Origin of the sequence: Pontimicrobium sp. SW4, from assembly GCF_039954625.1 — a bacterium.
In the GTDB taxonomy this organism is placed as follows: Bacteria; Bacteroidota; Bacteroidia; order Flavobacteriales; family Flavobacteriaceae; genus Pontimicrobium.
Genome location: NZ_CP157199.1, coordinates 1,152,443 through 1,267,785, shown reverse-complemented (window position 1 = coordinate 1,267,785; position 115,343 = coordinate 1,152,443). Strand labels below are relative to the sequence as shown.

Here is a 115,343-nt window from a genome sequence, read left to right as displayed (position 1 = left end):
GTTACATTTTTATTCTTACTCTGTAAATCGGAAATATCTTCGTTAGCAACTTTATCAATCTTTTTCTTTAAAATATTCTGAGAATAGCTCTCATTATAGTTCGGATTCTGTTCTTTATCTTTTATGCTTTTTTTGTAAAAACTATTCTTTCTCTCTTCTTTTTTCTCTAACACGCCATTTCTATCCGTTAATTGTTGCTGACTTGTTACAATGTTTAATGAGTCTTTATTAGTATCACCAATATTTACCCCTTTAACTATTTTAGTGTTTTTTTCATTTGATTCATTTATTATATCATTATTTTCAGGCAGTTCTGTATCTGTAATTTTCTGTATAGGTTTACTATTAAACTCTAACAAATTTATAGCCATATAACCTAGTAGCATTACTAATACTGCAGCAGCAGAGCCCCAAAGAAACAACACTCTTCTTTTCTTCTTTTTTGGATGAAGTCTTGTTTCTATTTCATTCCATAATTCCTTTGGCGGCACTTTAGAGAACATTTCTAATTCGCCATATACTTCTTCAATACGATCCTTCTTCATGACACTTTTTTGTTTAATTCCTCATAAATTTTTGTCCTCAACATACTTTTTGCCCTACTTAATAATGATTTTGAAGTTCCAGTTGCCATTTTTAACTTACTAGCTATAGCTTTATGATTATAACCTTCAAAAACATACAAGTTGAATATCATCCTATAATTATCCGGTAATTGCTGTATATGCTTTAATAACTTATCTTGAGATAAAACAAGGTCAAACTCATTCGTTTCATCATCAAAATGACTGCTCAGATTAGAATCTTCAATCGGAACATATAGTCGATCTTGTTTCTTTCGTAAAACTTCTATGGCTTTATTAACGAAAATTCGCTTTGTCCATCCTTCAAAACTTCCATTGAATTTATATTGATTAATTTTTTGAAATAGAATAATAAAGGCATCTTGAAAGACATCATCAGCTTCAGGTTTACTCTTCATATATTTTAGACAAATACCATACAATACAGGAGAAAGCAGCGTATATAATTCACGCTGCCCTTCCCTATCATGCTCAACACATTTTTGTATGAGTATTCGTAGCTCTTTATCCAAATTGACCCTAATCTATATGTTTATTGATTAAATTTATAAATATCCATGCTTAAACTACTAATAACATTTAAACTCAAAAAAGGATAAGGTTTTAAATTTCGAGACTCTATCTCTATCTCTTTAAAATTGAATAGTACTAATAAGTTCTAATCCAAAATTATCCACATAATTATATTGATGAATTACATTTTCTCCCACAGTAATTAAATGAGATGATAACGGAATGACATCTTTAGAATTAGACTTATAAGTATTTTCTAACACTAAATTATTTGGATTTTGAGCATCAAATACATTTATGCCTTCGTCATTGCACACATATAGCACTTGATCTTTAACCCCTAAACCATAAGGATTAGATAAAAAATATGTAGAATATTCTACAGGCATACTAATATCTGAGACATCAATCACATTAATTTGATCCTCAATTGCACCACAAGAATTTCCTCCTCTCACAGTAATATAAGCTGTGAATTCTTCTACCACAACTGGATCACAACCGGTAGCATGTGTAAATGATGATGTATAGATTGGATTGAATTCATCTTGTAAGCCAACAATATGCATACCATTAGTTGCTCCAATAAACAAATAATCTTTTAGAAGAAATGTAGTTTCTAGCTCACCACCAAACCAGCCTCCCATCCAAGTCTCTGATACTAAAGAAATAGAATTATAATCAGTGATATTAAATGTATTTAACTTATAACCGTCTATTGTATATAATGCGTTATTAAAAATTTGAAATTTAGCATAAGAGCCTCCGACCCCAACATTATTCTCAGCTGCCATATCAGAAAACAAAACAAAACTCTCCCAATGATAGATATCGGGATTATTTTCTACTTCAGTTCTCTTCATATCTACGGTAGCATAATCTGCAATGAATTCATCATCATTTATAGGGAATACACTAGTTTGGTAGTATGATACATCTTCAGGAAATACAGCATAATACACCAATATATCTTCTTCTATATTAACAAGCTGTATACTTGATAAATCACTTATATCAAACACTACCAAATCCATGAAATTATCAGCATATAGAATATCATTTTTTATTGAAATATCATGCACTCCTTCTAATTCTATAAATGCTATATTTTCTGGGTTTTCTGGGTTTTGGTTATTAAATATATGAATTCCAGAGTTTTGTGATATATAAAATAACAAATCATCATAGACATATATTTTACCATCAGAATTAGTTTGCTTAGCTGCAGTAATCTCAATTGAATTTCTAATTTCAGATTTAGATTTTATTATCGGAACCATTACACTAACTGGATCTATAAAATAATTGAGATCATTATCACTATTACAATTTACTAGTTGTAAACACACAATTACAAGTAAAACTAAGGTTGAAATTTTATTTTTCATATTATTGTTTATTAATAAGATGAAAAAAAAACAAAAGGTTGCAGTGTATTGTAAAAAAGTTACCCCAACCAACCTTCTCTATCTAAACTTCGGTATTGAATAGCTTCACTAATATGATTCCCATTAATCTTTTCTACACCTTCTAAATCAGCTATGGTACGAGCTACCTTTAATATTCTATCATATGCTCTTGCAGATAAATTTAAGCGCTCCATAGCTACTTTTAGCAATTCCATAGACGCATCATCTAACTTGCAGTGCTTTCTAATTTGCTTGGTATTCATTTGTGCATTGTAATGAACTTTCTCTGAATCTTTAAAACGTTGCGTTTGAATCTCTCTAGCTGCAGTCACACGTTTTCTAATATCTACTGATGATTCACTTTTACGTTCTTCAGAGAGCTTTTCAAAAGGAACAGGCGTGACTTCTATATGAATATCTATTCTATCCAATAAGGGTCCAGAAATCTTACTTAAATAACGTTGCATTTCTGCTGGTGAACTTGTCACAGGCGCATCTGGGTCATTAAAATATCCTCCAGGACTAGGATTCATACTAGCCACCAACATAAAACTACTTGGATAAGTAACCGTGAATTTTGCTCTAGAAATTGTCACTTCCCTATCCTCTAAAGGCTGTCGCATTACTTCTAAAACCTCACGCTTAAATTCGGGCAATTCATCTAAAAACAACACGCCGTTATGTGATAATGAGATTTCTCCTGGTTGTGGATAACTACCTCCTCCAACCAAAGCGACATTTGAAATTGTATGATGTGGACTCCTAAAAGGTCGTTGCGCCATAAGTCCTGCATGTTCTTTAACACGACCAACCACCGAATGAATTTTAGTTGTTTCTAAAGCTTCATGTAAAGTCATTGGAGGTAAAATAGACGGCAATCGTTTTGCCAACATGGTTTTTCCTGCTCCTGGTGGTCCAATTAAAATTATGTTATGTCCACCAGCTGCTGCAATTTCCATACAACGCTTAATGCTTTCTTGTCCTTTTACATCCGAAAAATCAAATTCTGGAAAGTTTAGGTTTTTGGCGAATTCTGCTCGCGTATCTATAATTGTTTGTTCCAGTGCTTCTCCTTTATCAAAGAAATTAATGACTTGCTTGATATTATCAACACCATAGACTTTTAGATTGTCTACAATCGCTGCCTCTTTAGCATTTTGACTTGGCAATATAAATCCTTTAAAACCTTCTTCCCTTGCCTTAACAGCGATTGGCAAAGCGCCTTTTATAGGCTGTAAACTTCCATCTAATGACAGCTCACCCATTATTAGGAAATCTTCTAAGCTTTCTGCATTTATCTGGCTGGAAGCCGCAAGAATACCAATAGCCAAGGTTAAATCGTATGCAGAACCCTCTTTACGTAAATCGGCTGGTGCCATGTTAATGGTAATTTTCTTTCCGGGAATTTTATAGTCGTTATTCTGTAAGGCTGCAGCAATACGATAATTACTTTCTTTTATAGCATTATCTGGTAATCCAACTAAATGATACCCTATGCCTTTATCTACATTAACTTCTACGGTAATTGTAGAGGCTTCCACTCCAAAAACAGCACTCGCAAATACTTTTTTAAGCATACATGATTGGTTTGCTTAAATGTAAGAAAAATTGTCAATAAAAATTATTGTAAACATTCAAAGTTTTTAATTCAATTCCTTAAAAAACGCATCTGTTTTTAAAATTAAAATTTCACTTTTTGATACTTTTTTAAATTGTACTAAAGAATCTCTTTTTTTCTTGGGTAACTTATAACTAGTGATGAAAATATAAGAATCATTAAAATATGTTATTTCAAAATCTTCTTTTTTAATATTATAGTTTTTTTCTACTTTTTCCACTACTGTTTTTATATTATACAAATCATTTGGTTTATAATAGTTATTAATAGAAAGAATTGTATTTATTGTAACAACAAAATAAAACGCAAAATAAAATATAAAGAAGCCAAGAGTAGATAATGACATAAGAAAATTTCCAATGATTTTGAAGGTGTTCTTATTTGTTATATTTTTAATTCTAGAAAGTGGATTTAATTTTCTAGCTTCTTTCAATAATACCTCATTTTTCCCAGTGAATACTTCAAATAATATATTTAAACGAATTGATAAGTATAATCCAAGTGATATTAAAGCAAATTCAATTATCGAGTGAAAAGGTGGAATTAATGAGCTTGAACCATACCTTGTTGTTATATAATGAATAGAATATGAAGTTAGAAATATTAGTAAAGTAACTGCTGGTAAGTAATCCTTCAGCTTAACTTCAAATTTATCTTTACCCCTGATTTTATCTATCGAATATGAAAATATAAAATAGCTAAATAAGATGATTAATGGCACAAACATCAATATAATTAAGCCATCAGAAACTAATTGCGATATCGAAAAAAATCTAACATATGATAATCCAAACTGCCATAACATTATTACTTGCCAAATACCACCTAATAAAATTGGGATTAAAACTAAAAGTGATAAATGCTCTTTAATCCAATTCAAATAAAATTGAAATTTAGATTCTTGTCCTTTTTTATTTATCATATTATTATCAGTTACCAAAATTTAAAGTCAAAAACTAGAAGTTATCTACATTAACCTAATCATTAGTTTCTAAATTAATTGTGGAGGCTTCCACACCAAAAACAGCACTAGCAAATACTTTTTTAAGCATACATGATTGGTTTGCTTAAATGTAAGAAAAATTGTCAGAAAACATAATTGAATTTTTAAACAAATAGTATAGTGCTTCCTTCGTTTATTAGTCTATATTTGCAGCCACTTAAATGACTACTTGTAGTTGTTTAGGTATTACACAAAAAAGAATCCTATAGTATGGTCACTATGGGATTCGCTTTTTTATATACTTCTGTAATTTGATTAGTCTTTATTTATCCCAAAAAACTCAAGTGCTCTTTTTTCATTGTAGTAATAGCTCTTTAACTGAATAAAACCAACATGACCTCCATGATTTGGCATTTCTAAATGTAAACAACTATTTGCTTTTGCTTCTTTTACTGGATAGCATTCAGGAGATAAAAAAGAATCATTCAATGCATTTATAATTAATGTAGGTATTTTAATATTTGGTAGAAATTGTAAACTACTGCACTGCGTATAATAGTCTAGCGCATCCTTAAACCCATGAGCTTTAGATGTATAAACGTCATCAAAATCTATTAAAGTTTTAATCGATGTAATCTCTTTAACACTCAATATATCAGGATATTGCTTTTGTTTTATCTTTAACCTATCTACCAAATGTTTTTTAAATCTGTCATGGTATAAGGTATTCTTAAAAGTATGTAATTCTTTACACGATCCATGTAAATCACATGGTACAGAAACTGTAACAACACCTTTAATTTGAGTTGGCACATTGTTACGCTCACCAATATACTTCAACACCATATTAGCTCCTAAACTAATACCATGAAAATATATTTCGGAGTAGTGCTTTTTATTAAGTAAATGGTTAACAATATCAACTAAATCTTCAGTGGCACCAGAGTGATAACTACGATATTTTAAATTTGGCTCGCCACTACAACCACGAAAATTTACACAAACTGCATCTACTCCATTCTCGTTAAATAGCTTAGCTGTTCCCATCATATAAGGCCTTTGAGCGTTCCCTTCTAAACCATGTAAAACAATAATTACTTTATTAGTTTCTGTATTAGAATAACTCCAATCTAAGTCTAAAAAATCATTATCACTAAGCGTAATACGCTCTCGTTCTTGAATTAAACCATTTACTCTTCTAGCCAGTCCTGAATACACTGTAGAAACAAAACCATTTCTAAATAAAAAAGGAGGCTTATACGCCGATTCTATTATTGGCATTTTATTGTATGGTTATTTTTAATATTTGCGTAGTATTGTCTGTGACTTTAAATCTGTTGTCTGTTCTATGACCAACAATCCAAATAATATCATCACCTGAACATAGTAACCATGCATTTTCCTTATCTAATAAAGAAAATTTTTCGTCTTTAAAGTATTTGCTCACCTTCTTTTTTCCTGCCATTCCTAAAGGATAAAAAGCATCACCTTGCTCCCATTTCCTGAGAGTTAAAGGAAAGCTTAAGCTAGACAAATCGAAATAAGCTATATTTTTTTGAGCTTCTTCTTTATTAGATACTTTAGAAATTGACAACTTCCCGAAAGGTGTTAAAACAACGCTTTGAGAATCGGTGATTTTAATTGATTCGTTAGGTAAATCGGTAATTTCAGATAATATTAAATACTCCCTGTCTTTCAATAAGCGATGCGTGTTTGAAAACACTTGTTTTCCAGATTGCGCAATTAACAATTCCAGTATGTCTTGCCATTGTGTAAAGCCATAGCCATTTAATAATTCATACAAATAGGCTTTAGGATTATTTAATTGTTGTATTTCATTGATATTAAAAACCACACCATTGTTCTTGGCCTTACTTACAATATTTTGTGCAACCTCATCCACTTTGTCATTAACGATTGATTTGACATCATTTAAGTATTGCTGTGTCTTCTCGAAGTTTTGTAATAGCTGCGGATTGATTCCTTTTAAAATAGGAATCACATCATGACGCAATTTATTTCGCAAATATTTGGTTGATGAATTGCTACTATCCTCTCTCCATTGCAGTTTATACGCTTTAGCAAATTTTTCTACATCGTCTCTAGTAAATGGTAACAAAGGTCTCACAATAACACCATTAACCTGAGGAATCCCCAACAAACCATCCAAACCAGTACCTCTGGATAAATTAATCAAGAAGGTTTCAAAATTATCATCAGCATGATGCGCTGTTAAAATATAGTCGAATTTTAATTGTGCTTTTAGTTCTTCAAACCAGTAATATCGCAATGTTCTGGCAGCCATTTGCATACTTATTTTCTCATCAGTAGCAAATTTTTTTGTGTCAAAATTTTCAATAAACACTTCTAATTCCCAATCTTCAGCTAACTGCAACACAAAATCTTCATCTGCATCACTTTCAGCATCTCTAAGGTTAAAATTACAATGAGCTAAAGAAATATTCAAACCCATTTTCTTACATACATATGCTAAAACCACACTATCCACTCCTCCAGAAATTGCAATAAGCAACTTAGCATTCTTTATAAAATAAAGCTGTTCGTTTATATGGCTTTGGAATTTTTTTAGCATGGTTTCAAATATACAACATTGATGATATTAAATTGAATGTGATAATTATCATATTATTAAACATGATTGTTTTTTAGTTTTAAATATTAATTAAAATTTCAGATAATGAGCACGATAAAAAAAATAATGGATAAAAGCACCCAGACAGAATTCGATAAAAAAGTACTTTCTGCAGTTCAGCATCTTCATACCTACATAAAGCATCGTTTATATATTGCCGAATCCACAGGAGTTTTACCAAGAAATATGTATACCTCTAATGATATTATTGATGAAGGTATTGCAAAATACTACAGTAAAGGCATCAACATCGACTTGGAAGAAATGGCTATTAAACTTGATCTTTTTAAGATTGTGGATAACGATTTAAATGAACTATTAAAAAAAGAAGCATTTCATAAAAATACTCAAAGTACGAACACCATTTTAGAAGAAGAATTAGATAGCTTAGAAGAGAATTTTACACTTGATGCAGATATGGATTACGTCATGAACGAAGATTTAGAAGACATTTCTTATCAGCAAGACAATAAGCATAAGCACTTGTTTTTATATGATGATAATAACTCCTCAGTCATAAGTGCTTTTGAAATAGAAGATATATCTACACAACATACCAAAAAACTATTAGGTAAGTTCTACACGTGGTTGCCAATGAATATAACTGATGTTGTTGATTTATTTGTTTTTGGCAAACTTAGTTTTGAAGACATCTCAAAAATAAAAGACATAGAAATTAAACGCATTGAAAGAATTTTTGAAAGCGTTCAAAAAAGTTTTAGAAAGAATCTACCTTAATGCTCTAAAACCTCTCGCATCGCTTTTGCTTTCACTAAGCATTCCTCATATTCTTTTAATGGGTCACTTTTTGCCGTAATCGCTCCTCCAACCGAATAGGATACGTATTGCTTTGTGGCATTGTACAAAATGCTTCTAATAATCACGTTAAAATCAAAATCACCATCTGGAGTAAAGTAACCCACAGCTCCTGAGTATAAGCCTCTTTTAGTTTCTTCAAGCTCTTCTATAATTTTCATTGCTGAAATTTTAGGCGCTCCTGTCATACTTCCCATTGGGAATGTTGTTTTTAAAACGTCTACAGGAGAAATTCCTTCTCTTAATTTTGAAGATACCGTAGAAATCATTTGATGCACTTGGTCGAAGGTGTATACTTTACATAATTCTTCAACTTGTACGCTACCCTTTATAGCAGTTTTAGACAAGTCATTTCTCACTAAGTCTACTATCATGATATTCTCACTACGTTCCTTTTCATCATTTGTTAATTGCTCTATAAGTAAACTATCTTCTTCAATATTTTTAGAGCGCTTAGACGTTCCTTTGATTGGCTGAGACATCACATAATCATGCTTTTTCTTAATATAGCGCTCTGGTGATGCAGACAACAAAAACTTATCGTACACTTTTAAAAACGTCGCAAAAGGTGGTCTCGAAATACTGTTAAGCTTTTTATATGTTTCAACTGGATTGATTTCGGTGTCTTCGGCATAAAACTCTTGACAAAAATTAGCTTCATAAATATCACCTCTATGAATATGGCTAAGAAGCTCATTTACTTTATTAAAGTACTCATCTTTATGAATTCGCAAATGAATTTTCACACCATTTTCATGAGCTTCAGTATCAAATTTCTGAGCATTTATTGTTTTCAAATCCTCGTTAAATTCTTCAGCTATCATATTTAAATAATACACATTGAGTCTATTTCCTTTAATTAGAAATAATTTCTTAGGCTGAAAGAAATACAATTCCGGAAACTCAAGCCCATCAAAATTATTAGAGGCTAAATGTTCAATATCATTTTTTAAATCGTACGATAGATAACCAAAAATCCAATCATTAGTCTTGTTTTGATACTCTTGCAACTTATCAAAAGCCTGATGGTAGTCTGATTGCAAACTCGTCATTGCATCTACAGCTAATACAGCATCGTATTCGGTGTTTAACTCATGGTAATTATTAGAATCTAACCAAACCACATCATCAAACTGCTGACTCCATAATAAGAGTTTCTCCTTGAAACTAGAAATATCCTTAATTAAAACCGACTTATGTTTACGCAATGAATGAGTGATTTATGAAGTCGCAAAGGTAAACAGATAAATGTAATTTAAAAGGACGTTGTTAAGAGAAACCATTACCTTTGTCGCAAAATTTTTTAACGTGACATTTCAAGAGCTAAATCTTACTACTCCTTTACATAATGCTATTGCTGATCTTGGTTTTGAAAAACCAACACCTATACAAGAACAATCGTTTAATGTGATTGGCTCAGGTAAAGATGTAGTTGGTATTGCACAAACTGGTACTGGAAAAACCTTTGCTTATGGTTTACCAATTTTAAAGAACTTACCTTTCGCAAAACAAGATAATCCAAGAGTTTTAGTATTAGTACCAACTCGTGAATTGGTTGTTCAAGTAGTAGAAGAGTTTGAAAAGATTGCTAAATATGTTAATGTTCGTATTTTAGGTGTGTATGGAGGCACAAATATTAACACACAAAAGCAAGCAGTAGCAGAAGGCTTGGATATATTAATAGCTACTCCTGGACGCCTATATGATTTGGCAGTTAGCAGAACACTACAATTAAAATCGATACAGAAGTTAGTGATTGATGAAGTGGATGTAATGCTAGACCTTGGTTTTAGACATCAATTATTAAATATTTTTGATATTCTTCCTGAGCGTAGACAAAACATTATGTTCTCGGCTACCATGACTCAAGACGTGGATGAGCTAATAACTGATTTTTTTATTAATCCACATCGTATTTCTATTGCAGTATCTGGAACACCACTTGAAAACATTAAGCAAGAACGATACAACGTGCCAAATTTTTACTCCAAAGTTAATTTGGTAAATCATTTACTTGAAGATAGAGACACATATAGTAAAGTATTGATATTTGTTGCATATAAGCGTATGGCAGATCGTTTATTTGATCAACTTGAAGAATCGTATTATGGTGAATCTTGTGTCATACACTCTAATAAAACTCAAAATTATAGATTACGTAGTATTTCACAATTTGAACAAGGTGAAAATAGAATTTTAATAGCTACAGATGTGATGGCTCGTGGTTTAGATATCGATAGTATTTCTCACGTTATTAATTTTGATACTCCTGAATATCCCGAAAACTATATGCATCGTATTGGTAGAACTGGTCGTGCTGAAAAAGAAGGACATGCCCTTGTATTTAGTACCGAAAAAGAGCAAGATGCTATAGAAAACATTGAAGAACTCATGCAAATGACGATTCCTGTTTTAGAATTACCTGAAGCTGTTGAAATTTCTAAAGAGCTTATTGAAGAAGAACGTCCACAACTAAAAGAACGTTACAATCCTTTAAATCGTAATAAAGACGATGATGCTCCTGGTCCAGCATTTCATGAGAAATCTGCAAAAAATTCAAAAGAAAATCTAGGTGGTTCTTATAAGTTTAAAATTGCTAAAAAATACAAGAAACCTAAAACTAGAGGTGATAAGAATTACAATAAACGGAATAAGAAATAATAAGTTAGTTTCTCGTTTTTATAGTCGCTTTTCAAAAACCCTATTGTCATTCCTGCGCAGGCAGGAATCCACAAGAATTCTAAAAGCTTAATTCTTTAAGCAAACCCAATCTTTAGACAAATCACTCCAATTAGGGTTGTCCTCTTCAATTAACTTTATTTTCCATTCTCGTTTCCATTTCTTCATGTTTTTCTCTCTTTTTATTGCATCGTTAATGTTTTGATATGTTTCAAAATAGACTAAACGATTTAAGCCGTAGTTTTTGGTAAAACCTTCAATGAGTTTGTTTTTATGCTCAAACGTTCTGCGCTCTAAATCATTAGTTACGCCAATATATAAGGTGCCATTGTACTTATTAGATAGTAGATACAAGTAATATTGATGAACATTTTTGCGCATTTAATTTTTAACTAAAATTACTATTTTTCTTTATGAGTGGATTCCTGCCTTCGCAGGAATGACAAGAAACCTAAAACTAGAGGTGATAAGAATTACAATAAACGAAATAAGAAATAGCTCTTTTTTTGATAGAATATCTGAGCCACTCCTATGGTTTTATGTGTAACTAGTTGTAGAAAAACATAGCTGATTCTCTCTATTGTGACCGAAAAATAGCAAATTGTAATGAGCTATATATCTTTAAGTTTGTCTCTTAAGTTTAATTCGTTAAGCTTAATTTTAATCAAAAGAATTATTCCAATAATAAAAAAGGGAATGAGAATAAAAGACACGCTAAACTCTTGAATTACTGAATTATTTTCAACAATATTACTGACTGAATTATCCGCTGGTTTTAATTCGTCTATTCCTGAAAAGAAATCAAATAGCGCATGAATAATTGCGATTGGATATAACTTATTGGTTTTTAGAAGTAATGCGCCAAACAAAACTCCAAGAATGGTAGCAATAATTACTTGGTTTATTTCAGAATATAAGTTCCCTGTCCAACTTATTAAATGAAGTAAACCAAAAATGAAGGAGGTAATAAATACACTCAGAATAATTCCCATTCTCGATTTCCAAAATTTATTTAGATATACAGATTGTAAAAAACCTCTTAATGCAGACTCTTCAAAGAAACCTATAGACAATGACCAAAGCAATAAAATAAACAGATTCAGTAGATTAGTTTCTGACCAGTTTAAATCAAATAATTCAGTAGACATAGGGATTAAAAGTAGAAAAGGAATTAAGAGTAATAATTTGTTTTTTAATTTCTCATTACTAATTCCACCCAATTTTTCTAAAGAGAGTTTTCTAATTAAATAAAAAAATAGAGCAAAGAGAGAGAAGTTAATTATGATGTCTCCAATCCATCTAGCTTGTTGTTCTGTTATGTGAAAATTTATCAAATATGAACGAAGTTCCAGTTTAATAAATACAGACGAAGCAACAATAATGACTACCAAAATCGAAGCGTAAAGAGGCTTTTTTAATAAATTGTACATTCTTATTGACTTTAATTTAATATGTAGACGAGTGAAAATCGAAAATGTAACATTATTGTCTATATGCAGACTGTTTAAACGATATGACATTGTCTTAATGACTTATATCAAACGATAAGCAAAGTTAGAAGTTTAATCATTGAAAATCAAGACACTATATTATTAAGTAAAAAACAATGTTTACATTAAGAGTGGATTCTTGCAAAGGCATAACACGCATTAATCAATTGCGTATACTAAGCAGTTTTAATTTTTATTATTTTCTTTTTTAGCAAATTCCTCATTAACTAACCCAGCAATTTCTCTTGTGATTTTTGTAGGTGAATTGCAATCACAATTATTTAATCCTATAACATATATATCCTCAAGAGGAAGATATACACCCATTGATTTAAACCCAAATATACTTCCACCGTGCTCTCTACTTGGAGTTCCGTTTAGTTCTTTAATATGCCAGCCATATCCATAATTTATAGAGTCTCCATTGTTTAATTCATAATTTGTAAATGCTTTATCAATAGTGCTTTTGCTAACTAATCGATTATCATTAAGACCTTCTTGCCATTTTAGCATATCGTCTACATTAGACATTAAAGAACCAGCAGCATATGGTAATGAAAAACTTATGTGTCTTGTGTTTACATAATCTTCCTTTTTATGATATCCAGAAACTCTATTTTTTATAACCTTACTGTGGCTTGCAAATAATGACGAGGTCATATCTAGCTTTTTAAATATGTGCTCTTCGATAAAGCTAGCATAGCTTTGTTTAGATATAGATTCTATAATATATCCTAAAATGGCATAACCAGAATTATTATATCTATACTTTTCTCCTGGATTAAAATCCATCGGCTCATCTTTAAAGAAATCTATGAGTTCCATTGGTGTAAGGTCCTTTGTTGCAATATCATTTAAAGCTTTCATCCTAGTATAGCTTTTTATACCAGAAGTATGTGTTAATAAATGATGAACAGTTATTTTTTTATTATCTGTTGGATAATCAGGGATAAATTTTGTTATCTCATCTGTCAATTCTATTTCACCTTGTTCTACTAACATTAAAATGGCAATAGCAGTAAATTGCTTTGTCATAGAACCTATTTCAAAAATGTTTTCTGGTTTCATAGGAATGTTTAATTCAAGATTCGCTTGACCAAATGCTTTCCGATAGATGACATTTCCATTTTTTGCAATCAAGAAAGCAGCTCCAGGAGCTATTGATTCATATTTTGCAAATAATAAGCTATCTATTTTGGCCTCTAATGTCTGTGCATTGGTTGGTAGAGATAATAAAACTAATAAGGCAAGAGTAACTAATGGACACTTTAAAAAAGAGGTTATTTTCATTATTTTATATTATAAAAAATATGTGATTATTTAATTAAGACGACTAAAAAAAAATTGCGTTACGGAATAAGAGTTAAATTTTATTTTACACTAAGAAATAAATAAGTGGATTCCTGCTGTAGTTTATCTTGGGCGCAGACGAAAGGTAGGAATGACAAGAAGCATAAAACCAGAGGTAACAAGAATTATAATAAGCGGAATAAGAAATAATAAGTTAGTTTCTCGTCCTCATAGTCGCTTTTTCAAAAACCCTATTGTCATTCCTGCGTAGGCAGGAATCCACAAGAGTTCTAGAAAGTCTAATCCTTTAAATAAGGCCAATCTTTAGACAAATCACCCCAATTAGGGTTATCCTCTTCAATTAACTTTATTTTCCATTCTCGTTTCCATTTCTTCATGTTCTTCTCTCTTTTTATTGCATCTTTAATGTATTGATATGTTTCAAAATAGACTAAACGATTTAAGCCGTAGTTTTTGGTGAAACCTTCAATGAGTTTGTTTTTATGCTCAAACATTCTGCGCTCTAAGTCATTGGTTACGCCAATGTATAAAGTGCCATTGTATTTATTAGACAGCAGATACAAGTAATATTGATGAACATTTTTGTGCATTTAGTTTTTAACTAAAATTACTATTTTTCTTTGTAAGTAGATTCCTGCTGTAGTTTATCTTGAGCGCAGACGAAAGGCAGGAATGACAAGAAGCATAAAACCAGAGGTAACAAGAATTATAATAAGCGGAATAAAAGGAAGTAACCTTTTTATAGTTATTTCAGTTTAGAAACTTTTATCGTCCATACATAATCACTAGGTGGACTATTTTGCAATGACTTTGGGATAAATATTTTAAATCCTTCATCAAGAAGTTCATATTTTAAAGATTTATTACTTCCTAATAATGACACTTTGCTACCTTTTGCTGGAGCATGAGATTTTACAATAATCTCTGAAGGCATATTAGCTTCATTTTCTTTACACATATAGAAAAAATAGGACGTCCCATCATCCTGTTGTGTCATGCAAATATTATCTTCTTTATAAGGCTGCAATACTTTACTGTTATAAATACCTTCACCGTTAATGTCTATCCACTTGCCATAATCTTCTAAAAGTCTATACGCACCTTCTTGCCATTCACCTTCTGGAGTTGGTGCTACATTAAGCAATAAATTACCACCCTTAGCCACAATATCCACAAGTAATTGTACACCATCTCTCCCACTCATATACTTTGCATTTACTGTATGCGACCATCCTCCTCCAGATATGATACACGATTCCCAAGGATAAGGCAATTCTTTATCTGGAACACGGTTTTCTGGTGTTAAATAATTTTGATTCTTACCATATACAGCTCTGTCTACTACAATTAATTCTGGTTGTTTTTCGCGTGCTTTCACAACCAACTCGTCCATTTTAATGTCTTGGTTAACAATTCTATGTTTTAAATAACCATTATCATTATTTTTAAGTTGTTCGTCATACCAACTGGTGATTTGTGATTTTGGTGTTTTTGCTACCCAACCACCATCTAGCCATAAAATGTCAATTTTGCCATAATCCGTTAATAATTCTAGTATTTGATTATGTGTAAACTCTGTGAACTTATTCCATGCTTCAGGATTAGCCTCTGGTTCGTAATTAACATTTCTATCTCTTGGTGGATACTTTGGATCCCAATAATAAGGCGAATTCCAATCTGGTTTTGAGAAATACGCTCCAGCCCAAAAGTCTTTTGCTCTAAAAGCATCAAATATCTCCAACGCAATATTACTTCTTGGATTTGATGAGAATGCACATTCTGGGTCTGTGACTTTATAATCGGTGTATTTAGAATCAAACATAGAAAACCCGTCGTGATGCTTGGTCGTGAATATTACGTACTTCATTCCTGCTTTATTGGCAGCATCTGCCCATTTCTCTGGGTTGAACTTAATAGGGTTAAATGTTTTCTTTAAATTTCTATATTCTTCAACATAGACATTGTAATTATTAGGGTTTGAACCTGCGGTTCTTTCACACCAACCATACTCTTCTGGACATAAAGACCAAGACTCTACAATTCCCCATTGGCTATAGGCTCCCCAATGCATTAAGAGCCCAAATTTAAGATCTTGCCACTGCTCTATTTTATCTAATACTAAAGGGTTTGTTTCTGGCACATAGTGTTCTTCGCCTTCATGTTGTGAGTAACTAACTGATTGAATAAAAAGAAATGCAATTATAAAAAGTAGTTGTTTCATTTTGAGTTGCGCTTATCGGGTTTGAATATGATTTGTGCGATTGAAAACCCGTTAGGATTTTCGGTCAAAGCAAATCAGTTTGTTACAATTTTTGTTTTATCGTTCAGTTCAAATTTAAGCATAAATTATATGCAGTGTTAGGTACTGGGCTATTTGAATTTATAAGTTTTACTTTTTAATTTTAAATCAATCGGATCAATATACATCTTCTCATATTTTGGGTATAAATTATTTCCCTCAAATAAACATCGTGTTTTCAGTTCATTAAATAATTTTGATTCTACTCCAAATATTACTTTTGAAATAAGTTTTAAATCAAAATCCGCAAAGATGTAATCAGCATTGTCACTTATTTTAAATCTCTGGTAATCAAAATTTGGATGAAGAATATCAACAATCAATCTAACTTCACTTTCATAAGACCAATTATTCAATTTATTTGTAACTAGAAATAGTCCTAATTTACTATCATTAATGTCCTTGTTAGTTTTAAAATTTTCTCTTTCTGTTACTAAGCAATCTGGATAACTAACCTCTGAAGGTCCTCCTAAATATTTATGAATAGAGAAATCTATTTCAAAGCAAACTTGAGAATGTGAGTCGGCATAATGCGACCACATTAAATAAGAATCATTTTCGCAGTAGTGCTTACTAAAACAACAAATGTAGTTACTCTTAAAGACATTTTTAAAAATGTGTTCTTTTGCAATGCTAAAAAATCCTTTATTCTCTTCTCGAGAATACTCGATCCAATCTGAAGGTGTAATTAACGGACTATTATCTAATGGATCATTGAACTTATCAACTCGTGTTAACCTAAAACTTTTTGTTTCAATAGTTTTAAACAATCCATCAAAGGTTAAAAACCGATAGGCTTTTTTTAAATATGTTTTGCATTCGTCCATGTTTGATTCCGCCTTGTACCCAATGTTATGACATACAACGTTTTAATGTTTTATATCAAACGATAAGCGAAGTTAGTTTTTAACACGTAAAAAGTCAACTATTTAGCGCAAGCAATTATAGGAAGTTATAAACATAAAGCATGCCTTTAAGCTTACAATTTTTCCTTAATTGCTTTTCTCCAAAAATACATACCAAAAGCTAAAGTTACAATGGCAAACATAATTCCGTTTTCGCCTAACCAATGTTCTGAGCCTTCAACTTTTGTAGTGATTGGAGGGAATATTTTCTGAACAAAAACATTACTTACTGAGTGAAAAATTACCGCTGGCCATAAACTTTTAGATTTAAAAGTATAGTAGGTCATAATAAATGACATCGAAATTACAAAAACAAAAAAAGTTATAAATTCCAAAGTGACATTTTCACTGTAATACAATAATATTGGCCAATGCCAGAAGGCCCAGATAAATCCAACAAAAAAGGAAACACCAGTAAAAGAAAGCACCTTTCTTGATTCATAGATTAAAAAACCTCGCCACCCTATTTCTTCTCCTAAAACCGTTGCCATTGCCCTTATAACGCCTACAGTTCCTAGCAAAATAATACCTATAATTATGGCAAATGCTGGTTTTAATGTTCCAATTCCAACTAATCCAAGTTCTGTAGCCCATTCCATAATGCTCTCTTCATTCGATAATCCTCCTAATCCAAAAATCCAGATGAGTATATAGGTAATTAAAACATATAAAGCAGGAATAAAGTAAGACATGCGAATATATTTCCAATCTGCCCATTTCCAATGTATGGAAGAAATAGGTCGTCCTTTTAATTTAAGTGTAATTATTGCAGCAATTGCTGGACACCACATGAGTGCTCCAACGTATATTCGAGAAGGATATAAATTAACAATTGCAAGATGAAATGGTGTGCTTATAATTGTAACAATCATTAAGAAAAGAAAGATTGTTTTCCAAGTTTCTTTGCGTTCGGTTGTACTATTTTGCATTTTAGATGTTTAGGTTTCCTTTACGACGAGAGATTTGGAACGTTGTTACAACTCAATACTTAGAATCTCGTTTTTGCCTCACCACTTTTTTAATCAACTTCCCTAAGTCTTTGTCTTTCTTTTTACGCTCTAAAGCATCCGACTCGAAATGTTCTTTTTCTCGTTCCATTTTTCTAAAATTTGTATAAGAACTTAAATCTAGGTCTCCATTTTCTAGTGCTTCTTGCACTGCACAACCATTTTCATGTTCGTGCGTGCAATCTTTAAATCTACAGCTTTGTGCATATTCTAAAATAGTATCGAAGGTGACTTCTAATCCGCTTGTAGTATCAGCAATTCCAACTTCTCTCATTCCAGGGTTATCGATTAAAACACCTCCATTTTTCAATACAATTAACTCTCTATGGCTGGTTGTATGTTTCCCTTTGTTGACGCTAGTACTTATTTCGGCAGTTTTCATGAGTTCGTTACCAGATAGTCCATTTAACAGGGTGGACTTCCCTACGCCTGACGATCCTAACAAGCAATAGGTGTTTCCTTTTTTGATAAAAGCTTCTAGCGCTTTATATCCATTAGGTTCATTGTTTACTGCAATTGTTGTTACGTCTTTTATTCTATCTGTAACTCGATTCATAATAGCATTTAATTCCGTTTGATTAATCAAATCGGTTTTATTTAGCACAATTATAGGCTTCACTTTTGCCGCATTGCAAATGGTTAAATAGCGTTCTAAACGATTTAAATTAAAATCTCTATCCACGGCTTGTACAATTAAACCATAATCAATGTTTGTTGCAATTATTTGTACCTGTCCTGATTTACCGACAGCCTGTCTTTCGAGAATAGAATGATGAGGAAATACTTTATGAATTAACCCTTTGCCTTCATCATACTCTGTAAAAGCTACCCAATCACCTACTGCTGGAAAATCGTATCTGCTTTCTGCTGTGAATCTTAAATTCCCGATGAGTTCGGCATCAAATTCCGCATTAGGTGTTTTTACAACATAACGTTCTTTATGTTCGAGAATCACACGACCAACTAAAAAGGTATCAAGTCCGTTTTCTATTCTAAAAGATTCGAGCGAATCATTATATCCTAAATCTTGAAGTGTCATAATTCGTTTTAATTGAATTTCATATCGAATATAATATTAGAGCAATAAAATCCAGCTCTTTCAATAGCTTTTTGAGAACCAACATTATCGATGGTTGTGGAACATATTGGGTGTCTGTCTTGCTCAATGGCTTTTAAAGCCATTTGTTGCAACATTTTTGTTGCTAACCCTTTTTTTCTGTGTTCTTTATTTACGGAAACACCAACATCGGCGTAGTTTGATTGCGTATCGCTCAATCTACATTCGCCAGTGGCTATAATTTTATCATTTTCTAAACTCATATACAACTCATTTCGTGATACCAAATTATCGACATAACCAAACGTATCGTCAAAGCCTACATGCTCCTTATAATAACTTCTAATTGCATTAGAATATTCTGGAGTAACCAATTCTACATTTAATGAATTTTTATCATTCAAAGGACGATTTGAATATTCGTAACAAAACGTATTTGTTTTCATTGATGCTGAATGAAATAAACAAGCATTAAATGATACTGGTTCTATAGCACTTAAGCTTGCAGACGATATATGTTTTGAATCAATCAATTCTCTAACGATGGTTTGCATTAGACATCTGTTTTCATTTGTTACAAATACTTGCAATAATGCTGCATTACTATCAATACAGCAATAACCAATATGCTTATTGTCTTTTTTAATTAAATATGCTTGTGATGACGCTATGTATAAATCTTGCCACATGGAGTCTAATGGTGCTACAAACGTTTTGTATAACGCCTTTCTAAATTCGTTTATAGTTTTAGAGTCATCTGTTTTTATAAAATTCATTTTAGGTGTATTTATCAAGAATTTGTTTTTTTATGTGTCTTAATGGATAGTCTTCAAAAATGCATAAATAGTTTAGAGCAATTCCATCTAATTCTGCTATGAACATATAACTTAACACTTCTGCGTTTTTTGAATCAATCTCGCTGAATATTAACTTAGTAGAATCAAGTATTATGCTAGATCTCTCTTTAATTAAGTCATTTAATACGTCTCTTGTACTTGGTTGCAACATTAAATTTAGGTTTAACTGGAAAAACAGCTTGTCTGCTTCTAATTGTCTAAATACAGATTCAATGATTTCCTTGAGCTTTTCTTTAGGAGATTGTTTGGAGCTACTAGATTGATTGATATCTTCTATCAATTTCGTGGTATTAGAAAATATCTCTCTCAATAAATGATTTTTTGATTTAAAGTGATGAAAAATAAGTCCTTTGGAAACATTAGCTACTTCACAAACAGCAGAAAGTGGCGTATTCTCATATCCTCTTTCAGAGAATAGCTTGGTTGCAACGTCTATAATTTGTTTTCTTTTATCCATAATAATACAAACTGACCGTTTGGTCGGTTAGCAAATATATGCATTTAAGATTTAATCAAACAACTATAAATAAAAAAGCGCCCAAAGGGCGCTAAAAAAATAGTTAGTTATGTTAAACTAGTTCATCTTTTTGATTGATTTTATTCTATTTCTATAATAGTCATCTTTATTTAATTCAAAAGCCTTATTAGCATTCTTTAAAGCATTTATTTTGTCTTTCTTTTCTAAATAAAAGTCGACTAACCCATCATATCCATTAGCACTGTTTGGGTAATACTCAACTGCTAAGTTAAAAAATAACAATGCTTTTTCTGGCTGCGCCATTTGTAAATTCATATAACCATAAGCGTTTAATAATTCTTCAATCATTGGAGGTGTTGGAGTGCCAAAATTATTTGAGTAAACTCTTTCTTGGTTTTTAAGCATTTCTCTTAATTCCTCAACTGAAGTTTCAGGGTTATTATACTTTTGAGGTGATTTAAATTGATACCATTTAAACAGAAATACTAAACCATCTCTCATACTTGGTAATGGTACTGTACCGTGAAGATCTTCTGGATAAACCTTCCAAGAAAAGTTTAATTCATTTTGCTTTTGAGAACTAGCGAAATTTGAAAAATCGATAATAGAGCGAGCAAACAAAGTAAACTCAGAAGTGTCCTCCATAATATTGTCCATAGTTACAGCTTCGTTTTGCATATGTAATTGTTCGGCAGCAAGAGAGACAAAAAGTGATTTTCCTTTAAAACTTTCAGACTTTAATTTTTCTTTAGCTTGAATTAAAAGCTTTTGATTGTCCCATTCAATACTTGGGTCTATAGCGATATAATTTTTAAATAAATGATTATTGTTTATTAACACATCTAATGCGAATAAACCTGCATAAGAATGCCCAATTAATGTCCTATACGATGTCGTTGGGTAAGTTTTATCAATATATGGTATTAGCTCTTTTTCGATAAATTGCCTGAAGTTATCAGCTCCTCCAGTATCAAGATTCATAGCACTTCCTCTTCTTTCCTCTATCTTGGAGATAGTTAAATCTCTAGTTCTGTTGGTTCTATTAGAAATCCCTACAAGAATCATGTGTGGTAAGTAGTGTCCCCAATAATTATTGTAAACAGTTTCTAAATTGTTCTTTAAAGAAAACCCGTCTAACAAATAGACGATTGGATATTTAGTTTTGCTATTTGGGTTATAATTTTCAGGAAGTCTTACCCAATATTCTCGAGATTCATTGAGAATATTTGAAAATAAGCTATCAATAACTTCTGTTTCAACTTCAACAGAATTGTTCTCTACGGACTGAGAGGTCATGTTTTGATTAAAAAAAACAAATCCAAGGATTACTAAAAATCGAGATATAGCTACCATATTTTTCATTATTGTTTAAAAATTTCTAATCCTTGTGAAGCCCTTTTAAAATTAGTATTCCAATTCTAGCAATAATAAAAGTAAATAGCCCAAATGTTGCGGTCAATAAAGATACTTTTAACCCTCCAGCAAAAACTGATGGATCCGGATTTCCCATTGCTTCAACAGAATCGAAAGCAGAAATAAGCCCTAAAATAGAAGCGAAAAATCCAATTACTAATCCTAAAAGGCTACTATCAATAGCTAGTTTGAGCATTTTTTTAGAGTTATTACTGTCTTTGTTTACATTCATAAATCCTTTAATTAAAAAGAAAATAGATAGCAATAAGCAAATTAAAATCAAGGTCATCATAAAAGGTCCTCCCTCCGAAAACCTGTCAGCAAATGGATTAACAATTAAAGATGTTGGTGTAATAGATAAAGTAATCATAGTTATGGTTTTAATTAAACGTTAAACAAACTTAGTTTTCTTTTTTAGCTATAAAATCTAATTGCGACAGATAACCGATTTAGCAACTTAAATAACTTAAATTATGTTTAGCATCAATTACTCTTTCTTAATGCACTTTTTTTGCGATTCTCCAGATTGACTAAACAATAGTGATTTTGTACTTAAATCAAATTTTAAAATAACACCTAAAGCCTCCAAAGCAAATTCATCTTTTTCGGTTGGTTTTAAATCTTTCAAATCACTTCCTTCTGGTGCGCCTTTTAAAATTTTGCCATCTGTTTTAAAAATCAATGAAAATGGTAATTCCTCACATTCATAAGTTCCTACATATTTTTTTAATTCTTCAGAGGTTAAGTCTATACTTTTAAAACTTGGTATTTCAATATCTTTGCCTATAGATGCATTTATGGCATTAAACATAATTGGCATCATACCATAATTTAAAGCATTGGCATTTAATGCTATTGCCGTTTTTAGCTCAGGAATATACACTAACATAGATTGAAAAAAATCAATCCTTCCATTATGTGCAAACAAAGTAAGTCCCGCCTTTTTAGCACTTAAAATTCCACTACCATATTCATCATTAATGGTAGTCATTATTTTAAAGCTATTTTTAGACATGAGCTTATCGTTAAACAATGCATTTATAAAGACAACTAAATCTGATGGATTAGAAACAATACCTCCAGCTCCACCTGGATTACTTAAATGTGCTTGTTTAGCTTCATGCAAGGAATTATCATCTTCATAATAATATGAGAGGCTTTCATTATTGGTTATATCTATTTCACTCCCATAATATGTGTTTTTTAACCCTAATGGTTTAGCAATGCGTTCTTTTAAAACTTGTCCATAAGATTTTTTTTCGATTCTTTCAAGGATATAACCCAATAGGACGAAATTAGTGTTACTGTATTCGTGTCGTTCTCCAGGTTGAAAATCTACATCGTGTTTAGCTATCATCGATAGCATTTTTTCTTGTGTTGTTGGCTCTTGCTCATTAAAATTTTCATCAGCAGTTATATTAAACAATCCACTGCTATGATTTAATAAATGAGCAACCTCAATTTTTTCAGCATTAGCTACTTCAGGGAAATATTCAAAAAGCTTTGTATCTAATGTCAACTTACCTTCATCAATTAATTGAAAAAACATTACAGCTGTGAATGTTTTGGTAATTGATCCTATTCTATACTTCGTTTTAGAAGTTGATTGCTTTTTTTCTTTATCATTTATATATTGGTATCCAACAGATTTTTCAAAAACGGTTTTACCATCCTTTAATATGGTCATACTTCCCATAATCTTATCATTTTGATAGAGTAAATCTAAAAGGGTGTCTAACTGATTGTAATTAGTATTTTGTGCGAATGCTATTTGACTGACTAACAGTAGTAATAATAGTGCTTTCCTCATCTTATTCTATTTTAAATAATTATTAGATATTTTTATCATGCGCTCTTTAGTTAGGATAGAATCTGTATTGATATCTTCTATTATTTCTCCTAAATCATTAATAATTACAAAGCGAGGAACATAAGAAACTCCATACTTTTCTCTAAGCAAGTTTCCTTCCCCTTCATAAATGTTATATTTTAAGTTTATAAATGCCTTATTCATTTTACTTGCAACACTTTTGTCAGTTAAAACCTCTTTATGAAATTGTATACATGGACCACACCAAACTGTATAGAAATCGATAAATAATGGTTTATTAGTTTCTTTAGAAAACAGAAGAGCCTCTTCGAATGTTAGTTTTGAAAATTTTACTGGAGTTTCTTGATTAAATAATTCTTGATTGGTAGTATTAGATAATAATGAACGTGTGCCAACAATAAATATTAACGATATTGCTATTAGTGCAATAGACATTAAAATATTTCGAAGAATTCTTTTTTTAATAAACCCAAAAATTACTAGCAAAGTAATTGGTAGCATTGCTAATTTGCCATATGGTTGTGGGTTCTTAAATATTAAAAAAATAGCATACGTTAATAAAGCTATTAGTATAATAATAAACCTATTTTTCATCTTTTTATTTAGCATACTCTATTATTTCTAAGGCAAAAATATTAGCAATAAAGATTGCCGTAAATGAAAAGCGACAGATAACCAATTTAGCCATTGAAACAACCATCATGCTAAAACAGGCTTTAAAGCTGTCATTCGTCTACAAAACTTATGCAGCCAAAATAATTATAGTAATATTGTAGCATAATACGTTAGATGTTTACCAAAGAAGTCATTTTAAAAAAAATTGCTCAAATATTACTTCACATTCTTTTTTGGTGTGGCGTACTCCTCTTTTTTACCTATTTTTTTGGTTTTGAAAACAACGATGATAATTACATTCTTTCGTTTTCATTGTTTTTAATGCCAATAACTATAGCAACTACATATGTATCTATTTATAAGTTGATACCAGACTATTTAATTAAAAAGAGATACTTTTTATTTGGTCTATATAGTTTTTATACTCTAATCATTTCTGGCTACTTATTATTGGTTTCGGTGTTTTTTGGTTTAGGTTATTTATCTGAATTTGAATTCAGTAATATGTCGCAACTAAGTAGAAATCTATTTTTTGTAATGGTTGCTGTGTACCTAATTGTAATTATAGTGAGTGCTTTTAAACTTTTAAAGCTAAACCTAACGCATGCAGAAAAAACAAAAAAACTAGAAACTAAAATTTTAGAAACACAGCTAAAACTAAAAGAGCAAGAATTGAATTATTTAAAAATGCAGATTCACCCACATTTCTTGTTTAACACCTTAAATACCATGTATGGTTTTGCATTGAAAAAGGCAGATGAAACACCAGAAATGATATTAAAACTATCTAATCTACTCGACTATTTGCTATATCAAGTGGATAAGCCTTTTGTATTATTGTCTGATGAAATAAACCATATAAAAGATTATATTGAGCTTGAAAAATTACGTTTCAATAACACGTTAGATATACGCTTTAACTGCAACAATATTCTAGAGAACACAAAAATTGCACCTATGCTATTACTTCCTTTTGTTGAAAACAGTTTTAAACATGGTAGTTTAAAAAATGGTGTGCTAACTATAATTATTGATTTATCTTGTAGCAAGGAATATATTCATTTCAATATAGAAAATTCAAATTCAAAATCTGAGCTAACCAAAAAAGGTATAGGCTTACAGAACATGCAAAAACGATTGGATTTACTATATAAGAACAAATACACTTTAACCATTGATGATACTGTAGCTTTTTTTAAAGTTCACTTAAAATTAAACCACAATTAATTGCAGCAGCAAAAAAACATATCATGTCTTATTGTAGATGATGAAGCCATCGCAAGAGAAGTTATTGCTACACATCTTTCAAAAATAGCGAATATTGTAGTTATTGCTAGTTGCAGCAATGCTATGGAAGCATTTAATGCTATTAGAAATCATAAAATAGATTTAGTGTTCTTAGATATTAATATGCCTGAAATATCTGGTATTTCATTTGCCAAATCGATAAATAAAGAGATTAAGATTATTTTTACTACTGCCTATCGTGATTATGCAGTAGAAGGGTTTGAACTGCAAGCTGTAGATTATTTATTAAAACCTGTATCGTTTGAGCGTTTACTAAAAGCGATTAACACTTATTTTGATGTGTATAGCAGGTCAAAAAAGCAAATTGAAACTGAAGCAGAAAACAATGATTTTATGTTTGTGCGTTCAGACAGACAAATGATTAAAATTGATTTCAATGAAATTATCTATATTGAAAGTTATAGTGATTATATTAAAATTCATTTAGCGAATGAAACCATCGTGACTCGTGAAACCATAAGTGCTATAGAAGTTAAACTTCCAAAAGATAAATTTATAAGAATTCACAGGTCGTTTATAGTCGCATTACATAAAATTTCTTCGTTTACTAATGAACAAATTGTTATTGAAAATACATCTTTAACTATTAGTAGAAGTTACAAAAGCGATGTTTTAGAATTATTAAAAAAATTCTAAAGAAAACCCTCCTCAAATAAATGAGAAGGGGCTGTAAATATCAAGAATCTATAATAAGATTTCCCTAACAATAACTTATCATAACACAAGTTTTATTCTAAAACTTCAACTTGACTATTCACAATATCTTTAATAGGTATAATAAGTTTACCTGTTATTGTTTTTAACGTCATAGAGATGTCATCTATTGTAATTATTTCTCCTTCAACGTTGTTAAACTTTATTCTTTGTCCAACTTCATAAGTACGTCTAGTATAATAAGTCCGTAGTAAATCTGCTACTACTTCTCTTGCTCCCAAGCCAATAGCTAAAGCAAAAGCAGCGAGAAACGCGCCAAAAATTAAGCTAAGATTGCTTGTAATAATATCTGTATTTATCCCAGCTTGATTTAGTGCAGTAATTGATATAATAGCTAATAAAATAAAGAATACTAATTGACTTACTATTTTAGATCCTGAGAGCTCAAACGATTTAAAAAATGATTGAATCGATTTTTTAACAAAATTGGCAATAAATAAACCAATTACGAAAATAGCTGCAGCACTTAATAATTGTGGTAAATAAGAAATTAGATTGCCTATCTCTTCCGAAATAATGGTCATACCCATCATTTCAGATACTATAATAATAAGTATCAATAGCAATGACCATTTAATGAATGATATAATTATTTTGGTAAGGTTAACGTTAAGTTTCTTTCCTTCAATAATCTCAATATCATTTAGTTTTTCACCAAATTTGTCAATCTTAATTGCCTTTAAGGCACGCTTTAGAATAGATAATAATAATTTAATAAACAGCCATCCAAATAACAGCACTAATAGTGCTTTTAAAATGCTAACTCCTGTGGTTGAGAAGTTTTCAATAGCCATGTCTTTAAGTTCTGCTAGCTTTTCCATTAGTAATATTGTTAGGGTAATATTATTTTTTTCGTTCTTTTATGGTTCGCTCAATAACGCTTCCTGCATTTAATGAAAATAAACTAGCTAATTCCATTAAAAGCTTTGCAATTGCAATGTCTTTCATCACCTTAGACTTTAGTTCCTGAGGAACTTCTTTTAAAGGTGTGTTTATATATTTAAATGGATTATCGCTCATTTTCATTATCGTTATATACATTAATGAGTTTCTCTTTCGCTCTTTTTATACGCATTTTTACTGCGCTTTCTCCAATATCTAAGATGCCTGTAAGCTCTTTTATGCTTAAGTAATCTTGATATTTTAGCAACAGAATCATTTTCTCTTCTGGAGAGATTAATTCTAGTGCTTCTTTCAGTTTATCAACCTTTAGTTGATTAATGTCATTATCATTATCGTCAATACTATATCCAGAATCTTCAATATTTGTAGCATCAACCGATTGTTTTTCAATTTTCTTTGCTGTATTACGATTTACATAATTCACACAATGATTATAAGTAAAAGCGTATAACCACGTTGAAAATTTAGAGTTTCCTTTAAAAGTACTCAGCTTTACAAAAAGCTTCAAAAAGATATCTTGGGTTAAATCTTCAGCTTCATCATCACTTCTTGAAAACCCTCTACACTTGTTATACACCATTTTCGCATAACGATCATATAGAATTTCAAATAATAACGTATCGTTAGAAGACACGATAGTTTTCACTAAATCTTCGTCAGATAATTTATTAAAATCTTGTTCTACTTTCAATGTTATTATTAGGGTATTTGCTATGTTTGGACACAGCAATTAAGTTTCAGTCACCAATTTGTACTACAAATATAGTTGAATCATATCTTTTGAAAAGTGATTATCAACAAATTAAATGACAAATTTGTATCTTTAAGGCTTATGCTAAAAACTAACCTGTTACATGAGAAAAATTATTCCTTTAATAGCACTTTTAGTTATTCTAATTGGCTGCAAAAAAAAACAAGACACCAATTTAGATGCAATAGTTAAAGGACCAACTTCGAAATATAATTGTGTTCCTCCTATTACTGATGCAGATTGGTACAAAATTGACAATAAGGCACCATTGTTAGAAGGACTCGATGCTATAGACTACCCAATAACAACTAAAGATAGTTTAGTACAGCGTTATTTTAACCAAGGAATGACATTGGCTTATGGGTTTAATCATGCTGAAGCTGCTCGTTCTTTTTATTATGCAACTAAACTAGATCCAAGCTGCGCAATGGCCTTTTGGGGTTATGCGTATGTTTTAGGCCCAAATTATAATGCTGGAATGGAAGATGATAATTATGAGCGTGCTTACGATGCTATTCAAACGGCCATAAAACTTTCAAAAAATGCTACGGATAGAGAAAAAGCTATTATAGAGACCATGGCAATTCGTTACGCACAAGAACCACCTGAAGATCGTTACCAACTAGATGTAGATTATTCTTCTGCAATGAAAAAGTTATATGATACTTATCCTGATGACTCAGAAATAAGTACCCTTTATGCAGAATCCATTATGAATTTGCATCCTTGGGATTTATATGACAAAGAGGGAAATGCTAAAGAATGGACTCCAGAAATTACTACATTATTAGAGAAGCTTATAAAACAGTATCCTAAACATCCTGGGGCACATCACTTCTACATTCATGCAACAGAAGCCTCAAGTACTCCAGAAAGGGCAAATATTTCAGCCAAAGTGTTTGATGATGGTTTAGTGTCTGGTTCAGGACATTTATTACACATGCCTTCCCATGTGTATATTAGAACTGGTGAATATCATAAAGGAACACTATCAAATATTGCAGCAGTTGAAGCTGATAGCACTTATGTTACTTTGTGCCATGCACAAGGTGCTTATCCTCTAGGGTATTATCCACATAATTATCATTTTATGGCAGCAACTGCAACTTTAGAGGGTAATAGTCATTGGGCAATGATTGGCGCCAACAAAGTCTCTGAACATGTGCATCCAGAAATCATGAAACAACCAGGTTGGGGTACTTTACAGCATTATTACATCACACCATATAATGTGGCAGTAAAATTTAAAAAATGGGATGATATTTTAGATATGCAATTTGAAACTTACGATTTAAAATATGTGAAAGCTGTAAGGCATTATGCCGAGGGAATGGCGCATTTAGGAAAAGGAGATCAGGAAAGTGCAAAAAAAGAATTAATACAACTAATGGAGTTGGCAAAAGATGAAAGCTTAAAAGAGGTTACCATTTGGGATATTAATTCGGTTTATGATTTAGTACAAATAGCCTCCAAAGTACTAGAAGCTGAATTATGGGCTTCTGATGAAGACTATGCAACTAGTATCATACTTTTAAAAGAAGCTATAGCTATTGAGGATACACTCAACTATAATGAACCACCAGATTGGTTTTTCTCTGTAAGACACCATCTAGGAGCTATACAAAATAAAGCAGGTGAATTTAATGACGCCATTACAACCTATAATGATGATTTAAAAAGATTGCCAAAAAATGGTTGGGCACATCATGGACTAAAATTAGCCTATCAAGGTCTTAATGATTCTGAGAATGTCACTAAAATGGAATCTTTAATTAATGAAAGTTGGATGGATGCTGATTTTGAAATAGGTGATTTTTAAATGGTAAAGCAAAAGCATTAATTTTTGTTACGCTTATCGGTTAGTATATGGCAAGTAGGGCAGTAGAAAGTAATAAACTTTCAGGTTTGCACAGAGCCAAAGCGTTGTATTTTGTTTTTAATTTATTCATTCTTAAAAGCCAAATCAACGATTTGGCGGTATTTGATAATAGCACTAACTTTCGTAAACCACCGAACTCCCTATTTGCTATATACCGTGTTAGCTGTTGCCTTTTATTCATTTTTCAATTGGGTTAGATCAGTCAGTTGCTTTCCTTCATATTTCCATAGGTTTCCTTTTCTTCCACCAAACCATAAATCCCCATTCTTGTCTTCGATAATTGTTCGGATTGCGACTTCGGATAATTCTTGGATTGGTATAAATTTTCCATTTTCAAGATAACACACGCCACTTCTATCACTTCCAAACCACATTACTCCACTTTTAGTTTGGTAAATGACATCTATATTGTTACTACACAAACCATTACTTTCATTAAAGTTCGTGAAGTTCTTTCCATCAAACTTATCCAATCCGCCATTCCTATTACCATTAGTTCCAATCCAAATATTTCCTTCATTGTCTTGAAAGAGATTACGAACCATATTATCGCTTAATCCATCTTCACTTTTTAAATCCTTAAATGTCTCTCCATCAAAACGAGTTATTCCTCCATTGCTCATAGAAGCAAACCAAATATTACCGTTTTTGTCCTCCATGACACTCTGTATAACATTGTGATGAAGACTGTCTTCATATTTTCTGCCTTTATCAGCCAAAATATTCTCAAATGTATTTCCGTCATATTTATAAGCACCACCACCAGAAGTGCTAATCCAAAATATCCCGTCTTTATCTTGGATTATAGAATTTGCTTGGTTTGGGTTGATAGTTGGGTAAATGTCTTTATACCAATCGCTACTGGTGTCAATATATGGAAGCGAAATTTGAGTAAACGTATTGCTATTGTATTTGCACAAACCTTTATTAGTTGCCAACCAAATTATTCCTTTATCATCTTCTATGATGCTCCATATTTGGTTAGTGCATAGTCCATTACTTTCATTAAAGTTTGAAAATTTTTCTCCATCATATTTGTAAAGTCCTTCAGTTGATGTTCCAAACCATAAGTCTCCATTTTTATCTAATAGACTACTAGTAATAATGTCAGCATTAGTATAAACTTTAGATTCTTTTATTTCAACAGGTTTATTTTTCTGTCCGTTGCAAGAAGTAAATAAAAGTGGAAATAGTATTGGAAGAAGAAATTTCATTTTGATGTTCATTTTGGTTGCAGCTAATGGTAAAGATATCGTTCCGTTTCAATGAACTATATCATACGATAAGCGAAGTTATAATTTTAAATATTGAAAGTCAATGCTTTATAAAAAGTATAAAATCAAAGTTATTAACAAGGAAATAAAAAAGCGAACCTATAATAGATTCGCTTTTAAAATATTTTAGTTTTTAATGATGGGATTCCTTTTTTTAAGGGAATTCATTAGATATGCAAAGCTCTATCATCTGTGGCAGCTAAAGCTGCTTCTTTAATAGCCTCAGTAAATGTTGGATGTGCATGAGACATACGTGATACATCTTCTGCAGAAGCTCTATATTCCATAGCAACAACTGCCTCAGCAATCATATCAGCAGCTCTAGCACCAACCATGTGTACGCCTAAAATCTCATCAGTCGTTTTATCTGCAAGGATTTTTACAAATCCGTCTAAATCCATACTTGCTCTACTTCTACCTAAAGCACGCATTGGGAATTGACCAACTTTATAGTTGATTCCAGCATCTTTTAATTCTTCTTCTGTTTTACCAACAGCCGCAACTTCTGGCCATGTGTAAACCACGCCTGGAATTAAATTATAATCGATATGCGGTTTTTGTCCTGCAATAGTTTCAGCAACAAACACACCTTCTTCTTCAGCTTTATGCGCAAGCATTGCGCCTTTAATAACATCTCCAATTGCATAAATGTTTGAAACGCTTGTTTGTAAATGGTCATTCACTTCCACTTGTCCTCTATCATTTAGCTTTACTCCAGCAGCTTCTGCGTTTAAACCATCTGTATAAGGACGACGACCTACTGATACTAAACAATAATCTCCTTTAAACTCTACTTCTTCTCCTTTTTTATTATCAGCTTTTACAATTACTTCATCTCCAACTCTTTCAACAGACTTTACTTTGTGAGACGCATTAATTTTGAATTTCTGTTTTTTAAGCACTTTATTTAACTCTCTTGATAACCCAGAATCCATCGTTGGGATAATACGATCCATATATTCAACTACAGAGACTTCTGCTCCTAAACGCTTATACACTTGACCAAGTTCTAAACCAATAACACCTCCACCAATCACAATCATGTGCTTAGGGATTTCTTTTAGTTTTAAAGCTTCGGTTGAAGTGATAACTCGTTCTTTATCTATTTTTATAAATGGCAAGTTTGATGGTTTACTTCCAGTGGCTATGATGGTGTTTTTAGCCTCAATTTCTGTAGTTTCTTTTCCAGAAATAGTAATATGGGTAGCATCCTTAAAACTTCCTAAGCCTTCGTAAACATCGATTTTGTTTTTCTTCATCAAGAAATCAATGCCACCTGTAGTTTGATCTACAACAGATTGCTTACGTGCAATCATTTTTTCTAAATTCACTTTTATATCGCCTGGAATTTCTATTCCATGTTCCTCAAAATGCTTTACAGCATCTTCATAGTGGTGAGACGAGTCTAAAAGGGCTTTACTTGGTATACAACCAACATTTAAACAAGTACCACCAAGCGTTGAATATTTTTCAATAATTGCAGTTTTCATTCCAAGTTGTGCACAACGAATTGCTGCTACATAACCTCCAGGACCAGAACCAATAATGGCTACATCGTATGAGTTCATAAAATTTGTTTCTTTCTATTAAAAATCGAATACAAAAGTACAAACATATCCATTAATGACAATAAATATTGCTAGCTGATTTTTGTCTTTATATTTAAGAAAATAACAAAGAGAATTATTCTTCTATAACTGTAAAAGTTGAAGATAAAGAAACTGGATCTCCTTGTTCTGTAAACCCTTCTATTCTAATTTCAAATTCACCAGTATTGTCAGACGTAAAAAAGCTTATATCTTTTAAACTATTAGTTAGTTTTATATTGGGGTTCCAGTACAATTGCTTTCTATAGTCTGGGATTCTATTGTTTTCAATAAGTAAACTTCCTTCGTAAGATGTGTTTTTATATTGCTTAATTTTTTCTAAATCATACAATTCAAACTTATTTGCTATTGAATTAACAACCTTTCTATTAAAATCATTATTAATGGTCTGAAAAACGATAACACCATTAAAAATATCTGATCCCAAATAGTACTTACTTCTAATTATTTTTATTGTTTTTATGCTCTTAGCATTATAATAAACCAAAAGATTTGGATCTCTAATAATTATCCCATCTATAACTAGTAAAGGTGGTATGCTTTTATCGAATGATCCTTTTTGGTTTAAAATTGAAAACTGAAAATTGTCGTTTTGTGTTTTATAAATTTGTGCTTGATTAATTATTTCTACAAACACTTCTTTCATATCTGAAAACCTATTATAGTTATCCAAATCATATTCTAAATCGTAGGAATCATAGAATGGCAAATTCGATCCTTGAACTAATATTGAATCTGTTTTAGTAAATAAATAGGCATTATCTATTTGATTAAAAATACTCCTCTCTAAAACCTTTTTAACCTCGCTTTCATATATTACAAACTCTTTAAAGTTTAGTTTTTTATAATCTATTTTAAATAACGGCTCTATTTCTAGCTTGTAATCATCATCATCATTTTCAAATACCTTAGCATATAATTCATTCCTATTGTAGTGCTGATTCACATTCAAACTAAACTTTCCTTTACTGTCTGTTTTTACAATATTTATTAATCCTCCGCTTGGTATAGAAATCGCAATTTTTTTATTGGAAACATCCTGTGTGTCACTTTTAAGGGTTCCTTTAATAATTTCTCCTCTAATCTCTGGAAATTCAATAATCTTTTCCTGATAAATAGTATTGTGGTCAATACTACTTAATTGTTTTTTTCTATAAGTTTGAGCAGATATTAAAGGGGATGCTTCTAATTCGTTTACTTTATAAACAGAAACTGAAATGTTACTAAATATTTTTTTATCGTTAATAATACTAAATAACACTTCATCTCTTACGTTATAAATCTTTTTTTGCAGTTTTAATTCGAGATTTTTTGTTGAATTGGCTATTAATTCATTCTTAAGCTTTGTACTTAAAGAATCATTTTTTATAGTTGTTTCGTTTATTGCTTTATATGGATTTATAATTTTCAAATCGGCTTCAAAAAACTTATTTTCTTGGTTATTACTCATCCATAATGTGTATCCAATTAGTTTGTAATTTCCAGTAGGAACATCGCTTGGCAATAAGAAATCTCCATAACCCTGTCCTCTATTAAGCCTTATTTTATGCTTAAAAACTACTTGCTTATCCTTATCTACTAATTCTATATAACCTACTTTACTAATGTTTGAAAGCTTATTTGAAAAATTGTTTAGACTATAAAACTTATAATATAATGTCTCTCCAGAAAATAATATCGTTGAATTATAGTGTATATAAACACTTTCGGTTGGGAAATCTGTTTTAGATTGCGATAATTCTGTATTAGTTTGTGCTCTTAAATAAATACTAAGAAAGGCAAAACTAGTAACTAATATTATATTTTTAAATCTCATGATGCTATTATTCTATCCAAAAACTTGGGACTTCTGCTGCTCCTTCTCTAGTGCAATCTCCACAATTAGGTTGAGTTATTGTATATGGTCCTTCACCTTCGCCTTGAGGACTATTATTCTCAACATATTTATATTGTGAATTTTCTAAAAAGGGTAATAAACTACATTCACCTTCTTCCGCAATTGGTGGTGCAATTAAAATACATTCTTTTTCTGGTTTTTCTTCATCAGGAAAAATATCTTCAAAATTAAAGAACACTCTATTGGTAACTACCGAAGAAACTTCGAAAAAACCAATTACATTTTCGTTAGAATCAGTCTCTGAAAACATATTCCCTTGAACAAAACCTGTTTGCACTTGAGAAAAAATATTACCTTCTTGTATACTTTTATTTATCTTTTCGTAATAGGCATAAGCATTTCTAGATTGTACATACTGTTTTACCAATATACTATACCTATGCGCAATAATTAAATTGGTTATTGGAATAAATCTAACACTAAAATCCTCGACTCTATCTTCAGATAAGCTAATAGTGTTAGTTTGTATTATAGAATTGGATAAGGTTGTGTTGTAACAAACCTTTTGCTCTGTTTGTTTAGGTATTAGAGTAAAAGGTGCACCACAGCCAAATCCGCTAGGGACTATATCAAAAGGACTCCAGTTTGGTGCAATAATTTTATATGTTTCCTCATATTCATATCTGTAATACTTAGAGTTATTAGTTTCATCAAAACTACTAACTAAAATATCTACGCCTATAATGCCTTGATCATTGACTCTTCGAATTGGATTAATATTTATTGGTTTTTTTCCTGAAACTAGGCTTATCTCATCAGAATGGTATTTTCTACCATTACTAGTTACTACATGCAGTGAATAATTTCTTCCTTGAATAGCTGCAAATGGGTTTTGCGAAACATACTTACCAGGTTCAAGTTCTGAGAACATATATTGATTACCTAAATCATCTTTTACAATTACTTGTGCATTATTTTCTGGAGAAACATAGTGTTCATCAATTGGTGTCGTATTAGTAATACTTACTATTTGTTCTGTGTTTTCATCTGTAATAACAGCGTTAATTATTATAAGCTTTTCAAAGTTTTCAGACTCATATTCAAAAGGCTCTACACAACTACCAAGAAAGATTGTTATTGTAATAATTAATGCTTGTAAGCAGTGTTTATATGATTTCATAAAACTTATATTTAAAATTTTAAGTTATAAGTAATTGTTGGAATAGGTATTGAAAAAATAGATGCTTGCTTCGCATTAATCTCACCATCTTCTGTTACAAAAAACACAGAATAAGGATTGTTTCTTCCCAAAACATTATACACTGAAATATTCCAAAAACTATGTGCTAATTTGTTTGTTTTATGGTTTCCTTCTACATTAAAGCTTAAATCTAATCTATAGTAGTCAGGTATTCTAAATTTATTACGGTCACTATAAACTACTATCTCTTGTCCATTTTGGTAATAACTTCCTATGGGATAAGTAACTGGACGACCAGTTTGATAAACAAAATTCATTGATGCGCTAAATCGCTTAGTAAACTTAAAATTAGATACTAAACTAAAGTCATGTGGCTTATCAAAATTTGCAGGAAAATATCTTCCTTTATTTATAACCTCTTCAGGAAAAGGACTATCTAACTTTATTAGTGACTGTGAGTAAGTATAACCAATCCAACCATTTAAGTTTCCTTTACTCTTTTTTAATAGAAGTTCTAAACCATACGACTTTCCTTTACCTTGCAAAACTTCGGTTTCTAAAGTTGAATTCAATAATAATTCCGCACCAACTTTATAATCTAATACATTATTAGTGTTTTTGTAATAACCTTCTAAGCTTACTTCGTATAGATTATCATTAAAATTTGTAAATAAGCCTAGTGAATATTGTTGAGATTTTTGAGGTTCAATATTTAAGTCCGATAATTTCCATGTATCTATTGGAGAAGCAGTTGTATTATTAGATAATGTATGAATAAATTGGTACATATTACTATAACTTGCTTTTATAGAAATATCTGGTGTAATAAAATATCTTGCAGATACTCTTGCTTCTGGTCCACCATAAGTTTTAACCACTTCATTTTTACTATAATACAATGTGTCTTTAATTGTAGTAGTAGATTTGGGCTCGTCTTTTATATATGTTCGTTGAGCTATCTCTCCTAAAAAGGTATAATTAACATATCTAATTCCAGCATTTACTGCTAAATTATCTGTTATATTATATTTTGTAGAAATAAATGCGGCACTTTCTAAAGCTTTTTCTTTTGGTATAATAGTAGTTGCTACTATTGAAGTATTTCCCATTGGTTTCTTTTCTCCTGGATTGATATTATATAATTTACCTGATACGCCATAATCAAAACTTAAATTCTTATTATATAAATACTTGACTTTTAACTTTAACTCTGTTTCATTTAAGTTATAACCTAAATTAAAGTCATTAACTGCTTCTCCATCATATTCAATATTAAAAGAATAATTACTGTTCGTTAGTTGTAAGCTACCAGTGTTTTTCTTATTAATCTCAGTATTCCATTTAAGTGAAACCAATCTATTTTTATAACTAAATAATGAATCTGATGAAATACTAAAGTTATCCTTGCTAAAATAACCTGTAACGCTTAAATCATTTTTATCATTAATTTCATGATCATACTTGGCTATAAAATCATAAAATGACGCACTACTTTTGCTGATTTCTTTATCATCTAATAATTTTAACACCCAATTCGAATAAGCTCCTCTTGCTCCTACTAATAATGATGACTTTTCCTTAACAATTGGTATTTCTAATGAAACATTACTAGTTACAGGTCCTACTGATGCCTCACCAGTAATCTTTGATTTATCTGCTTTTTTTGTTTTTAAGTCAAATACAGAGGATAATCTACCTCCAAACTCCGCTGGAATATTTCCTTTATAAATATTTACTTCGCCAATACTAAACGGATTTAACGCTGAAAATAGTCCGAAAAAATGACTTGGATTATAAATAACTGCTCCATCCAATAGTATTAAGTTTTGGTCTTCTTTTCCTCCTCTAACATTATAACCAGAAGATCCTTCTCCAGCTTTTGAAATCCCTGGTAAAGTTGTGGCTACTTTTAAAATATCTCGTTCGCCAAGAACTAAAGGGATAGTTTTAATGTTTTTAACATCAAGTTTTGTTAATCCAGTTATAATTCCTCGTGTGTTTTCATCTACATCGGCTTCTATTAAAACTTCATCTAATTCTTCTAAATCTTCAAACAATTCAAAATCTAAATTCCCATCATTATAAATAAGAAGTCTTTTCTGTACTTTTTGAAAGCCTAAAGAGGTTATCTCCAAAATATGCTCTCCTAAAGGAAGCTCTAAACTATAAAAACCATTGCTATTTGTTGTTACTCCAGTACTGGTGCCAATTACACGTAAACTGACATTTGAAAGTGTAGTACCTGCCCCAAAATCTATTACTCTCCCGCTTAAAGTAAACACTTTTTTAGTTGATGTCTTATTTGCTCTACCTACTCTTACAGTTTCAATTTGTGTTGAGTTATTTGATTTTTTTTCATCAAAAAAAACAGGAACATCACTTGTAGCATCTATAGTTTTTATTTCTGAAGACTTCTTTCTTTTATTAAAACCTTCTGGAAGAGAATTATATACTACAATATTACCTGTTAAAATTATTTTTTTATCATCAGTAATATAAAAATTAGAATTTGTTGTTTTAAGAATCTCTTCAACTATATATGCAACTGTTTTATTGTTATAATTTCCGGAAATTCTTTTATTATCTAACCATTTACTGTGAAAGTAAAATCTATAAGAAGTTTGTTTTTCAATTCGACTAAAAACTTCCTCAATGGTTTCATTATCATAAGTTATAGATATTGTTTCAGTAGTCGATTGAGCTTTAGCTCCAATAACAAATAAGCAAAACAACATGGAAAGTAAAAATTTCTTCATCTAAAAAAACATAGAATTAATTTTGTAATAAATTTTCAATCTGTTTAAAAACATGTTTCATTTCTTTATTCCTCCAAGCTAATTGCACCCCTTCATCTTTATTAAACAAATTTTTTATTTTACTTTTAATATTTGGAAACAAATCATATAAATCTTTCTTGGTTTCTATAGTTGAATAGTTTGTGCCATATTCAATTACAAAAACATCATTTGCTTTAACAAATTCATGCCTTACTGTGTTGCTTCTTGTATTTGTTTTTGCAATAGTATACTTGCTATGTTTTCTATACAACTTAAAAGCACTATAAACATCTATTAGCTCAAAAAAACCACTTTCTCCTTTGAGCTTTAATCTCTCAAAATGTGTATTATGCAATCTAAAACTTTTAACTTCGTTACTTAAAAGCTGAATAATAGATGTTCTCTTTCCTTCATTAAATTTTACAATTACATTATCTTCAAAAATATTATACATCATTAAAACATTATAATAATCTTGATTTAGATAGTTTATATTTCCTTCAACGAAATAAGGAGATGTATAATATTTATGTGAATCTTTATACGCAAGTATCGTTTCAAAAACTTCAATACCGTTTACCAAATTTGTCTCAGTAATATCATTTTTTGAGTCAAACCAGACTAATAGTTCTTTTTCTAAATCACTTGTTTGTGCAACAGTTAAAGCCATTGGGAAAGTAGAAAGAAAAAAAGTTAAAAGGATACTTTTCATTAAAATTTAATTAGCCGTTAAATATAGAATAATACTATTGAAAAATCTTACAAGATTTAAAATAAATTTTGTTAAAATTTATCACCAAATATTTACACTTTATTGAAGAAGAATGCATAAACTATAGTATAATAATTAATATTTATCAACAATTATTTTACAAGACGAAAGTTATTGTATATTGTGGAACTATGATTTTTATTAAAAAGCAACGCTATTAATAAATATCAATAAATTTTTTAAAACATTACAAACATGGGGAGACCAGCAACAAAGCCTTTAGATTTAAGAGACGGATTTTACATTGAAATAAGAAACAGAGGATCTAAAACTGGTATAAAAATAAGAAGAGACAACGAAAAGCAAATGGAATTTGCCATTAAAGAATACGAAAAATCGAAAGATGTCATTGTTCTTGGTGAATATAAAAACGGTAAACTTTTAACTAAGGTAGGCTAGTATAAGCTTTATAGTGTGGAGCTATTTTATTCGCTTAGCTCCTATTCTATTTAAATATTCCTTTATTTTTAGACTAAATTTTGCTTTAATGCACCATGCATTTTAAGGTGAAGAGGCTAATTACTGCCCCATTCCCACACAAATCATGAAGGAAACCCAAGCATATTCCCCATACCAACAGTAAATAACCAACAACCATAAATAGCATGCTCTATACTGACTAAAAGTGTAGATTTAGTTTTAGAATAAGTTAATGCAAAAAGTAGCCCTCCAAAAAATGTCAATACCAACACTAGAGTATTTCTAAAAAAAATATGTCCAAGAGAAAATACAATAGCATTAATAAATATAAAAAGTATTTCACTACTAATTAGTTCTTTATATCTCTGAAAGAAAAACGTCCGATAAATTAATTCTTGAGGATACACTGAAAACAAACTATATATAAAAAGAATTAAAGCCCAGAGTTTTGGTTTAGCAATCAACACATTAAATAATGCTTCTTTTTCAGTAAAAAAGACGAAAAAGCTAGTTAATATTACTATTAGTAATAATTGAATAAACACCCTTTTAAAGAAAGATTTCCAATTCAAATTTGGAATAATTTTTAGCTTAAGTTTTTCAATTCTTATAAGCAATACAACAATATACGCAAAGCCAATTAACCCAATACTTATCTTAATCCAAGCATTAAAATGAAGTGTAAAAGCAATTGGAATGAGTATAAAAATTATAAAAAATTCTGAAAGCTTATAAAAAGCAGAAGACATACATTTATACGTTTATTGCTGTGGTGTATTTAACCTCATTAATCATAAATGCACTATGCGTACTACCAATATGATCTATAGTAGTAAGTTTTTTTACCATAAACTCTCTATAAGCCTCCATGTTTTCAACTAGAATTTTTAATAGATAGTCATAATCACCACTTATATGATAACATTCTGCAACCTCATTTAACTTTGCAACTTCTCTTTCAAATTTAACGACATAGTCCTTTGTGTGTTGCACCAATTTTATACTACAAAACACAACAAAAGATTTATTGATTTTTTCTTTATTTACTAAAGCTACATACTTCTTAATTACTCCAGCTTTTTCAAGCTTTTTAATACGTTCGTAAACTGCTGTAACAGAAAGCATTAACTTGTTAGATAGTTCTTTATTTGTTTGTTTACTATCCTCTTGCAATAATTCTAAAAGATTGTTATCAATAGCATCAAATTTCATAATCAATATTTTTTTCGGTATTATCTACTATATTAATGAAAATAATTAAAATAATTCAATTTTATCGATGTAGTGCAGATTTATTTTCTAAACTACATAGTTTTTGTTGATTATTATTCTGTAATTTAATAATTTCGCAGCCTCATAAAATACCAAATCATCATAACTATGCCTTTTAAACCCGCAAATAATATACAAGATTTACAATATTTTGGGGAATTTGGAGGAGTAAACCCTTCAATTTCAGACTCGTCTACATATACCTTTCTTTCTGCAAAAACGATGTTCGACACGTTCGAAGGAAATGCAGATGGGTGTTATTTATACTCACGTCACTCTTCTCCTTCTAACTTATATCTTGGAGAAGCCCTTGCTGCTATGGAAGGCACAGAAACAGCAACAGTAACTGCGTCTGGAATGGGTGCTATAACTCCAGTAATTATGCAACTTTGCGGTTCGGGAGATCATGTTATATCAAGCAGAACTATTTATGGAGGAACCTATGCTTTTTTAAAGAATTTCGCACCTCGATTCAATATAGAAACATCTTTTGTAGATATCACAAAACTAGATATTGTTGAAGCTGCAATAACTAAAAACACTAAGGTTATTTACTGCGAATCTGTGAGTAATCCTCTACTAGAAGTTGCAGACATAAAAGGTTTAGCTGAAATTGCTCAAAGGCACAATCTAAAACTAATAATAGATAATACTTTCTCTCCTTTATCAATTTCTCCAGTTAAATTAGGAGCTGACATTGTAGTACATAGCTTAACAAAATTCATCAACGGTTCATCAGATACAGTTGCAGGTGTTATTTGCGGAACTCAAGAATTTATCGACGATTTGAGAAACGTGAATGACGGTGCGTGTATGCTTTTAGGCTCTACTATGGATAGTTTACGTTCTGCTTCAGTACTAAAAAACTTAAGAACATTACACATTAGAATGCAACAGCATAGCCTTAACGCTTCCTATTTAGCTGAAAAATTTGAAGCTGATGGTCTAAAAACAGTATATCCAGGACTAAAATCACATCCTTCACATGAATTATTTAAGAGTATGATGCTTGACAAATATGGATTTGGAGGTATGCTTACGATTGATGTAGGATCTATTAACAAAGCCAATGAACTTATGGAAATGATGCAAGAAAAAAATCTTGGGTACCTAGCTGTAAGCTTAGGGTTTTATAAGACCTTATTCTCTGCTCCAGGGAGTTCAACATCATCTGAAATTCCAGATAAAGAACGAGAAGCCATGGGCTTAAGTGATGGCTTAATTCGTTTTTCTATTGGCTTAGATGCTGATATTGAGCGTACTTACAAGATGATGCGAGAATGTATGACAAAACTTAATATCCTTTAGTTAGAAGATTATTTTTTTCAAAAATAAATAGCAGCAAAATGAATGAAATCATTGCATTTGGAATATTATCATTTACTTCCTTTTTCACATTGATAAACCCTTTTGGGACGATGCCAATTTTTATGACTATGACTGTAGGTTTGGACCAAAGTCATAGAACAAAAACTGCAAAAAAAGCATCAATTGTATCTTTTATAACAATAATACTATTCGCATTTTCTGGTCAAGTTCTATTTAATTTTTTTGGTATTTCTGTTAATAGTTTTAGAATTGTTGGAGGTGTTATATTTTTTTTAATGGGAATGGATATGCTGCAAGCCAGATTAGGAAAAGTAAAACTAAAAGAGACCGAAATAAAAACTTATGTTAATGATATTTCTGTAACCCCACTAGCCATTCCAATGATTTGCGGACCTGGAGCCTTAACTAATGCCATAGTAATGATGGAGGATGCCAATACTATTGAAAAAAAAGCAGCTCTAATTTTTGCTGTATTAATAGTAATACTTCTTACGTATATTATTCTCTATAGTTCATCACGAATTATTAAAATTCTTGGAGAAACAGGAATTAATGTAATGATGAGGTTAATGGGACTTATTGTTATGGTTATAGCTGTCGAATTCTTTTTTAGTGGTCTTAAACCAATTATGCAAGAAATAATTAATTAATCCCTTTTATTCTTTTCCAGAAATAAGAAAAATCTTCGCTAGAAGGAGGCTTACCATCAAAAGGTAAAATATTATATCGTTCACCTTCTTTTTTCATCGTAAAACTAAAAATAGCATTGTTAGGATCATTTTGATCAAACGAAGGGTAACGTAAATCATTATACCTTAAAACACCGTCCTCTTTTTCAATAAGATTATAATAACCATTACTAAACCAAGCTAAGGTCTTTATATCTTTGTTTTCTGTTGAAGCTAAATGATGATTTTTAGGCAATTTATTCCATGTCTCAACTTTTGAAGACGTATCCAACAAAGAATAAAAACCTACATAATAATCTGTTTCAGTTTCTGCTACACCATACCATAAAACATTATTAAATATAGACGGTTGCGTTTGAAACCGTAAATATGATACTTCTTCAATTAGTAAAGACTCCTTGTAGATAGACGTTATATATACTTTATTAATAAGTGTAAACAACATATATACTGAACTAATTCCTAAACCTAGCTTCAACCATAATTTGCGTTTAAAAGCATTCCTTTTAAAAAACATTAAAACTATCATACAAATAAGAAAAGGAACAGTATACATTGGATCAACAACCGAAATATTGTTTATAGCTACTCGATAATTTGAAAAAGGCGTAAACAACTGTGTCCCATAAGGCGTGAAGCTATCTAAAATAGGATGTGTGAATAATGATAAAAAGAACAACCAAATCCAATCTTTTTGAGTTATTGTGTCCTTACGACAACCTTTATTATATAGTTTAAAAACTAACCAACCAAAAACAAAAGCGCCAATAATAGTAAACAATATAGAGTGCATAAAGCCTCTATGAAAGGCCATAATATCAATTTCATTATTGTAAATCCATCTACCAACAAATACATCTAAATCTGGAATGGTTCCGCCAATAGCACCAAAGAGCAATGCCTTGTTACCTATTTTTTTACCAAGAGTAGCTTCTCCACAAGCTGCACCTAAAACTATTTGTGTAAGTGAATCCATTTAGAATTCAACAAATGTACACAACAAAATCGATTTGGAAACCTCTTAGCAAAATCGTAACATTACAATGCAAAAAAACTAACAATACTTTTTATGAAAAGCCAAGACATTAAACCAAGACAACCACAAGATGAGCATATAGTTGAAAACGTAGAACTAAATATTTGGGAAGCACTTATTCCTGTGATTGCTTTAGTTGGTATGCTTGCATATAATATTTTTGTTTATGGTGATGATGCTCTAAGTGGAAGTAACCAATTTGTTTTACTACTTGGTGCTGCTGTTGCGGCAATTGTTGGTTTTTATAATAAGGTGTCTTACAAGCAAATGCTTGAAGAGGTTGCCGAAAATGTTAAATCTACCACAGGAGCGTTACTCATACTATTGATGGTTGGTGCATTGGCTGGAACATGGATGATTAGTGGGGTAATTCCAACTATGATATATTATGGATTGCAAATTTTAAATCCAACCATATTTTTAGCTGCTTGTGTTGTTATTTGTGCTATTATTTCTATAGCCACAGGGAGTTCATGGACAACCTCTGCAACAGTGGGTATTGCGCTAGTAGGAATTGGTGAAACACTAGGGATTTCAATGGGTATGACAGCTGGTGCTGTATTATCAGGCGCTTATTTTGGAGATAAAATGTCTCCTTTAAGCGACACCACAAACTTAGCCCCAGCAATGGCTGGAGGTGAACTATTTTCGCATATTAAATACATGTCCTTAACAACCATTCCAACAATAGTAATTACGTTGTTAATTTTTATAATTATAGGATTAAATTTAGATATTACAGGTACACCACAAATCCAAGATAAATTGGATGCCATTAGTGGCGCTTTTAATATAAGTCCTTGGCTGTTTTTGGTTCCGGTTCTAGTTATTGTTATGATTGTAAAAAAAACACCTCCACTTATTGCCTTGTTATTAGGTGCACTTTTTGGTGGTGTAGCTGCTCTAATAGCACAACCAGATATTGTCGTAAAAATTGCTGGTGCCGAGAATTTAACTTTTCAATCAGCTTACAGAGGGATTATGGATGCCATGACAGTAGATACCGCAGTTGAAACATCAAGTGCAGAATTAAACGATTTATTTACTGCTGGAGGAATGGCTGGAATGCTTGGTACCATTTGGTTAATCGTTTGCGCCATGGTATTTGGTGGTGTTATGGATGCGATAGGTGCCTTAGCAAGAATTACACAAGGTTTATTAAGTTTAGCGACTACTACTTTTGGTTTATTCGCTAGTACAGTAGCCAGTTGCTTAGCATTAAACGCAACAGCATCCGATCAATATTTAGCCTTAGTAGTTCCTGGTAAAATGTTTAAAAAGGCTTATGAAGATAGAGGTTTAGCTCCAGAAAATTTAAGTCGAACATTAGAAGATTCAGGAACAGTAACCTCAGTATTAGTCCCTTGGAATACTTGTGGTGCTTATCACTCTAAAGTACTCTTTGGATATGCTGGTGCAACTGCATATATACCTTATGCATTCTTTAGCATTATAAGCCCTTTTATGACCTTGATTTTCGCAGGCTTTTCTATTAAAATAAAGCAGCTTACTTCAAAATCAGAATAACCTATTGGTTCATAAAAAATTTAAATTGCAAAGCCATTTTTAGCATATACTGTTGTGTATATTTGTCATCAAAATTTAAATAAACTTAAACAATAAAAAATGGCAGTATTAGTAGGGCAAAAAGCTCCAAAATTTAACGCACAAGCAGTAATAAATGGCTGTGAGTTTGCTGAAAACTTTTCATTAGATCAATATTTAGGAAAGAAATATGTAGTTCTTTTCTTTTATCCGAAAGACTTTACGTTTGTATGCCCAACAGAATTGCATGCATTTCAAAGTAGATTAGCAGACTTTGAATCTCGAAATGTTGCTGTAGTTGGTGTTTCAACCGATACTGAACAATCGCATTTTGGATGGTTACAAATGGAAAAAGGTCAAGGCGGCATTAAAGGCGTTACATACCCTTTAGTTGCAGATACAAATAAAACTATTTCTGCAAACTATGACGTTTTAGCAGGAGAAACGTATTATGACGAAAACGATATGTTACAATCTGAAGGTGAATTAATCGCTTACAGAGGTTTATTCTTAATAGACAAAGAAGGAACCGTTCGCCACCAACTAGTAAACGATTTACCATTAGGAAGAAATGTTGATGAAGCATTACGTATGGTAGATGCTTTACAATTCTTTGAGGGAAATGGTGAGGTTTGTCCAGCAAACTGGAGTAAAGGTTCTGAAGGTATGAAAGCAGATCATAAATCGACTGCTGAATTTTTAGAAAAGCATGTTAACTAAGGTTAATGAATAGCTATATAAGCAAAAAGCCACTTCAAATGAAGTGGCTTTTTTGTTGGAAATTATTTTTATTAACTATTTAAGAGTTTTAAAAAATGACAATATTCTTTCTCCAAAGCATAATCATAAGCTGTTTTTCCTTCAAAGTCTTTAATAGATTTATTTGCGCCTGCATTTAATAATAAGTTAACAATATTCTCTTTATCATAAAGTGTTGCAAATATTAATGGTGTGGATCCATTATTGTTAGTTGCATTAATATCTGCTCCTTTCTTAATTAATAAATTAACTATAGTTGCATTACCCTTAAAGCACACTCCAATTAAAGCTGTATTTCCTGAATTGTCTTGTGCATTAATATCAGCATTCTTCTCAATTAAAAAGTTAGTGATTTCTTCATTTTCAAAATATGTAGCAAAGATAAGTGGTGTAAAACCACGTGAATCACGAGTATTAACTAATCCAGGATTAATTCCCAATAAAGCCTCAAGTCTATATTTATCACCTATTCTAATAGATTCAAAAAAAAGATCAATATCTCTAGTCATATATCTTTGTCTACAAAGCGATAAGATTATGCTGCTCATCCCTTAATTTCATACTATTGTTGGCTCTTATTTTAAATCAAAACGATCTAAATTCATCACTTTTGTCCAAGCTGCAATAAAATCTTTTATAAATTTACCCTGACCATCGTTAGCTCCATAAACTTCGCAAACTGCTCTTAACTCCGTATTTGAACCAAAAATTAAATCTGCTCTAGTTGCGGTAAATTTTACCTTACCAGTTCTACGCTCTTTACCTTCAAAAAATCTATCATCTTGAGAAGTTGCACTCCAAGTATACGTGAAATCCAATATATTAGTAAAAAAATCATTTGTAAGGCTTCCCACCTTATTTGTAAACACTCCATAGTTAGAACCATCATAATTAGCACCTAAAACGCGTAAACCACCAACCAAAGCTGTCATTTCAGGAATAGAAAGTGTTAGCAGGTTCGCACGATCCACCAACAAATCTTCTGCTGCTACTTGTAAATCAAATTTTATGTAATTTCTAAATCCATCTGCTATAGGTTCTAAATAACTAAACGATTCTAAGTCTGTTTGTTCTTGAGTTGCATCTCCTCTACCTTGAGCAAATGGCACAGTAACATTATATCCAGCATTTCTAGCAGCTTCTTCAATTGCAGCTGTACCAGCTAAAACAATTAAGTCAGCCATAGAAATTGTTCCACTAAATTCATTTTTAACACCTTCTAGTACATTTAATACTTTGTCTAATTCTGCAGGATTATTTACTTCCCAACTTCTTTGCGGCTCTAAGCGAATGCGCCCACCATTAGCTCCACCTCGCATATCAGAACCTCTAAACGTCGAAGCAGAAGCCCAAGCTATTCTTACTAATTCTGAAATAGATAACCTTGAGGACAAAATCATTTTTTTTAGCGACTCAATATCTGAAGGGCTTAATGTATAATCTACTTTTGGTACAGGATCTTGCCACAATAATTCTTCTTTTGGAACATCAGGGCCTAAATAACGATCGATTGGGCCCATATCTCTATGAGTTAATTTGTACCATGCTCTTGCAAATGCATCTTCAAAAGCTTTATGGTCTTTATGGAATTTCTTAGAAATCTCTAAATATGTTGGATCCATTTTTAAAGCCATATCTGCTGTTGACATCATCAAAGCTTGCTTCCCATTAGGGTCACCAGCTTTTGGTGCCATTCTAGCATGTGACTCAGCAGTTGGTGTCCATTGATGTGCTCCCGCAGGGCTTTTGGTTAATTCCCATTCATAATTTAAAAGAACATCAAAATAATCATGATCCCATTTAATAGGATTTGGAGTCCATGGGCCTTCTAAACCACTGGTTATCGTATCATTCAATACTCCTGTTCCAAATGAATTTTTCCAACCTGTACTCATCTCTTCGATTGACGCACCATGAGGTTCAGCCCCAACATATTTATCAGGGTCTGCAGCACCATGAGCTTTTCCAAACGTATGACCTCCAGCTACTAAAGCGACTGTTTCTTCATCATTCATGGCCATACGGCCAAAAGTGATTTTAATATCATGTGCTGATTTCAATGGATCTGGATTTCCGTTAGGACCTTCAGGGTTCACATAAATTAATCCCATGTGCACAGCTCCCAAATGTCCTTCCAAATCACCATCACTTGTATCATATCGATCATCATTATCTAACCATCCTGTTTCTGAGCCCCAATAAACATCTTGTTCTGGCTCCCAAACATCAACTCGACCTCCAGCAAAACCAAATGTTTTAAAGCCCATAGATTCTAATGCGCAGTTTCCTGCAAGAATCATTAAATCTGCCCAAGAAATTTTATTACCATATTTCTTTTTAACTGGCCACAATAATAAACGAGCCTTATCTAAGTTTCCATTGTCTGGCCAACTATTCAAAGGAGCGAAGCGCTGATTCCCTGTATTTGCTCCTCCCCTGCCATCACCAACACGGTAAGTTCCAGCACTATGCCATGCCATACGAATCATTAATGGTCCATAATGTCCATAATCTGCTGGCCACCAATCTTGAGAATCTGTCATTAAATCAACTACATCTTTCTTTAGTTCAGGAAAATTCACACTACTAAATGCTTTAGCATAATCAAAATCATCACCTAATGGATTAGACTTAGATGCATGCTGACGCAAAATATTTAATTTTAATTCATTAGGCCACCAATCACGGTTACTAGTTCCGCCACCAGCACTGTTTTTTTGAGTTCCACTAAGGAAGGGACAATTATTAATGTCTCCACTCATCTTATTGTTTTCCATTGTTAAAGTTTTTAAATTAAATTCTGATTCTATAAAGTTAAAGAATACTCTTCATCTTTCCACACGAAAACATTTTAATATGCTATATTAAAATCGATAAAATTTATTGCAGAAAAAAAAGCTATAGTTAAGGTTGACCAGCTAAATATTCCTATTTTTATAACGAATTTAAATCTAAATAAAATGGCAGAAGTAAGTTTAAAAGGAAATGCAATTCATACACTAGGAGATATACCACAGGTTGGAACCAAAGCTCCAGATTTTGAATTAGCAGCAGCAAATCTATCCGATAAAACATTAAGTGATTACAAGGGCTCAAGGGTCATAATGAATATATTTCACAGTATAGATACTGGAACATGTGCAGCCTCGGTAAGACAATTTAATAAAGAAGCAAGTGAATTAGAAAACACCAAAGTACTTTGTATCTCTATGGATCTTCCTTTTGCTATGTCAAGATTTTGTGGAGCGGAAGGTTTAGAAAATGTAGAAATACTTTCAGATTTTAGAAACGGTAACTTTGGGAAGAATTATAATCTTACATATGTAGATGGACCAATTCGTGGTCTTTTATCGCGCTCTATTATCGTTCTTGACGAAAACGCAAAAGTTATACATACAGAACAAGTTCAAGAAGTTGCAGAAGAACCAAATTATAAAGCTGCTTTAGATTCTTTAAAATAAATTATTTAATAAAAAAGCCTCTTCAAATGAAGAGGCTTTTTCCCTATCAACCAAGCAACTGATATAACATGTCCAAAAAATCATCTTTTTTTAAAGAAAGAATAAAAAGTATTGGCTACGCCATGCGAGGAGCATATCTATTAATAACTACAGAAGCTAGTATAAAAGTCCAATTAGTGATTGGCATAATAATGACATTTGCTGGATTTTATTTTCAAATTTCGACTACCGAATGGCTTATACAAATTCTTGCAATAGGATTGGTAATTAGCATTGAAGGTATTAATACAGCCATAGAGGCCATTGCAGATTTTATTCATCCTGAAAAGCATGAGAAAATAGGGTTTATAAAAGATATAGCCGCAGGAGCTGTCTTTATTGCTTCTATTGCTGCAGTTATTGCTGGTTTAATAATATATTTACCAAAGATTAGTTAAATACTATAACTGTTAGGATAAACGTTAGTTATTTGTATTTTTGTTTCATAGTAAGCAAGTGTTAATGGCAAAGAAAAAACCAACCACAAAAAAGCGTAAACCAACAAGAAAAAAGCCCAATTTATCATTATCTAATCAACAAAAATTAGTTTTTGGTAGTTTGCTTTTAATTCTTGGCATTCTCCTATTTTTAGCGTTTCTGTCTTTCTTTTTTACTGGGCAAGCAGATCAAAGTGTTTTAGATCAATTTACAACGCGTGAAGTAGAAGCTAAAAACTGGATGAGCAAGTTTGGAGCTTGGGTGAGCGATTTATTTATTTACAAAGGTTTTGGCGCAGCTTCCTTTATATTTTCTGGGTTAATATTTTTATCAGGTGTTTATGTCTTACTCAATATTAATAAATCTCGTCTTTGGCGTCATTGGTTTTGGGGAACTTTAAGTGTTATATGGATTTCGATATTATTTGGATTTTTAGCTAGTAAGACCCCTATTCTTGGTGGAACAATTGGCTACGAATTAAATGATTTTTTACAAGATTATATTGGTAAAATAGGCACAGTTCTTCTATTATTGCTTTGCTTAATTACCTATTTAGCTATCCGTTTTAAGATGACTCCTCAACATTTTGGAAAGCTTTTTAGTTCAGCAAAAAATGAACTGAAAAGTGAGTTTAATAAAAAAGGTAGGAATGAAACTGATAATACTGATTTTATTCCTGTTGACAATAACTTATCTGCCGAAGCTGAAGATATAAAGTCTGCTTTTGAGATTCCATTAGAAAATCTTGAACCAACAATTACTAATCACTCAACTCTTGATGCTAAAAAAGAAAAGGTTGTTGAGCCTGAAAAGAAATTAGAAGTAGAAATAGCAGCCGAACCAGAAGAAGATCTGGAAATGAAAGTCGAAAAAATTACCGAAGAAAAATCTGAAACTGATAATCTCGCTGATAAATTGGTTGAAGATTTTGGACGCTTCGACCCTACTCTAGAGTTAGGAAATTATAAATTCCCTCCTTTAGATCTTCTAAAAAAATATGACACTGAGAGCATAAGGATTAACCAAGAAGAATTAGAAGAAAATAAAAATAGAATTGTTAGTACACTTAACAATTATAAAATTGGGATAGCAAGTATTAAAGCTACTATTGGTCCTACTGTAACACTTTACGAAATTGTTCCAGAAGCTGGTATACGTATTTCTAAAATTAAAAACCTAGAGGATGATATTGCTTTATCGCTTTCAGCATTAGGTATTCGTATTATTGCGCCAATTCCTGGTCGTGGCACTATTGGTATTGAAGTACCAAATAAAAATGCAACCATTGTGTCAATGCATTCGGTAATTGCGTCACAAAAATTTCAGAAATCAAAAATGGAATTACCAATTGCACTTGGTAAAACTATTAGCAATGAAACATTTGTGGTTGATTTAGCCAAAATGCCTCACTTATTAATGGCAGGAGCTACAGGTCAAGGAAAATCAGTTGGTTTAAATGCAGTTCTTACATCATTGCTTTACAAAAAGCATCCCGCTGAAGTGAAATTTGTTTTGGTTGATCCGAAAAAAGTTGAATTAACTCTTTTTAATAAAATAGAGCGCCATTATTTAGCTAAACTACCAGATAGCGAAGAAGCGATAATAACAGATAATACAAAGGTTATTAATACACTAAACTCTTTATGTATTGAAATGGATAACCGTTACGAACTCTTAAAAAATGCTTTTTGTAGAAATCTAAAAGAGTACAACGAGAAGTTTAGAGCACGTAAACTAAATCCAAATGATGGTCATCAATTTTTACCATATATAGTTTTAGTAGTTGATGAGTTTGCCGATTTAATTATGACAGCTGGTAAAGAGGTAGAAACACCTATTGCTCGTTTAGCACAATTAGCTCGTGCAATTGGGATTCATTTAATAATTGCAACGCAACGTCCTTCTGTAAATGTTATTACAGGTATTATTAAAGCTAATTTCCCTGCTAGAATTGCTTTTAGAGTAACATCTAAGATAGATTCTAGAACCATTTTAGATGGCTCAGGAGCAGATCAATTAATTGGTAGAGGTGATATGCTATATACGCAAGGTAACGATATGATTCGTCTGCAATGTGCTTTTGTTGATACACCAGAAGTTGAACGAATCACAGAATTTATCGGCTCTCAAAAAGCATATCCTGATGCACATTTACTCCCAGAGTTTCTTGGTGAAGAAACTGGCACAAGTATTGATATAAATATATCTGATAGAGATAAGCTGTTTAGAGAAGCTGCAGAAGTTATTGTGACTGCGCAACAAGGATCAGCCTCTTTATTACAGCGAAAATTAAAATTAGGTTATAATCGAGCTGGAAGGTTAATAGATCAATTAGAAGCAGCAGGAGTTGTTGGTCATTTTGAAGGCAGTAAAGCAAGACAAGTATTAGTTCCAGATCTTGTAGCACTAGACCAACTTCTTGCAAACGAAAACGAATAAAAACTAAGTATTAAAAATGAAAAATATATTAATTACATTAATCTTAATTAGTCAAACATTAGTATTTTCTCAAAATGTCAATGATGCTAAGAAACTGTTAGATGAAGTAAATACTATTGCAAAAAGCTATGATAACATTTCAATAGATTTTAAATATGTATTAGTGAATACTGAAGAAAACATCAAACAGGAAATGAGAGGTGATGTAGTGCTTCAAGATGATAAATACCTTTTAAATGCTTTTGGTATTACAAGAATTTTTGATGGAAAAACTCTTTATAATATTAGTCCTGAAGATGAAGAAGTAACAATTTCTAGTGAAAACACTGAAGATGAAAGCACTATTACTCCAAGTAAAATGTTATCATTTTATAAAGAAGGCTATGATTACGAGATGGATATTGTACAAAATGTTAATGGAAGAAAAATTCAATATGTAAAATTAATTCCTATAGATTCAAACTCAGAGATAAAAAATGTGCTTCTAGGCATAGATGTAAAAACTAAGCATATCTACAATCTTATTGAAGTTGGGTCTAATAATACAAAAACTACCATCACTGTTAATTCTTTTAAAACAAACGAGCCATTGTCGAAAACCTTGTTTACCTTTGATGAAAAGAAGTATAAAGATTACTACATCAACAAATTAGACTAGATTTTCTCAGTGAAAATATTAGATAGATACATACTAATTACATATTTAAAAACCTTTTTCAGCGTATTTATTATTCTCATGCTGATTTTTGTTTTACAATCTGTTTGGCTTTATATAAATGAGCTTGCAGGTAAGGACTTAGAACTAGACATTATTGCTAAGTTTTTAATATATGTATCACCAAGAATTATTGTACTGGTATTACCACTAACCATACTTTTATCTTCAATCATGGTTTTTGGAAGTTTTGCAGAGAACTATGAATTTGCAGCAATGAAATCTACTGGAATATCACTGCAGAGAGCTATGAGAGGTTTAGGTGTATTCATTTTTGGACTTTCCATAGTTACTTTTTTCTTTGCAAACAATGTCATTCCAACTGCAGAATTTAATTTTTATAACCTTAGAAAAAATATCGCTAAAAAAAAGCCAGCAATGGCTATAGCAAAAGGACAATTTAATCAAATTGGAGACCTTATAAATATTAAAGTTAAAGATAAAAGCGGTGATAGAGGTCAGTATTTAGAAGAGGTTATTGTTCACAAGAAGAAAAACAAAAATGATGGGAATCACACAGTGATTATTGCAGAAACTGGTGAGTTGATTAGTCATAACGATTCCGATGTTCTAGAACTTATTCTTTATAATGGTCATTATAATGAGAATTTGCAACCAAAAGACTATCAAAAACGCACTAAAAATCTTCCATCTGTAAAGAGCACTTTTGAAAAGAATATCTTTTATATAGATTTAGCACAAATGGATAATGTGGATTTTGAAAATAAAGATGTAACTGCACGCCATACTATGCTAAATATTAATGAGCTAGATTACACCATAGATTCTTTAAAAACTAAGAAAAAAAACAGTTATAATAAGTTAGCCTTTGAATTATATGCTAGCACTACAGCTCCAACATTAAATAGAGACATCAGCAAAGAAGATATTAACCAAGAATTTGATGGAGATGACATTATTGAATTATACCAAAGCAATTTAAGAAAAGTACAATTAATTAATTATGCATTATCCTCAGTAAATACTACCTTACAAACGATTAGAGGTAAGCTAAATGATCAAGGTAGAGATGACACAAACCTCAACAAACATATCATTTCATATTACGAAAAATTTGCATTAGCAATTGCATGTATTATACTATTCTTTATTGGAGCTCCTCTTGGTGCTCTTATAAAAAAAGGAGGAATTGGCTTACCGATTGTTATTGCTATTGTATTATTCCTTACCTATCATTTCATTGGAATTTTTGCAAAAAATAGTGCAGAAGATAGTAGTATCGACCCTGTTTTCGCCTCATGGTTGTCCACAATGATTATGCTTCCATTGAGTATTTACTTAACCAACAGGGCAACTAAGGATAGAGCTTTGTTTGAATTGGATAGTTTACTCATTCCAATAAAAAGCTTTCTAACCAAAGAAGTAAAAGTTCAAGATTTAAATCCAAATGTGTTTCTGAATGAAAATTCATCTGAATATAAAAACATCAAAAACTATTCTGATAAAAAATTAATTGATATTGTAAAAAACTACCGCCAATATGATATGGATGTAAGCTATAGAAATTCATCGATTAAAATATTGAATTCCAGAGGAATTACCGAAGAAGAACTACGCTTTGGTGGGAATTTACAAAATGAAAACTATGAGAATGCTTTACGCTATAAAATTAATTATACCGAAAACTCAGCTCTCTCTTTTAAACTTTACTTTATTTCACTTTTCTTAGATATTATTGGAGCTGTGTTGAATAACAATGGGTTTCCAACTATTGGAATAACAATGATGGCTATTGGAGCAATTACTTCTCTTGGTTTTTTAATTTATTTATTCAGATCATTTATTTCATTATCAAACTTCTACAAGTTAAGTACGAATAAAAACAACATAAATATTTTTGCATTAATGATAATTGGAATCCCACTTTATTTCTTAATTTTTTATTATTATAAAAATAAATTGTCAGAAGATTTAAAACAAATTAGATAGGTTTAAAATAAGCAATATCTTTGCCTAAACACTAAATATGATTACTCCTAAACCAACAACTAACACTATGAAAATACAATTAAATACCATAGAAGATGCTATAAACGACATTCGACAGGGTAAGGTTATTATAGTTGTAGATGATGAGAATAGAGAAAATGAAGGAGATTTCGTTGCTGCTGCAGAAAAAATCACACCAGAAACCATTAATTTCATGGCAACTCATGGAAGAGGTTTAATTTGTGCACCATTAACCGAAAACAGATGTAAAGAGCTTGATTTAGGTATGATGGTTAATAATAATACAGACCCAATGGAGACTGCTTTTACAGTATCTGTAGATTTAAGAGGTAATGGTGTAACCACAGGAATTTCAGCTAGTGATAGAGCAAAAACGATTCACGCATTAATCAATCAAGACACAAAACCTTTTGATCTAGCTCGTCCAGGACATATTTTCCCATTAGTGGCAAAACAAGGCGGTGTATTGCGTAGAACAGGGCACACTGAAGCTGCTATAGATCTAGCAAATTTAGCAGGCTTAAAACCAGCTGGAGTGATTGTAGAGATAATGAATGAGGATGGCTCAATGGCTAGGTTACCTCAACTTATGAAGGTTGCTAAAAAATTTGATATTAAAATTGTTTCTATTGAAGATTTAGTGGCCTATAGAATGGAACATGACTCTTTAATTGAAAAGAAAGAGGATTTTCAAATTGAAACTCGATTTGGAAGTTTTCGTTTAAGAGCTTACAAGCAAACCACTAACAGTCAAATACATATTGCATTAACAAAAGGTGCTTGGAGTACTAATGAGCATGTATTAACAAGAATTAATTCTACCTTAGTAAATAATGATATTTTAGGAACCTTAACTAACAATGCCGATAAAAAACTAGACGATATGTTTAAGGTTGTAAATGATGCTAGCAAAGGTGCTATTGTATTTATTAATCAACAAAGTCAATCCATGAACCTATTAAAACGCTTAGCTGTTTTAAAATCCACCCAAGTAGAAGGAGAGATTGCAAAAGCACCAGCAATAGAAATGGATTCTAAAGATTTTGGTATTGGTGCCCAAATTCTTCATGATTTAAACATTCATAAATTACGTCTAATATCAAATAGCGAACAAACAAAGCGTGTTGGTATGATTGGTTATGGTTTAGAGATTATGGAGTATGTGAATTATTGAGAACAGATTTCTCTAATAATTTTTTCCATTTTTAACGCCCTTCTTTTAACATCCTCTTCACTCCAAGATAATTTAATTAAACACGAAATATTTCTACCAATAAAATGGTCAGATTGTAGAAAGGTTTTATCTCTTAGATAAGAAAGCCCATCTTTTACATCTTTAGATAAAGGATATAACGTTTTTAGCTCTTTAAGATGTTCCCATTTTCTAATATAATGCCAATTATTGTCATAATAATGGAAACAAGCGTCTATTCCTTGTTCTTTAAAAGCTATAGATACTTTTCTGGCTAATTCCAAATTTGGCAAAAAGAAACTTAAAAATGAATAACTCTCTTCCCCTCCTTCTGGAATAGTTCTAAAGGTTACTTCTGGAACTTTTGATAAAGCATTTCTAATGATTGAATAGTTTTTCTTTTGAATAGCTACAAATTCATCTAAGCGTCGTAATTGAGCCAACCCAACAGCTGCATGCAGTTCGGAAATTCTAAAATTATACCCTAAAAATGGATGTGACTCAGCTCCTCTATCATTTCCTACATGGTCATGCCCATGGTCAGAAAAATGGTCTGCATTTGTATAAAACTTCTCATTATTAGTCAATATCGCACCACCTTCACCAGCAGTAATAATTTTTACAAAATCTAAAGATAAACACCCAATATCTCCAATACCACCAAGTGGCTTACCTTTATAAGTCGCACCTGTTGCTTGTGATGAATCTTCAATTAATATTAAATCATGAGCGTCACACAAATCTTTTAAAGCATCTAAATTAGCCATACTACCACACATATGTATTGGCATTATTGCTTTGGTTTTTGAAGTTATGGCACTTCTTGTAGCTTCAATATCTAAAGTTAGTGTATCGTCAATATCTACCAATATTGGAATTGCTCCAAGTATCATTATAGCCTCAAAACTTGCCACAAAAGTAAATGTTGGCATAATCACCTCATCTCCTGCTCCAACACCAGCAGCTGCCAATGCAATAGAAACCGCTGCTGTACCACTAGAAACTATTTGCGCGTGCTTAACTTGTAATTGGTTTTCTAATTCTTTTTCTAATTCTTTAGCCTTCCAATGACCATTACGCATACCATCAAAACCATAACGCATTAAAACACCATTATCAAGAACATCATTTACTTCTTTCCTTTCCAAATCTCCAAATAATTCAAATCCTGGCATAATTTGATGTTTAAATTAAAAAATTAATAATTCAAAATTACAATTAAAATGAACACTTAAAAAACGAAATAGTAGATTTTAATTGAATAGAATCTATTGATATAAAAGTCAAATTATAATTTAAAATTTTGTATTTTTCAATATAAACAAACACATTATGAAAAAAACACATTTATTATTAAGCTTAATAGCTTTATTTCTAATTACTAGTTGCGGTACAAGTAAAAGTGCAGCTAAAGCAGATCCTTATGTTGGTGAATGGAGTCTAGTAATATCTGATACTCCACAAGGTGACGTATCTGCAATAATGAAAATTTTAAAAAATGAAGTGGGTGAATATACAGGAACTGTAAATTCAGATATGGGATTAATAAACCTTAACAATATAAAAATTGTAGAAAGTAAGATTTCAGCAACTTTTGTAACACAAGACATGGATTTTGATTTAACAGGTACTTTTGAAGAAATGCTTTTTAAAGGGTATGTTTCTGGAATGGGTGCTGATTTTAAAGCTGATGGAAAAAAAGTAGTTTCCCAATAATCTAATAATAAAATGGGTAGCTTAAATGTTACCCTTTTATTATATTTCAATAATACTATTCTTTATTTCTTTCCTTACTTTTTTAAAGCTTGCAAACATATCGTCCTCGGCCCTATAACCAATAGGCATTACCAGAGCAGACTCTAAACCTTTCTCTTTTAATAATAATAGCTCATCATAAGCAGATGGTTCAAATCCTTCCATAGGACATGCATCAATACCTTCTATTGCGCAAACAGTAAGCAAATTTCCCATTGCTAAGTACGCTTGTTTAATTGCCCAATTTTTAATGTTTTCAATACTTCTATTATTAAAATCATCAATTAAAAACTCTTTAAAAGGATTTAGTATACTATTTGGAGTGTGTCTTATTTGTTGTACTCTTTTAAAATACGTTTCAATATATGCTTTGTCAATATTGCATTCTGTACAAAATACTAACACATGAGACGCTTCAGCAACTTGTTCTTGGTCCATTGAATATTGTACTAACTCTTTTTGAAGCTCTTTATCACTAATAATAACTAGCTTAATTGGTTGTAATCCATAAGAAGTAGCTGTTAAATTAAAAGCTGCTTTCAAAACATCCAGTTGACCTTTAGTAATCAAGGTTTTGCTATCAAATTTTTTAGTAGCATATCTCCATTCTAGCTTCTCAATTATATTCATAATCAATCTATAAATTATAAAAACAAAATTAGGTATATGTTATAGCAATAACAATAAAGAATCATAGATAATTCTGATGAATCCATAATGTGAATTTCCATCTTTTGAGAATATAAAAATAAATTAGAAAACGTTTGATAGAATTAAAAAAGGATTCTATATTTGCATCCGCATTCAGGGAATACCTGATGAGACACTTGGAGAAATGGCAGAGTGGTCGAATGCGGCAGTCTTGAAAACTGTTGAGGGTCACACCTCCGGGGGTTCGAATCCCTCTTTCTCCGCAAAAACCCTTTAGATTTTATATCTAAAGGGTTTATTTTTACCTATTATGATAAATATCATTTGGTAGCTTCGAGTTTCTAAATAGTTTTATACAATTCACATTATAATAACATTACTCATGAAAGTACTTGTGTATAGTACCAGAGACTTTGAAATTTCTTATTTAAAAAAGGCCAATAACAAAAAACATAAACTTGTTTTTATTGAAGAAGCATTATCTTCTAAAACCGCCTCTAAAGCGGTTGGCTATGAAGGGATATCCATATTTTCTGCAGATGAGGCTTGTTTTATTACTATTGAAAAACTAAGTGATTTAGCCGTAAAATATATAACCTTGCGGTCTGTTGGCTATGATAATGTAAATTTAAGGGCAGCTTCTAGGTTAAATATTAGAGTAGCTAATGTACCTGCCTATTCCCCATATGCAATTGCAGAACATGCTGTGGGTTTATTGCTAGCACTTAATAGAAAAACCATTGAATCCAACCGCCGTGTAAAACTTTTTAATTTTAACCTAAATCATCTCGTTGGATTCGATTTGAAAAATAAAACGGTTGGTATTATTGGTACTGGAAAAATAGGTTCGGTAATGACCAAAATAATGCATGGTTTTGGTTGTAACTTGATTGGTTACGACATTAATGAAAATAACGAGTTATGTGAACAGTATAATTTACACTATGTTCCACTAGAAGATTTATGCAGACAATCAGATATTATTTCGTTGCATGTTCCATTAAATAGCGAAACACACCAACTAATTAATGAAAGCTTAATTTTTAAAATGAAAGATGGGGTTATTATTATTAATACTGCAAGAGGTTCTGTTGTCAATACAGAACACATAATCAATGGATTAAAAAGCGGAAAAATTGGTGCTTTAGGAATGGACGTTTATGAAAATGAAAAAGGCGTTTTCTTTAATGACTTGTCGCAAAACATTCCTGATGATGATTTACTAATTAAATTAAATGTAATGCCTAATGTGATTATCACTGGACATCATGCATTTTTAACTGAAGAGGCTTTGACAAATATAGCCAAAACGACCATATATAATCTAGACTGTTGGAGTGAAGGTAAAGAAACTAAAAATGAGTTGACTGACATAACCAAAACAGTATAATCACTTCTTCTTTTTACTATAAATATCTTTTAAAAGGATGCTGTCGCCTTCTTTATTAACCACATTTAAGTCATACCTAATTTTTATTTTGGTTTCTAAAGGTGCATAATAATAAATAACCCAAGCATCCGCTTCACTAGTACCAATACAACCGTTGGAATAAGCTTTACCTAATGTAACAGCATTTGTGGTAGGATGAATTAACTGTCCATTTCTAATACCATTTATTTCGGTTTCTATAAAAGGAATTTGAGGAAGTTTTGTAACTCTTTCATCATCTCTCTTTGTTACAAAATATTCGTGATTGCTTACAGGATTAACATAACGTGGATTGCGAACATGATTAACAATGCGACCTTTTCCTGTTTTAGTTTTTAAATCTTGAATTCTTCCTGACATTTCAAGATATACCTTTTCATCTCTACCTACCCTTACTGGAAAGTCATAAAGCATGTTGTTAGCTTCATAGATACGTAGTTTAAACTCTGGGATATTAACATCTATTAATGTGCTATTGAATGAATTCTGAATTTTTTCAGCTAAGATAGAATCAGGAATAACTAAGGTAGCTCCTTTAGCAAAAACAATCATCTTTTTTTGGTTGTAAACAAATGAATCTTGGGCTATTCTTCTATAATAATCTGTGCTTTGAAGTGTATCAATAATCCAAGAATTTGCTCTTACCAATAGGTGCTCAGATAATTTATAGGATGTTAATGAGTCATATTTGTTTACCAAAGAATCTAAGAACTGAAAATAATTTTCAACCGTTATTTCTTTTTTGAGTAAAACCAAGTTTACCATAGAATCCTGATGGTAAACTTGGTTTACATTATTTGTTTTTTTAGTTAGCGTTTTTGCCCCACTGTTTTCAAAACATGAACTAGCAAATACTACTAACAGCAAAGCTACAAAAGCATAAAAAAGCAATACTAATTTTTTCACTTAGCAAGTAGTTTGGGTTTTTTAAGAATTTTGTCCAAAACCATATCTTTATTTAATGGTTTTGTACAGAAAAACCAATCTTCGCATTTTAACTCATCCTTAGAGGTCATACGCTCTTCGGCGACACCACATGAACCAGCTGGAGAAATAATAACATCATCACCAGGATTCCAATCAGCAGGAGTTGCTACCGAAAACTCATCAGAAGTTTGCATAGCAATCAATGCTCTATAAATTTCGTCAAAATTTCTACCCAAGCTTAATGGATAGTAAATAATGGCTCTAATTTTACCCTTTGGATCAATAAAAAATACAGCTCTTACAGCTTGAGTTTCGCTTTCTCCAGGTTGAATCATACCATATTTTTTGGCCACGTTCATGGTTATATCTTCAATTAAAGGAAACTTAACTTCAATATTTTTCATGCCATTGAATTCAATTTTTTCCTTAATGGTTCTTAACCAAGCAATATGGCTATATAGACCATCTATAGACAACCCTACTAATTTGCAATTAGCTTTTGCAAACTTTTCCTCAAGATGTGCAAAAGTCATAAATTCACTCGTACAAACAGGTGTAAAATCAGCAGGGTGACTAAATAGAATAACCCATTCTCCAGTAAAATCTTTAGGAAAATTTATTTCTCCTTGTGTTGTAACTGCTTTAAATTCTGGTGCATTATCACCAATTCTTGGCATTGAAATTACTTGTTCTTTTTCGAATATATTTTCCATTTTTTTATGTTTTAATTATTGAATAAAGATAAATTTCAACATAAAAACTTGAAATGATTAATATCAGGATAACAAACTATTTCTAGAAAAGTTACAAGCAAGTATTATAATGTTTTATTTAGAAAATACTTAATCAAATCAGCTGTCGATACTATACCAACTATGTTATTATTTTTCAATACTGGAACAGCATGATAATTTCCTCTTTCCAATACTTTAGCAACATCTTCAATAGTTGCATCTGTGGTTAAGTAAAAAGGGTTTTGAGTCATTATATCTTTAACTTTAAGTTCTTTATACACAATATTATCATCACTAATTCCAGCTCCAGAAATATTATACATAAAATCTATTAAGCTAACCATACCAACTAATTTACCGTTCTCCTCAACTGGAATGTGGTGGTGAAAATTTTCTTTTTCATAAATATGTTTTACATCCAAAAGTTGTTGTTCTGGTGTGACACAAACCACATTTTTGGTCATTACTTCTATTATTGAATTCGTTTTCATCCTAATTAATGTTTTGTTCTAAATTATATTTAAAATTAAGGCATTAATAAATTTCTATATATGATTAATATCATATTAAAAAAAGGTGTTTATTAATACTTTTATCACTAGTTTAAATTAAATGTGTAATTATGAAAACCAAAACTATTTTAGAGTTACTCACATTAAGTTCTAGTCTTTATTATTTGGCACGAGACACTCAATTTTTAGACAAAATAAGTGAGCTTTCAGAAAAAGGTAAAGATAACATCAATAGAATTGTGTCTGAATCTCAATTGGATGAAAATGGAAATGAATTAGAGTTTGTAGATAAAATAATTTTAAAAACTCATGAATTAAAGGAAGAGTTAGATGACAAAATTAAAGAATTAGTGATTAAGTTTTACAAAAAAATTAATGTAGCACATTTAGATGAAATTAAGGCTCTAAATGCAAAACTTGAAAAACTTGACGCAACAGTTGCTCTCTTAGAAGCAAGACTAAATAAATTGGAAGCATAAAACGATGGGAATCATAGCAGGGATTGGAAAGAACTTTAGATCCATTTCTAGGTATAATCAAATAATTAAAGTCCTAATAAAATATGGTTTTGAAGATTTGGTGGATTATTTAGAGGAAAACAAACAATATACATTTTTACAAAAATTAATTCCTAAAACATCTAGGAAGCATGCAACTCAATATAGCAAATGGGCAAAAATGAGATTGGTATGTGAAGAATTGGGACCAACGTTTGTAAAGTTTGGTCAAATTCTAAGCAACAGGCCAGATTTAGTGCCTTTAGAATTAGCCTTGGAATTAGAAAAACTTCATGATAATGTGCCACCAATGGCTGAAGATGTCGCCAAAAAAGTTGTAGAAACTGAGCTAAAAGATAAAGTAGAAAATCTGTTTGCTTGGTTCGAACCAACACCTTTTGCCTCTGCATCGATAGCACAAGTGCATAATGTGACATTACATTCTGGTAAACGTGTTGCGTTAAAAATTCAACGAACAGGTATTCATGAGATTATTGAAGACGACATTAAGGCAATGTATAAAATTGCAGGAATTTTAGAAAATAGAATACCTTCTTTAAAGAGTTTTGATCCTATTGGACTAGTTAAAAACTTTGAAGACTCCATACTTAAAGAAATTGATTTTATAAACGAATCAATTAATATACAAAGGTTTTATAATAATCTTGAAAATGATACGTCTTTAGACCAATTTGCTGAAGCCCCAAAAGTATATCCGTCACTTACAACTACAAAGGTTTTAGCGATGGAATTTATTTCTGGAATTAAGATAAATCAAATTGAACAGCTAATAGCTAAAGATATTGACACAAAAGTTATTGCTAGAAGACTTGCTATTAGCTACTTCAAACAAATCTTTGAATATGGTTTTTTTCATGCCGATCCACATCCAGGTAATCTATTGGTGCTTCCTAACAATCATATTTGTTATTTAGATTTTGGTATGATGGGGAGTATGCTACCAAGAGATATTTCAATTTTAGGTAAATTATTCATTGCTATTACCAACAAGAATATAAAAAATATAATTAAAGCTTTACAACAACTATCCAATAATGCTCCAATTACAAACATGAGAGACTTAGAATTTGATATTAATGAGTTTGTAGAAAAATATTATGTTCGAGAAATACATGAAAATGAAATGAGTACGATACTGTTGGATTTAAAAGATATTATTATTGCTCATGGCTTAAAAGCACCTACCTATTTTTTTCTTTTTGCAAGATCTTTAGTAACTCTTGAAGGTGTTATTAGCAAACTGGATCCAAAATTAGAACAGTTCGAAATTGTAAAACCTTATTTAAGAACAAGTGTAGCTAGAAAATACAGCCCTGTAAAAATGGGTAAAAAAGTTGTAAATTCTATTTTGGAAATGACAGATTATATGGAAGAATTCCCGTCTGATTTAAAGAATGCCATACGCAAAATTAATACAGGTCAAGTTAAGGTCGATTTAACACATAAAGGTATTGATCCAATGGTACATACTTTGCAGAGAATTACAAAACAATTAATTGCAGCTTTCATTATGGTAGCACTTATTATTGGGTCTTCTTTATTTATTGTTTTTGAAATTAATCCGCTTTGGAACGGAATTTCTGTATTGGGTATAGCTAGTTTCGCTTTAGCAATAATATTAGGCTTTGGTATGATAAGTAATATTAGAAAAGGAGATTATGATTATTAATTTTCCATAATAATGTATAATGCTTTAAATAAAAAAGCTTCCAAATATGGAAACTCTTTTAATTTAAAATTTAGATGGTTATGATTTGGAAAACGCATTTTTAAAATGATAAAACGCTTCAGAAATTTCATTTTGAAAATGTTCTAGTTTAGTTTCTTCTGGTTTCTTTTTCGCATATTTTCCTTTAAGCTTATCTATAAAAGAGTTAAAGTCTTTTTTTCCTTTTTCAAAAGTATCTTTGGCTCCGACTTTATTTTTATTAAACTTCTGTTCTAAAATCTCTAATTGAATTTTAAATTGCTCAATTTCAATTAAAGTTAAAGCATACATTCTATTTAAAGTTTTATTAGTTTTAATTTTTACTTCAATATCATGCAATGTTAAAAGTAATTGCTTTTTTTGCTTTTTAAAAACTTCTTTGGTTTCTGCTTTTCCTAAAGCTAATTGTACACGTAGTTCATCAAATTTGGTGTTAAGTTCATCTATTTTTTCTTTAACAGCTTTTATTTTATACTCGCTGTCATGTACAAATAGATTAAATTTCTTTTTTACCTCTTCAAACTTATCTTGAGCTTCAGCTTTCCCCAATGCGGTTTGAACTCTAAACTCTTCTATCTCGGTGGCTGTTTTTCTAAGTGCTCCAATCACTTTATCCACAAATTGAACGTCCTCTTTATTTTTCATGACTATTAGATTTATAATGATAATAAATGTCTAAATAAAACCTAAAACAGACAATGATATATATCATTTTCTTGATTGTACTTTTCTTATACATTTGATAAAGCATGATGTAATTTCAGCAATGATAAAGTTCTCCAATATAAAAGCAAAAATAAATTCTTTCTTAATAGAAATTGGAGAATTATCTTTCTTCACAGCACGCTTTTTTAGAGAATCCATCAAAAGGCCTTTTGAGTTTAAAGAATTATTGCGTCAATGTTATAGTATGGGAAATCGTTCCTTGTTACTAGTTGGTATTACTGGTTTTATAATAGGATTAGTTTTAACACTACAAACACGTCCAACTTTAATGGAGTTTGGTGCAGTTTCATGGATGCCATCCATGGTTAGTATTTCTATAGTTAGAGAAATAGGTCCTATAATAACTGCATTGGTTTGTGCTGGTAGAATTGGTTCTGGTATTGGTGCTGAATTAGGCTCTATGCGTGTTACCGAGCAAATTGATGCGATGGAAGTTTCTGGAACAAATCCATTTAAGTATTTGGTTGTTACGCGAGTTTTAGCAGTAACATTAATGCTCCCATTATTGGTGATTATTGGAGACGTCATCGCCATATTTGGTTCTTATTTAGTTGAGAATGTTAAAGGCAATGTGTCTTTCATGCTCTATTTTAATCAAGTGTTTGATGCTTTAGAGTTTGGTGATGTTGTTCCTGCAACCATTAAATCTTTCTTTTTTGGGTTGGCTATTGGTATTGTAGGTTGTTTTAAAGGTTATAATTGTGAAAAAGGAACCGAAGGTGTTGGTAAAGCGGCAAACTCAGCAGTGGTTTTCACATCTTTGTTGCTCTTTATTATTGACTTTATCGCCGTTTTTGTAACAGATATTTTTTATGATTTATGACAAAGCATAATAACATACCAAAAAGGAATATTGTTCTTGAACTAAAAGATTTGCATAAAAGTTTTGGTGATAATCATGTGCTTAATGGATTCAATTTACAACTGTTTCAAGGGGAAAGCCTAGTAATCATGGGGAAATCTGGTTCTGGAAAATCAGTGATGATTAAATGTCTGGTTGGCCTATTGGAAGCCGATAGTGGCACAATTTCGGTAATGCATAACGATATCACTAAACTTGACCAAGAAGCGTTGGATATACTAAGAGCAGATATTGGATTTTTATTTCAAGGGAGTGCCTTATACGATTCTATGACCGTAAGAGAGAATTTAGAATTTCCTTTACGTCGTCATACCAAAAAATTTGGTGAACATATAGATACCGAGGCAATGGTTCTAGAAGCGCTAGAAAATGTTGGATTAGCAAGTGCTATAGATTTGATGCCTTCTGAACTATCTGGAGGAATGAAACGTCGCGTAGCTTTGGCTCGTACTCTTATTTTACAACCAAAAATTATTTTATACGACGAACCTACAAGCGGTTTAGACCCAATTACTGCCAAAGAAATTATTATCTTAATGCAAGATATTCAAAAAAAATATGGTACCTCATCACTTATCATTACGCATGATGTTGATTGTGCAAGAGTCATTTCAGACAGAATGATATTATTAATAGATGGCATTGACTATGCCGTTGGCAATTATGCAGAATTATCAGCCTCAACAGATCCAAAAATTAAAGCCTTTTTTAAACACTAACACTATGAAAAATACAAACTCACAAAAATTACGGTTAGGCCTATTTGTTATTACTGGAACTGTACTATTTATAGTAGGTGTATATCTTATAGGTCAACGCCAAAATATGTTCAAAAAAACTTTTACTATAAGTGCTTATTTTCAAAATGTGAATGGCTTACAAAACGGCAATAATGTTCGTTACTCTGGAATTGATATAGGAACAGTTAAAGACATAACCATGATTAACGATTCAACTATAAAAGTAGAAATGTCGATAGACGAAAAAATAATCACACACATAAAAAAAAATGCCATTGCAACAATTGGGTCTGATGGTTTGGTCGGAAACATGATTTTAAATATTGTCCCTGGAAACGGTCACTCAGACATTATTAGTAATGGAGACACCATTGAGTCGTACAGTAAGATTGGTGCTGATGACATTTTAAGCACTTTAAGCGTTAGTTCAGAAAACGCAGCTATACTAACCTCAGATTTACTAAAAATCACCACAGCAATGCTTAAAGGTAAGGGAACTGTTGGATTACTTTTAAATGATACAATCATGGCGCAAGATTTAAAACAATCTGTCACCAACCTTAAGCTTGCGAGTAGAAGTGCCACAAACACCATAAACGAATTAAATACAATAATTTCTTCACTTAAAACAAATGATGAAACAGTGTTAGGTATGCTAATGAATGATACCATCACTGGTGAAAAGCTTAAAAATATTGTTGGTCACCTAGAAACATCAAGCATAGAGATTGAAAACGTGTTATCGAACATTAATGCCACTGTAGAAGATTTTAATTCAAGTGATGAAGGTGCTTACAATTATATTTTAAAAGACACCTCTCTTGTAAATAGCCTAAAAACCACTCTTAAAAATATCAATGAAGGCACTGATAAGTTTAACCAGAATATGGAAGCTTTAAAACATAACTTTTTAACTAGAGGTTATTTTAGAAAACTGGAGCGTCAAGAAAAAAGAGAAGCTAAAAAAGAGAATGATTGAATTTTAGATTAGTGATTTCTAATTGAAGCCAATTAAAATCTCCTTCATTTAATTTCCAAGTAACACTACTTTTATTTGGAATTGTAATACCATTAAAAGTCTTATAAGAGAGCATTTCAACGTACCATTTTTCAAGTTTAGAATCATTTTTTCCTCCATAATAGCGTTGGGCTTCAAATGACATTAAATTACCTTCATCTGAAAATGTAAATAAGCCTAATACACTCTTATCATTAATTGTTAATGTTGCTTTGGCAGAAGTGTCATTAATGCTTTCCCAAGTAATGTTATCATTTATAACTGCTGAAGGGAACCAACATATTTCAGCTAAAAACCGGATCATAGCTCCTTGGTTAATCTTATCGTTTTCACCTTCATTTACAACTGGGATTAAAGAGGCTAATTTAATGAGCATCTCTCCTTCTCCATTATAGAGTTTATCACGACCTACCATACTTATTATTGGCATTACTTTAACTTTGGTCGCCCAAACAAATGCAGGATTTTTAACATTAAAATCCTGCGTTGCAGTAAATGGCATCCAATTACCATCTGGTTTTATTCGCATTTCTCCAACTTGTTTTAAGTGAACCGAAACCATTTGTTCTTTCCCAATAACACCAGAATTTAGCATCCATTTTTGAACAATTTCTGGCAGATGATTAATAGCTGATTTAGAAACTATAGGAAGATTTTCAACTTTAATGTTTTGTAATATTTGTTTTGATTCTGTTTGAACCATTTTATTGAATCGATAATTACCATAAGCTGAAATACTAACCAAAAGTATAATTGCATTTGCAATCGTGCCAAATTTGGCATCTTTCCAATATATGATAATCAGGGTTTGAGAGATTATCACAGCTATTAATGCAACAAAAAACCACCAATCTTTTTTAAGTAGAACCAAGGTTATTGAAATCAAAAAAGCTATTGTAGCGAACAACCAAAGCATTCCAATTGGTTTTGAAATGTTTTGGGTTAATTGTGTTATTTCTGCTAATTGAAATGCTTTTACAAAACCCAATAAATGGATAAGTGCATGAATAATCACTATTAATGCAAAAATAATTTTCATACAAATAAAACAGTAAAAAATATTAGAAGTAATACCGCAACCAGTAGTTTAAGATAAATTTTCATAATAGCACATTATAGGTTATAGTACTAATGTAAAAATTGAAGGTTATTTACAAAATGATATTGGTCAGTCTTGATTATAAATTTTCAACTTCCTTATTAAGAATATTCTTAAACCTAGTAGCACTTATATAGTGATCTTCTAATAACTTTCCATCGTGTAAAAGATTAAACACACCATAACCTGAAGGTGCATTTTTGGCTTCTTTTGCAGAATTTATCTTGGTGACTTTTAAATCGACACCATAATCCATTGCGGTATTCAACAAATCAAAGGCAGATTTTTCATGCCAAGGACATTGATCTGCATACACTAAATGCCAACCTTTATACTTTTTTTGCTGCTTTGTCCAGTCGAAAAGTTTTGGAATATCGGCATTCTTGTCCCATGTTTTTGATAACAATTCGAATCTACCTCTTCTATCTACTTCTGCAAAGCCATATTTTTCGAAAATGGTTTTATTTGCTATCCATGAGCCATCACTTGTCATAACACATAAGCCTGACATTTGCTGCTTTTTAGTCTCTTTTTCGGCCTCATTAATTAGTAAAGAACCATAACCCTTATCTCTGTCTTTTTTAGAATAAACAACTAGACAGTGTATAAACATAAAATTTTCAGCATTTACAGGTCTCCATGCTTGATTAGCTGAGATATATTCTATAAACCCGAGCATTTTATCGCTATTGTCCTTTAATATTTTTAAGTGCAAACCTTCTTTATAGCGTTTTTCAAACCATTTACGCTTACTTTCAAAACCAGGCTTTTTTATATCTTTAATACAGAACAATGTTTCTTGTTCCACATTATTGGGTGTCACTTCTATAATTTTCATAGTTTCTATTTTATGATTCTATAACTTTAGAGGTATGTATAGCAGGAATATCCCAAGCTTCTTTAATCTCACCATCGATAATACACCATAGCACAACAGCGTCAACCTTCATTGTTCTACCATCTAGCACCATGGTGTCTTTAACATGTGTGATGATTAGTTCATCTCCAAGAGGGATAATGGATATAGGATTTACCTTAAAAGAACCACTAGTACGATCTGCTATTTTTTGGAAGAAATCCGTTAAACCTGTGAGGCCAGAATAATCCCCTTCTAACTCAGTCAGTTTCGGATTAATATAATGCCAAACGAAATCTTCGGCTAAAACCTCAGCCAAGGTATTAGGATTTGCAGGGTTGAACCTCTTTAAAATACTGATATTTGGATGTTCTTTATTCATCATCTTAATTTACAACCCGTTGCTTTTTTGTATGTATAACCTTCAAGGTCAATGCACCATAAGTAATTGACAATATAACAACAGAAATAACTATTCCCACATACGGTATAGTTGTAAGTAGACGCATTAAGATGGTGAATCCTAAAGCTATCAATGTAATACTCCAAAATCCCCAATTCTTATTCTTTTTATACTTGAAATAATAGGCAAGTAATATTGAAGCAACAAAATGACCGAAAAACAAACTAAATATAAATATAGCAGTTGCGAAGAGCCCAATTGGGATACCAATAATCATTAATAACGCTACGACAATTAATAATGGAATACCAATGAGGTAAACCAATCCAAAGCCAAAACTTTTAAGCCAGTTATTTTCTAAGCCTTCAACAGCTATAGAAAATGCGTGTTTAAAGAGCGCATGAAAAACAAGAATTCCTAGAAAAGCAGATAAAATATATTTTACCCATAATGACAACGACTTCGTACCAAAGGTTGTTAAAGATAGCTGCGTTGCATCTTCTTTAAGATCTTCATTGAATTGCGCTTGAGTATTTATAAGCGCATTATTGAAATCTATTTCTCCATCGCTATGCCAATATTCAACATCCTTATAAAATTTAGCATTTGACCCAATGGTAATATCTTCTCCAACTATTTTTGAGGCTTCTCTTATAGTTCCATTTATTAGGACATCGCCACCTTTAATGTCAAGTTTTCCGAACACTTTGCCATTTATTTTAATATTTCCAGCAAAGCAATTTAGGTTTCCGTGAATTATGGCATTTTCCGTGAGGATAACTTCCCCACCAAAAACAACTAAATCATCACCTATTTCTGAGTCGATTGTAGTCCTTCCTACCGCTATACGAACGTCATCTGCTATATAACTGTTGAGAAATAATTCTCCTCCAGCTGCAGTTAAGTCTCCAATAATACTGTCATTAACAATGAGCTTTCCTCCAGCGATGACCAAGTCTCCTTGTATCACAGCATTTACTTTTATGGATTCTCCAGCGCGATAAGTATCATCCTGTTGTATCTTATCAATAATGATGACACCTTCATTCTCTGTTTGTCCAAAAGAGACTATTGAACAGAGTGTAACAAATAAAGTTATTAATGTTTTCATCAGTTCTAAGTTTTTGAATTGCACACTAAATCTACTCGTTATCAATGATTTATAAAATGATATATATCATTTATAATATTTAATACAAACATTATCTTAAAAAAGAATTTAATTTTAAATAAAATGAAAGCATCAATAAAAAACCAGAATGATGCCAAAGAAGTTTTTAGAAAATGCCAAACATGCTCTAGAACTTTTGCGCATTTATTAAATCGTGAATTTGAGCAATCAATGGAGCATGAAGAGCGTGCTCTTAATCCATTAGCAGGAGGCATTTTAAATCAAGGCCATCAATGTGGGATGCTTTGGGGAACAGCTTTGGCAATTGGAGCCGAATCTTTCCGTAAACATAAAAACCTTGACAAAGCCATTACCATTGCAGTTAATGCGACACAAGACATCATCACCTCTTTTGTAAAAACCTCTGGAGCTACAAATTGTAAAGACATAATTGGTTATAATCTCACAACTATTTTGGGTATGACAAAATTTATGCTTAAAACCACACTTCAAGGGATGAACAATAGTCTTTGCTTTAATCTCGCTGAACAATGGGCACCAGAAGCAGTTGAAACAGCAACTAAAAGTCTGTCGGCGGATATTGTTATAGTAGACAAGCCATTGTGTTGCACATCAGAAGTTTTGAAACAAATAGGAGCTAGTTATGAAGAAACTGTGATGGTTGCGGGATTTGCTGGTGGTCTTGGTTTGAGTGGGAATGCTTGTGGTGCATTAAGTACTACTATATGGAAACGTATGCTAGATTGGTGCCGAGAGAACACAAGTAAAAAACCACCTTTCTTCAACAACAAAGTGGCTAAAAAAATATTAAAGGCTTTTAATAAAGAAACTGATAAAAAAATACTATGTAGTGATATTTGTGGAAAAAAATTCAAAGATTTAAAAGATCACACCGAATATATAAAACAAGGTGGATGCAAAAAACTTATTAATGTGTTAGCCAACACATAAGTATATAGTTATTTTTTCCAACGTTCCAATCTTGGGATAACTCTTGTAAATAACCATGCTATAAATTTTGAAGATCCGTTCTCTACCATCTTATCTTTACAAAAGGCTTGCATTTCTTTTACTGTTCCATTAAATAAAAAATCGCCATCTTGATAACAGTAACTACAATAGTTTTTATTCTTAGTTCCACCTACATTTGTACCTCCTTTTTCAGGATCTTTTTGTATTGGCATCCCACAACTTTGGCAAAACTTATTGTTTTTTATAGTTTTCATAATTCTCTGTTTTTTAATATCTTCTTTTTTTACCAGTAATGCCTTCTATTTTGATTAAATACACGATAGGGTTATCTCCTTTATAAATTTTACTAGAAAACTCGCTAATATAGTCTAGTTTAATATGCTCTTTTTCCATAATAACATCTTTAACACCTAATGAGAATACATGAAGATATGACTTAGCATCACTACCAAAGTGCTGCTCAAACTTACCATGAACCAATACGGACTTCCAATTGTTAACAGTAGAGATTTCTGAAACTTGAAGTGATACTGCATTGTTTTTTCTCATTGCAGTTATTTTATGACCCTCTCCAGAGTAACAAATAATGGCATTATTAACTTGGTCAAAATAATAAGTAATTGGTACCACATAGGGTTTGTTTTGATAGATGTAGGACAAGTGACCTATATAATTGTTTTCAAGGATAAAGAGACTCTCTTTTATATTTAAGTTTTTTATCATCGTTTTAGTATTAAAGAATGGGTTTTATTAATGGTTTTAACTTATCGATAATTGCTTTTGAGAAAGAATCTATTTCTTCTAATTTAGATGCTCCAGTAATGGCATTAACCCCTTCCATTTTATATGAGCCTTGTCCAGAAGTTGTAAACGGAATAATTTTGTTTTTATCAGTTGTTGTTCTATTAATAAATTCTTCAATATCAACAGGGGGTTTCCAGTTTTCCCATGTATGAATTAATACAATTGCATTATAATCTTTAGGATTAATTTTTGAGAGTGAAGACACATCAATAACTTTTATAAAAATTGAATCCTGCTCAAAATGATTAATAATTTTGTTTGTAACCGCATTTTTAAAATCACTGCCTTGAGTAGCAATAACAATTTTACGACTGTAATCGGGAAAATTTACTTGAAACTCTTTAGCTGTTTCCATGGAATATTCATATTTATACCAAATTCCAAATAGCAACAAAAGCATTCCCGTAAATAAAACAAGTAATAATATTTTCTTTTTAGGATACATGGTTCACATTTTGTCTAAGTTATTTAATATTTACGCCTTAGACTATGATATTAATCAGTCTCGACCTTTAGCTCTATTAAACTAATTTCTGGTCGCATACCCAACCTTCCTGGAAAACCTAACCAACCTAAACCTCGATTGACATGTAAATATTGGTTTTTGCTATTGTATAAACCTGCCCAATGCTTGTATTTATACTTTATGGGGCTCCACTGCAACTGTTTGTATTGAAGTGCAGCTTGCATACCATGAGTATGCCCAGATAGTGTTAAGGCTATGTTGGTTTTGTCAACCACTTCTTCTGTCCAATGTGATGGGTCGTGAGATAGCAGTATTTTAAATGGAATAGCTCCAACTTTATTAATAGCTTTTTGCAAATCGCCATATTGCTTAAACGGTGGTTTACCCCAGTTTTCGACACCAATAATTGCTATTTTATCATTGTCTTTTTCAATTATATCCGATTGATTAAGCAATATGTTAAAATCATTCTCCTTATAAAAATTCTTAATGGCTTTAAAATTTTCTTGCTTTTCTTTTTTGGAATTCCATTCACTATAATCTCCATAATCATGATTCCCCAAAACAGCATATTTACCTATTGTTGCTGATAATTTCCTGAATACTCTAGTCCATCCACGTAATTCCCAAGCATAATTATTTACCAAATCTCCAGTAAAGAAAATAAGGTCTGGTTTTAAATGATTAATCTTGCTTACAGCACGCTTTAAAATATGAAATCGATAATTGAAACTACCTAAATGTAAATCTGAAATATGTACAATTCTTAAACCATTGAATGTTTTAGGTAAGTCTTTGAATTCAATTTTTAAATGATAGATTTTAAAGTTATAAATTGACTTAAAAATACCATAGACAATTACAAAAAAAGGCAGAAATCCAGAAAATAAACCTATAAGTGGAATAACTAAGAGTGATTCTTTTTCTGAAAACACAAAGTTTGTAAAGAATAAAATTGAAATAACAATTACAAAAATTATTTTGGGAATAAATGAAGATATTGTTAACCCATACAATGAAGATACGAGCAGTTGTTTTCTTCTGGGGTCTATATCATCTAATCTTACTTTTAGTACCATTATCGATATAATAAGTCCAATAGTAAAAACCCAAAACGCAATATGGATGGTATTTCTAAAAAATACAGAATCAATAAGTTGGGTCATGGATTGCAACCAATAAAAAGCAAAAATATCTACTACCAATATTGCAATACACAAAAGTAAAATAGTAAATAATGAGTAGCTTCGCATTAGAGAATATCATGTTGATTTTTGTCCTTTTTCAAACGACGCTTATCTCTAAGCGCCCAATAAATACCTTTTACATCTGACGCCCAATTATCATACATAAAAATAAGTGTTATCTCTTCAAAAGTTTCTATGAGTCCGAATACAATCATGATATAAAACAAAGCGTAATTTGGAGCAAAAAACAAAGAATATAAAATAAATGCACTTTGTATTATAGCTGACAATTTCGCAAAGTAGGTATGATATGCTGTAGCCTTGCCATATTTATAATAGGCAAGAATCATTTGTATAATGTATGGTACAAATGCAACGCTAATTAAAATGATATTTTTTTTGATGAATTCATTTTCAAAAACAAGTAATCCAATTAACCCAACCACAAGCGTTATTTGGTCGCCAAAAGAATCCAATTGTGAACCTCTTGGACTTGTTATTTTTAACTTTCTAGCTAAATACCCATCAATAGCATCAGTTGAGTAACTAATTAATAAAAACCATGCAAAAAGCTGTCTTTCGTCTAGCCATAATAATAACACAAGAAAAGGCGCTGCTATAACTCTATAGAACGAAAACCAATCAGCTATATTATAGTTTTTAAATGTGAGCATACACTTTTAATTTTCATAAAAATACATGAAACATTGTGTATTAAAAATGAGAAATGTCAGTTAAACGTTTAACTTTTTATTAATGTATTTCGCAACCTTCCCCTCCTTTTTTAACGCCCAATTTCACAAGTATGATTTCTAACAAACACCATTTTGTAAATGCCGATTGTATTAAGTTTACACCAATAAATACAGTAAACCACATCCATTTTGGGTTTACATAAACAGAAAGCACAACACTCAATAACACCATTGTACCTACGATTACTCTAAAATATGTATTTAACATTTTAGTTAATTTTTAAGTTTATATAAATTTTTCAATAGGAACAACAATCGCCTTAATAGGATTATTCGTTTCCAGATTTTTATTATGCATTTTTATTAAGTCGAATAGCGTATCAATATGTTTCTCATCTGTAAAAGAAAAAAACATGCTCGATTCGTTACCTCCTTTTTTACTTGGAAACCAACTTGACGTCCTTAATACAGAAGGTATGTTTTTATAACCATCAATATCTGAGCTACTAAAACTCTCGATATTTGCTTTTTTAAACAACTTCAAAACCTCGTTTTGAAATTCTTCAACTGCTGTTACTATTACTAGTTTCATGTTTTTTTAGTTTTATGGTCACTTCTAGTGATTTTCTTTAGAAAATTGTATCGAGAAGCCATTGGTAATGTTCTCGATACAATTTCGAATATTTTCGGAATCACTCGAACTGACGCAGTTTTATTTATAATTCTTCTTTTCAATCATATAATACACTAATGGCACAACCAACAACGTAAGAACTGTACTTACAATGGTTCCTCCCATTAATGAAATAGCCAATCCTTGAAAAATTGGATCAAACAAAATCACAAATGCTCCAATAACAACTGTTCCTGCTGTTAACAAGATTGGCGTTGTTCTTACTGCTCCTGCTTCAATTACCGCTTGTTTTAATGGGATACCTTCATCTAATCTCAAATTGACAAAGTCGATTAGTAAGACTGAATTTCTCACCATGATTCCAGCTAAAGCAATCATACCAATAAAAGATGTTGCTGTAAAAAAGGCTCCCATAACCCAGTGACCTAATACAATTCCAACCAAGGATAATGGTATAGCAACCATCATTACAATAGGTGCTTTAAAGTTTTGGAACCAACCAACAATTAAGATGTAGATGATAATGATAACTCCCAAAAAGGCAATTCCTAAATCCCTAAATACCTCAAGTGTAATTTGCCATTCACCATCCCATTTTACGGTATAATCGTCTTCAAATTTAGGTTGATTTAAATACAATTCATTCATAGTATACCCTTCAGGAAGATCGATAGCTTTTAACTTATCTTCCATTCCTAAAATGGCATATACAGGACTTTCCAATTCACCTGCCATATCTGCTAACACATATACCACACGCTTTTGGTTTTTCCTATAAATACTTTTGGCTCTTGTATTTTGTTTAATATCTACCAAGTCTGCTATAGGAACCATATTACCTTGTTGAGACTTTACTTTGAGCTGAGAAATATCTGTAATAGTAGATTTTTCTTTTTCGTCTAAAGCTAATACCAAACCAACTTGATTTACAGCGTCTTCATCATACAATGTCGTAATAGCTCTGTTAGATAAAGCCATATTCATGGTATAGGCTATTTGTTGTGGAGCTACTCCATAAAGCATTGCTTTTTCCTTATCTATCACAAATTCATATTCAACTTGGTCATCTTCAACCATCCAATCTACATCAACAACATCAACTGTGTTTTTTAAAATGTTTTGTATCTCATTAGCTACTTCAATTTGCTTACTGTAATCTGGCCCATATACTTCGGCAACAATAGTCGACAATACTGGAGGTCCTGGTGGCACTTCAACCAATTTTATATTAGCATTAAACTTGTTTCCAATAGCTTGAATATCATCACGCATCGACTTTGCAATATCATGACTTTGTGCACTTCTATCATGCTTATCAGTAAGATTCACTTGAATATCGGCCATATTACTTCCTCCACGTAAATCGTAATGTCTCACCAATCCATTAAAAGTTATTGGTGCTGACGTACCAACATAACTTTGATAGTTAACTACTTCTGGCCTGGTTGATAAATACTGTGCTATTTCTTTAGTGACAACTCCTGTTCTCTCGAGAGTTGTGCCTTCTGGCATGTCAATGACAACTTGAAATTCATTCTTATTATCGAAAGGCAACATTTTTACAGCAACCGATTTGGTAAAAAATAAACTCACCGAACCCATTAACAATAAGAATGTAATCCCTAAAAACAACCAACGCTTGGTTTTGTTTTCAATTAGTGGCGTTTCAAATTTTGAATAAACCTTGAAAATAAATGTCTCTTCCATTGGCTTTTTAGCCTTCTTAACTTTGCCTTTTTTATCTTTTTCACGAAGGAAGATATAGCCCAAATATGGAGTTATGGTCAAAGCCACAAATAAAGACAACAACATGGCTATCGATGCTCCTATCGGCATCGGACTCATATATGGTCCCATTAAACCAGATACAAATGCCATTGGTAATACTGAGGCTATAACTGTAAATGTTGCTAAAATAGTTGGATTTCCAACCTCATTAATTGCATACAATGCTGCCTGTTTAAATGGCAAACGTTTCATTTTAAAATGCCTGTGCATATTTTCGGCAATAATAATAGAGTCATCGACAACAATACCAGTTACAAACACTAAGGCGAATAAGGTAATTCGGTTAAGGGTATAATCAAGCATGTAATAACTTAAAAGCGTTAAGGCAAACGTAATTGGCACTGATAAAAATACTACCAAACCTCCTCGCCAACCCATAGCAAGCATTACTACAAGCGTTACAGCAATAATAGCTCCTATAAGGTGCATTAACAGTTCTGATACTTTCTGTGAAGCTGTTTCTCCATAGTTTCTAGTAACCTCGACATGTACATCATCAGGAATAAGCGTCTTTTTTAAATGCTCAACCTTATCAAGGATCACATCAGAAATTTTCATCGCATCTGCTCCTTTTCTTTTTGCAACTGAAATAGTTACTGCTGGATATTCCGATTTATAGGTATCAGCTTTTTGGCTAGCTGCCCCAAAACCAAGAGATACATATTTGTTTGGTATTTCTGGTCCATCTACAATAGTCGCTATTTGTTTTAAATAAATTGGCTGATTTTGTTGCACGCCAACTACCAAATTCTCAACATCTGTAATTGTTTCTAAAAACTTTCCAGTGGTTACTAAAAATTCGGTATCGCTTTTATTAAATTTTCCAGAACTTAATTGCTGGTTATTGGCTTTTATCATTTCTGAAACAGATAAAAAATCCAACCCACTGGCTGCCAATTTATCTTTATCCAATACTACACGTAATTGACGGTCTCTACCTCCTATTTTATGTGTAATTGCTACATCATTAATCTTTTCAATTTCACTCGTGAGCTCCTGTGCCATTTGGTTGAGCTGAAAATCGTCATAATTTTCACTCCAAAGTGTTAATCCAAGCATTGGCACATCGTCAATGGCACGTGTTTTTACCAATGGGAACGTCACACCTTGTGGCATTTGATCCATGTGTTTGTTTATTTCGTTGTAGAGTTTTACAAACGAACGCTCAATATCTTCGCCCACATAAAACTGTACAATCACCATTCCCTGTTCTTTCATAGACGTAGAATACACATACTCTACGCCTTTAATATTAGAAATAAGTTTTTCTAATGGTTTTATAACACGAGACTCAACTTCTGTTGGACTTGCTCCAGGATAACCAACAAAAATATCTGCAATTGGTACATCTATTTGTGGCTCTTCCTCTCTTGGTATCAAAAACGAACTATACACTCCAACAACCATAAATACGATCATTAAAAGCACCGTAAGCTTAGATCCTATAAAGCTTTTGGCTATTTTTCCTGCTAAACCTTCTTTCATAATTATAGTTATTGAATAGTTACTTTTACTCCATTATAGAGTTTTCCTTCAGCTGATAAAATGTATGATTCATTAGCAGATAAGCCAGATAATACTTCTACTTGGTCTCCATAAGTTCTACCCAAACGTAACCAACGTAACAATGCTGTATTACTTTGACTAACTGTATACACACCAGAAAGCTGTCCTTTTGTGATTATAGCTTCAGTTGGAATTAAAATCAATTCAGTAGTTGAATTTTTATCGACTGGAAATTGAACTGTTGCAAACATGCCTGATAGCATATTGGCATCACTTTTATCTAAAGCAATTTTTACTAGATATTGTCCACCTGTATTTTTAGCAGATGTACTAACTTCGGAAACCTTTCCCTTTAATGTTTTGTTTATAGATTTAACCAAAACATCAACTTCAACGTTTTTCTTTATTTGAGAAATCTCGGTTTCAGGCACCATTGCAATCACCTCAAAATTCCCTGGAGATTCTAAAGAAATTAGTGGTTGTCCTGGGTTAGCCATATCACCTGTTTTAACTGTTTTTACAGTAATAACACCGCTAAAAGGTGCGGTAATATTTGAATATGTAAATTGTGCATTTACTTCATTTTTCATTTGATTAGCAGCTTCCAAACGTGCTTTAGCCATTTCATAATGAGCTGTTACATCGTCCAGCTCTTTTTGTGATGCACTATTATTTTCAAACAAATTTTTAAAGCGGTTGTAGTCTTTTTGGGCATTATTGAATGCAGCTGTCGCTTCGGTAATACTTGCAGTGACTTGCGCGCGTTTTGCTTGTAAATCGGCATTATTAATAGACACCAATAACTGTCCTCTATTCACTTTGTCACCAACATTTACATAGATTTTAGAAACAAAACCCATCATACGCGTGCTTAAATCGGCACTATTAACCGATTGAATTTTACCGCTAACAGCTAAAAATGGATTATTATTATTTGCCGATGCATTGTTAATTTTTACTGTGATTAGTTGTGTATTACCCACTACAACTTTCTCGTCGTCACTACCACAACTTGCTATTAATAGTGATACTGTAGTGACCGCTAATATGTATATGTATTTTTTCATCTTAATAATTATTCTTTAGTTAGAAATTGTAAATATGCTTGTGCGTAATTGTATTCGAAAATGGTTTGATAATACTTTAATTGCTTTTGAGCATACTGCGTTTCTACTGCTAACAAATCTGACGTTTTTTCTAATCCTTCTTCAAACCTGTCTATTCTAATCCTTAAGGATTCTTTAGATTGTTCTAGTGCTAATTGTGTTAAATTCAATCTGTTTTCAGCATCGGTTAGCATTCGCTTCGCTTTATTTAATTCTAAATTACTTTGCGATACATATTGTTCATACTCTAGCTTAGACTTATCAAATTCTGCTTTGCTCTTTTGTGCTTTTCCAAAACGTTTAGAACCTTCAAAAATATTCCAACTTAATTGTGCACCAAATAAATAGCCATTTGCACCACCTTGGAAGACTTTGTCATCATAAAGCTCATAACTTCCAAAAGCATTTAGTCGTGGAAGAAAAGCCATTTTATCAGCTTTATTCATCGCTTTATAAGCATCTAAAGCCAATTGCATTGCTTTAATATCAGAACGATTTTCGGTAATGCTTTTATTAGCATATAGATTAACATTAGAAACTTTTAAACTATCTGTTGGTTTTAGAATAGCATTCGTATTTGTATTCATTAAAAAAGATAAATAGTTTGATGCGTTTTCCACATTACTTTTGGCTGTTTGTAATTGGTTTTTAATTTCAGTAACTCTAACTTCAACAGACAAAACATCGGCACGTTGTAAATAACCTTGCTTATAACTATTATCAGCTAGTTTTTTATTTTCATTAGCTGTTTCCAACGCTAGCTCTAAAACATCTACACCTTTATAGGCCAATTGTAGCTGCATATAAGCTTTATCGACTTCAAACATTAAATAGTCTGTAGTTCTTTCGGTTTGCAAAGACATAGCCTCCATTTTTGACTTAGCAGCTTTACGCTGATAAATGCCATCCACATTAATTAGCGGTTGTTGAATCTCAATTTTGGTTGTATAATTCTCAATTTGAGAAGGGTCATTTAACAAGCTAGGGTTGAAATCGTTTTGAGTTAGAATTTCCTGGTTTAATTTAGAACCAAAAGCCATCAATGGGTTTGTGGCTAGAATTCCAGTATGGGATGCTGTAATGTTTGGTAAAAAAACAGCATTAGTTTGTCTATAGTCTGCTCTAGCTTGAAAAAATTTCTGTTCCGAAATTTTTATTGATAAGTTTTCCTTAGAAACCCTATTTAAAACCTCTGCTTTAGAAATTGGAACAGTTTTTTGTGCCTTTACTACCGATGTCATTAGTAAAAGCATGATGATTAATATGTATGTATTGTGCTTCATTATCTTTTAATTTGATGCAAAATTAAGTTCTTAAAGAAGCAGAGTCAGTAACCTATGTTACTTCATTAAGTAACTTATGTTACCACAATTGATAAACTAATTTGTGTTTATTAATAACTAAAGTGGCTGATATATATCATTGCTATACTAACGCACATGGAATAATTTTACGCTATAAAAAAAATTGAAGCCATGAAATCATTTTACTATATCGTAATAGTATTGCTGCTCACAAGTTGTACAACAATAAAAATGACAGATACTTGGGTTAATAAAGAATACACAAATTATCAACCAAAAAAAGTACTTATTGTAGGTCTTACCGGCAATTTGATTGCACGAAAAATGTTTGAAGAACAACTAAAAACAGAATTTACAAACAGAGGTATTGATGCTGTTGAAAGTTATGATGTCTTTAAACCTACTTTTACCAGTTTAAAACAAACCGAAGGAGATATTGAAAACGAAATAAAAAGAATCTCCAATGAAGGATTTGATGCGATTTTAATTTCCGCAGTAAAAGGTATAGATGAAAAGGTATCTTATAGTGGTGACACCTACCGAAGAGATTATTATTGGAGACGTTTTGGTCTTTATTATTATTTGGTTCAAGATGTTTATCTAGTTGAAGGCTATTATAACAAATATGATATTTACCATATAGAAACCTCATTATATAATTTAAAAGAGAATAACGATAAGTCATTAGTTTGGGTAGCATCCTATGATATTGTAGACCCTAAACGAATTAATACTACTGTTACAAATTATGTAACTGCTATTATTAAATCCCTAGAAGAAAAACGAATAATCAATGAAAATTATATGCCATGAAAAAAGCAAAATTTATAAGTATCGTCTTTTTACTTGGTGCTTTTTTAAGTCTAGAAAATTGTGGTCCAGTTATTATTTCATCCAGACCAAGCCACCCAACACCACCATGGTTTTATCCCAACAGAGTTGTTAATGTTAGATATGTTTACTTTCCAGATTATACTATTTATTACGATTTAACTTTACGTAAGTACATTTATCTTGATAATGGTGCTTGGATAACCGTAAATGTATTGCCAACAAGATTTAATGGTATTAATCTAAGGCGAACAAAACAAGTTAGAGTTGAAAATTATTATGGCAACGACATTAAAGAATACCATTCGAGAACGAGAACTCCAATAAAAAGCAGGCGCAAGAGTTAACTTTTAGCTTATTTGTTTCTGTTTTTAACTCTCAATACTTCATACTCAAAGGGTAGTTATTTACCTTTTTATTTATATTTTATGGTTGAAAATCATTTGAAATTTTCGTAAAAATCCAACCTGTTCTTTAGTGTTACAATTTCATCTTGTAAAGTCTCCACTTGTTTTAATAAATTATAAATAGCGTCAATACCTTCAAGGTTTATATCAAGATCGTAGTGTAATCGCATCATTTTTTCAACTTCATTGAGTTGTGCGGTTTTTAAATAATTTTCATCATTAGCGACTATTATTTCAACCAATTCATACTCATGCAAAGCATTAATAAATGTTTTAGGAACATTATAATACTTACAAAACTGTTGTATTGAAATTAATTTTGTGGTTTCCATATTATCTCAATTTTGCTAATTCTGTAAAGAGTTCTTTTTCTTTGGCTGAAAGGTTTGTTGGTGTTTTAATATTATAAGTAACATATAAGTCACCAAATTGCCCTTGTTTTTTATATACTGGGAAACCTTTGCCCTTAAGTTTTACTTTTGTTCCGTTTTGGGTTTCTGGTTTTACAGTCAACTTCACTTTTCCATCAAAAGTGTTTACAGTAATCTCTCCACCCAAGAGTGCTTTATACAAATCTAAATCTATCGAGGTATATAAATTATCACCATCTCTTTTAAATTGTGTTGAATTAACAATTGAAAACTGAATGTACAAATCGCCATTTGGACCTCCATTAATACCTTTACCTCCATGTCCTTTTATCTTAATGACTTGACCATTCTCTACTCCTGCAGGAATGGTAATGCGAATATTTTTATTGCTAACAGTTAAGGTGCGTTTATGGGTAGTGTAAACATCTTTAAGATCCAGCTGTAATTCGGCATTAAAATCCTGTCCTCTAAATTTGGCTTGTCTTCCTTGTGTTCTTGATGCTCTACCACCGAACATAGACTCAAAAAAATCTGAGAAATCTTGTTCAGAGTGTCCTTGAGTACTATATTGTTGAGAATACTGCTGTTGCTGTTTTGCTTTCTCATAAGCTTCAGCATTTTGCCAATGTTCACCATATTGGTCGTACTTCTTTCTATTTTCAGGGTTGCTTAATACTTCATTGGCTTCGTTAATTTCTTTGAATTTTTTTTCGGCAACCTTGTCGTTAGGGTTTAAATCTGGATGATACTTACGTGCCAATTTCCGATAAGCCTTTTTTATATCTTTCTCGCTAGCGTTTTTGGATACTTCCAATATTTTATAATAATCTATAAAGGCCATTATAATGATGATTTAAGTAACAATATAGTTCTAATTTAAAAATCATAAAATGACATTAGTCATCTAAAGCTTTTGGTTTGCTCAAACTATAATTTTACCATCTTCCATCTGTATGATTCTATCGGTCTTTTTCGCAAAATCTTTATCATGTGTAACTACTAAAAGTGAAAGACCTTGCTCGTTGCTTAATCGCTCAAATATGTTGAATACATTTTCAGCGTTATGACTATCCAAATTCCCAGTAGGTTCATCTCCCATTATAATTGAGGGATTATTAATAAGTGCTCTAGCTATAGCAACTCGTTGCTTTTCGCCACCAGAAATTCGCGATGCGCGTTTTTTTGCTAGATGACCAATGTTGAGCATTTTTAACTTCTCTATTGCATCACACTCTATTTCTTGATGTGATTTTTCGGCTAATTTTTTGGCAGGAAGCATCACATTTTCCAACACTGAAAACTCCGATAACAAATAATGAAATTGAAATACAAAACCAATACTTTTATTTCTTATGTAAGAAAGATTATCTCTACTTTGATTAGTAATAAGTTTGTTATTTAAAAAAAGTTCTCCTTCATAATCTGTATCCATTGTAGAGAGAATATAGAGTAATGTCGATTTCCCACAACCTGATTTTCCCATTATTGAAGCAAATTCACCTTTTTTAATCTCAAAATTAATATCTTTTAAAACATGAAACATCACAGGTTTCCTAAAGTATTTATTAATATGTTTTGCTTCTAATACAATACTCATGTTACTGCCCTCTTATTATTCGTACTGGGTCGATTTTTTTAGCTTTTTTTGATGGTAGATAACCTGCTAAAAAGGTTGAAAGCATGGCAAATGAAAAACCAATTATAAAAAACAAAGGATTCATATTTATTGGATAAGTTTCTACAGTAGGTAACGCTTCTGTTTTAAACGGAATTGTATCTATTAAACTTACCAAGCCATAACCAATAAGCAACCCTAAAACACCTCCAACAAAACCAATAATAATTGCTTGACTCATAAATATAAGTTGTACATCCTTACCCGAAAAACCTGTAGCTTTTAGTATAGCAATGTCATTCATTTTTTCATAAATAAGCATATTTAGTATATTATAAATACCAAACCCTGCGACAATAAGTAGTGTTATAGAAACAGCATACGTAATAAGGTTTCTAATAGTTGTTCCTGTTTCAAATTGTGCATTTGCAGTTTTAATATCCATAGCAGTAAGGTTAAACTGCTGCTCTATTTTTTTTGACATTGGAATTGCTTGTTCAATATCATACAACTTCACATTAATATCGGTAATATAATTATTGGCTTCACCTAAAATACGTTGTACTGTTTTAATATTGGTAAAACTTTGAATAGCATCTAAATCGGCTATGCCACTTTGATAAAAACCAACTATTTTTAATGGGAAAATACCGCCATTTATAGGACTTATTTGTACACGATCACCAACTTTTAAAGACATTTTATTTGCTATGCCAATACCAAGCAAAATACCATTATCTGTATTTTGTAAATCTTCGGCAGAACCTTCTACAATATAATCTCCCATATTAAAAAGATTAGCTTCATCAATGGCGTTAATACCTGTGAGATTACCTCCCAATTCTATTGAACCTGCTATATAAAATATTTGTGTTTTTATTTGAGGAAGTGCACCTCGCACATTAGGATTCTCTTCCAAATACTTTATAATTGGCAAAGCATTATGAATTTTTTTTTGACTTAGTTTGGGCTTAATGGAATGCACGACATTAAAGCTTCCTTCTACATTCTCATATAGTGAAATAGGTTGCTTTTTTGAGGGTTCAATCTCATTATAAACATGAATATGTGGCGTTTGATTTAATATTAAATCATCTAACATGCTATTCAATCCAGTCATAAAACATACTAAAGTAATGTAAGCACCAATTCCAAAAGTAACACCTAGAGCAGCTGTAGATGTTTGCTTAATCTTTGTTAGCAAATGGGTTTTGGCAATGTTTAGTATGACGCTCCAGTTTGCCATTATTTTGGGTTATAAATATATGTGTCTTTGGTAATTCCAGTAAGCACTTCTATGAGTTCCATGTTTTGCAAGCCTGTTGTGATGGTAACCAATCCTTCATCTGTTTTGACTTTATTTCCATCAATAATGTAAGATTTTGGAATCGATAACACCTTGTTTTTTGTAGCAATTACTATGTTGGCCTCACCTGAAAGTCCAGGATATAAGACTTCTGGAGGATTCTCAAAAACAGCCTCTACCTTAAAGGTTTGATTTCGTTGGTCTTTTTGAGGATATATTTTAGATACTTTCCCATTAAAAACCTTATCTGAATAAGCATCTAAATTGATTAAAACATCTTGCTCTTCACTAATTTGTACAATATCTACTTCGTCTACCAACATTTCGATAATAAAATTAGTAGCACTACCAATTGCCGCTAAAGGTTCCATAGTTGTAACAATTTCTCCAGGCTCCTTATATAATGCATAAACTTTACCATTTATTTTACTTTTAACTGCGAAATCCTTGGTTGCTATTAATGATGTTTGATAGTTGTTTTGAGCTTGTTTTACAGCAGTTAACAACTCATTCTTTGTCCTGTTATACTTACTCCTCAATAGTTTTAGATTGTTTGACGCTAAATCGTAGTTTAACTTTCTTGCATCAAACTCAGCTTTAGAACCAATATTCTTGTCCCATAGGTTTTTTTGCCTAAAATAATTAATGGAATCATTCTTGCATTTTAGTTTAGAAGCAGCTATTTCTTCTTCAATGCTACTTAAAATAGCTGCACTACCATTATAATTTTCTTTTGCTAAATTCAGTGCAAACTTTGCGTTTTGTGAATTAAGCTTTGGCGTGTTATTAATAATTTGCATAATCGTTTCTCCCTTTGAAACCAATGCGCCTTCATCTACTAAATTAGCATCTAAAATACCTGCTACAATTGCATAAGCTTGATACAAACTATCTGGTTGAATAGTTACAGATGAATAGACCGATTCTGTTAAAGTAGTTTCTGCTGGAAGAATTTTATCCTGCTCTAAAGAGCAGGATAAAATAATTAATGAAATAATAAAAATGCGAATTAATTTCATACTCAATAAACTAATTTAGATTGTAACAATATATATTCATTTAAATTAATACTATCTATTGCTCCAACAAGTTTTTCATTTTCCAGAACAGGAAAAAACGATTTTCTTTTACTTTGTATCAAGGTGTAAACTTCTTTAAGGTCATCATTAACATCAAGTTCTTTAAAGTTAGTATCCATGATATCCTTTACAAATATATTTTTGTTTGAGTTGTCTATAATGTCCTTGTGATACAACAATCCTACAATGGTCAAATCTTTAACAACCACAAAGTTGTTTTCTGTTCCAGAAATTATTTTATCAACTACAATATCAATAGAATCTTCGGGCTTAAATACCGTAATGTTTGTCATCATAGCATCTTCAACAGTATGCCCTTTAAGCAAGGATAAATGCAACACCATTTGATTTTCTCCATAAGCTCCTAAAAAAATAAAAAGCGCTATAAATATCAAGAATGGATTATACAACAGCCCAATTAACAAAAAAGCAAGTGCAAAAACTTGACCAATGCTCGATGCAATTTGTGTTGCTCTTACACGATCTATTTTCATGGCCAATAAAGCTCTTAAAATACGCCCTCCATCCATAGGAAATGCTGGAATAATATTAAATATTACAAGTCCTACATTAACAATAAACAAGTAAAGTAAAAAATTTTGTAATGTAAGCTTGCTAAATGTTTCTAAATTTTCGGTTAAATTGATATTTGCCAATTTATGAATAGGCACAAATAAATAGATTAAAATTGCAATAGCTACATTAACCAAAGGCCCAGCAATCACAACCATAAGTTCTTGTTTAGGTGACTCAGGGATTTTATCTAAACTCGCCATACCACCAATAGGAAGTAAAGTAATTTTTTTTGTATTGACTCCAAAACGTTTGGCCATAAAGGCATGCCCTAGTTCATGCAATACAACACACATAAAAACAGCTAAGACAAAAGCTACATTAAACAAAATGCTTTTGGCTGTACCTCCTCGTTTTAGTTCATCAAAAACTATCCACAGGATTAAAAAGAAAAATGTCCAGTGTACTATTATTTTTATCCCAGAAATACTCCCCAAATTTAAACTTGCTTTCATTATGAATGATTCTACTCAATAATTTTTTTTATTGTCCACTTTCCTTTTTCATTTTTAGTAGCTACAAGATTGTCTGAAATTTGCTTTGATGTAAATTTTGGTGGGTTACGTAAAAACTTTTTGTCTAAAACAACATTGTTACCCTTTTGAGTTAGATAGTTTTTTACATTACCATCTCTATCTATAGTCACTTCATAATATTTATAGTATACAACAACTTTATCTAAAGCTATATTTTTACCAATTTCTTCTTTTTTAAGTTCTAATACTGTTGCAGTATTATTTTTAAAATTTGTAGCATTTAAAAAACGAGGTTCAATAACTGTTTTACCAAAAGTGTTTATGTATCCAAAATATGAAATCCCATTTTTTTTATTTACAATTAAACACCTTCCATTTTTAAAAATAGGATAATCACCATCGGGAGATTTAGTAGTCACTAAATCATTTCTAAATTTTACAATAATATCACCATCTTTATTAATAAATGCCCATTGATTATCTTTTTTGATGGCAGCAATACCCTCGGTAAAAGGTGAAATATAGTCTAAGTTTTCTGTAGTTTGTGTAAAGCTACTAACAGAAATAAGAACTAGTAGCGTAAACATAATTATTTTTTTCATGATTATATCATTTTATAATTAGTAACTCAAAAATAGTGCTGAACCTAATATTATAAAATGATATTCCTCATAAAGAGATGATTTATTAGTATGATTTTACAACATTTATAATCTCGTTTTTTTGGAGTACACCAGACTGTCGCCAAACTTGTTTTCCTTTTTTAAACAATAGCATAGTTGGTACACCACGCACTTGATATTTTGCTGCTAATGATTGGTTTTTATCAACATCAATCTTTATTATTTTTATGGTATTTCCAAGTTCTTCTTTTACTTCTTTTAATACAGGTGCCAACATTTTGCAAGGACCGCACCAATCCGCAAAAAAATCTACTAGTACTGGTGTTTCTGAATTGATGATATTATTAAAATTAGTTTTCATTATGTACGCTATTTATAATATTTTCAAGCTTAGAGCTCACCTCTTGAGCCACAACTTTTAATGTAACATTATTTACTGCTTGCATAGACACTAAAGGATTAATAGCTGAAACTTCAATAGTGTTTGACGAAAGTTCTTGAATAATAATATTACAAGGTAACATGGTGCCAATTTTGTCTTCAGCAAGCAATGCTTTGTATGCAAAAGACGGATTGCAAGCTCCTAATATTTTATATTTCTTGAAATCAACATTAAGTTTCTTTTTTAGAGTTTGTTGTATATCAATTTGTGTTAGTACACCAAACCCTTCCTTTTTTAACAGTTCAACAACTTTGACTTCTATATCTTCAAAGCCTCCAGTTACAATTGTGTTATAATAATATTTCATGTTTTAATCTTTTTTAATTCCATATCTAATTTAGCTAACACCATTAGTTCTGATTTATTTACTTTAGAAAAAGAAGTTGCCACAGCTCTAGCTGTTTTTAGTATAAGTGTTTTTATGTCATTAGTAAATAATGATTCATACTCTCTTTTAAAAGTTATGAAGCTGTTATAGCAAGCTTCTGCATTATACTCGTTATCGTTGTGTAACCACTTAAAAGTATTAATAATTGAATGCTCAACCGTTGTTTTTAAACTATCTTCAATAGCATTATTTGTTAACCATTCCTTTTTTACAATTTCTTTTAATTTGTCAAGTTCTTCGTCTCTTACATTACCATCTATTGCTGCAATGGCATAAAATAACTTACCTAAGTTTTGGTAAAACTTAGGTGCTAGTTGTTTCTCTATTTTCATCTTTAAAAAATTATACTGTATAAAAATAAATACTTGTCTTTAATTTAATTATGATATAAATCAGTTCTATAATTAATTCAAAAAACTTAATCTTACATATTGATATGGATGCATATAACTTTAGTATCTTTATAATTCAATAAACTTTTAATAAAAATGTTTAAGCAAGACCAAGAGATTTTTAATATTCTTTTAGAAACTGTTTCTCAAGGTGTAATTATTGTTGATGAGCACCAAGTTATAATTGAAGTTAACAAATATGCAGTAAAAATATTTGGTTTTCCCAGGACATATCTAATAGGTCAATCGTTAAACATTCTTATTCCAACAGAGTATCATATAAATCATAATTTACATTTTAAAGGTTTTGTAAAAGAAGGAAAGCGTCGTAAAATGCGTGAAGAGACTATGGAAATTTTTGGTGTTCGGAAAAATGGAAATAGATTTCCTGCCAAAATTGAGTTAAACCCTTTTAAAATATATAATAGAACATATATAATGGCTTTAATTAATGATCTATCAGAGAAAAAGAAGATCAAAAAAAAGCTCATGTTAAAGAACAAAGCATTAAAATCCGCCAGTAATGGAATTGTTATAACAGATGCTTTAAAACCTGACAACCCAATTATATATTTTAATCCTGCTTTTATAAAACTTACTGGTTATTCTAAGGAAGAAATACTACATAAGAATTGTAGATTTTTGCAAAAAGATGACAGACAACAGGAAGCCATAAATAAACTACAAAACGCTGTTAAAAATGGTGAGAGCTGCCAAGTAACATTAAGAAATTATAAAAAAGATGGCACACTTTTTTGGAACGATTTAAGCATAACTCCTATAATTAACAAGAAAGGGATTGTCACAAACTATATTGGAATACTAAATGATATTACCGATAAAAAAGTTATAGAAGAGGAAAAAAATCACCTAGCTACCATTTTTGATGAATCTTTAAATGAAATATATGTTTTCGATGCAAAAACTTTACAGTTTTTAAATGCCAACTATGGAGCTCAAAAAAACATAGACTATACTTTAGAAGAGTTAAAAAACATGACACCTGTCGATGTTAAACCCCAATATACAGAGTCCCAGTTTAGAAACGAACTAAAAATGCTAGAAAAAGATAATGTCGAAAAAATAGAATTTGAAACCATACATCAGCGTAAATCTGGGACTACTTACCCTGTTAGTGTTCATTTGCAACGATCAAAATTGGGAGACCGAGATGTTTATGTTGCCATTATTTTAGATATCACTGAACAAAAGAATTATACTGAAAAACTAGAAGAAACTGTAGCAAAACGCACAGAGGAATTAAAAACTGCACTGACTGCAGAAAAAGAGCTTAATGAGCTAAAAACAAAGTTTTTGTCTTTAGTGTCTCATGAATTTAAAACACCTTTAAGTGGTATATTAACATCAACCATGCTACTCAGTAAATATAAATTAGAAGAACAACAAGATAAGCGTGACAAGCACATTAAAACTATTACTGATGAAGTACATTATCTAAACAATATACTAACTGACTTTTTATCTATTGAAAAAATTGATAAAGGGAAATACAATTATAAATTTAATACATTTAAAGTAAGTAAGGTTGTAAATGAGGTTGTTTATAACGCAAATATGTTATTAAAAGAAGGACAACATATTAATTATCCTCAAAATATTGATGACTTATTATTACACCAAGATGAAAAAATTATTGAACTAGCTTTATCTAATTTAGTACATAATGCCATAAAGTACTCTCATGAAAATTCTGTCATAGATATTGATATTACGCAAACCAAAGAATTAACAATCTTTAAAATAAAAGACAATGGTATTGGAATTCCTTTAAAAGATCAAAAAAATATATTTAATCGCTATTTTAGAGCAGAAAATGTTTTAACAACTCAAGGCACAGGTATTGGATTAAATATTGCAAAAGATCACATAAATAATTTGAAAGGTGAAATCTATTTTGAAAGTTTGGAAAATAAAGGGTCTATTTTCACTATAGAAATACCTAATAAAGCAGAACAATAAAATGAATGTTATTGAGAATTTCTTATAACAAACTGATGTTTATTTTATAAATTACATCTGACCTATTTTTAAACAACATAAAAGCAGATGAAAACCATATTATTAATTGAAGATGACACCGTGTTAAGAGAAAATACTGTAGAATTATTGGAGCTTTCTAATTATAAAGTAATCTCAGCTTCTAATGGAAAAATTGGTGTCGATAAAGCTAAACTTGCTTTACCAGATATAATTATTTGTGATATTTTGATGCCAAAACTCGATGGATATGGTGTACTTAATGCATTAGCAAAAAACAATAACACAAAACACATACCGTTCATTTTTCTATCTGCAAAGACTGAACGCCAAGATATAAGAAAAGGCATGAATTTGGGTGCAGACGATTATATTACAAAACCCTTTAGCGAAGACGATTTAATTAGTGCTATTGAAAGCCGTTTAGCAAAAACTGCTATTTTAAAAGAAAAACAAGAAGAAAATCTAAGCAATATAAAAACTAATGAAAACAAAATTAAAACATTAAATGATTTTAAGAATTATATAAATGATTATGGTGAGGAGTTTAAGTACAATAAAGATAACATTATTTATAATGAAGGAGAACACTCCAACTATATTTATTTAATAACCAAAGGTGTTGTAAAGTGTTATAAGCTCGACAAACTTGGTAAAGAACTTACAACAGCTTTATATAAAGAAGACGATTTACTTGGCTATTTATCTTTCACTGATAACATTCCATATAAAGAAACGGCAACAGCTATAAAAGATGTTGAAATGGTTGGTATATTAAAAAAGGATCTTAAAAATTTACTTGAAACAAATCATAAAATCACTTTAGAACTTATTGAATTATTAACAAATAATCTTACTGGCGTAAAAGAAGAATTATTACAAATGGCATACAGTTCAGTAAATAAAAAAACCGCTACTACTATTTTAAAATTTGCCGAAAAACTGAATAGAAAGCCCGAGGATCCTATAAAAATTTCACGCAGCGATTTAGCAAGTGTAGCTGGTATAGCTACCGAAACCTTGATTAGAACCATGTCTGATTTTAAAAAACAAGGGCTTATCGCTATCGAAGGTAGAAATATTAAAATTTTAGAGCTTCAAAAGCTTAAAGACACCTACTAAAATATTTTTTAGTAGACAATCAATATGACGAATATCATTTTATGTAAAACCTCTTAAATCTAAATTTGTAATATTTAAGAGGGATTACGATGAAATCAATATTATTACCTACAGATTTTTCAGATAACTCTTGGAACGCTATTCAATATGCACTCCATTTTTTTGAAAAATCCATTTGTCACTTTTACCTGTTACATGTTAATAGATTAAGTAATTTAGCATCAGTAGATACATCTTATATAACCACTCCAGAAGCTATAGAGGAAACGCAAACCAAGCTTGCAAAAAAGCAATTGCGCCAATTTTTAAAGCGAATTTCAAAAGAATTACCACAAAACAAAAAGCATAAGTTTTATACGCTTACCGATTACAATTTTTTTATTGAGTCTATTAGAAATCATGTAGAAGAAAAAAAAATAGATATGATTGTTATGGGAACAAAAGGTGCTTCTGGATTAAAAAAAATTATTGTTGGTAGTAATACAGGTGATGTTATCACTAAAGTACCTTGCACAACGCTTGTAGTCCCTGAAAATGCAAAGTATACAAATATAAAAGAAATAGCTTTCCCAACAGATTTAGCATTGTCATATCACATCCAAGTATTGGAGCCAGTTTCTGAGGTTTTAGATGAGTTTGATTCTTTTTTAAGAGTTCTACATATCAACAAAAAGAAAGAAAACTTAAATAGAGACCAACAAAAATATAAAGAGCTATTGGAAGATTATTTTAATGGTTATAACTATAGCTTCCATTTTTTAACAAATAAACATATAGAAAACGCTGTACAATGCTTTATAGAAAGCAGAGACGTAGATATGATAGCTATGGTAGCAAAAAACTTAAACTACTTTCAGCGAATTTTATTTTCGCCAACCGTTAAAGAAATAAGTTACCATACCGATATACCTTTTTTAGTATTACACGAACAACAAAATTAAATCATGGAAAATTCATTTTTTTTAGCAAAATTCTGGGGATGGTACCTTATCATTTTCTTTTTTATTTTAAGTTTCAATCCTAAGCGAATAAAACAAATATTTGACGATTTAAAAGACGAGAAATTTCTGATTATTTCATCTTTTGTTGCCATTATTGTTGGGTTATTAAATGTCTTATTTCACAATATATGGGAGCCAAACTATAAGCTAATAATTACTTTAATTGGATGGATATCTCTTTTTATAGGACTGTCACTATTCGTTCTTCCCAAACAAACCGTTTCATGGTTAAAGTTTATTAATATTAAACTGGTACAGGTTATTTATATGCTATTATTTTTAATTGGAATTTTCTTATTAAACATAGCCTATAGTATAGTGCCTTACTAGATTTAAAGTAATAGGGAAGATTGCTAATATATCCGATCTGATATATATCATTGTTCAGGTCTGTTACATATTATACTTTTAGGTAACTTAAAAAAGAAAAGTCATGAGAAAAATACTAGTCCCTACAGATTTTTCAGATAATGCAATGAATGCAATACAATATGCTTTAGAGTTATTTAAATATGAACGAAGTGATTTTTTTATAATGCATGCTTATCAAGACGAAATTTATGCTAATACTTCTTTATTAAGCCAAGAAACACTTGAAAAAGTCACACAAATTATTAGTGATAAATCTCAAAAACAGTTAGAAAACACATTAAAAAAAATTAAAGAGATTTCACCAAATCCAAGGCATACTTATAATATAATATCCTCTAAGAGTATGCTAATGGACGAAGTAAACAAAATTGTTGATGACGAAAATATAGATATCATCGTTATGGGAACTCGTGGTAAAACAAATGACAGAAGATTAACCTTTGGCAGTCATACGCTACAAATTTTAAAATATGTGCAATGTCCAGTTTTAGCAATTCCTGCTAATTATAAATACACACAACCAAAACACATTTTGTTTCCTACCAATTATATGATTCCTTACAAGCGAAGAGAGCTTAAATTATTATGCGAAATGGCTTCGCCATATAGAGCTGTAATAGATATGCTATACATTTCAACAAGTGAAAAACTGTCGTTACGACAAGAAGATAATCAAGATTTTATTAAGGAAGCATTGTATAAAAACAGTATACATTTTAAAACTATTAAAAACAAAAATATTACTAATGGTATTTATAAATACCTGAAGGAATATAAGATTGATATGTTGGTAATGGTAAATACAAGGCATTCATTTTTAGAAAGTATCTTATTTCAATCCACGATAGATAAAATAAGTTTACACATAGATATTCCATTTTTAGTATTACAAAACATAAGACGCTGTTAGTTTTTAACTCAAAATTTAATTGCCATGAAAAAAATACTTTTACCAACCGATTTTTCTGATAATTCTTGGAATGCTATACAATATGCACTTCAATTATTTAAAGATCAAGAATGCAACTTTATATTATTAAACACATACACACCAATAATATATCAACTTGAGTATATGCAAGCAAGTAATTTACAATATCAAGTGATCAATGCTGTTAAGGAAGCATCAAAAAATGGATTAGATGAAATACAACAAAAAATAAATTCAGAGTTTAACAACACAAAGCATACGTTTTCACAAATAACGTCATTTAATACACTTACCGTAGAGATTGATGAACTTTGCCAAGGCAATGCTATAGATATGATTGTAATGGGAACCAAAGGTGCCAGTGGAGTAACTGGCGTTTTATTTGGCTCTAATACTATTCATGTAATAAAAAGGACTAAATGTCCAGTATTGGCAATACCGAGTGATTTTTCTTTTGAAACACCTCACGAAATACTATTTCCAACAGATTATGAAATTGAATATCAAGAAGAGCATATAAAACCTATTGTTGAAATTGCACAAAAGTATATTTCAAGAGTTAATATTATGCATGTATATATTGGTAATGGGTTATCAAAAGCTCAAGAAAAAAACAAATCGTTATTAGAAATTAGCATGAAAAAAATAGCACACCTTTTTCATGATATAAAGAACCAAAAAGTACCAGAAGCTATTACCAATTTTCAACTAAAAGCACGCATTAATTTATTAGTGATGATAAACAATAAGCATTCATTTTTTGAGAACTTATTTTTTAAGTCAACTATAAATCAAATAGGATTCCATTTAAATATTCCTTTGTTAGTAATTCCTTCAAAGAAATAGGTCTTAAACTGATTTATATCATTTCAATTCCATTAACTACGTCTTATTTTTATATCTATTAAGAATTTAATCATGAAACGTAAAATTTTACTTCCTACCGATTTTTCAAATAACTCATGGTTAGCTATTAACTATGCCTTACAACTATTTAAAAATGAAGCATGTGATTTCTATTTGCTTAATGCATTTTCTGGAACAAATAATCTTATAAAAAATATCTTAAATATAGAATCTGGAGGCGAATTTTATGAAGAAGCTGAACAAGAATCCGAAGATAATTTATCCAAAACATTAGATAAACTTATAATAAATGAACATGGCAACCCAAAACACAATTTTAAAACCATTTCTATCTTTAATGATCCTATAGAGGCAATAAAGGATATCGTAGAACAAAAAGATATTGAAATGATTATTATGGGAACTAAAGGCAAAACAAACAACAAAGGTACTGTATTTGGTAGTGTTGCTGTATACGTAATGGAAAAAGTTCGAAATTGTCCAGTAATTGTTGTGCCAGAAGACGCTAAACATAATTTACCTAAAGAAATTGTATTTCCAACTAGCTACAAAACACACTACAAAAGACGTGAATTAAGTTACTTAACTAATATTGCAAAAAAATGCGATGCAACAATAGCAATACTTCATATTTCTGAAGAAAATGAATTAAATGAAAACCAAAAAGAGCATAAATACATGCTCAAAGAGATTTTTGAAGATGTTAAATACACATTTCATTCACTAGCACATTATTCGGTAGAATCTGCCGTAAACATTTTTGTAGAAAGTAGAGATAGCGATATGGTAGCATTTATAAATAAAAAGCATACATTTTTTGGAAGTATATTAACAAATCCCATGGTAAAAGGAATAGCATTTCATTCTAAAGTACCAATTTTAGTTATGCACGATTTAAGAAATTAAAAACATTTGAAAATGAAAAACACAGGTATTTGGTTAGATAAAGATAAAGCACTCATTGTAATTATAGAAAATGGTGTAGAACTATTAAATACTATTACATCAAATATTGAACATTTTCGCCCTCATGGTGGCTCTGGAACGCGATTTAAAGGTGGACCTCAAGATGTTGTACAAGACAGTAAATTCCTAGAGCGTGAAAAACATCAGTTAAAACAGTATTATAAATCTATAGCATCGGAAATTAAAGATATAGATGCTTTAGTAATTTTTGGTCCTGCAGATACTTATAAAAAATTTAGTGAAGAATTACATAAAAACTATAAACCTTTGAGTACTAAAATAAAAGGAGTAAAAAAGGCAGACAGCATGACTGAAAACCAAGTAAAAGCCTGGGTAAGAGATTTTTTTAAGCTAAATTAAATGCATGTCTATTTATTAGTTAGTTAATAGAAAACTGTCAAAGCCCTTTTTTGGCAGTTTTCTTTAAAAAGAAACTATGGAAAATAAAAACTTTGATATAACAAAATCATCTGGTGAAAAAGTAAAATTTTCGTTGGACAAACTAAGAAGTTCACTAAAAAGAACTGGAGCAAACAAAGAAACCATAGACCAAATCATTGATAAAGTACGTGACGAATTGTACCAAGGTATTTCCACTAGAGAAATTTATAATAGAGCATTTGCATTGCTCAAAAAAAAGAAAAGCTATTTAGCATCAAAATATAAACTCAAAAAGGCCATTTACGAGTTAGGTCCAACTGGATTTCCTTTTGAAAATTTTATAGCTGCTATCTATAAATATTCAGGATATAAAACAGAAGTTGGTAAAACTCTGCTAGGTAAATGTGTCTCTCACGAAATTGATGTAATTGCACATAAAAATGATGAAACTACCATTATGGAATGCAAATTCCATAGTGAGCAAGGTCAAAAATGCAATGTAAAAATCCCATTGTATATAGCTGCTCGATTTAAAGATGTAAAAGGTTATTGGGATTCTAAACCACATAAAACAAATCTAGATGAAGGTTGGGTGGTTACTAATACGCGTTTTACAGAAGATGCTTTACAATATGGTACATGTGTAGGCTTAAAGCTTTTAAGCTGGGATTATCCAAAAGAAGATGCTTTAAAAGACAAAATAGATAGATTGGGTCTATATCCAATAACCGTTTCAACATTATTGACCAATAGAGAAAAGCAATTTTTATTAAGTAGAGATGTAGTGCTATGTAGAGAATTAATAAATGATAATTTTTATTTAGATCATTTAGGTATTTCTGATGTTAGGAAAGAAAGAATCCTGAATGAGATGTCACAATTATGCACAATTAAGAACCGTTAAAAAATGGAGAAATATACAAGAGTCAACTTTTTAGGAGCATCTGGAGTTGTTACAGGCTCAAAATTCCTTATTGAAACTTCAGAAAAAAACATACTTATAGATTGTGGCATGTTTCAAGGTCTTAAAGAATTGCGAGAGCTTAACTGGAACAATCTTCCTGTTAATGTTCAAAATATTGATGTGGTGTTACTTACTCATGGTCATTTAGATCATGTTGGTTACCTACCTCGCTTATTGCAACAAGGTTTTACTGGAAAAATTATTGGCACAGCACCAACACTTGCTATAGCAGAAATTATACTAAAAGATAGTGCTAAAATACAAGAAGAAGAGGCAGATAAAGCTAACAAAGAAAAATTCACTAAGCATAATCCAGCCCTTCCTTTTTATACAATAAAAGAAGCAGAAAATACCATTAAACTATTTGAAGTTGCTATGGAAGATAAATGGATAGTTTTATCCGAACATATTTCATATCGCTTTCAATATAATGGACATATTATTGGTGCTACATTCATTGAATTGGACATTAATGGGAAACGTTTTGTGTTTTCAGGAGACATTGGAAGATGGAACGATTATCTCTTAGATGACCCTAAAACACCAGAATGGGCAGATTTTTTATTTATAGAAAGCACTTATGGAAACAAGTTACATCCTGATGAAGATGTTGAGGACATATTAGCTGGCCTCATAAGAGAAACCATTTTTAAAAGAGGTAACTTAATTATTCCAAGTTTTGCAGTAGAACGATTGCAAACACTTATGTATATTCTTTGGAGACTATACAAGAAAAATAAAATTCCAAATATTCCAATTTTTATTGACAGTCCAATGGGTAATAATGTTTTAGAGGTTTTTAAGCGTTTCCCAAAATGGCATAAACTTTCTAATTCCGACTATAATGCCATGTGCAATCATGTAAATATTGTGCAATCTTATAAAGAAACCTGGGAAACCATTGATGATAAAAGACCCAAAATAGTTATAGCTGGAAGCGGAATGGTAACTGGAGGAAGAGTTCTTACATATTTACAACAGCTTATTGACAAATCTTCAACAACAGTGTTATTAGTTGGTTTTCAAGCTGAAGGAACTCGAGGAAGACTATTATTGGATGGTACACATGAGATTAAGTTTTTTGGTAAATATTATCCTGTAAAAGCAAGTATAAAAAGTATTGAAAGTCTATCTGCGCATGCAGATCAAAACGATTTGTTTAAATGGATGAGCAATATTAAAAATATTCCCGAAAAAGTATATTTAATTCATGGTGAACCTACTGCTTTAGATGCTTTTAGGTTAAAAATTAAAGACACCCTTAATTGGCATGTAGCTATACCTAAATTAACAGATATTGAAAAATTAATGATTTAAATAATATAAGCTATGGAAACTCAAAACATTTATAAAAGTTTTAATAACGAAAAAACTATTGAAGAGCTACAGTACAGTATGCTTCAATATAAAACAACACTTGAATCGTTTAAACCAGAATATTCTTTTTATAAGCATTTACTAAAATCTCAAATTTTTAAGTCAAATGTTATCAATTTATTTGAATACTTAGAGCGATTTAAAAAAACTATAGCAGATCATGAAATCTCAACAGCAAATCTCATAATTGAGATAAACTCACATAATAATCAAATTACCAAAAAAATTGAATGTGATGATTTAGTTTGTGATAATTATTTTATTAAAGAATATGATGTATTGGAGAATAAAATCCATACATTCCTTATAGAATATTCAAACTTCAAATTACAAATGCTTCCTTATTTACAAAGCGCAATCAAATAATAGTTTCTATTCATAAAATATGTGAGCAAAATTCTTGAAAAGCAAAATCCTCAACATTAGAAGATGGATATAAAACTTGAATGCATTGTTAAAAACACATCATCATTTTATCTATCAAACTGATTTATATCATTTTAAAAAGTTGCTTTCAGTATTAAATTGGCATCACAAATTAAATTTAATGTTTAATCTAAAATAATATATCATGACAACACTAGCAAAACGTAGAAACAGAAACAGACTATTATCTCCGTTTAGAAGTAGATTAATGTCTCCTTGGGAAAACAGATTATTCCCATCTAGTCTAGATGAATTTCAAAACCTTTTTAAATTCGATGATGTTTTTAATGGTGATTTTATGGAAGATGATAGCCTTATGCCATCAATGAATGTGAAGGAGCATAAAAACAATTTTGAAATTGAATTTGCAGCACCAGGTTTTAATAAAAAGGATTTTGAAGTTACCATAGATGGTAATGTACTAAATGTTGAAGGGAAAAAAAGTGAAAAAACCGAAGAGGAAGAAGAAAACTATACTTGCAAAGAGTTTAGCTACAAATCTTTTAAAAGATCTTCAACTTTACCAGAATCAATTGATTTAAATCAAGATGTAAAAGCGGCTTATAAAGATGGGATTCTAAAAATAAACTTAGAAAAGAAACCTGAAGCCAAAAAGTTATCTACAAAAAAAGTAGTGAAAATTGCTTAGTATTTAAAAAGCAGAAAGTAATTATTGAAATTGCTTTCTGCTTTTTTAAACAAATATCATGAAAACAACACAAACTAATACAAAGTATGTTGAGTGGCTAAATGCAGAGACAATGTATAAAAACTCAATTGAATGGTTATCAGACTTAGAATTCATGAAAGATGAACAATTATTTTTTGATGACCTAATCAAGTCGTATACATTACAACTAATAGATTCAAAGTATTTCAAGAAAAGTAAAAAAATAATTGATACATTAAGTAAACTACAAACAAAAACAGACTTATTCATTAAATATGTAAAAAACCATAAAAACGATTTAAAGATTATGGTTGATGGTATAAATCAACCAAAAGAAGAAGCAGATTATAAAAATGAACATCGTCGTTTAATTGTTGAAATTAATAACTTTGTAAAAGAATATAGAGAAGTAAAAACAAATCTTTTTTCGGTAATAAAAATAATTATGAAGGAAGAAAAATTAAAGAAATTAATAATTAAAAAATAACACCTACCACACAAGGTGATTAATATTGGTTACTTCTGCGGATTTTTAAACAATAATTTTTATCTTTTAAGATAGTTTTCACTTATTTACATTAGAACAGTTGATACTTAAAAAAAAAGTGGTTACCCTATGAGTTACCCCAAGACAACTTAAAAAAGTGAAACTCCTTAATTTACTGATAAAAAATAAAGATCAACAGAGCCTATTCCTTCGCAAAAACCCTTGATATCTTAAAAATTTTTGAGGGTTTTTATTTTTACTATTTATAAAAAGTATAGAAGAGTTTCCTCATTGCATTTTAGGTTCGGTTCCAAAATAAAATTTTGTCATTCTTTAACAGTAATTAGTTTAAATAATTAAGTCATTTCTTAATCATGTTTTTATTAATTAAATGTTTTTACTTTTCTTTAATGTGAAGATTTAATTTTAAAACACCATTTTTATATTCAGCCATAACATCTTGATCTGCATTAACTGTATTTGGTAATTTTAATAATCTCTTAAAAGAATAATATAGTTCCAGAACAGGGAATTTGAAGTTGTCCTACCGAGAATAAAAGATTATAGCCTTTAAGAAAGAATTACAAGATGTTCTTTTAGAAAATAAATATTAAGAAAGGCGGCGAGCATCTTATTTAAAAGAGACAAGAAAAATATCAATTTATATAATGTCACAAGTTGAAGTTTCCTATTGAGAGGATCTGTGAATTTCTAAAAGTAAGTAAAATCAGTTTTTATATTTGTTAAATTGTGGTTATTAAAATATTGTCCGACTTTTTCTTGCAAGTACAAATTGATACACTCTGCACATAGAATAAACCTTAAAGGAGAACCTATGAAGAAAAAATATAAAAGAATTACTATTTTTAACACTCAGATGAAACGATTTTTGGCACTTCATTTACACTGCTCGCTTTCATCTGGCACGCGTGATTCTAGCTCTCTTTAACCGAGTTTTTTAGTGATGGAAGTAAAAAAAATAACGAATAATGAATAAAAACAAATGTACCCTCAGTATATATGACAGGTCGATTATTAACCACCTACATGCCTGCTGTATATAAAGGTAGAAAAATGATACATCTTATAGTTTGATGAAAATAATAGAATGAATAGAAGAACCTATATAAAAACTTCCATATTAGGCTCGTTATTACCAACGTTAGACCTATATGGCTTTACAAAAAACCTTGATGCAATATGGACAACAAAAACCATAGATTTTTCGAGCGATTGGCATATCTGGCCTGACATGAAGTGGGTTGGCCCAGAGTATTGGGGTAACAGACTTCAAGATTGGCTCATAAAGAATGGCAAGGTAATTTGTGATGTCACCGACAAAAACAGAACCTTACACCTACTTACCACTCAAAAAAATGCCAACCCTTCAAATATTGAAGCCTCTGTAGACATTGAATTGCTTAATCGAGAAATCCATCATTTGAATGATGGTTGCATTGGTTTTCGCTTCGGTGCCAAAGGCCCTTTTGAAGATTATAGATCGGCAGCAGTATTTGGCAACGGACTAGATATAGGTCTCACCCCAAAAGGAAGATTAGTCGTAGGAGAAAAAATCTTTGACACCAGTTTTAATCAACTACCAAACTCATTTTCACTTCATATCAAAGCGAAACCAGAAGGAATCGACAAATACAACTTAACGATTGAAATTAACCTAGGCGACAAGGATTATTTTCAGCAATCGGACATTATAATTTCCTCAGAACAATTGGCAGGCAATTTTGCCTTATTGGCTAACCTAGCAGATGCAAAAGAGATAAAGAGCAACCCTTCCATTGCCTTTGTTGATTGGAAAATAAAGGCAGAAGAAGCTATGGAGATGACCAATCAAATTTATGGGCCCATCTATTTTGCACAATATACCTTGCATCAAAATAAGCTTAAGTTAACCGCACAACTTTCACCCATTGAAGCTATAAAAGGGCATCAAGTCCATTTGCAATTAAATATTGAAGGAACATGGCAAACCTTTAAAACCACAACACTTTCACACTCGGGTAGAGCCGTGAATTTTATTGTTGACGAATGGAAATATAATGAGGCTATACCGTATAGAGTAACTGTTGAAATCCCCTTGAAGGATGGCCTTCACAGATACATTTACGAAGGTTCCATAGCCAAAGAACCAACAGGCAGTAAATCATTGAAGGCAGGCGTTTTCAGTTGTAACTTCCATTATGGCTTTCCAGACACAGACATCGTTGAAAATGTTACGAAGTTAGATCCCGATGTGATTCTGTTTTTGGGAGATCAGTTCTATGAAGGAACGGGAGGTTTTGGAGCTTTGTATAAAGGTGATTTTGATAAAATGTGCCTTGATTATCTGCGTAAGTGGATGATGTTTGGATGGTCTTATCGCGAATTGTTCAGGCATAAACCCTGTGCTATCATCCCCGATGACCACGATGTATATCATGGAAACGTTTGGGGAGAAGAAGGTAAAAAAGCCGATACTAATCATGGATTTGGAGCCTCTGCACAAGATTCGGGGGGATACAAGATGCCAGCCGAATGGGTAAACATGGTGCAATTTACACAAACAAGCCATTTGCCGGATCCCTATGATTCAACCCCTGTAAAACAAAACATTGGTGTTTATTACACCAATTGGGATTATGGTGGTGTTAGCTTTGCCATTTTGGAGGACAGAAAATTCAAATCAGCCCCAAAGCATATACTTCCAGAAGAAGCTCAGGTAAGCAATGGTTGGATATTGAATGACAAGTTTGATATCAAAAAATATGCCCATCTTGAAGCAGATCTGTTAGGCAAAAGACAAGAAGAATTTTTAGAACAATGGGTAGAAAAGTGGAGCAAGGGAATCGTGATGAAAACCGTATTATCTCAAACTAATTTTGCTACAATAGCAACCCTACCTGAAGGAGCTAAAACCGGAGCTGTAATTCCTTCTCTTTATATTCCTGAAAAAGGAGAATACATTAAAGGAGACAAACCAACAGTGGATATGGATTCTAATGGATGGCCCAAAACAAAAAGAGACAAAGCCGTGAGTATTATTCGGAAAGCCTTTACTTTTCATATAGCAGGAGACCAACATTTAGGCTCTTTTTCTCAATATGGGATAGAACATCATGGCGATTCGGGATATGCTTTTGCAGGACCTGCTCTTAACAACATTTGGCCTAGAAGATTTTGGCCAAATGTAGATACTTCTAATCATACTTACGAAAACCCTGCTTATACAGGAGACCACGAAGATGGCTTTGGTAATAAAATTACCGTACATGCTGTTGCCAACCCTCATAAGATACACAAAGAACCCGAGGTTATTCACAACAGGGCTAATGGATATGGTATGGTAACCTTTGATAAGGTGAACCGAACTATCAAAACAGAATGTTGGCCTCGTTTCGTTGATCCAACTATGCGAAAGAGTCAGTATCCGGGATGGCCAGTAACAATTCATCAATTGGATAATTACGGAAAAGAAGGTAAACTATGGTTACCGGAATTTAGAGTGAAAGGGAGGCAGCTTCCAGTATTAAAAATTTATAACAAAGACAATAATTTGATTTATGCCCTTAGAATACCTACTACTTTTAAACCTAAGGTGTTTGAAAAAGGACACTACAAAGTACTTATAGAAGTACCGGAAACAGGGTTTCAAAAGATATATAAGAAAGTAAAGGCCAGAAGTAATCAAGAAAAAATTATCAATATCGATTTATAAATCTACATAGTCGTGGTAGAATTTCAAATTAGTATCTTTATAAACAATACAGCAAAACAGCTTTAGAGCAACAAGAAAAGTGATAAAAATTTAGCTAAATGAATATCTTAAAAAAACATGAATATATTCTGTTGTCTATCGTCGTTTTATCTGTAGCCTGTACCTCAAAAAGCACGACTACTTCTTACAATGAAAACCTACCAAATATTGTGTTTATATTAGTAGATGACTTGGGTTGGAGCGATCTTGCTTTTATGGGAAACCCTGTATACGAAACACCTAATCTAGATAAATTATCAAAAGAAGCTGCAGTATTTACAACTGCTTATGCTCCAGCAGCCAATTGCGCTCCAAGCAGAGCTTCTATATTAACTGGCAAGAATACACCAACGCACGGTATTTATACTGTAGGATCATCAGAAAGAGGTAAATCCAAGAACAGAAAATTAATTCCAACTCCAAACACAAAAGTTTTGGCAGATGAATTCATTACACTGTCAGAAGTATTAAAAGAAAGAGGATATGTATCAACCTCAATAGGAAAATGGCATATAGGAGAAGACCCTAGATCTCAGGGATTTGATTTCAACATAGGAGGGACAGATGCAGGACACCCCAAGTCCTATTTTAGCCCCTATAAAAATGAAAAATTACCCAATGGTGAAGAAGGAGAGTATTTAACAGATAGGCTTACTAGTGAAGCTATTCGCTTTATTGAGACGAATAAAGCCAGCCCTTTTTTTCTTTATCTGCCTTATTTTACAGTACATACGCCGCTTCAAGGTAAAATACATACAATCGCTAAGTATGAAAATAAAGTAAACGGCAATATCCGTTACAATGCCAAGTTTGGAGCCATGGTAGAGAGTATGGATGAGAATGTAGGCAGGCTACTTAAATCTTTAAAGGATTTAAAGTTAGATGAAAATACTCTTATAATCTTTACATCAGACAATGGTGGGCTTGCTCATGTATCTTCTCAATTTCCACTAAGAGCTGGTAAAGGCTCTTATTACGAGGGAGGTATAAGAGTTCCTTTTATGGTAAAATGGGGAACAAAGATTAAACCTTCAACAATAGATGATCCGATTACTGGGTTAGATATATTTCCAACGATAACAGATATAATAAAAGATAATAAAGATTATCAATTGGACGGTGTCTCATTATTATCATTACTTTCAGAAAACAAAAGACTAGAAGAAAGAGCTTTGTTTTGGCATTTTCCAATTTACCTACAGGGTGTTAATCCAAAAAAAGATCAGGCAAGAGATACTTTATTTAGAATACGTCCAGGAAGTGTCATAAGAAAAGGAAAATGGAAGTTACACCACTATTTTGAAGATAATGCTATAGAGCTATATAATTTAGAAAAAGACTTATTTGAAAGTAAAAACCTCGTAGAGAAATATCCAAATAGAGTAAAAATTTTATATAAAGAATTAGAAGATTGGCGAGCAAAAATAAAAGCTCCGATACCAAATAAGTTAAACCCAGATTTTCAATGAGAATATCAAGATAAAGAGTATTTTTATAATTAATAACCATTTGATTTACAATAAATATATGAACCGTTTTTTACAATTTTTGTGTTTTGTTGCTATTGGGATATGCCTTTATTCATGTAAACAAAAAAAAACAGATCAAAATGCAACTACTCAAAAACCAAACATTATTTACATTTTAGCCGATGACTTAGGTTATGGGGAATTGGGTGTTTATGGTCAGGAAAAGATAGAAACACCAAATATTGACGCCCTTGCCAAAGACGGTATGATTTTCACTCAGCATTACACAAGTGCCCCTGTTTGTGCACCAGCACGATATATGCTATTAACAGGTAAGCACTCAGGAAACTCGTATATAAGAGGAAATGATGAATGGAATGAAAGAGGAGACGTTTGGAATTACAAAGCTATCATTAAAGACTCAACACTAGAAGGGCAAAGACCAATTCCTGAATCGACAATTCTTTTTCCGAAACTACTGAAGGAAAAAGGATATGCCACAGGTATGGTTGGCAAGTGGGGTTTGGGAGCCCCTCATACTCAATCTATTCCAACAAAAATGGGCTTCGATTATTTTTATGGATACAATTGTCAAAGACAAGCACATACCTATTATCCTGTTCATTTGTATGAAAATGAAAAAAAAGTACATTTAAAGAATGACACAATCGCCCCGAGAAAAAAGTTAGAAAAAGGAGCAGATATCAACGACCCAGCAAGTTATGCAGATTACACCTTGAATGAATACACGCCCGATTTGATGTTTGAAAATATGATGGGCTTCATTTCAGAAAACAAGAAAAATCCTTTCTTTTTCTATTGGGCCACCCCCATCCCCCACAATCCCATCCAAGCTCCACAAAAATGGATAGACTATTACAAAGCCAAATTTGGGGAGGAAGAACCCTATTTGGGCGAAAAAGGATATTACCCTCACCAAAACCCAAGGGCTGGCTATGCCGCCATGATTTCCTATTTGGATGAAAACGTAGGCAAACTTATCGACTATTTGAAGAAGGAAGGCTTGTATGAGAATACGCTAATCATGTTTACCTCAGACAATGGAGTAACTTACACTGGCGGGACAGACGGTGCTTTCTTTAACAGCTCAGGGCCTTTTGGTGAAGCCTACGGAAAAGCAAAAGGTTTTGTCTATGAAGGGGGTATTCGCGTACCTATGATAGCAACATGGCCAGGGTATATCAAAGCTGGGACTAAAACTAATCATATTTCTGCTCATTACGACGTGATGGCAACACTGTCTGAACTTACTGGATATGAGATTCGTAAAGGTACAGACGGTATAAGTTTTTTACCCGAACTATTAGGAAAGCAAAACCAGATAAAACACGAGTTCTTATTTTGGGAATATCCCGAATATGGTGGTCAGGTAGCCATTAGAATTGGTGATTGGAAAGTCATTCGTCAAAATTTAAAAAGCAAAAAGAAAGAACCCACATTAGAACTTTACAACTTACAAGAAGACCCTGAAGAAAGTAATAATGTAGCTGAACAATATCCTGAAATTATAGCCAAGGCAGCGGCTATATTTGCCAAAGAGCACACAGATGCAGCCACCGAGAGATTTCGTATCCCGCTCATAGAAAAAGGGTTACTTCATGATAAACAAAAGACCATTGAAAAGCAAGAGAGGGTTCTTGAGAAAAAACAGAAATCATAATCAAAAGAATCTACACAAAAAGAATACAGATTAATTTACAAATAGGGCATGAAACACATATTGATATTATGCATATATACTAAAAAAGCTATGGTTATATGTTGTGTGTGTTTCATTCTAATTTCCTGTAAAGAAAAATCTTTGAGAAAGGATTTAAAACTTCAAAAGAAGCAACCTTCACTTGGGATGGTATGGATTCCTTCAGGGACTTACATCAGAGGAGCCAACCCTTCAGATTATTTTGCTCGAAAAGATGAAGAACCACGACATAAAGTAGATATCGATGGTTTTTATATGGATGAGCACGAGGTGACGAATGCCCAATTTAAACAATTTGTAGATGCCACAGGTTATGTGACTACGGCAGAGAAAAAAATACAGTGGGAGGAGATGAAAAAACAGCTCCCATATGGTACGCCAAAACCACATGACTCCTTGTTACAAGCCGGTTCTTTGTCTTTTCATTGTAAGCACTCGCAAATAGCAAATCTGAATGACTATTCACAATGGTGGGAATGGAAAATAGGAGCTAATTGGAAGCATCCAGAAGGAAAAGGAAGTAGTATTAAAGGGAAAGAGAATTATCCTGTAGTGCATATATCATATGACGATGCACTTGCATATTGCAAATGGTTGGGACGAAGACTTCCTACAGAGGCCGAATGGGAATATGCTGCAAGAGGTGGGTTGAAAGATGCTATTTTTACATGGGGAAATGATGTTGAATTTTTGAGTGATAATGCGAATACCTGGCAAGGTGTTTTCCCAACATCTAATACAAAAGAAGATGGATTTGAACGTTCTGCTCCAGTAAAATCATACCCTCCAAATAATTATGGTTTGTACGACATGGCAGGTAATGTTTGGGAATGGACTCAAGACTGGTATGATTACAATTATTATAAGTCTTTAGACAAAAATAGCTCTAATAATAATCCCACAGGACCAAATAAACCATGGAATCCGAATAACTCTTATTCTAAGGAAAAAGTAATTCGAGGAGGTTCATTTTTATGCCATGATTCTTACTGTGCGAGTTATAGAGTTTCAGCACGCATGGCAACAAGCTTTGATACAGGATTAGAACATCTTGGTTTTAGAACAGTGTTGCCTTCTCGTCTAAGACAAAAGAATTAGCAAAACAAAATCAAAAAAATCAAATGGAGTTTTTTGGAGGAACCGTAAATGCTTCTATTTGAGTTTACAAATAATCTTTCTTTTACGGGATTTGTATTATTACTCATAGAGTATCTGTAAATTCATATCTAAAAAAATAGTGGTCATTCAGCATTAATTAAAAAACAGAAAGTTGTAAACCAGATTTGCCATGAAGATTCTATAACAAAAGATTCATTTGTATATAATCAAAAAAAATGATTGATCATCATCAATATTTAGTTTGAGTTAAAGTAATTAGGTATTACTTTTATCATACAATACTTCATAACTACAATACAACAAAACATGAAAAAAACTATATACCTATTAGTGCTACTAATAGTAAGCACATTGTCTTGTAAAAATAATAAAAAAGATACAGAAGAAGCAGCTCGAATGGAACGAGTTATTGCAGTACATGACGAAGTGATGCCAAAAATGGGGACTTTAGGTAAACTTATTAGTGCTCTAGAACGTAAAGTTGATAGTACATCTACAGGACAGCAATGTAAAACTGCAAAAGAAGATTTAGAAGAAGCTTACAAATATATGATGGATTGGATGAAAGGTTTTGGTGAACGATTTGATTCAGATGAAATATTTGAAGGTAAAACTTTGAGTGAACAAAAACGAGAATGGTTGATAGAAGAAGAAGAAAAAGTAAATATTATGAAAGAAATGATTAATAATAGTATATCTCAAGCCAATACTTTATTAAAAGAATAATTTACTTGAATTTCAAGTATTAATGTTAAACCACTCATTATAAACAGTAATTAGTCTAAATAATTTTTAAATTTATGCTTTAAGCAAAGTACAACCACTTTAAGCCAACCCTATGAATAAATTATTCCGTTTTACATTTTGCATTTTCTTTTTAGCAAGTTTATCTATAAATGCGCAAATTCCAAAACCATCCGACGTTTTCGGATTTGAAGTCGGAGCCGATTACAAACTAGCTGATTATGACCAAATGTTGGAGTATTATGAAAAACTAGCCGCATCTACAGATCGTGTTCAAATGATTGAGATTGGAAAATCTGTTATGGGACGCCCAATGAAACTCCTATTTATTTCAAGCGAAGAAAATATGCAATCTCTTGAAAAATGGCGAACTATAAGTGAAAAACTATCTCGCGCAAGAATATCACCCGAAGAGGCAAAAAAACTATCTTATGAAGGAAAAGCCATTGTATGGTTTGATGGAGGTATGCACGCAACTGAACGTGCTCATGCACAAATGACTTCAGAACTTATGTGGCGAATTGCTTCGGAAGAATCAGAAGAAATGAAAAAAATTAGAGATAATGTTATTACGCTTGTGGTTCCAGTAATAAATCCTGATGGTGTAGATATTGTGGTAGATTGGTACAAAAAAAACCTAGGAACACCTTACGAAACAACTGGTCCACCTATACTTTATCAAAAATATGTAGGTCATGATAACAATCGTGATTGGTTTATGAGCAATATGCCAGAAACCAAAGCAGTGACTACCGTATTATACAATCAGTGGTATCCGCAAATTGTTCATAACCACCACCAAACATCACCATCATGGGCACGTATATTTTTACCACCTTTTAGAAGCCCCGTAAACCCAAATATTCATCCAGGAGTAACTACAGGAGTAAATCTTGTAGGTACAGCTATGGCAAATAGATTTGCCATGAAAAAAATGCCTGGAGTAATATCAGGAACAGCTTTTAGTATGTTTTGGAATGGAGGAATGAGAACAACACCATATTACCATAACCAAATAGGAATATTAACCGAAGTAGCTCATGCAACTCCTACACCTCGGTTTTATGATCCTAAAAAGAAACCTAAAAATGTTGGAGGAAAACCATCTAATGGTACCGAAATATTTTACCCTTACCCTTGGGAAGGTGGCGAATCACACTTTAGGGATGCTGTAGATTACATGTTGACTGCATCTATGGGGATCTTAGACTTAGCTGCCGATAAGAAAGATGAGTTTTTGTATAATATCTATGATATGGGGAAAGATGCCATTGAGGATACCGAAAAAGTATTTGCATACATTATCCCAAAAGACCAATGGAATCCAAGTGAATCTATTAACCTAACAAATATTTTAATGCAAGGTGGTCTTGAGGCGCATAAAGCGACGTCTTCTTTTTATGTTGGTGATAAATCATATGAAGCTGGTTCAATAATTTTTTATGGAGCTCAAGCTTTTAGACCTTACCTAACAGATTTGATGGAAAAACAAGATTATCCAGACCAATTTTTATATCCAGGTGGACCACCACAACCTCCTTACGATTTAGCGGGTTGGACACTACCTATGCAAATGGGTGTTACTGTTGATAAGGTTAACGAATCTTTTAGTGCTAAAACAGAACTTATAACATCTAAACTTAGTTATAAAGAAGGAACCGTTAGTGGAAATGGAAGTTTTATATTCTCAAATAAAGATAATTTAAGTGCATTGGCCGTAAACAGATTACAAAATACTGGTTATAGTGTTAGCAAATTAAAAGCAGATTATAATGATTTCTCAGCTGGCTCATTTGTTGTAAAAGGTAAAAGAAACTTAAAAAAGGATCTTTCAAAACTAAGTAAAGAACTTGGTATTGATTTTAAAGATGCAAACAGTATAGACAACTCTAAAATTATTGAGTTAAATAAAATTAAAGTTGGTCTTTATAAATCTTGGCAAGCAAATATGGATGAAGGTTGGACTAGATGGATGCTAGAACAGTTTGAATTTGATATAGACACATTACACAATAAGGATATTAAAAATGGTAAATTATCGCAGTATAGTGCTATTATATTTCCTTCTCAAAGCCCAAATGGGATCTTACATGGCCATCGCGAAACTTCGATGCCTAAAAAGTTTACAGGAGGAATTGGATTAGATGGAATGGCAAAAATTGACCAATACGCAAAATCTGGTGGAACCGTTGTGTTCTTTGATTCTTCGAGTGATTTAGCTATTGAGCAATTAGGACTTCCAGTACGTAATGTAATATCAAATATATCATCAAGCAATTTCTTTATTCCTGGGTCTTTAATTAGAATGAAAGTAGATACAAAAAATCCTTTGGCTTATGGAATGATAGATGAAGTTGCCGCTTCTTTTAATAGAAGTCGTGCTTTTCAAGCCATAAAACAACGTAAATCTGGTGAAGGTGGTACTGAAGATATAGCTGACGCTCCAGAAGCAAATGTAATTGAAGTTACTTCGTATGCAGATAAAGATCTATTAATGAGTGGTTGGGCTATGGGAGAAGAGCGTTATTTAAAAAATAAGAGTGCTATGATGCATATTCCTCATGGAAGTGGTGATATTGTATTATTTGGCTTTAGGCCTCAATTTAGAGGGCAACCAAGAGGTACTTATAAGTTGATTTTTAATTCCATTTATATGGGAGCTGAAAAATAAGTATAAATAAAATTCAATTAAAAAAGCCAGAACATTCATTTTGTTCTGGCTTTTTCTTTACTATCAATCAAAAACTAACTAGATGAATAAAATTTGGGTACCATCTTCATTGGCTCTATTATAAAAATCACCAATGGTAAGGATTCCATCTAACTCGTCTATAAGATCTTCTTCTTTTAAATGGAACATATCAACTGCTAATTTACAAGCCCAGAGCTTACATCCAGAATCTGATAAAATTTCAATAAACTCACCTACTGGAGGCATATCTAATTTTTCCATTTCTTTTTTCATCATTTTTGTAGCAAAGGCTTCCATTCCTGGTAAACCACCTATCATTGTTGGAATATGCATCGCAGGATTCCCAACTGTAGCTACTTTTAAATGTTCCAATTTCTTTTTTTGGATGGCCTCCAAACCAAAGAAAGTAAAAAATATTTCAGAATCTATTCCTTCCATCCTAGCACCATTTGCCATAACAAAAGCTGCATAAACATTCTCTATGGTTGCTTTTGATAAAATGAAAAGCATTTTTTTAACTTTTGTTCCTTCTTGTTTTTTTTCTATTGCATCTACTTGAGTTTCCATAATATTCTTTTTTAGTGTTTTAAATACAGCTTTTAGGCTTAGGTATACCAGCAATTAAAGTTGCTTTTTTTAATGGCCCACCTGGAAATAAGTTATAAAACTCTTTAATGTTTATAACACCACTCTTTTTAATACCTCTAATAGATAAAGGTTCTTCATTTTTATGTTTTTCGTGTATGTATTCTATAACCTCCCAATGTTTTTCGGTCATCACAATATTACATTCATCTGCAATACATTCGCAAATTTCTCTGTCCCATTGTTTAAAGTCTACTAGATACCCTTCTTCGTTAACATCAATTTCTCTATTTGCTAAAACTTTTTTCATGATTATTAAATTTTAAGTTAGTTATTTATTTTTTCAAGTTTTTTTCCTTTTGTAGTCATATTAGTAGATACAAATGGAATATGAATTCCTTTAATTAACATATTCCAATAAATCCATCTAAATGCCATTTTTCCCATGTGGTTCATTCTACTTTCCTTTAGTAGTTTTAATGGTCCAACTCCTGGAAAAGGAAATGTTCCCTCTACTGGTTCGTGAGTATAGTTAAAATCAATTAACAATGCTTTACCATTTCCTGTTTCAATAAAACAGTTTGCATGACCATCAAACTCAGCTTTTAAAGGCTCACCCTTTATATACCTTAATATATTATCGGTTAATATTTCTGCTTCAAAATGTGCCACAGATCCTGCTTTAGAAGCTGGTAAGTTAGTTGCATCACCAATAGCAAAAATATTTTCGTAATCATTTGTTTGTAATGTTGCCTTATTGGTTGGAACATAGTTTAAATCGTCTCCCATTCCTGAGCGTTCAATTAACTCATCTCCCATATTTGTTGGTACAGTTACTAATAAATCATATTCAACTTCAG

General features: G+C 31.4%; 115 protein-coding genes and 1 tRNA gene (2 of these 116 running past the window's edge). 46 read left to right on the top strand and 70 right to left on the bottom strand.

Features of this window, described 5'->3' with window-relative positions:
- The 7 genes from ABGB03_RS06090 to tilS form a co-directional block, all read right to left on the bottom strand.
- Positions 1 to 545: the start of a hypothetical protein gene (locus ABGB03_RS06090; protein ID WP_347925720.1), read on the bottom strand. It extends 820 nt beyond the left edge of the window; 545 of the gene's 1,365 nt are visible here — the first part of the coding sequence; the start codon lies at positions 543 to 545; its stop codon lies beyond the left edge, outside the window.
- Positions 542 to 1,096, bottom strand: a complete 555-nt coding sequence (locus tag ABGB03_RS06085; protein WP_347925719.1) for a sigma-70 family RNA polymerase sigma factor — start codon at positions 1,094 to 1,096, stop codon at positions 542 to 544. The genes ABGB03_RS06090 and ABGB03_RS06085 overlap by 4 nt, the downstream gene beginning before the upstream one ends.
- Positions 1,097 to 1,216: 120 nt before the next feature.
- A complete protein-coding gene (locus ABGB03_RS06080; RefSeq protein WP_347925717.1) occupies positions 1,217 to 2,485 on the bottom strand; it encodes a hypothetical protein in 1,269 nt (422 codons plus the stop codon).
- Between the two features lie 59 nt (positions 2,486 to 2,544).
- Positions 2,545 to 4,083 (bottom strand): YifB family Mg chelatase-like AAA ATPase, encoded by a 1,539-nt coding sequence (locus tag ABGB03_RS06075; RefSeq protein ID WP_347925715.1) that lies wholly within the window; start codon positions 4,081 to 4,083, stop codon positions 2,545 to 2,547.
- Between the two features lie 66 nt (positions 4,084 to 4,149).
- On the bottom strand, positions 4,150 to 5,046 hold the full coding sequence (locus tag ABGB03_RS06070) for a hypothetical protein (protein ID WP_347925713.1): 897 nt from the start codon (positions 5,044 to 5,046) through the stop codon (positions 4,150 to 4,152).
- A gap of 336 nt (positions 5,047 to 5,382) precedes the next feature.
- Entirely contained in the window at positions 5,383 to 6,348 is a 966-nt protein-coding gene (locus tag ABGB03_RS06065) for an alpha/beta fold hydrolase (protein WP_347925711.1), read from the bottom strand.
- A gap of 1 nt (position 6,349) precedes the next feature.
- Entirely contained in the window at positions 6,350 to 7,660 is a 1,311-nt protein-coding gene (gene tilS, locus ABGB03_RS06060) for a tRNA lysidine(34) synthetase TilS (protein ID WP_347925709.1), read from the bottom strand.
- 105 nt (positions 7,661 to 7,765) lie between these two features.
- On the opposite strand from tilS, the gene ABGB03_RS06055 reads away from it, so the two are divergent.
- Entirely contained in the window at positions 7,766 to 8,458 is a 693-nt protein-coding gene (locus ABGB03_RS06055) for a hypothetical protein (RefSeq protein ID WP_347925707.1), read from the top strand.
- Here ABGB03_RS06055 and pabB read toward each other — a convergent pair.
- Positions 8,455 to 9,744: an aminodeoxychorismate synthase component I gene (pabB, locus tag ABGB03_RS06050; protein ID WP_347925705.1), complete on the bottom strand. Its 1,290-nt coding sequence runs from the start codon at positions 9,742 to 9,744 to the stop codon at positions 8,455 to 8,457. The two genes, ABGB03_RS06055 and pabB, sit on opposite strands and share 4 nt — an antisense overlap.
- Positions 9,745 to 9,844: 100 nt before the next feature.
- Between pabB and ABGB03_RS06045 the strand changes: the two genes are divergently transcribed.
- Positions 9,845 to 11,197 (top strand): DEAD/DEAH box helicase, encoded by a 1,353-nt coding sequence (locus ABGB03_RS06045; RefSeq protein ID WP_347925703.1) that lies wholly within the window; start codon positions 9,845 to 9,847, stop codon positions 11,195 to 11,197.
- Between the two features lie 87 nt (positions 11,198 to 11,284).
- On the opposite strand, the gene ABGB03_RS06040 is transcribed toward ABGB03_RS06045, so the two are convergent.
- The 14 genes from ABGB03_RS06040 to ABGB03_RS05975 form a co-directional block, all read right to left on the bottom strand.
- Entirely contained in the window at positions 11,285 to 11,596 is a 312-nt protein-coding gene (locus ABGB03_RS06040) for a GIY-YIG nuclease family protein (RefSeq protein WP_347925701.1), read from the bottom strand.
- Positions 11,597 to 11,826: 230 nt separating this feature from the next.
- Positions 11,827 to 12,645, bottom strand: a complete 819-nt coding sequence (locus ABGB03_RS06035; protein ID WP_347925699.1) for a CPBP family intramembrane glutamic endopeptidase — start codon at positions 12,643 to 12,645, stop codon at positions 11,827 to 11,829.
- Between the two features lie 246 nt (positions 12,646 to 12,891).
- The gene (locus ABGB03_RS06030; protein ID WP_347925697.1) at positions 12,892 to 13,995 is read right to left on the bottom strand and encodes a serine hydrolase domain-containing protein; all 1,104 of its coding nucleotides are present in this window, start codon (positions 13,993 to 13,995) and stop codon (positions 12,892 to 12,894) included.
- A 299-nt stretch (positions 13,996 to 14,294) separates the two neighbouring features.
- Positions 14,295 to 14,606, bottom strand: coding sequence for a GIY-YIG nuclease family protein (locus ABGB03_RS06025; protein WP_347925696.1), 312 nt, complete (start codon positions 14,604 to 14,606; stop codon positions 14,295 to 14,297).
- 155 nt (positions 14,607 to 14,761) lie between these two features.
- The gene (locus tag ABGB03_RS06020; RefSeq protein WP_347925694.1) at positions 14,762 to 16,237 is read right to left on the bottom strand and encodes an alpha-L-fucosidase; all 1,476 of its coding nucleotides are present in this window, start codon (positions 16,235 to 16,237) and stop codon (positions 14,762 to 14,764) included.
- 149 nt (positions 16,238 to 16,386) lie between these two features.
- On the bottom strand, positions 16,387 to 17,142 hold the full coding sequence (locus ABGB03_RS06015) for a DUF2971 domain-containing protein (RefSeq protein ID WP_347925692.1): 756 nt from the start codon (positions 17,140 to 17,142) through the stop codon (positions 16,387 to 16,389).
- 152 nt (positions 17,143 to 17,294) lie between these two features.
- Positions 17,295 to 18,149, bottom strand: coding sequence for a type II CAAX endopeptidase family protein (locus tag ABGB03_RS06010; protein ID WP_347925690.1), 855 nt, complete (start codon positions 18,147 to 18,149; stop codon positions 17,295 to 17,297).
- Positions 18,150 to 18,201: 52 nt separating this feature from the next.
- Positions 18,202 to 19,266, bottom strand: a complete 1,065-nt coding sequence (gene rsgA, locus ABGB03_RS06005) for a ribosome small subunit-dependent GTPase A (protein ID WP_347925688.1) — start codon at positions 19,264 to 19,266, stop codon at positions 18,202 to 18,204.
- An 8-nt stretch (positions 19,267 to 19,274) separates the two neighbouring features.
- The gene (locus tag ABGB03_RS06000) at positions 19,275 to 20,060 is read right to left on the bottom strand and encodes a GNAT family N-acetyltransferase (RefSeq protein WP_347925686.1); all 786 of its coding nucleotides are present in this window, start codon (positions 20,058 to 20,060) and stop codon (positions 19,275 to 19,277) included.
- A gap of 1 nt (position 20,061) precedes the next feature.
- On the bottom strand, positions 20,062 to 20,598 hold the full coding sequence (locus ABGB03_RS05995; RefSeq protein ID WP_347925685.1) for a TetR/AcrR family transcriptional regulator: 537 nt from the start codon (positions 20,596 to 20,598) through the stop codon (positions 20,062 to 20,064).
- Positions 20,599 to 20,715: 117 nt separating this feature from the next.
- A complete protein-coding gene (locus tag ABGB03_RS05990; RefSeq protein WP_347925683.1) occupies positions 20,716 to 21,981 on the bottom strand; it encodes an alpha/beta hydrolase-fold protein in 1,266 nt (421 codons plus the stop codon).
- 16 nt (positions 21,982 to 21,997) lie between these two features.
- Entirely contained in the window at positions 21,998 to 22,402 is a 405-nt protein-coding gene (locus ABGB03_RS05985; RefSeq protein WP_347925681.1) for a MotA/TolQ/ExbB proton channel family protein, read from the bottom strand.
- Between the two features lie 117 nt (positions 22,403 to 22,519).
- Positions 22,520 to 23,842 (bottom strand): serine hydrolase domain-containing protein, encoded by a 1,323-nt coding sequence (locus tag ABGB03_RS05980; protein ID WP_347925679.1) that lies wholly within the window; start codon positions 23,840 to 23,842, stop codon positions 22,520 to 22,522.
- 6 nt (positions 23,843 to 23,848) lie between these two features.
- Positions 23,849 to 24,457, bottom strand: coding sequence for a thioredoxin family protein (locus ABGB03_RS05975; protein ID WP_347925678.1), 609 nt, complete (start codon positions 24,455 to 24,457; stop codon positions 23,849 to 23,851).
- A gap of 195 nt (positions 24,458 to 24,652) precedes the next feature.
- Here ABGB03_RS05975 and ABGB03_RS05970 point away from each other — a divergent pair, with 195 nt between their 5' ends.
- Together ABGB03_RS05970 and ABGB03_RS05965 are read left to right on the top strand one after the other, a co-directional pair.
- Positions 24,653 to 25,705 carry a histidine kinase gene (locus ABGB03_RS05970; protein ID WP_347925676.1) on the top strand — a complete coding sequence of 351 codons (1,053 nt, stop codon included), beginning with the start codon at positions 24,653 to 24,655 and terminating at the stop codon, positions 25,703 to 25,705.
- On the top strand, positions 25,706 to 26,422 hold the full coding sequence (locus ABGB03_RS05965) for a LytTR family DNA-binding domain-containing protein (RefSeq protein ID WP_347925674.1): 717 nt from the start codon (positions 25,706 to 25,708) through the stop codon (positions 26,420 to 26,422).
- A 92-nt stretch (positions 26,423 to 26,514) separates the two neighbouring features.
- Here the strand turns inward: ABGB03_RS05965 and ABGB03_RS05960 are convergent, their stop codons facing one another.
- Genes ABGB03_RS05960 through ABGB03_RS05950 form a run of 3 tightly spaced genes read right to left on the bottom strand, consistent with a single transcriptional unit; the run spans position 26,515 to position 28,094 of the window.
- Positions 26,515 to 27,321, bottom strand: coding sequence for a mechanosensitive ion channel domain-containing protein (locus ABGB03_RS05960; protein ID WP_347925672.1), 807 nt, complete (start codon positions 27,319 to 27,321; stop codon positions 26,515 to 26,517).
- 22 nt (positions 27,322 to 27,343) lie between these two features.
- Positions 27,344 to 27,520: a hypothetical protein gene (locus ABGB03_RS05955; RefSeq protein WP_347925671.1), complete on the bottom strand. Its 177-nt coding sequence runs from the start codon at positions 27,518 to 27,520 to the stop codon at positions 27,344 to 27,346.
- On the bottom strand, positions 27,510 to 28,094 hold the full coding sequence (locus ABGB03_RS05950; protein WP_347925669.1) for an RNA polymerase sigma factor: 585 nt from the start codon (positions 28,092 to 28,094) through the stop codon (positions 27,510 to 27,512). The genes ABGB03_RS05955 and ABGB03_RS05950 overlap by 11 nt, the downstream gene beginning before the upstream one ends.
- A 163-nt stretch (positions 28,095 to 28,257) precedes the next feature.
- On the opposite strand from ABGB03_RS05950, the gene ABGB03_RS05945 reads away from it, so the two are divergent.
- A complete protein-coding gene (locus tag ABGB03_RS05945) occupies positions 28,258 to 29,973 on the top strand; it encodes a hypothetical protein (protein ID WP_347925668.1) in 1,716 nt (571 codons plus the stop codon).
- A gap of 233 nt (positions 29,974 to 30,206) precedes the next feature.
- Here the strand turns inward: ABGB03_RS05945 and ABGB03_RS05940 are convergent, their stop codons facing one another.
- The 6 genes from ABGB03_RS05940 to ABGB03_RS05915 form a co-directional block, all read right to left on the bottom strand.
- Positions 30,207 to 31,247, bottom strand: a complete 1,041-nt coding sequence (locus ABGB03_RS05940; protein WP_347925666.1) for a two-component regulator propeller domain-containing protein — start codon at positions 31,245 to 31,247, stop codon at positions 30,207 to 30,209.
- A gap of 227 nt (positions 31,248 to 31,474) precedes the next feature.
- Positions 31,475 to 32,875, bottom strand: a complete 1,401-nt coding sequence (gene lpdA, locus ABGB03_RS05935; protein ID WP_347925664.1) for a dihydrolipoyl dehydrogenase — start codon at positions 32,873 to 32,875, stop codon at positions 31,475 to 31,477.
- Between the two features lie 115 nt (positions 32,876 to 32,990).
- Positions 32,991 to 34,730, bottom strand: a complete 1,740-nt coding sequence (locus ABGB03_RS05930; protein WP_347925663.1) for a hypothetical protein — start codon at positions 34,728 to 34,730, stop codon at positions 32,991 to 32,993.
- Positions 34,731 to 34,737: 7 nt separating this feature from the next.
- Complete coding sequence (locus ABGB03_RS05925) at positions 34,738 to 35,931, bottom strand: DUF4249 domain-containing protein (protein WP_347925662.1); 1,194 nt, start codon at positions 35,929 to 35,931, stop codon at positions 34,738 to 34,740.
- 11 nt (positions 35,932 to 35,942) lie between these two features.
- Positions 35,943 to 38,708: a carboxypeptidase-like regulatory domain-containing protein gene (locus tag ABGB03_RS05920; protein WP_347925660.1), complete on the bottom strand. Its 2,766-nt coding sequence runs from the start codon at positions 38,706 to 38,708 to the stop codon at positions 35,943 to 35,945.
- 16 nt (positions 38,709 to 38,724) lie between these two features.
- A complete protein-coding gene (locus ABGB03_RS05915) occupies positions 38,725 to 39,441 on the bottom strand; it encodes a hypothetical protein (protein ID WP_347925658.1) in 717 nt (238 codons plus the stop codon).
- A 255-nt stretch (positions 39,442 to 39,696) separates the two neighbouring features.
- On the opposite strand from ABGB03_RS05915, the gene ABGB03_RS05910 reads away from it, so the two are divergent.
- A complete protein-coding gene (locus ABGB03_RS05910; RefSeq protein WP_347925656.1) occupies positions 39,697 to 39,900 on the top strand; it encodes a hypothetical protein in 204 nt (67 codons plus the stop codon).
- Positions 39,901 to 40,043: 143 nt separating this feature from the next.
- On the opposite strand, the gene ABGB03_RS05905 is transcribed toward ABGB03_RS05910, so the two are convergent.
- Both ABGB03_RS05905 and ABGB03_RS05900 read right to left on the bottom strand, forming a co-directional pair.
- Positions 40,044 to 40,670, bottom strand: coding sequence for a CPBP family intramembrane glutamic endopeptidase (locus ABGB03_RS05905; RefSeq protein ID WP_347925654.1), 627 nt, complete (start codon positions 40,668 to 40,670; stop codon positions 40,044 to 40,046).
- 4 nt (positions 40,671 to 40,674) lie between these two features.
- Positions 40,675 to 41,133: an Lrp/AsnC family transcriptional regulator gene (locus ABGB03_RS05900; RefSeq protein ID WP_347925652.1), complete on the bottom strand. Its 459-nt coding sequence runs from the start codon at positions 41,131 to 41,133 to the stop codon at positions 40,675 to 40,677.
- A 168-nt stretch (positions 41,134 to 41,301) separates the two neighbouring features.
- On the opposite strand from ABGB03_RS05900, the gene ABGB03_RS05895 reads away from it, so the two are divergent.
- On the top strand, positions 41,302 to 42,501 hold the full coding sequence (locus ABGB03_RS05895; protein ID WP_347925650.1) for an aminotransferase class I/II-fold pyridoxal phosphate-dependent enzyme: 1,200 nt from the start codon (positions 41,302 to 41,304) through the stop codon (positions 42,499 to 42,501).
- A gap of 38 nt (positions 42,502 to 42,539) precedes the next feature.
- Positions 42,540 to 43,172, top strand: coding sequence for a MarC family protein (locus tag ABGB03_RS05890; RefSeq protein ID WP_347925648.1), 633 nt, complete (start codon positions 42,540 to 42,542; stop codon positions 43,170 to 43,172).
- Here ABGB03_RS05890 and ABGB03_RS05885 read toward each other — a convergent pair.
- The gene (locus tag ABGB03_RS05885) at positions 43,165 to 44,187 is read right to left on the bottom strand and encodes a metal-dependent hydrolase (protein ID WP_347925647.1); all 1,023 of its coding nucleotides are present in this window, start codon (positions 44,185 to 44,187) and stop codon (positions 43,165 to 43,167) included. The two genes, ABGB03_RS05890 and ABGB03_RS05885, sit on opposite strands and share 8 nt — an antisense overlap.
- A 93-nt stretch (positions 44,188 to 44,280) precedes the next feature.
- Here ABGB03_RS05885 and nhaC point away from each other — a divergent pair, with 93 nt between their 5' ends.
- Together nhaC and ABGB03_RS05875 are read left to right on the top strand one after the other, a co-directional pair.
- Positions 44,281 to 45,774 carry a Na+/H+ antiporter NhaC gene (nhaC, locus tag ABGB03_RS05880; protein ID WP_347925645.1) on the top strand — a complete coding sequence of 498 codons (1,494 nt, stop codon included), beginning with the start codon at positions 44,281 to 44,283 and terminating at the stop codon, positions 45,772 to 45,774.
- Positions 45,775 to 45,873: 99 nt separating this feature from the next.
- Positions 45,874 to 46,512 carry a peroxiredoxin gene (locus tag ABGB03_RS05875; protein ID WP_347925644.1) on the top strand — a complete coding sequence of 213 codons (639 nt, stop codon included), beginning with the start codon at positions 45,874 to 45,876 and terminating at the stop codon, positions 46,510 to 46,512.
- Positions 46,513 to 46,583: 71 nt separating this feature from the next.
- Here ABGB03_RS05875 and ABGB03_RS05870 read toward each other — a convergent pair whose 3' ends face one another.
- Positions 46,584 to 47,099 carry an ankyrin repeat domain-containing protein gene (locus ABGB03_RS05870; protein WP_347925642.1) on the bottom strand — a complete coding sequence of 172 codons (516 nt, stop codon included), beginning with the start codon at positions 47,097 to 47,099 and terminating at the stop codon, positions 46,584 to 46,586.
- 27 nt (positions 47,100 to 47,126) lie between these two features.
- Complete coding sequence (gene katG, locus ABGB03_RS05865) at positions 47,127 to 49,328, bottom strand: catalase/peroxidase HPI (RefSeq protein ID WP_347925640.1); 2,202 nt, start codon at positions 49,326 to 49,328, stop codon at positions 47,127 to 47,129.
- A gap of 183 nt (positions 49,329 to 49,511) precedes the next feature.
- Here katG and tpx point away from each other — a divergent pair, with 183 nt between their 5' ends.
- From tpx to ribB, 6 genes are all read left to right on the top strand, one after another.
- A complete protein-coding gene (tpx, locus tag ABGB03_RS05860) occupies positions 49,512 to 50,012 on the top strand; it encodes a thiol peroxidase (protein ID WP_347925639.1) in 501 nt (166 codons plus the stop codon).
- Positions 50,013 to 50,080: 68 nt separating this feature from the next.
- Positions 50,081 to 50,449 carry a diacylglycerol kinase family protein gene (locus ABGB03_RS05855; protein WP_347925637.1) on the top strand — a complete coding sequence of 123 codons (369 nt, stop codon included), beginning with the start codon at positions 50,081 to 50,083 and terminating at the stop codon, positions 50,447 to 50,449.
- A 64-nt stretch (positions 50,450 to 50,513) separates the two neighbouring features.
- The gene (locus tag ABGB03_RS05850; protein WP_347925635.1) at positions 50,514 to 52,928 is read left to right on the top strand and encodes a DNA translocase FtsK 4TM domain-containing protein; all 2,415 of its coding nucleotides are present in this window, start codon (positions 50,514 to 50,516) and stop codon (positions 52,926 to 52,928) included.
- 16 nt (positions 52,929 to 52,944) lie between these two features.
- Positions 52,945 to 53,586 carry an outer membrane lipoprotein carrier protein LolA gene (locus ABGB03_RS05845; protein ID WP_347925633.1) on the top strand — a complete coding sequence of 214 codons (642 nt, stop codon included), beginning with the start codon at positions 52,945 to 52,947 and terminating at the stop codon, positions 53,584 to 53,586.
- 9 nt (positions 53,587 to 53,595) lie between these two features.
- Complete coding sequence (locus ABGB03_RS05840) at positions 53,596 to 55,593, top strand: LptF/LptG family permease (protein WP_347925631.1); 1,998 nt, start codon at positions 53,596 to 53,598, stop codon at positions 55,591 to 55,593.
- 37 nt (positions 55,594 to 55,630) lie between these two features.
- Complete coding sequence (gene ribB / locus ABGB03_RS05835; protein ID WP_347925629.1) at positions 55,631 to 56,788, top strand: 3,4-dihydroxy-2-butanone-4-phosphate synthase; 1,158 nt, start codon at positions 55,631 to 55,633, stop codon at positions 56,786 to 56,788.
- On the opposite strand, the gene ABGB03_RS05830 is transcribed toward ribB, so the two are convergent.
- The gene (locus ABGB03_RS05830) at positions 56,782 to 57,981 is read right to left on the bottom strand and encodes a DegT/DnrJ/EryC1/StrS family aminotransferase (protein WP_347925627.1); all 1,200 of its coding nucleotides are present in this window, start codon (positions 57,979 to 57,981) and stop codon (positions 56,782 to 56,784) included. The two genes, ribB and ABGB03_RS05830, sit on opposite strands and share 7 nt — an antisense overlap.
- A gap of 157 nt (positions 57,982 to 58,138) precedes the next feature.
- Here ABGB03_RS05830 and ABGB03_RS05825 point away from each other — a divergent pair, with 157 nt between their 5' ends.
- On the top strand, positions 58,139 to 58,522 hold the full coding sequence (locus ABGB03_RS05825) for a hypothetical protein (RefSeq protein WP_347925625.1): 384 nt from the start codon (positions 58,139 to 58,141) through the stop codon (positions 58,520 to 58,522).
- A 39-nt stretch (positions 58,523 to 58,561) separates the two neighbouring features.
- Here the strand turns inward: ABGB03_RS05825 and ABGB03_RS05820 are convergent, their stop codons facing one another.
- Complete coding sequence (locus ABGB03_RS05820; RefSeq protein WP_347925623.1) at positions 58,562 to 59,191, bottom strand: nitroreductase family protein; 630 nt, start codon at positions 59,189 to 59,191, stop codon at positions 58,562 to 58,564.
- A 199-nt stretch (positions 59,192 to 59,390) separates the two neighbouring features.
- Between ABGB03_RS05820 and ABGB03_RS05815 the strand changes: the two genes are divergently transcribed.
- Both ABGB03_RS05815 and ABGB03_RS05810 read left to right on the top strand, forming a co-directional pair.
- Positions 59,391 to 59,475, top strand: a tRNA-Ser gene (locus ABGB03_RS05815).
- A gap of 119 nt (positions 59,476 to 59,594) precedes the next feature.
- Positions 59,595 to 60,602, top strand: coding sequence for a 2-hydroxyacid dehydrogenase (locus ABGB03_RS05810; RefSeq protein WP_347925621.1), 1,008 nt, complete (start codon positions 59,595 to 59,597; stop codon positions 60,600 to 60,602).
- On the opposite strand, the gene ABGB03_RS05805 is transcribed toward ABGB03_RS05810, so the two are convergent.
- The 3 genes from ABGB03_RS05805 to ABGB03_RS05795 all read right to left on the bottom strand — a co-directional run bounded on the left by ABGB03_RS05805 (position 60,603) and on the right by ABGB03_RS05795 (position 62,793).
- A complete protein-coding gene (locus ABGB03_RS05805; RefSeq protein ID WP_347925619.1) occupies positions 60,603 to 61,547 on the bottom strand; it encodes a L,D-transpeptidase in 945 nt (314 codons plus the stop codon). It lies immediately after the preceding gene.
- A complete protein-coding gene (locus ABGB03_RS05800) occupies positions 61,544 to 62,281 on the bottom strand; it encodes a peroxiredoxin (RefSeq protein ID WP_347925618.1) in 738 nt (245 codons plus the stop codon). Before ABGB03_RS05800 ends, ABGB03_RS05805 begins: the two co-directional genes overlap by 4 nt.
- 104 nt (positions 62,282 to 62,385) lie before the next feature.
- Complete coding sequence (locus ABGB03_RS05795; protein ID WP_347925616.1) at positions 62,386 to 62,793, bottom strand: CBS domain-containing protein; 408 nt, start codon at positions 62,791 to 62,793, stop codon at positions 62,386 to 62,388.
- Between the two features lie 131 nt (positions 62,794 to 62,924).
- Between ABGB03_RS05795 and ABGB03_RS05790 the strand changes: the two genes are divergently transcribed.
- Complete coding sequence (locus ABGB03_RS05790; protein ID WP_347925614.1) at positions 62,925 to 63,293, top strand: hypothetical protein; 369 nt, start codon at positions 62,925 to 62,927, stop codon at positions 63,291 to 63,293.
- 4 nt (positions 63,294 to 63,297) lie between these two features.
- Positions 63,298 to 65,001, top strand: a complete 1,704-nt coding sequence (locus ABGB03_RS05785; RefSeq protein ID WP_347925613.1) for an AarF/UbiB family protein — start codon at positions 63,298 to 63,300, stop codon at positions 64,999 to 65,001.
- Between the two features lie 78 nt (positions 65,002 to 65,079).
- On the opposite strand, the gene ABGB03_RS05780 is transcribed toward ABGB03_RS05785, so the two are convergent.
- Positions 65,080 to 65,685 (bottom strand): hypothetical protein, encoded by a 606-nt coding sequence (locus tag ABGB03_RS05780; protein WP_347925612.1) that lies wholly within the window; start codon positions 65,683 to 65,685, stop codon positions 65,080 to 65,082.
- Positions 65,686 to 65,806: 121 nt separating this feature from the next.
- On the opposite strand from ABGB03_RS05780, the gene ABGB03_RS05775 reads away from it, so the two are divergent.
- The 3 genes from ABGB03_RS05775 to ABGB03_RS05765 are packed head-to-tail and all read left to right on the top strand — an operon-like array spanning position 65,807 to position 68,347.
- The gene (locus ABGB03_RS05775) at positions 65,807 to 66,589 is read left to right on the top strand and encodes an ABC transporter permease (RefSeq protein WP_347925611.1); all 783 of its coding nucleotides are present in this window, start codon (positions 65,807 to 65,809) and stop codon (positions 66,587 to 66,589) included.
- Complete coding sequence (locus tag ABGB03_RS05770; RefSeq protein WP_347925609.1) at positions 66,586 to 67,347, top strand: ATP-binding cassette domain-containing protein; 762 nt, start codon at positions 66,586 to 66,588, stop codon at positions 67,345 to 67,347. Before ABGB03_RS05775 ends, ABGB03_RS05770 begins: the two co-directional genes overlap by 4 nt.
- 4 nt (positions 67,348 to 67,351) lie before the next feature.
- Positions 67,352 to 68,347, top strand: coding sequence for an MlaD family protein (locus tag ABGB03_RS05765; RefSeq protein WP_347925607.1), 996 nt, complete (start codon positions 67,352 to 67,354; stop codon positions 68,345 to 68,347).
- Here the strand turns inward: ABGB03_RS05765 and ABGB03_RS05760 are convergent.
- From ABGB03_RS05760 to ABGB03_RS05745, 4 genes are all read right to left on the bottom strand, one after another.
- Positions 68,328 to 69,425, bottom strand: coding sequence for a DUF6544 family protein (locus ABGB03_RS05760; RefSeq protein WP_347925605.1), 1,098 nt, complete (start codon positions 69,423 to 69,425; stop codon positions 68,328 to 68,330). The two genes, ABGB03_RS05765 and ABGB03_RS05760, sit on opposite strands and share 20 nt — an antisense overlap.
- Positions 69,426 to 69,564: 139 nt before the next feature.
- Positions 69,565 to 70,323 carry a GNAT family N-acetyltransferase gene (locus tag ABGB03_RS05755; protein WP_167611369.1) on the bottom strand — a complete coding sequence of 253 codons (759 nt, stop codon included), beginning with the start codon at positions 70,321 to 70,323 and terminating at the stop codon, positions 69,565 to 69,567.
- Between the two features lie 10 nt (positions 70,324 to 70,333).
- Positions 70,334 to 70,723 carry a nuclear transport factor 2 family protein gene (locus tag ABGB03_RS05750; protein WP_347926386.1) on the bottom strand — a complete coding sequence of 130 codons (390 nt, stop codon included), beginning with the start codon at positions 70,721 to 70,723 and terminating at the stop codon, positions 70,334 to 70,336.
- Positions 70,724 to 70,727: 4 nt separating this feature from the next.
- On the bottom strand, positions 70,728 to 71,855 hold the full coding sequence (locus ABGB03_RS05745) for a hypothetical protein (protein WP_347925603.1): 1,128 nt from the start codon (positions 71,853 to 71,855) through the stop codon (positions 70,728 to 70,730).
- A 123-nt stretch (positions 71,856 to 71,978) separates the two neighbouring features.
- On the opposite strand from ABGB03_RS05745, the gene ABGB03_RS05740 reads away from it, so the two are divergent.
- The gene (locus ABGB03_RS05740) at positions 71,979 to 72,827 is read left to right on the top strand and encodes a C-GCAxxG-C-C family protein (protein WP_347925601.1); all 849 of its coding nucleotides are present in this window, start codon (positions 71,979 to 71,981) and stop codon (positions 72,825 to 72,827) included.
- A gap of 8 nt (positions 72,828 to 72,835) precedes the next feature.
- Here the strand turns inward: ABGB03_RS05740 and ABGB03_RS05735 are convergent, their stop codons facing one another.
- The 10 genes from ABGB03_RS05735 to ABGB03_RS05690 form a co-directional block, all read right to left on the bottom strand.
- Positions 72,836 to 73,102 (bottom strand): zinc ribbon domain-containing protein, encoded by a 267-nt coding sequence (locus ABGB03_RS05735; RefSeq protein WP_347925600.1) that lies wholly within the window; start codon positions 73,100 to 73,102, stop codon positions 72,836 to 72,838.
- A gap of 13 nt (positions 73,103 to 73,115) precedes the next feature.
- Positions 73,116 to 73,571 carry a pyridoxamine 5'-phosphate oxidase family protein gene (locus tag ABGB03_RS05730; RefSeq protein WP_347925598.1) on the bottom strand — a complete coding sequence of 152 codons (456 nt, stop codon included), beginning with the start codon at positions 73,569 to 73,571 and terminating at the stop codon, positions 73,116 to 73,118.
- 10 nt (positions 73,572 to 73,581) lie between these two features.
- Positions 73,582 to 74,097: a hypothetical protein gene (locus ABGB03_RS05725; protein WP_347925597.1), complete on the bottom strand. Its 516-nt coding sequence runs from the start codon at positions 74,095 to 74,097 to the stop codon at positions 73,582 to 73,584.
- Between the two features lie 50 nt (positions 74,098 to 74,147).
- On the bottom strand, positions 74,148 to 75,284 hold the full coding sequence (locus ABGB03_RS05720) for a metallophosphoesterase (protein WP_347925596.1): 1,137 nt from the start codon (positions 75,282 to 75,284) through the stop codon (positions 74,148 to 74,150).
- Positions 75,285 to 75,370: 86 nt separating this feature from the next.
- Positions 75,371 to 75,979 (bottom strand): CDP-alcohol phosphatidyltransferase family protein, encoded by a 609-nt coding sequence (locus ABGB03_RS05715; protein ID WP_347925594.1) that lies wholly within the window; start codon positions 75,977 to 75,979, stop codon positions 75,371 to 75,373.
- 79 nt (positions 75,980 to 76,058) lie between these two features.
- Entirely contained in the window at positions 76,059 to 76,268 is a 210-nt protein-coding gene (locus ABGB03_RS05710; RefSeq protein WP_347925592.1) for a DUF2892 domain-containing protein, read from the bottom strand.
- A gap of 18 nt (positions 76,269 to 76,286) precedes the next feature.
- Complete coding sequence (locus tag ABGB03_RS05705) at positions 76,287 to 76,592, bottom strand: hypothetical protein (protein ID WP_347925590.1); 306 nt, start codon at positions 76,590 to 76,592, stop codon at positions 76,287 to 76,289.
- Positions 76,593 to 76,712: 120 nt separating this feature from the next.
- Positions 76,713 to 79,907: an efflux RND transporter permease subunit gene (locus ABGB03_RS05700; RefSeq protein ID WP_347925588.1), complete on the bottom strand. Its 3,195-nt coding sequence runs from the start codon at positions 79,905 to 79,907 to the stop codon at positions 76,713 to 76,715.
- Positions 79,908 to 79,915: 8 nt separating this feature from the next.
- Complete coding sequence (locus ABGB03_RS05695) at positions 79,916 to 80,995, bottom strand: efflux RND transporter periplasmic adaptor subunit (RefSeq protein ID WP_347925586.1); 1,080 nt, start codon at positions 80,993 to 80,995, stop codon at positions 79,916 to 79,918.
- Positions 80,996 to 81,003: 8 nt separating this feature from the next.
- A complete protein-coding gene (locus ABGB03_RS05690; protein ID WP_347925584.1) occupies positions 81,004 to 82,317 on the bottom strand; it encodes a TolC family protein in 1,314 nt (437 codons plus the stop codon).
- Between the two features lie 192 nt (positions 82,318 to 82,509).
- On the opposite strand from ABGB03_RS05690, the gene ABGB03_RS05685 reads away from it, so the two are divergent.
- Positions 82,510 to 83,151, top strand: coding sequence for a hypothetical protein (locus ABGB03_RS05685; RefSeq protein ID WP_347925582.1), 642 nt, complete (start codon positions 82,510 to 82,512; stop codon positions 83,149 to 83,151).
- Positions 83,148 to 83,516 carry a hypothetical protein gene (locus ABGB03_RS05680; protein ID WP_347925580.1) on the top strand — a complete coding sequence of 123 codons (369 nt, stop codon included), beginning with the start codon at positions 83,148 to 83,150 and terminating at the stop codon, positions 83,514 to 83,516. The genes ABGB03_RS05685 and ABGB03_RS05680 overlap by 4 nt, the downstream gene beginning before the upstream one ends.
- Before the next feature lie 92 nt (positions 83,517 to 83,608).
- On the opposite strand, the gene ABGB03_RS05675 is transcribed toward ABGB03_RS05680, so the two are convergent.
- From ABGB03_RS05675 to ABGB03_RS05630, 10 genes are all read right to left on the bottom strand, one after another.
- The gene (locus tag ABGB03_RS05675) at positions 83,609 to 83,908 is read right to left on the bottom strand and encodes a chaperone modulator CbpM (RefSeq protein WP_347925578.1); all 300 of its coding nucleotides are present in this window, start codon (positions 83,906 to 83,908) and stop codon (positions 83,609 to 83,611) included.
- 1 nt (position 83,909) lies between these two features.
- Positions 83,910 to 84,788 (bottom strand): J domain-containing protein, encoded by an 879-nt coding sequence (locus ABGB03_RS05670; protein WP_347925577.1) that lies wholly within the window; start codon positions 84,786 to 84,788, stop codon positions 83,910 to 83,912.
- A gap of 81 nt (positions 84,789 to 84,869) precedes the next feature.
- Positions 84,870 to 85,544, bottom strand: coding sequence for an ABC transporter ATP-binding protein (locus ABGB03_RS05665; protein ID WP_347925575.1), 675 nt, complete (start codon positions 85,542 to 85,544; stop codon positions 84,870 to 84,872).
- Position 85,545: 1 nt separating this feature from the next.
- Positions 85,546 to 86,808, bottom strand: a complete 1,263-nt coding sequence (locus tag ABGB03_RS05660; RefSeq protein ID WP_347925573.1) for an FtsX-like permease family protein — start codon at positions 86,806 to 86,808, stop codon at positions 85,546 to 85,548.
- Positions 86,808 to 87,887, bottom strand: coding sequence for an efflux RND transporter periplasmic adaptor subunit (locus ABGB03_RS05655; RefSeq protein WP_347925571.1), 1,080 nt, complete (start codon positions 87,885 to 87,887; stop codon positions 86,808 to 86,810). The genes ABGB03_RS05660 and ABGB03_RS05655 overlap by 1 nt, the downstream gene beginning before the upstream one ends.
- Positions 87,888 to 87,889: 2 nt before the next feature.
- The gene (locus tag ABGB03_RS05650) at positions 87,890 to 88,975 is read right to left on the bottom strand and encodes a site-2 protease family protein (protein WP_347925569.1); all 1,086 of its coding nucleotides are present in this window, start codon (positions 88,973 to 88,975) and stop codon (positions 87,890 to 87,892) included.
- 11 nt (positions 88,976 to 88,986) lie between these two features.
- On the bottom strand, positions 88,987 to 89,598 hold the full coding sequence (locus ABGB03_RS05645; RefSeq protein WP_347925567.1) for a WG repeat-containing protein: 612 nt from the start codon (positions 89,596 to 89,598) through the stop codon (positions 88,987 to 88,989).
- A gap of 85 nt (positions 89,599 to 89,683) precedes the next feature.
- Positions 89,684 to 89,980 (bottom strand): thioredoxin, encoded by a 297-nt coding sequence (trxA, locus tag ABGB03_RS05640; RefSeq protein WP_347925566.1) that lies wholly within the window; start codon positions 89,978 to 89,980, stop codon positions 89,684 to 89,686.
- Positions 89,970 to 90,368, bottom strand: a complete 399-nt coding sequence (locus tag ABGB03_RS05635; protein ID WP_347925564.1) for a DUF302 domain-containing protein — start codon at positions 90,366 to 90,368, stop codon at positions 89,970 to 89,972. The genes trxA and ABGB03_RS05635 overlap by 11 nt, the downstream gene beginning before the upstream one ends.
- Complete coding sequence (locus ABGB03_RS05630; RefSeq protein WP_347925562.1) at positions 90,365 to 90,781, bottom strand: hypothetical protein; 417 nt, start codon at positions 90,779 to 90,781, stop codon at positions 90,365 to 90,367. The genes ABGB03_RS05635 and ABGB03_RS05630 overlap by 4 nt, the downstream gene beginning before the upstream one ends.
- Before the next feature lie 156 nt (positions 90,782 to 90,937).
- Here ABGB03_RS05630 and ABGB03_RS05625 point away from each other — a divergent pair, with 156 nt between their 5' ends.
- The 13 genes from ABGB03_RS05625 to ABGB03_RS05565 all read left to right on the top strand — a co-directional run bounded on the left by ABGB03_RS05625 (position 90,938) and on the right by ABGB03_RS05565 (position 102,403).
- Complete coding sequence (locus ABGB03_RS05625; RefSeq protein WP_347925561.1) at positions 90,938 to 92,821, top strand: PAS domain S-box protein; 1,884 nt, start codon at positions 90,938 to 90,940, stop codon at positions 92,819 to 92,821.
- A gap of 87 nt (positions 92,822 to 92,908) precedes the next feature.
- Positions 92,909 to 93,961 (top strand): response regulator, encoded by a 1,053-nt coding sequence (locus ABGB03_RS05620; protein ID WP_347925559.1) that lies wholly within the window; start codon positions 92,909 to 92,911, stop codon positions 93,959 to 93,961.
- 89 nt (positions 93,962 to 94,050) lie between these two features.
- A complete protein-coding gene (locus tag ABGB03_RS05615) occupies positions 94,051 to 94,902 on the top strand; it encodes a universal stress protein (protein ID WP_347925557.1) in 852 nt (283 codons plus the stop codon).
- Between the two features lie 3 nt (positions 94,903 to 94,905).
- On the top strand, positions 94,906 to 95,292 hold the full coding sequence (locus ABGB03_RS05610) for a hypothetical protein (protein WP_347925556.1): 387 nt from the start codon (positions 94,906 to 94,908) through the stop codon (positions 95,290 to 95,292).
- A 103-nt stretch (positions 95,293 to 95,395) separates the two neighbouring features.
- Positions 95,396 to 96,244, top strand: a complete 849-nt coding sequence (locus ABGB03_RS05605) for a universal stress protein (RefSeq protein ID WP_347925554.1) — start codon at positions 95,396 to 95,398, stop codon at positions 96,242 to 96,244.
- A gap of 24 nt (positions 96,245 to 96,268) precedes the next feature.
- Complete coding sequence (locus tag ABGB03_RS05600; protein ID WP_347925552.1) at positions 96,269 to 97,111, top strand: universal stress protein; 843 nt, start codon at positions 96,269 to 96,271, stop codon at positions 97,109 to 97,111.
- A gap of 72 nt (positions 97,112 to 97,183) precedes the next feature.
- Positions 97,184 to 98,038, top strand: coding sequence for a universal stress protein (locus ABGB03_RS05595; RefSeq protein WP_347925550.1), 855 nt, complete (start codon positions 97,184 to 97,186; stop codon positions 98,036 to 98,038).
- A 12-nt stretch (positions 98,039 to 98,050) separates the two neighbouring features.
- Positions 98,051 to 98,458: a hypothetical protein gene (locus tag ABGB03_RS05590; RefSeq protein WP_347925548.1), complete on the top strand. Its 408-nt coding sequence runs from the start codon at positions 98,051 to 98,053 to the stop codon at positions 98,456 to 98,458.
- A gap of 76 nt (positions 98,459 to 98,534) precedes the next feature.
- A complete protein-coding gene (locus tag ABGB03_RS05585; protein WP_347925546.1) occupies positions 98,535 to 99,383 on the top strand; it encodes an ATP cone domain-containing protein in 849 nt (282 codons plus the stop codon).
- Positions 99,384 to 99,386: 3 nt separating this feature from the next.
- Positions 99,387 to 100,760, top strand: a complete 1,374-nt coding sequence (locus ABGB03_RS05580; RefSeq protein WP_347925544.1) for an MBL fold metallo-hydrolase — start codon at positions 99,387 to 99,389, stop codon at positions 100,758 to 100,760.
- Positions 100,761 to 100,772: 12 nt separating this feature from the next.
- Positions 100,773 to 101,186: a hypothetical protein gene (locus ABGB03_RS05575; RefSeq protein WP_347925543.1), complete on the top strand. Its 414-nt coding sequence runs from the start codon at positions 100,773 to 100,775 to the stop codon at positions 101,184 to 101,186.
- 205 nt (positions 101,187 to 101,391) lie between these two features.
- Positions 101,392 to 101,895: an Hsp20/alpha crystallin family protein gene (locus ABGB03_RS05570; protein ID WP_347925541.1), complete on the top strand. Its 504-nt coding sequence runs from the start codon at positions 101,392 to 101,394 to the stop codon at positions 101,893 to 101,895.
- A gap of 58 nt (positions 101,896 to 101,953) precedes the next feature.
- Positions 101,954 to 102,403: a hypothetical protein gene (locus ABGB03_RS05565; RefSeq protein ID WP_347925540.1), complete on the top strand. Its 450-nt coding sequence runs from the start codon at positions 101,954 to 101,956 to the stop codon at positions 102,401 to 102,403.
- Between the two features lie 397 nt (positions 102,404 to 102,800).
- Here the strand turns inward: ABGB03_RS05565 and ABGB03_RS05560 are convergent, their stop codons facing one another.
- Positions 102,801 to 102,926 carry an Hsp20/alpha crystallin family protein gene (locus ABGB03_RS05560; protein ID WP_347926384.1) on the bottom strand — a complete coding sequence of 42 codons (126 nt, stop codon included), beginning with the start codon at positions 102,924 to 102,926 and terminating at the stop codon, positions 102,801 to 102,803.
- A 585-nt stretch (positions 102,927 to 103,511) separates the two neighbouring features.
- On the opposite strand from ABGB03_RS05560, the gene ABGB03_RS05555 reads away from it, so the two are divergent.
- The 6 genes from ABGB03_RS05555 (at position 103,512) to ABGB03_RS05530 (ending at position 113,877) form a co-directional block, all read left to right on the top strand.
- Positions 103,512 to 106,115 carry an alkaline phosphatase D family protein gene (locus tag ABGB03_RS05555; RefSeq protein WP_347925538.1) on the top strand — a complete coding sequence of 868 codons (2,604 nt, stop codon included), beginning with the start codon at positions 103,512 to 103,514 and terminating at the stop codon, positions 106,113 to 106,115.
- 98 nt (positions 106,116 to 106,213) lie between these two features.
- Positions 106,214 to 107,623 (top strand): sulfatase, encoded by a 1,410-nt coding sequence (locus ABGB03_RS05550; RefSeq protein ID WP_347925536.1) that lies wholly within the window; start codon positions 106,214 to 106,216, stop codon positions 107,621 to 107,623.
- Positions 107,624 to 107,681: 58 nt separating this feature from the next.
- Positions 107,682 to 109,304, top strand: coding sequence for an arylsulfatase (locus ABGB03_RS05545; protein ID WP_347925534.1), 1,623 nt, complete (start codon positions 107,682 to 107,684; stop codon positions 109,302 to 109,304).
- A 141-nt stretch (positions 109,305 to 109,445) separates the two neighbouring features.
- Complete coding sequence (locus ABGB03_RS05540) at positions 109,446 to 110,441, top strand: formylglycine-generating enzyme family protein (protein ID WP_347925532.1); 996 nt, start codon at positions 109,446 to 109,448, stop codon at positions 110,439 to 110,441.
- 327 nt (positions 110,442 to 110,768) lie between these two features.
- The gene (locus ABGB03_RS05535; RefSeq protein ID WP_347925531.1) at positions 110,769 to 111,188 is read left to right on the top strand and encodes a hypothetical protein; all 420 of its coding nucleotides are present in this window, start codon (positions 110,769 to 110,771) and stop codon (positions 111,186 to 111,188) included.
- Between the two features lie 112 nt (positions 111,189 to 111,300).
- Positions 111,301 to 113,877: a M14 metallopeptidase family protein gene (locus tag ABGB03_RS05530; RefSeq protein WP_347925529.1), complete on the top strand. Its 2,577-nt coding sequence runs from the start codon at positions 111,301 to 111,303 to the stop codon at positions 113,875 to 113,877.
- A 78-nt stretch (positions 113,878 to 113,955) separates the two neighbouring features.
- Here the strand turns inward: ABGB03_RS05530 and ABGB03_RS05525 are convergent, their stop codons facing one another.
- The 3 genes in view from ABGB03_RS05525 to ABGB03_RS05515 are tightly spaced (at most 19 nt apart) and all read right to left on the bottom strand, a layout consistent with a single transcriptional unit that may run on beyond the window.
- Positions 113,956 to 114,465 carry a DsrE/DsrF/DrsH-like family protein gene (locus ABGB03_RS05525; protein WP_347925527.1) on the bottom strand — a complete coding sequence of 170 codons (510 nt, stop codon included), beginning with the start codon at positions 114,463 to 114,465 and terminating at the stop codon, positions 113,956 to 113,958.
- A gap of 19 nt (positions 114,466 to 114,484) precedes the next feature.
- Complete coding sequence (locus ABGB03_RS05520) at positions 114,485 to 114,793, bottom strand: TusE/DsrC/DsvC family sulfur relay protein (RefSeq protein ID WP_347925526.1); 309 nt, start codon at positions 114,791 to 114,793, stop codon at positions 114,485 to 114,487.
- Between the two features lie 17 nt (positions 114,794 to 114,810).
- Positions 114,811 to 115,343: the end of an FAD-dependent oxidoreductase gene (locus ABGB03_RS05515; RefSeq protein WP_347925524.1), read on the bottom strand. It continues 715 nt past the right edge of the window; only the last 533 of its 1,248 coding nucleotides appear in the window; its start codon lies off the right edge, out of view; the stop codon is at positions 114,811 to 114,813.

Excerpts from the sequence above, each read along its gene's own strand:
- ABGB03_RS05970 (WP_347925676.1), top strand. The coding sequence starts at position 24,653 with ATGTTTACCAAAGAAGTCATTTTAAAAAAAATTGCTCAAATATTACTT.
- ABGB03_RS05660 (WP_347925573.1), bottom strand. The coding sequence starts at position 86,808 with ATGGCAAACTGGAGCGTCATACTAAACATTGCCAAAACCCATTTGCTA.
- katG (WP_347925640.1), bottom strand. The coding sequence starts at position 49,328 with ATGGAAAACAATAAGATGAGTGGAGACATTAATAATTGTCCCTTCCTT.
- ABGB03_RS05955 (WP_347925671.1), bottom strand. The coding sequence starts at position 27,520 with ATGAGCGATAATCCATTTAAATATATAAACACACCTTTAAAAGAAGTT.
- trxA (WP_347925566.1), bottom strand. The coding sequence starts at position 89,980 with ATGAAAACTAATTTTAATAATATCATCAATTCAGAAACACCAGTACTA.
- ABGB03_RS06065 (WP_347925711.1), bottom strand. The coding sequence starts at position 6,348 with ATGCCAATAATAGAATCGGCGTATAAGCCTCCTTTTTTATTTAGAAAT.
- ABGB03_RS05795 (WP_347925616.1), bottom strand. The coding sequence starts at position 62,793 with ATGAAAACGAATTCAATAATAGAAGTAATGACCAAAAATGTGGTTTGT.
- ABGB03_RS06025 (WP_347925696.1), bottom strand. The coding sequence starts at position 14,606 with ATGCACAAAAATGTTCATCAATATTACTTGTATCTGCTGTCTAATAAA.
- ABGB03_RS05830 (WP_347925627.1), bottom strand. The coding sequence starts at position 57,981 with ATGCCAGGATTTGAATTATTTGGAGATTTGGAAAGGAAAGAAGTAAAT.
- ABGB03_RS05730 (WP_347925598.1), bottom strand. The coding sequence starts at position 73,571 with ATGATAAAAAACTTAAATATAAAAGAGAGTCTCTTTATCCTTGAAAAC.
- ABGB03_RS05680 (WP_347925580.1), top strand. The coding sequence starts at position 83,148 with ATGAAAAAAGCAAAATTTATAAGTATCGTCTTTTTACTTGGTGCTTTT.
- ABGB03_RS05810 (WP_347925621.1), top strand. The coding sequence starts at position 59,595 with ATGAAAGTACTTGTGTATAGTACCAGAGACTTTGAAATTTCTTATTTA.
- ABGB03_RS05770 (WP_347925609.1), top strand. The coding sequence starts at position 66,586 with ATGACAAAGCATAATAACATACCAAAAAGGAATATTGTTCTTGAACTA.
- ABGB03_RS05675 (WP_347925578.1), bottom strand. The coding sequence starts at position 83,908 with ATGGAAACCACAAAATTAATTTCAATACAACAGTTTTGTAAGTATTAT.
- ABGB03_RS05960 (WP_347925672.1), bottom strand. The coding sequence starts at position 27,321 with ATGGAAAAGCTAGCAGAACTTAAAGACATGGCTATTGAAAACTTCTCA.
- ABGB03_RS05790 (WP_347925614.1), top strand. The coding sequence starts at position 62,925 with ATGAAAACCAAAACTATTTTAGAGTTACTCACATTAAGTTCTAGTCTT.
- ABGB03_RS05720 (WP_347925596.1), bottom strand. The coding sequence starts at position 75,284 with ATGACCCAACTTATTGATTCTGTATTTTTTAGAAATACCATCCATATT.
- ABGB03_RS06040 (WP_347925701.1), bottom strand. The coding sequence starts at position 11,596 with ATGCGCAAAAATGTTCATCAATATTACTTGTATCTACTATCTAATAAG.
- nhaC (WP_347925645.1), top strand. The coding sequence starts at position 44,281 with ATGAAAAGCCAAGACATTAAACCAAGACAACCACAAGATGAGCATATA.
- ABGB03_RS05910 (WP_347925656.1), top strand. The coding sequence starts at position 39,697 with ATGGGGAGACCAGCAACAAAGCCTTTAGATTTAAGAGACGGATTTTAC.
- ABGB03_RS05605 (WP_347925554.1), top strand. The coding sequence starts at position 95,396 with ATGAGAAAAATACTAGTCCCTACAGATTTTTCAGATAATGCAATGAAT.
- ABGB03_RS05985 (WP_347925681.1), bottom strand. The coding sequence starts at position 22,402 with ATGATTACTTTATCTATTACACCAACATCTTTAATTGTTAATCCATTT.
- ABGB03_RS06030 (WP_347925697.1), bottom strand. The coding sequence starts at position 13,995 with ATGAAAATAACCTCTTTTTTAAAGTGTCCATTAGTTACTCTTGCCTTA.
- ABGB03_RS05580 (WP_347925544.1), top strand. The coding sequence starts at position 99,387 with ATGGAGAAATATACAAGAGTCAACTTTTTAGGAGCATCTGGAGTTGTT.
- ABGB03_RS05995 (WP_347925685.1), bottom strand. The coding sequence starts at position 20,598 with ATGGATAAAAGAAAACAAATTATAGACGTTGCAACCAAGCTATTCTCT.
- ABGB03_RS05870 (WP_347925642.1), bottom strand. The coding sequence starts at position 47,099 with ATGAGCAGCATAATCTTATCGCTTTGTAGACAAAGATATATGACTAGA.
- ABGB03_RS05645 (WP_347925567.1), bottom strand. The coding sequence starts at position 89,598 with ATGAAAAAAATAATTATGTTTACGCTACTAGTTCTTATTTCTGTTAGT.
- ABGB03_RS05855 (WP_347925637.1), top strand. The coding sequence starts at position 50,081 with ATGTCCAAAAAATCATCTTTTTTTAAAGAAAGAATAAAAAGTATTGGC.
- ribB (WP_347925629.1), top strand. The coding sequence starts at position 55,631 with ATGATTACTCCTAAACCAACAACTAACACTATGAAAATACAATTAAAT.
- ABGB03_RS05735 (WP_347925600.1), bottom strand. The coding sequence starts at position 73,102 with ATGAAAACTATAAAAAACAATAAGTTTTGCCAAAGTTGTGGGATGCCA.
- ABGB03_RS05895 (WP_347925650.1), top strand. The coding sequence starts at position 41,302 with ATGCCTTTTAAACCCGCAAATAATATACAAGATTTACAATATTTTGGG.
- ABGB03_RS05930 (WP_347925663.1), bottom strand. The coding sequence starts at position 34,730 with ATGAGATTTAAAAATATAATATTAGTTACTAGTTTTGCCTTTCTTAGT.
- ABGB03_RS06015 (WP_347925692.1), bottom strand. The coding sequence starts at position 17,142 with ATGGACGAATGCAAAACATATTTAAAAAAAGCCTATCGGTTTTTAACC.
- ABGB03_RS05590 (WP_347925548.1), top strand. The coding sequence starts at position 98,051 with ATGAAAAACACAGGTATTTGGTTAGATAAAGATAAAGCACTCATTGTA.
- rsgA (WP_347925688.1), bottom strand. The coding sequence starts at position 19,266 with ATGACACTTCAAGATTTAGGATATAATGATTCGCTCGAATCTTTTAGA.
- ABGB03_RS05525 (WP_347925527.1), bottom strand. The coding sequence starts at position 114,465 with ATGGAAACTCAAGTAGATGCAATAGAAAAAAAACAAGAAGGAACAAAA.
- ABGB03_RS05820 (WP_347925623.1), bottom strand. The coding sequence starts at position 59,191 with ATGAATATAATTGAGAAGCTAGAATGGAGATATGCTACTAAAAAATTT.
- ABGB03_RS05780 (WP_347925612.1), bottom strand. The coding sequence starts at position 65,685 with ATGAAAAATAAAGAGGACGTTCAATTTGTGGATAAAGTGATTGGAGCA.
- ABGB03_RS05595 (WP_347925550.1), top strand. The coding sequence starts at position 97,184 with ATGAAACGTAAAATTTTACTTCCTACCGATTTTTCAAATAACTCATGG.
- ABGB03_RS05575 (WP_347925543.1), top strand. The coding sequence starts at position 100,773 with ATGGAAACTCAAAACATTTATAAAAGTTTTAATAACGAAAAAACTATT.
- ABGB03_RS05980 (WP_347925679.1), bottom strand. The coding sequence starts at position 23,842 with ATGAGGAAAGCACTATTATTACTACTGTTAGTCAGTCAAATAGCATTC.
- ABGB03_RS06055 (WP_347925707.1), top strand. The coding sequence starts at position 7,766 with ATGAGCACGATAAAAAAAATAATGGATAAAAGCACCCAGACAGAATTC.
- ABGB03_RS05635 (WP_347925564.1), bottom strand. The coding sequence starts at position 90,368 with ATGAAATATTATTATAACACAATTGTAACTGGAGGCTTTGAAGATATA.
- ABGB03_RS05800 (WP_347925618.1), bottom strand. The coding sequence starts at position 62,281 with ATGGAAAATATATTCGAAAAAGAACAAGTAATTTCAATGCCAAGAATT.
- ABGB03_RS05565 (WP_347925540.1), top strand. The coding sequence starts at position 101,954 with ATGAAAACAACACAAACTAATACAAAGTATGTTGAGTGGCTAAATGCA.
- ABGB03_RS05725 (WP_347925597.1), bottom strand. The coding sequence starts at position 74,097 with ATGTATCCTAAAAAGAAAATATTATTACTTGTTTTATTTACGGGAATG.
- ABGB03_RS05705 (WP_347925590.1), bottom strand. The coding sequence starts at position 76,592 with ATGAAACTAGTAATAGTAACAGCAGTTGAAGAATTTCAAAACGAGGTT.
- ABGB03_RS05915 (WP_347925658.1), bottom strand. The coding sequence starts at position 39,441 with ATGAAAAGTATCCTTTTAACTTTTTTTCTTTCTACTTTCCCAATGGCT.
- ABGB03_RS05760 (WP_347925605.1), bottom strand. The coding sequence starts at position 69,425 with ATGAAAATTATTTTTGCATTAATAGTGATTATTCATGCACTTATCCAT.
- ABGB03_RS05710 (WP_347925592.1), bottom strand. The coding sequence starts at position 76,268 with ATGTTAAATACATATTTTAGAGTAATCGTAGGTACAATGGTGTTATTG.
- ABGB03_RS06080 (WP_347925717.1), bottom strand. The coding sequence starts at position 2,485 with ATGAAAAATAAAATTTCAACCTTAGTTTTACTTGTAATTGTGTGTTTA.
- ABGB03_RS05715 (WP_347925594.1), bottom strand. The coding sequence starts at position 75,979 with ATGCTCACATTTAAAAACTATAATATAGCTGATTGGTTTTCGTTCTAT.
- ABGB03_RS05550 (WP_347925536.1), top strand. The coding sequence starts at position 106,214 with ATGAATATCTTAAAAAAACATGAATATATTCTGTTGTCTATCGTCGTT.
- ABGB03_RS05850 (WP_347925635.1), top strand. The coding sequence starts at position 50,514 with ATGGCAAAGAAAAAACCAACCACAAAAAAGCGTAAACCAACAAGAAAA.
- ABGB03_RS05600 (WP_347925552.1), top strand. The coding sequence starts at position 96,269 with ATGAAAAAAATACTTTTACCAACCGATTTTTCTGATAATTCTTGGAAT.
- ABGB03_RS05665 (WP_347925575.1), bottom strand. The coding sequence starts at position 85,544 with ATGAGTATTGTATTAGAAGCAAAACATATTAATAAATACTTTAGGAAA.
- ABGB03_RS05615 (WP_347925557.1), top strand. The coding sequence starts at position 94,051 with ATGAAATCAATATTATTACCTACAGATTTTTCAGATAACTCTTGGAAC.
- ABGB03_RS05585 (WP_347925546.1), top strand. The coding sequence starts at position 98,535 with ATGGAAAATAAAAACTTTGATATAACAAAATCATCTGGTGAAAAAGTA.
- ABGB03_RS05975 (WP_347925678.1), bottom strand. The coding sequence starts at position 24,457 with ATGAAAAATAGGTTTATTATTATACTAATAGCTTTATTAACGTATGCT.
- ABGB03_RS05650 (WP_347925569.1), bottom strand. The coding sequence starts at position 88,975 with ATGAAAGCAAGTTTAAATTTGGGGAGTATTTCTGGGATAAAAATAATA.
- ABGB03_RS05845 (WP_347925633.1), top strand. The coding sequence starts at position 52,945 with ATGAAAAATATATTAATTACATTAATCTTAATTAGTCAAACATTAGTA.
- ABGB03_RS05535 (WP_347925531.1), top strand. The coding sequence starts at position 110,769 with ATGAAAAAAACTATATACCTATTAGTGCTACTAATAGTAAGCACATTG.
- ABGB03_RS05940 (WP_347925666.1), bottom strand. The coding sequence starts at position 31,247 with ATGAAATTTCTTCTTCCAATACTATTTCCACTTTTATTTACTTCTTGC.
- ABGB03_RS05685 (WP_347925582.1), top strand. The coding sequence starts at position 82,510 with ATGAAATCATTTTACTATATCGTAATAGTATTGCTGCTCACAAGTTGT.
- ABGB03_RS05765 (WP_347925607.1), top strand. The coding sequence starts at position 67,352 with ATGAAAAATACAAACTCACAAAAATTACGGTTAGGCCTATTTGTTATT.
- ABGB03_RS05885 (WP_347925647.1), bottom strand. The coding sequence starts at position 44,187 with ATGGATTCACTTACACAAATAGTTTTAGGTGCAGCTTGTGGAGAAGCT.
- ABGB03_RS05625 (WP_347925561.1), top strand. The coding sequence starts at position 90,938 with ATGTTTAAGCAAGACCAAGAGATTTTTAATATTCTTTTAGAAACTGTT.
- ABGB03_RS05630 (WP_347925562.1), bottom strand. The coding sequence starts at position 90,781 with ATGAAAATAGAGAAACAACTAGCACCTAAGTTTTACCAAAACTTAGGT.
- ABGB03_RS05610 (WP_347925556.1), top strand. The coding sequence starts at position 94,906 with ATGGAAAATTCATTTTTTTTAGCAAAATTCTGGGGATGGTACCTTATC.
- ABGB03_RS05925 (WP_347925662.1), bottom strand. The coding sequence starts at position 35,931 with ATGAAATCATATAAACACTGCTTACAAGCATTAATTATTACAATAACA.
- ABGB03_RS06000 (WP_347925686.1), bottom strand. The coding sequence starts at position 20,060 with ATGAATTTTATAAAAACAGATGACTCTAAAACTATAAACGAATTTAGA.
- ABGB03_RS06035 (WP_347925699.1), bottom strand. The coding sequence starts at position 12,645 with ATGTACAATTTATTAAAAAAGCCTCTTTACGCTTCGATTTTGGTAGTC.
- ABGB03_RS05775 (WP_347925611.1), top strand. The coding sequence starts at position 65,807 with ATGATAAAGTTCTCCAATATAAAAGCAAAAATAAATTCTTTCTTAATA.
- ABGB03_RS05545 (WP_347925534.1), top strand. The coding sequence starts at position 107,682 with ATGAACCGTTTTTTACAATTTTTGTGTTTTGTTGCTATTGGGATATGC.
- ABGB03_RS05530 (WP_347925529.1), top strand. The coding sequence starts at position 111,301 with ATGAATAAATTATTCCGTTTTACATTTTGCATTTTCTTTTTAGCAAGT.
- ABGB03_RS05520 (WP_347925526.1), bottom strand. The coding sequence starts at position 114,793 with ATGAAAAAAGTTTTAGCAAATAGAGAAATTGATGTTAACGAAGAAGGG.
- ABGB03_RS05750 (WP_347926386.1), bottom strand. The coding sequence starts at position 70,723 with ATGAATAAAGAACATCCAAATATCAGTATTTTAAAGAGGTTCAACCCT.
- ABGB03_RS05555 (WP_347925538.1), top strand. The coding sequence starts at position 103,512 with ATGAATAGAAGAACCTATATAAAAACTTCCATATTAGGCTCGTTATTA.
- ABGB03_RS05900 (WP_347925652.1), bottom strand. The coding sequence starts at position 41,133 with ATGAAATTTGATGCTATTGATAACAATCTTTTAGAATTATTGCAAGAG.
- lpdA (WP_347925664.1), bottom strand. The coding sequence starts at position 32,875 with ATGAACTCATACGATGTAGCCATTATTGGTTCTGGTCCTGGAGGTTAT.
- ABGB03_RS05905 (WP_347925654.1), bottom strand. The coding sequence starts at position 40,670 with ATGTCTTCTGCTTTTTATAAGCTTTCAGAATTTTTTATAATTTTTATA.
- ABGB03_RS05755 (WP_167611369.1), bottom strand. The coding sequence starts at position 70,323 with ATGAAAATTATAGAAGTGACACCCAATAATGTGGAACAAGAAACATTG.
- tilS (WP_347925709.1), bottom strand. The coding sequence starts at position 7,660 with ATGCTAAAAAAATTCCAAAGCCATATAAACGAACAGCTTTATTTTATA.
- ABGB03_RS05655 (WP_347925571.1), bottom strand. The coding sequence starts at position 87,887 with ATGAAATTAATTCGCATTTTTATTATTTCATTAATTATTTTATCCTGC.
- ABGB03_RS05700 (WP_347925588.1), bottom strand. The coding sequence starts at position 79,907 with ATGAAAGAAGGTTTAGCAGGAAAAATAGCCAAAAGCTTTATAGGATCT.
- ABGB03_RS05670 (WP_347925577.1), bottom strand. The coding sequence starts at position 84,788 with ATGGCCTTTATAGATTATTATAAAATATTGGAAGTATCCAAAAACGCT.
- ABGB03_RS05740 (WP_347925601.1), top strand. The coding sequence starts at position 71,979 with ATGAAAGCATCAATAAAAAACCAGAATGATGCCAAAGAAGTTTTTAGA.
- ABGB03_RS05785 (WP_347925613.1), top strand. The coding sequence starts at position 63,298 with ATGGGAATCATAGCAGGGATTGGAAAGAACTTTAGATCCATTTCTAGG.
- ABGB03_RS05945 (WP_347925668.1), top strand. The coding sequence starts at position 28,258 with ATGAGAAAAATTATTCCTTTAATAGCACTTTTAGTTATTCTAATTGGC.
- ABGB03_RS05990 (WP_347925683.1), bottom strand. The coding sequence starts at position 21,981 with ATGAAAAATATGGTAGCTATATCTCGATTTTTAGTAATCCTTGGATTT.
- ABGB03_RS05745 (WP_347925603.1), bottom strand. The coding sequence starts at position 71,855 with ATGAAAACATTAATAACTTTATTTGTTACACTCTGTTCAATAGTCTCT.
- ABGB03_RS05920 (WP_347925660.1), bottom strand. The coding sequence starts at position 38,708 with ATGAAGAAATTTTTACTTTCCATGTTGTTTTGCTTATTTGTTATTGGA.
- ABGB03_RS05875 (WP_347925644.1), top strand. The coding sequence starts at position 45,874 with ATGGCAGTATTAGTAGGGCAAAAAGCTCCAAAATTTAACGCACAAGCA.
- ABGB03_RS06020 (WP_347925694.1), bottom strand. The coding sequence starts at position 16,237 with ATGAAACAACTACTTTTTATAATTGCATTTCTTTTTATTCAATCAGTT.
- tpx (WP_347925639.1), top strand. The coding sequence starts at position 49,512 with ATGGCAGAAGTAAGTTTAAAAGGAAATGCAATTCATACACTAGGAGAT.
- ABGB03_RS05570 (WP_347925541.1), top strand. The coding sequence starts at position 101,392 with ATGACAACACTAGCAAAACGTAGAAACAGAAACAGACTATTATCTCCG.
- ABGB03_RS05695 (WP_347925586.1), bottom strand. The coding sequence starts at position 80,995 with ATGAAAAAATACATATACATATTAGCGGTCACTACAGTATCACTATTA.
- ABGB03_RS06075 (WP_347925715.1), bottom strand. The coding sequence starts at position 4,083 with ATGCTTAAAAAAGTATTTGCGAGTGCTGTTTTTGGAGTGGAAGCCTCT.
- ABGB03_RS06070 (WP_347925713.1), bottom strand. The coding sequence starts at position 5,046 with ATGATAAATAAAAAAGGACAAGAATCTAAATTTCAATTTTATTTGAAT.
- ABGB03_RS06010 (WP_347925690.1), bottom strand. The coding sequence starts at position 18,149 with ATGCAAAATAGTACAACCGAACGCAAAGAAACTTGGAAAACAATCTTT.
- ABGB03_RS05690 (WP_347925584.1), bottom strand. The coding sequence starts at position 82,317 with ATGAAGCACAATACATACATATTAATCATCATGCTTTTACTAATGACA.
- ABGB03_RS05620 (WP_347925559.1), top strand. The coding sequence starts at position 92,909 with ATGAAAACCATATTATTAATTGAAGATGACACCGTGTTAAGAGAAAAT.
- ABGB03_RS05825 (WP_347925625.1), top strand. The coding sequence starts at position 58,139 with ATGAAAAAAACACATTTATTATTAAGCTTAATAGCTTTATTTCTAATT.
- ABGB03_RS05890 (WP_347925648.1), top strand. The coding sequence starts at position 42,540 with ATGAATGAAATCATTGCATTTGGAATATTATCATTTACTTCCTTTTTC.